The 112,555-nt window shown below is 70.1% G+C and carries 111 protein-coding genes and 2 tRNA genes; 76 read left to right on the top strand and 37 right to left on the bottom strand.

The features are described 5' to 3' along the window. The first annotated feature begins 100 nt into the window (after positions 1-100). A complete protein-coding gene (locus Vau01_RS03830) occupies positions 101-1,264 on the top strand; it encodes an NAD(P)/FAD-dependent oxidoreductase (RefSeq protein WP_239151274.1) in 1,164 nt (387 codons plus the stop codon). A gap of 1 nt (position 1,265) precedes the next feature. Here Vau01_RS03830 and Vau01_RS03825 read toward each other — a convergent pair whose 3' ends face one another. Further along, entirely contained in the window at positions 1,266-2,303 is a 1,038-nt protein-coding gene (locus Vau01_RS03825; protein WP_203987218.1) for a hypothetical protein, read from the bottom strand. Positions 2,304-2,375: 72 nt separating this feature from the next. Continuing rightward, positions 2,376-2,756, bottom strand: a complete 381-nt coding sequence (locus tag Vau01_RS03820; protein ID WP_203987216.1) for a YccF domain-containing protein — start codon at positions 2,754-2,756, stop codon at positions 2,376-2,378. On the opposite strand from Vau01_RS03820, the gene Vau01_RS03815 reads away from it, so the two are divergent. The 3 genes from Vau01_RS03815 to fxsT are packed head-to-tail and all read left to right on the top strand — an operon-like array spanning position 2,722 to position 10,280. After that, entirely contained in the window at positions 2,722-5,025 is a 2,304-nt protein-coding gene (locus Vau01_RS03815) for a VMAP-C domain-containing protein (RefSeq protein ID WP_308440432.1), read from the top strand. The two genes, Vau01_RS03820 and Vau01_RS03815, sit on opposite strands and share 35 nt — an antisense overlap. Then, positions 5,022-6,023 carry an AAA family ATPase gene (locus tag Vau01_RS03810; protein ID WP_203987211.1) on the top strand — a complete coding sequence of 334 codons (1,002 nt, stop codon included), beginning with the start codon at positions 5,022-5,024 and terminating at the stop codon, positions 6,021-6,023. Before Vau01_RS03815 ends, Vau01_RS03810 begins: the two co-directional genes overlap by 4 nt. 3 nt (positions 6,024-6,026) lie before the next feature. Further along, on the top strand, positions 6,027-10,280 hold the full coding sequence (gene fxsT, locus Vau01_RS03805; RefSeq protein ID WP_203987207.1) for an FxSxx-COOH system tetratricopeptide repeat protein: 4,254 nt from the start codon (positions 6,027-6,029) through the stop codon (positions 10,278-10,280). Positions 10,281-10,283: 3 nt separating this feature from the next. Here the strand turns inward: fxsT and Vau01_RS03800 are convergent, their stop codons facing one another. From Vau01_RS03800 to Vau01_RS03785, 4 genes are all read right to left on the bottom strand, one after another. Then, a complete protein-coding gene (locus tag Vau01_RS03800) occupies positions 10,284-12,062 on the bottom strand; it encodes an HEXXH motif domain-containing protein (protein WP_203987206.1) in 1,779 nt (592 codons plus the stop codon). A gap of 84 nt (positions 12,063-12,146) precedes the next feature. Beyond that, complete coding sequence (locus Vau01_RS03795; protein WP_203987205.1) at positions 12,147-12,317, bottom strand: hypothetical protein; 171 nt, start codon at positions 12,315-12,317, stop codon at positions 12,147-12,149. An 80-nt stretch (positions 12,318-12,397) separates the two neighbouring features. After that, complete coding sequence (locus tag Vau01_RS03790) at positions 12,398-13,531, bottom strand: right-handed parallel beta-helix repeat-containing protein (protein WP_239151272.1); 1,134 nt, start codon at positions 13,529-13,531, stop codon at positions 12,398-12,400. A 60-nt stretch (positions 13,532-13,591) separates the two neighbouring features. Then, positions 13,592-14,830, bottom strand: coding sequence for a pectate lyase (locus tag Vau01_RS03785; protein ID WP_203987203.1), 1,239 nt, complete (start codon positions 14,828-14,830; stop codon positions 13,592-13,594). 273 nt (positions 14,831-15,103) lie between these two features. Between Vau01_RS03785 and Vau01_RS03780 the strand changes: the two genes are divergently transcribed. From Vau01_RS03780 to Vau01_RS03770, 3 genes are all read left to right on the top strand, one after another. After that, on the top strand, positions 15,104-17,002 hold the full coding sequence (locus Vau01_RS03780; protein WP_203987202.1) for a sigma-70 family RNA polymerase sigma factor: 1,899 nt from the start codon (positions 15,104-15,106) through the stop codon (positions 17,000-17,002). 96 nt (positions 17,003-17,098) lie between these two features. Beyond that, positions 17,099-17,347: a hypothetical protein gene (locus Vau01_RS03775; protein ID WP_203987201.1), complete on the top strand. Its 249-nt coding sequence runs from the start codon at positions 17,099-17,101 to the stop codon at positions 17,345-17,347. Beyond that, complete coding sequence (locus tag Vau01_RS03770) at positions 17,313-17,711, top strand: hypothetical protein (protein WP_203987199.1); 399 nt, start codon at positions 17,313-17,315, stop codon at positions 17,709-17,711. Before Vau01_RS03775 ends, Vau01_RS03770 begins: the two co-directional genes overlap by 35 nt. Positions 17,712-17,936: 225 nt before the next feature. Here the strand turns inward: Vau01_RS03770 and Vau01_RS03765 are convergent. Beyond that, positions 17,937-18,011: transfer RNA gene (locus Vau01_RS03765), tRNA-Arg, on the bottom strand. Between the two features lie 202 nt (positions 18,012-18,213). Here Vau01_RS03765 and Vau01_RS03760 point away from each other — a divergent pair. From Vau01_RS03760 to Vau01_RS03745, 4 genes are all read left to right on the top strand, one after another. Next, positions 18,214-18,759 (top strand): hypothetical protein, encoded by a 546-nt coding sequence (locus Vau01_RS03760; RefSeq protein ID WP_203987197.1) that lies wholly within the window; start codon positions 18,214-18,216, stop codon positions 18,757-18,759. Positions 18,760-18,797: 38 nt separating this feature from the next. After that, positions 18,798-19,199 (top strand): helix-turn-helix domain-containing protein, encoded by a 402-nt coding sequence (locus tag Vau01_RS03755; RefSeq protein ID WP_275423909.1) that lies wholly within the window; start codon positions 18,798-18,800, stop codon positions 19,197-19,199. Positions 19,200-19,229: 30 nt separating this feature from the next. Further along, a complete protein-coding gene (locus Vau01_RS03750) occupies positions 19,230-19,937 on the top strand; it encodes an ImmA/IrrE family metallo-endopeptidase (protein ID WP_203987193.1) in 708 nt (235 codons plus the stop codon). Between the two features lie 481 nt (positions 19,938-20,418). After that, complete coding sequence (locus Vau01_RS03745; RefSeq protein WP_203987191.1) at positions 20,419-20,841, top strand: hypothetical protein; 423 nt, start codon at positions 20,419-20,421, stop codon at positions 20,839-20,841. On the opposite strand, the gene Vau01_RS03740 is transcribed toward Vau01_RS03745, so the two are convergent. The 3 genes from Vau01_RS03740 to Vau01_RS03730 form a co-directional block, all read right to left on the bottom strand. Beyond that, entirely contained in the window at positions 20,838-21,311 is a 474-nt protein-coding gene (locus Vau01_RS03740) for an NUDIX hydrolase (protein WP_203987189.1), read from the bottom strand. The two genes, Vau01_RS03745 and Vau01_RS03740, sit on opposite strands and share 4 nt — an antisense overlap. After that, the gene (locus Vau01_RS03735) at positions 21,308-21,985 is read right to left on the bottom strand and encodes a hypothetical protein (RefSeq protein WP_203987187.1); all 678 of its coding nucleotides are present in this window, start codon (positions 21,983-21,985) and stop codon (positions 21,308-21,310) included. Before Vau01_RS03735 ends, Vau01_RS03740 begins: the two co-directional genes overlap by 4 nt. Positions 21,986-22,134: 149 nt before the next feature. Next, complete coding sequence (locus tag Vau01_RS03730) at positions 22,135-22,908, bottom strand: GntR family transcriptional regulator (protein ID WP_239151281.1); 774 nt, start codon at positions 22,906-22,908, stop codon at positions 22,135-22,137. Between the two features lie 560 nt (positions 22,909-23,468). Between Vau01_RS03730 and Vau01_RS03725 the strand changes: the two genes are divergently transcribed. The 13 genes from Vau01_RS03725 to Vau01_RS03665 all read left to right on the top strand — a co-directional run bounded on the left by Vau01_RS03725 (position 23,469) and on the right by Vau01_RS03665 (position 33,491). After that, the gene (locus Vau01_RS03725) at positions 23,469-23,711 is read left to right on the top strand and encodes a DUF6284 family protein (RefSeq protein WP_203987181.1); all 243 of its coding nucleotides are present in this window, start codon (positions 23,469-23,471) and stop codon (positions 23,709-23,711) included. A gap of 28 nt (positions 23,712-23,739) precedes the next feature. After that, positions 23,740-24,069: a hypothetical protein gene (locus Vau01_RS03720; protein ID WP_203987179.1), complete on the top strand. Its 330-nt coding sequence runs from the start codon at positions 23,740-23,742 to the stop codon at positions 24,067-24,069. Positions 24,070-24,081: 12 nt separating this feature from the next. Beyond that, positions 24,082-24,240, top strand: coding sequence for a hypothetical protein (locus Vau01_RS03715; RefSeq protein ID WP_203987177.1), 159 nt, complete (start codon positions 24,082-24,084; stop codon positions 24,238-24,240). Continuing rightward, positions 24,240-25,013 carry a DUF2637 domain-containing protein gene (locus Vau01_RS03710; protein ID WP_203987175.1) on the top strand — a complete coding sequence of 258 codons (774 nt, stop codon included), beginning with the start codon at positions 24,240-24,242 and terminating at the stop codon, positions 25,011-25,013. The genes Vau01_RS03715 and Vau01_RS03710 overlap by 1 nt, the downstream gene beginning before the upstream one ends. A gap of 65 nt (positions 25,014-25,078) precedes the next feature. Then, entirely contained in the window at positions 25,079-25,591 is a 513-nt protein-coding gene (ssb, locus tag Vau01_RS03705) for a single-stranded DNA-binding protein (RefSeq protein ID WP_203987173.1), read from the top strand. A 94-nt stretch (positions 25,592-25,685) separates the two neighbouring features. Further along, a complete protein-coding gene (locus Vau01_RS03700) occupies positions 25,686-27,908 on the top strand; it encodes a cell division protein FtsK (RefSeq protein ID WP_203987171.1) in 2,223 nt (740 codons plus the stop codon). 143 nt (positions 27,909-28,051) lie between these two features. Continuing rightward, positions 28,052-28,345 carry a J domain-containing protein gene (locus tag Vau01_RS03695; RefSeq protein ID WP_203987169.1) on the top strand — a complete coding sequence of 98 codons (294 nt, stop codon included), beginning with the start codon at positions 28,052-28,054 and terminating at the stop codon, positions 28,343-28,345. After that, a complete protein-coding gene (locus Vau01_RS03690) occupies positions 28,342-28,545 on the top strand; it encodes a hypothetical protein (protein WP_203987167.1) in 204 nt (67 codons plus the stop codon). The genes Vau01_RS03695 and Vau01_RS03690 overlap by 4 nt, the downstream gene beginning before the upstream one ends. Beyond that, positions 28,545-29,372: an adenine nucleotide alpha hydrolase family protein gene (locus tag Vau01_RS03685; RefSeq protein ID WP_203987164.1), complete on the top strand. Its 828-nt coding sequence runs from the start codon at positions 28,545-28,547 to the stop codon at positions 29,370-29,372. Before Vau01_RS03690 ends, Vau01_RS03685 begins: the two co-directional genes overlap by 1 nt. Before the next feature lie 179 nt (positions 29,373-29,551). After that, positions 29,552-30,457 carry a bifunctional DNA primase/polymerase gene (locus Vau01_RS03680; RefSeq protein ID WP_239151271.1) on the top strand — a complete coding sequence of 302 codons (906 nt, stop codon included), beginning with the start codon at positions 29,552-29,554 and terminating at the stop codon, positions 30,455-30,457. Continuing rightward, complete coding sequence (locus Vau01_RS03675; protein WP_203987158.1) at positions 30,454-31,761, top strand: DUF3631 domain-containing protein; 1,308 nt, start codon at positions 30,454-30,456, stop codon at positions 31,759-31,761. The genes Vau01_RS03680 and Vau01_RS03675 overlap by 4 nt, the downstream gene beginning before the upstream one ends. 107 nt (positions 31,762-31,868) lie before the next feature. After that, positions 31,869-32,126 (top strand): helix-turn-helix transcriptional regulator, encoded by a 258-nt coding sequence (locus tag Vau01_RS03670; protein WP_239151270.1) that lies wholly within the window; start codon positions 31,869-31,871, stop codon positions 32,124-32,126. Then, positions 32,127-33,491 carry a tyrosine-type recombinase/integrase gene (locus Vau01_RS03665; RefSeq protein WP_203987154.1) on the top strand — a complete coding sequence of 455 codons (1,365 nt, stop codon included), beginning with the start codon at positions 32,127-32,129 and terminating at the stop codon, positions 33,489-33,491. A gap of 129 nt (positions 33,492-33,620) precedes the next feature. Here the strand turns inward: Vau01_RS03665 and Vau01_RS03660 are convergent, their stop codons facing one another. The 4 genes from Vau01_RS03660 to Vau01_RS03645 form a co-directional block, all read right to left on the bottom strand. Then, positions 33,621-34,208 carry a hypothetical protein gene (locus Vau01_RS03660; RefSeq protein WP_203987152.1) on the bottom strand — a complete coding sequence of 196 codons (588 nt, stop codon included), beginning with the start codon at positions 34,206-34,208 and terminating at the stop codon, positions 33,621-33,623. A 1,672-nt stretch (positions 34,209-35,880) separates the two neighbouring features. Beyond that, positions 35,881-35,952 (bottom strand) — tRNA-Arg (locus Vau01_RS03655). A 59-nt stretch (positions 35,953-36,011) separates the two neighbouring features. Further along, positions 36,012-36,683, bottom strand: coding sequence for a DUF305 domain-containing protein (locus Vau01_RS03650; protein ID WP_203987150.1), 672 nt, complete (start codon positions 36,681-36,683; stop codon positions 36,012-36,014). A 1-nt stretch (position 36,684) separates the two neighbouring features. Then, a complete protein-coding gene (locus Vau01_RS03645; protein ID WP_203987148.1) occupies positions 36,685-37,605 on the bottom strand; it encodes a thioredoxin-like domain-containing protein in 921 nt (306 codons plus the stop codon). Positions 37,606-37,721: 116 nt separating this feature from the next. Between Vau01_RS03645 and argS the strand changes: the two genes are divergently transcribed. From argS to Vau01_RS03620, 5 genes are read left to right on the top strand one after another with little or no spacing between them, the layout of a single operon-like run. Beyond that, the gene (gene argS / locus Vau01_RS03640; protein ID WP_203987146.1) at positions 37,722-39,344 is read left to right on the top strand and encodes an arginine--tRNA ligase; all 1,623 of its coding nucleotides are present in this window, start codon (positions 37,722-37,724) and stop codon (positions 39,342-39,344) included. Positions 39,345-39,349: 5 nt separating this feature from the next. Beyond that, a complete protein-coding gene (lysA, locus tag Vau01_RS03635) occupies positions 39,350-40,735 on the top strand; it encodes a diaminopimelate decarboxylase (RefSeq protein WP_203987144.1) in 1,386 nt (461 codons plus the stop codon). Positions 40,736-40,742: 7 nt separating this feature from the next. Further along, complete coding sequence (locus Vau01_RS03630) at positions 40,743-42,029, top strand: homoserine dehydrogenase (protein ID WP_203987142.1); 1,287 nt, start codon at positions 40,743-40,745, stop codon at positions 42,027-42,029. Then, on the top strand, positions 42,030-43,061 hold the full coding sequence (gene thrC / locus Vau01_RS03625; RefSeq protein WP_203987140.1) for a threonine synthase: 1,032 nt from the start codon (positions 42,030-42,032) through the stop codon (positions 43,059-43,061). It begins immediately after the preceding gene. Positions 43,062-43,070: 9 nt separating this feature from the next. Next, the gene (locus Vau01_RS03620; RefSeq protein ID WP_203987138.1) at positions 43,071-44,345 is read left to right on the top strand and encodes an MFS transporter; all 1,275 of its coding nucleotides are present in this window, start codon (positions 43,071-43,073) and stop codon (positions 44,343-44,345) included. Between the two features lies 1 nt (position 44,346). Here Vau01_RS03620 and Vau01_RS03615 read toward each other — a convergent pair whose 3' ends face one another. Further along, positions 44,347-44,943 carry a hypothetical protein gene (locus Vau01_RS03615; RefSeq protein ID WP_203987136.1) on the bottom strand — a complete coding sequence of 199 codons (597 nt, stop codon included), beginning with the start codon at positions 44,941-44,943 and terminating at the stop codon, positions 44,347-44,349. Between the two features lie 97 nt (positions 44,944-45,040). Between Vau01_RS03615 and thrB the strand changes: the two genes are divergently transcribed. The 5 genes from thrB to Vau01_RS03590 all read left to right on the top strand — a co-directional run bounded on the left by thrB (position 45,041) and on the right by Vau01_RS03590 (position 50,290). Further along, on the top strand, positions 45,041-45,994 hold the full coding sequence (gene thrB / locus Vau01_RS03610; RefSeq protein ID WP_203987134.1) for a homoserine kinase: 954 nt from the start codon (positions 45,041-45,043) through the stop codon (positions 45,992-45,994). Between the two features lie 274 nt (positions 45,995-46,268). Continuing rightward, a complete protein-coding gene (gene rho / locus Vau01_RS03605; RefSeq protein WP_203987132.1) occupies positions 46,269-48,371 on the top strand; it encodes a transcription termination factor Rho in 2,103 nt (700 codons plus the stop codon). 187 nt (positions 48,372-48,558) lie between these two features. Next, the gene (gene rpmE, locus Vau01_RS03600; protein WP_203987130.1) at positions 48,559-48,795 is read left to right on the top strand and encodes a 50S ribosomal protein L31; all 237 of its coding nucleotides are present in this window, start codon (positions 48,559-48,561) and stop codon (positions 48,793-48,795) included. Positions 48,796-48,879: 84 nt separating this feature from the next. Next, on the top strand, positions 48,880-49,983 hold the full coding sequence (prfA, locus tag Vau01_RS03595; RefSeq protein WP_203987128.1) for a peptide chain release factor 1: 1,104 nt from the start codon (positions 48,880-48,882) through the stop codon (positions 49,981-49,983). A gap of 109 nt (positions 49,984-50,092) precedes the next feature. Further along, positions 50,093-50,290 (top strand): hypothetical protein, encoded by a 198-nt coding sequence (locus Vau01_RS03590; RefSeq protein ID WP_203987126.1) that lies wholly within the window; start codon positions 50,093-50,095, stop codon positions 50,288-50,290. Positions 50,291-50,316: 26 nt separating this feature from the next. Here the strand turns inward: Vau01_RS03590 and Vau01_RS03585 are convergent, their stop codons facing one another. Further along, positions 50,317-51,792 carry a GGDEF domain-containing protein gene (locus Vau01_RS03585; protein WP_239151280.1) on the bottom strand — a complete coding sequence of 492 codons (1,476 nt, stop codon included), beginning with the start codon at positions 51,790-51,792 and terminating at the stop codon, positions 50,317-50,319. A gap of 204 nt (positions 51,793-51,996) precedes the next feature. Here Vau01_RS03585 and prmC point away from each other — a divergent pair, with 204 nt between their 5' ends. After that, complete coding sequence (gene prmC / locus Vau01_RS03580) at positions 51,997-52,878, top strand: peptide chain release factor N(5)-glutamine methyltransferase (RefSeq protein ID WP_239151269.1); 882 nt, start codon at positions 51,997-51,999, stop codon at positions 52,876-52,878. A gap of 9 nt (positions 52,879-52,887) precedes the next feature. Continuing rightward, a complete protein-coding gene (locus Vau01_RS03575; protein WP_203987293.1) occupies positions 52,888-53,529 on the top strand; it encodes an L-threonylcarbamoyladenylate synthase in 642 nt (213 codons plus the stop codon). Here the strand turns inward: Vau01_RS03575 and Vau01_RS03570 are convergent. Further along, on the bottom strand, positions 53,526-54,152 hold the full coding sequence (locus Vau01_RS03570) for an L-threonylcarbamoyladenylate synthase (protein WP_203987120.1): 627 nt from the start codon (positions 54,150-54,152) through the stop codon (positions 53,526-53,528). The two genes, Vau01_RS03575 and Vau01_RS03570, sit on opposite strands and share 4 nt — an antisense overlap. A 30-nt stretch (positions 54,153-54,182) precedes the next feature. On the opposite strand from Vau01_RS03570, the gene Vau01_RS03565 reads away from it, so the two are divergent. From Vau01_RS03565 to Vau01_RS03555, 3 genes are read left to right on the top strand one after another with little or no spacing between them, the layout of a single operon-like run. Continuing rightward, complete coding sequence (locus Vau01_RS03565; protein WP_203987117.1) at positions 54,183-54,776, top strand: arsenate reductase/protein-tyrosine-phosphatase family protein; 594 nt, start codon at positions 54,183-54,185, stop codon at positions 54,774-54,776. Between the two features lie 30 nt (positions 54,777-54,806). Further along, the gene (locus tag Vau01_RS03560; protein WP_203987114.1) at positions 54,807-55,559 is read left to right on the top strand and encodes a phosphatase PAP2 family protein; all 753 of its coding nucleotides are present in this window, start codon (positions 54,807-54,809) and stop codon (positions 55,557-55,559) included. After that, entirely contained in the window at positions 55,556-56,287 is a 732-nt protein-coding gene (locus Vau01_RS03555) for a phosphatase PAP2 family protein (protein ID WP_203987112.1), read from the top strand. The genes Vau01_RS03560 and Vau01_RS03555 overlap by 4 nt, the downstream gene beginning before the upstream one ends. Here the strand turns inward: Vau01_RS03555 and Vau01_RS03550 are convergent. Continuing rightward, complete coding sequence (locus tag Vau01_RS03550) at positions 56,255-57,799, bottom strand: SDR family oxidoreductase (protein WP_203987110.1); 1,545 nt, start codon at positions 57,797-57,799, stop codon at positions 56,255-56,257. The two genes, Vau01_RS03555 and Vau01_RS03550, sit on opposite strands and share 33 nt — an antisense overlap. 50 nt (positions 57,800-57,849) lie before the next feature. Between Vau01_RS03550 and glyA the strand changes: the two genes are divergently transcribed. Both glyA and Vau01_RS03540 read left to right on the top strand, forming a co-directional pair. Further along, positions 57,850-59,145, top strand: coding sequence for a serine hydroxymethyltransferase (glyA, locus tag Vau01_RS03545; RefSeq protein ID WP_203987108.1), 1,296 nt, complete (start codon positions 57,850-57,852; stop codon positions 59,143-59,145). Then, positions 59,142-59,546, top strand: a complete 405-nt coding sequence (locus Vau01_RS03540; RefSeq protein ID WP_203987106.1) for a hypothetical protein — start codon at positions 59,142-59,144, stop codon at positions 59,544-59,546. The genes glyA and Vau01_RS03540 overlap by 4 nt, the downstream gene beginning before the upstream one ends. Here the strand turns inward: Vau01_RS03540 and Vau01_RS03535 are convergent. Then, complete coding sequence (locus Vau01_RS03535) at positions 59,543-60,034, bottom strand: hypothetical protein (protein ID WP_203987104.1); 492 nt, start codon at positions 60,032-60,034, stop codon at positions 59,543-59,545. The genes Vau01_RS03540 and Vau01_RS03535 overlap by 4 nt on opposite strands. A 215-nt stretch (positions 60,035-60,249) precedes the next feature. Here Vau01_RS03535 and Vau01_RS03530 point away from each other — a divergent pair, with 215 nt between their 5' ends. From Vau01_RS03530 to Vau01_RS03480, 11 genes are all read left to right on the top strand, one after another. Then, entirely contained in the window at positions 60,250-60,471 is a 222-nt protein-coding gene (locus Vau01_RS03530) for an AtpZ/AtpI family protein (RefSeq protein ID WP_203987102.1), read from the top strand. Between the two features lie 15 nt (positions 60,472-60,486). Then, on the top strand, positions 60,487-61,266 hold the full coding sequence (gene atpB, locus Vau01_RS03525; RefSeq protein WP_203987101.1) for a F0F1 ATP synthase subunit A: 780 nt from the start codon (positions 60,487-60,489) through the stop codon (positions 61,264-61,266). A 106-nt stretch (positions 61,267-61,372) separates the two neighbouring features. Further along, entirely contained in the window at positions 61,373-61,606 is a 234-nt protein-coding gene (gene atpE / locus Vau01_RS03520; RefSeq protein ID WP_203987099.1) for an ATP synthase F0 subunit C, read from the top strand. Between the two features lie 12 nt (positions 61,607-61,618). Continuing rightward, positions 61,619-62,176 carry a F0F1 ATP synthase subunit B gene (locus Vau01_RS03515; protein ID WP_203987097.1) on the top strand — a complete coding sequence of 186 codons (558 nt, stop codon included), beginning with the start codon at positions 61,619-61,621 and terminating at the stop codon, positions 62,174-62,176. Next, entirely contained in the window at positions 62,173-62,994 is an 822-nt protein-coding gene (locus tag Vau01_RS03510; RefSeq protein WP_203987289.1) for a F0F1 ATP synthase subunit delta, read from the top strand. Before Vau01_RS03515 ends, Vau01_RS03510 begins: the two co-directional genes overlap by 4 nt. Before the next feature lie 35 nt (positions 62,995-63,029). Continuing rightward, complete coding sequence (gene atpA / locus Vau01_RS03505; RefSeq protein ID WP_203987095.1) at positions 63,030-64,679, top strand: F0F1 ATP synthase subunit alpha; 1,650 nt, start codon at positions 63,030-63,032, stop codon at positions 64,677-64,679. A gap of 4 nt (positions 64,680-64,683) precedes the next feature. Then, positions 64,684-65,610, top strand: a complete 927-nt coding sequence (locus Vau01_RS03500; protein ID WP_203987093.1) for a F0F1 ATP synthase subunit gamma — start codon at positions 64,684-64,686, stop codon at positions 65,608-65,610. Next, positions 65,610-67,049, top strand: coding sequence for a F0F1 ATP synthase subunit beta (gene atpD, locus Vau01_RS03495; protein WP_203987091.1), 1,440 nt, complete (start codon positions 65,610-65,612; stop codon positions 67,047-67,049). The genes Vau01_RS03500 and atpD overlap by 1 nt, the downstream gene beginning before the upstream one ends. 179 nt (positions 67,050-67,228) lie before the next feature. Then, positions 67,229-67,501 (top strand): F0F1 ATP synthase subunit epsilon, encoded by a 273-nt coding sequence (locus tag Vau01_RS03490; RefSeq protein WP_203987089.1) that lies wholly within the window; start codon positions 67,229-67,231, stop codon positions 67,499-67,501. A 13-nt stretch (positions 67,502-67,514) separates the two neighbouring features. Beyond that, positions 67,515-67,961 carry a DUF2550 domain-containing protein gene (locus tag Vau01_RS03485; RefSeq protein WP_203987087.1) on the top strand — a complete coding sequence of 149 codons (447 nt, stop codon included), beginning with the start codon at positions 67,515-67,517 and terminating at the stop codon, positions 67,959-67,961. An 88-nt stretch (positions 67,962-68,049) separates the two neighbouring features. Then, positions 68,050-68,373 carry a hypothetical protein gene (locus Vau01_RS03480; RefSeq protein ID WP_203987085.1) on the top strand — a complete coding sequence of 108 codons (324 nt, stop codon included), beginning with the start codon at positions 68,050-68,052 and terminating at the stop codon, positions 68,371-68,373. On the opposite strand, the gene Vau01_RS03475 is transcribed toward Vau01_RS03480, so the two are convergent. After that, positions 68,370-68,885 carry a GNAT family N-acetyltransferase gene (locus Vau01_RS03475; RefSeq protein WP_203987083.1) on the bottom strand — a complete coding sequence of 172 codons (516 nt, stop codon included), beginning with the start codon at positions 68,883-68,885 and terminating at the stop codon, positions 68,370-68,372. The genes Vau01_RS03480 and Vau01_RS03475 overlap by 4 nt on opposite strands. Continuing rightward, positions 68,882-70,162, bottom strand: coding sequence for a UDP-N-acetylglucosamine 1-carboxyvinyltransferase (gene murA / locus Vau01_RS03470; RefSeq protein ID WP_203987081.1), 1,281 nt, complete (start codon positions 70,160-70,162; stop codon positions 68,882-68,884). Before murA ends, Vau01_RS03475 begins: the two co-directional genes overlap by 4 nt. A gap of 23 nt (positions 70,163-70,185) precedes the next feature. On the opposite strand from murA, the gene Vau01_RS03465 reads away from it, so the two are divergent. The 3 genes from Vau01_RS03465 to Vau01_RS03455 all read left to right on the top strand — a co-directional run bounded on the left by Vau01_RS03465 (position 70,186) and on the right by Vau01_RS03455 (position 72,512). Continuing rightward, positions 70,186-70,767: a cob(I)yrinic acid a,c-diamide adenosyltransferase gene (locus tag Vau01_RS03465; RefSeq protein ID WP_203987079.1), complete on the top strand. Its 582-nt coding sequence runs from the start codon at positions 70,186-70,188 to the stop codon at positions 70,765-70,767. Next, positions 70,748-71,131, top strand: a complete 384-nt coding sequence (locus tag Vau01_RS03460; protein ID WP_203987077.1) for a VOC family protein — start codon at positions 70,748-70,750, stop codon at positions 71,129-71,131. Before Vau01_RS03465 ends, Vau01_RS03460 begins: the two co-directional genes overlap by 20 nt. A gap of 73 nt (positions 71,132-71,204) precedes the next feature. Continuing rightward, on the top strand, positions 71,205-72,512 hold the full coding sequence (locus Vau01_RS03455) for an alpha/beta fold hydrolase (protein ID WP_239151267.1): 1,308 nt from the start codon (positions 71,205-71,207) through the stop codon (positions 72,510-72,512). 1 nt (position 72,513) lies between these two features. Here the strand turns inward: Vau01_RS03455 and Vau01_RS03450 are convergent, their stop codons facing one another. Continuing rightward, entirely contained in the window at positions 72,514-73,623 is a 1,110-nt protein-coding gene (locus tag Vau01_RS03450) for a zinc ribbon domain-containing protein (protein ID WP_203987074.1), read from the bottom strand. A 1,084-nt stretch (positions 73,624-74,707) separates the two neighbouring features. Here Vau01_RS03450 and Vau01_RS03445 point away from each other — a divergent pair. After that, positions 74,708-75,652, top strand: coding sequence for an ATP-binding cassette domain-containing protein (locus Vau01_RS03445; RefSeq protein WP_203987071.1), 945 nt, complete (start codon positions 74,708-74,710; stop codon positions 75,650-75,652). After that, positions 75,649-76,452: an ABC transporter permease gene (locus tag Vau01_RS03440; protein WP_203987070.1), complete on the top strand. Its 804-nt coding sequence runs from the start codon at positions 75,649-75,651 to the stop codon at positions 76,450-76,452. The genes Vau01_RS03445 and Vau01_RS03440 overlap by 4 nt, the downstream gene beginning before the upstream one ends. A gap of 6 nt (positions 76,453-76,458) precedes the next feature. Here Vau01_RS03440 and Vau01_RS03435 read toward each other — a convergent pair whose 3' ends face one another. From Vau01_RS03435 to Vau01_RS03420, 4 genes are read right to left on the bottom strand one after another with little or no spacing between them, the layout of a single operon-like run. Continuing rightward, positions 76,459-77,286: an ABC transporter permease gene (locus Vau01_RS03435; protein WP_203987068.1), complete on the bottom strand. Its 828-nt coding sequence runs from the start codon at positions 77,284-77,286 to the stop codon at positions 76,459-76,461. After that, the gene (locus tag Vau01_RS03430) at positions 77,283-78,122 is read right to left on the bottom strand and encodes an ABC transporter ATP-binding protein (protein WP_203987066.1); all 840 of its coding nucleotides are present in this window, start codon (positions 78,120-78,122) and stop codon (positions 77,283-77,285) included. Before Vau01_RS03430 ends, Vau01_RS03435 begins: the two co-directional genes overlap by 4 nt. A 26-nt stretch (positions 78,123-78,148) precedes the next feature. Next, a complete protein-coding gene (locus tag Vau01_RS03425; RefSeq protein WP_203987065.1) occupies positions 78,149-78,757 on the bottom strand; it encodes a DUF4126 domain-containing protein in 609 nt (202 codons plus the stop codon). A gap of 29 nt (positions 78,758-78,786) precedes the next feature. Continuing rightward, a complete protein-coding gene (locus tag Vau01_RS03420; RefSeq protein ID WP_203987063.1) occupies positions 78,787-79,161 on the bottom strand; it encodes a DUF4259 domain-containing protein in 375 nt (124 codons plus the stop codon). A gap of 58 nt (positions 79,162-79,219) precedes the next feature. Between Vau01_RS03420 and nucS the strand changes: the two genes are divergently transcribed. Genes nucS through Vau01_RS03405 form a run of 3 tightly spaced genes read left to right on the top strand, consistent with a single transcriptional unit; the run spans position 79,220 to position 81,074 of the window. Next, positions 79,220-79,879: an endonuclease NucS gene (nucS, locus tag Vau01_RS03415; RefSeq protein WP_203987061.1), complete on the top strand. Its 660-nt coding sequence runs from the start codon at positions 79,220-79,222 to the stop codon at positions 79,877-79,879. Beyond that, complete coding sequence (locus Vau01_RS63140) at positions 79,816-80,322, top strand: AAA family ATPase (protein WP_239151277.1); 507 nt, start codon at positions 79,816-79,818, stop codon at positions 80,320-80,322. Before nucS ends, Vau01_RS63140 begins: the two co-directional genes overlap by 64 nt. Continuing rightward, positions 80,322-81,074, top strand: coding sequence for a tRNA(His) guanylyltransferase Thg1 family protein (locus Vau01_RS03405; protein WP_203987059.1), 753 nt, complete (start codon positions 80,322-80,324; stop codon positions 81,072-81,074). Before Vau01_RS63140 ends, Vau01_RS03405 begins: the two co-directional genes overlap by 1 nt. Here Vau01_RS03405 and Vau01_RS03400 read toward each other — a convergent pair. Both Vau01_RS03400 and Vau01_RS03395 read right to left on the bottom strand, forming a co-directional pair. After that, the gene (locus Vau01_RS03400; protein WP_203987056.1) at positions 81,052-82,560 is read right to left on the bottom strand and encodes an aldehyde dehydrogenase family protein; all 1,509 of its coding nucleotides are present in this window, start codon (positions 82,558-82,560) and stop codon (positions 81,052-81,054) included. The genes Vau01_RS03405 and Vau01_RS03400 overlap by 23 nt on opposite strands. Positions 82,561-82,570: 10 nt before the next feature. Next, positions 82,571-83,254 (bottom strand): SDR family NAD(P)-dependent oxidoreductase, encoded by a 684-nt coding sequence (locus Vau01_RS03395; RefSeq protein ID WP_203987053.1) that lies wholly within the window; start codon positions 83,252-83,254, stop codon positions 82,571-82,573. Positions 83,255-83,303: 49 nt separating this feature from the next. Here Vau01_RS03395 and Vau01_RS03390 point away from each other — a divergent pair, with 49 nt between their 5' ends. Both Vau01_RS03390 and Vau01_RS03385 read left to right on the top strand, forming a co-directional pair. Next, a complete protein-coding gene (locus tag Vau01_RS03390) occupies positions 83,304-84,677 on the top strand; it encodes a 3-hydroxyacyl-CoA dehydrogenase (protein WP_203987050.1) in 1,374 nt (457 codons plus the stop codon). A gap of 10 nt (positions 84,678-84,687) precedes the next feature. Continuing rightward, the gene (locus Vau01_RS03385) at positions 84,688-84,975 is read left to right on the top strand and encodes an Rv1322 family protein (protein WP_203987047.1); all 288 of its coding nucleotides are present in this window, start codon (positions 84,688-84,690) and stop codon (positions 84,973-84,975) included. A gap of 4 nt (positions 84,976-84,979) precedes the next feature. Here Vau01_RS03385 and Vau01_RS03380 read toward each other — a convergent pair whose 3' ends face one another. The 3 genes from Vau01_RS03380 to mce form a co-directional block, all read right to left on the bottom strand. Next, positions 84,980-86,974: a coiled-coil domain-containing protein gene (locus Vau01_RS03380; RefSeq protein WP_203987044.1), complete on the bottom strand. Its 1,995-nt coding sequence runs from the start codon at positions 86,972-86,974 to the stop codon at positions 84,980-84,982. A gap of 74 nt (positions 86,975-87,048) precedes the next feature. Then, complete coding sequence (locus tag Vau01_RS03375) at positions 87,049-88,308, bottom strand: coiled-coil domain-containing protein (protein WP_203987043.1); 1,260 nt, start codon at positions 88,306-88,308, stop codon at positions 87,049-87,051. A 96-nt stretch (positions 88,309-88,404) separates the two neighbouring features. Continuing rightward, the gene (gene mce / locus Vau01_RS03370) at positions 88,405-88,845 is read right to left on the bottom strand and encodes a methylmalonyl-CoA epimerase (RefSeq protein ID WP_203987040.1); all 441 of its coding nucleotides are present in this window, start codon (positions 88,843-88,845) and stop codon (positions 88,405-88,407) included. A 49-nt stretch (positions 88,846-88,894) separates the two neighbouring features. Between mce and Vau01_RS03365 the strand changes: the two genes are divergently transcribed. The 4 genes from Vau01_RS03365 to Vau01_RS03350 are packed head-to-tail and all read left to right on the top strand — an operon-like array spanning position 88,895 to position 93,073. Next, complete coding sequence (locus Vau01_RS03365; protein WP_203987037.1) at positions 88,895-90,082, top strand: acetyl-CoA C-acetyltransferase; 1,188 nt, start codon at positions 88,895-88,897, stop codon at positions 90,080-90,082. 52 nt (positions 90,083-90,134) lie between these two features. Then, on the top strand, positions 90,135-90,794 hold the full coding sequence (locus Vau01_RS03360) for an Asp23/Gls24 family envelope stress response protein (protein ID WP_203987034.1): 660 nt from the start codon (positions 90,135-90,137) through the stop codon (positions 90,792-90,794). Between the two features lie 60 nt (positions 90,795-90,854). Continuing rightward, positions 90,855-91,781, top strand: a complete 927-nt coding sequence (locus Vau01_RS03355) for a tetratricopeptide repeat protein (protein WP_203987033.1) — start codon at positions 90,855-90,857, stop codon at positions 91,779-91,781. Between the two features lie 14 nt (positions 91,782-91,795). Continuing rightward, entirely contained in the window at positions 91,796-93,073 is a 1,278-nt protein-coding gene (locus Vau01_RS03350; protein WP_203987030.1) for an arginase family protein, read from the top strand. Between the two features lie 4 nt (positions 93,074-93,077). On the opposite strand, the gene Vau01_RS03345 is transcribed toward Vau01_RS03350, so the two are convergent. Further along, positions 93,078-97,991: an NAD-glutamate dehydrogenase gene (locus Vau01_RS03345; RefSeq protein ID WP_203987284.1), complete on the bottom strand. Its 4,914-nt coding sequence runs from the start codon at positions 97,989-97,991 to the stop codon at positions 93,078-93,080. A gap of 142 nt (positions 97,992-98,133) precedes the next feature. Between Vau01_RS03345 and Vau01_RS03340 the strand changes: the two genes are divergently transcribed. The 3 genes from Vau01_RS03340 (at position 98,134) to Vau01_RS03335 (ending at position 103,592) form a co-directional block, all read left to right on the top strand. Next, on the top strand, positions 98,134-100,026 hold the full coding sequence (locus Vau01_RS03340) for a penicillin-binding transpeptidase domain-containing protein (protein WP_203987028.1): 1,893 nt from the start codon (positions 98,134-98,136) through the stop codon (positions 100,024-100,026). Between the two features lie 249 nt (positions 100,027-100,275). Continuing rightward, entirely contained in the window at positions 100,276-100,401 is a 126-nt protein-coding gene (locus Vau01_RS64505; protein WP_275423908.1) for a hypothetical protein, read from the top strand. 470 nt (positions 100,402-100,871) lie between these two features. Next, positions 100,872-103,592: an ATP-binding protein gene (locus Vau01_RS03335; RefSeq protein ID WP_203987282.1), complete on the top strand. Its 2,721-nt coding sequence runs from the start codon at positions 100,872-100,874 to the stop codon at positions 103,590-103,592. Here the strand turns inward: Vau01_RS03335 and Vau01_RS03330 are convergent. The 3 genes from Vau01_RS03330 to Vau01_RS03320 are packed head-to-tail and all read right to left on the bottom strand — an operon-like array spanning position 103,564 to position 104,988. Next, the gene (locus tag Vau01_RS03330) at positions 103,564-104,241 is read right to left on the bottom strand and encodes a TetR/AcrR family transcriptional regulator (RefSeq protein WP_203987026.1); all 678 of its coding nucleotides are present in this window, start codon (positions 104,239-104,241) and stop codon (positions 103,564-103,566) included. The genes Vau01_RS03335 and Vau01_RS03330 overlap by 29 nt on opposite strands. Continuing rightward, entirely contained in the window at positions 104,204-104,590 is a 387-nt protein-coding gene (locus Vau01_RS03325; protein ID WP_203987024.1) for a DCC1-like thiol-disulfide oxidoreductase family protein, read from the bottom strand. Before Vau01_RS03325 ends, Vau01_RS03330 begins: the two co-directional genes overlap by 38 nt. Further along, on the bottom strand, positions 104,590-104,988 hold the full coding sequence (locus tag Vau01_RS03320; protein WP_203987022.1) for a hypothetical protein: 399 nt from the start codon (positions 104,986-104,988) through the stop codon (positions 104,590-104,592). The genes Vau01_RS03325 and Vau01_RS03320 overlap by 1 nt, the downstream gene beginning before the upstream one ends. Before the next feature lie 76 nt (positions 104,989-105,064). Here Vau01_RS03320 and Vau01_RS03315 point away from each other — a divergent pair, with 76 nt between their 5' ends. After that, the gene (locus Vau01_RS03315; RefSeq protein ID WP_203987020.1) at positions 105,065-105,901 is read left to right on the top strand and encodes an ABC transporter ATP-binding protein; all 837 of its coding nucleotides are present in this window, start codon (positions 105,065-105,067) and stop codon (positions 105,899-105,901) included. Here the strand turns inward: Vau01_RS03315 and Vau01_RS03310 are convergent. Further along, entirely contained in the window at positions 105,898-106,371 is a 474-nt protein-coding gene (locus tag Vau01_RS03310; protein WP_203987018.1) for a DUF6232 family protein, read from the bottom strand. The two genes, Vau01_RS03315 and Vau01_RS03310, sit on opposite strands and share 4 nt — an antisense overlap. Before the next feature lie 82 nt (positions 106,372-106,453). On the opposite strand from Vau01_RS03310, the gene Vau01_RS03305 reads away from it, so the two are divergent. From Vau01_RS03305 to Vau01_RS03285, 5 genes are read left to right on the top strand one after another with little or no spacing between them, the layout of a single operon-like run. Then, positions 106,454-107,227 (top strand): enoyl-CoA hydratase/isomerase family protein, encoded by a 774-nt coding sequence (locus Vau01_RS03305; protein WP_203987016.1) that lies wholly within the window; start codon positions 106,454-106,456, stop codon positions 107,225-107,227. A 31-nt stretch (positions 107,228-107,258) separates the two neighbouring features. Then, positions 107,259-109,196 (top strand): Hsp70 family protein, encoded by a 1,938-nt coding sequence (locus tag Vau01_RS03300; RefSeq protein WP_203987013.1) that lies wholly within the window; start codon positions 107,259-107,261, stop codon positions 109,194-109,196. A gap of 11 nt (positions 109,197-109,207) precedes the next feature. Further along, positions 109,208-110,821 carry an acetolactate synthase gene (locus Vau01_RS03295; RefSeq protein ID WP_203987010.1) on the top strand — a complete coding sequence of 538 codons (1,614 nt, stop codon included), beginning with the start codon at positions 109,208-109,210 and terminating at the stop codon, positions 110,819-110,821. 28 nt (positions 110,822-110,849) lie between these two features. Then, entirely contained in the window at positions 110,850-111,116 is a 267-nt protein-coding gene (locus Vau01_RS03290) for a hypothetical protein (RefSeq protein ID WP_203987007.1), read from the top strand. After that, complete coding sequence (locus Vau01_RS03285) at positions 111,113-111,496, top strand: hypothetical protein (protein ID WP_203987005.1); 384 nt, start codon at positions 111,113-111,115, stop codon at positions 111,494-111,496. Before Vau01_RS03290 ends, Vau01_RS03285 begins: the two co-directional genes overlap by 4 nt. Here the strand turns inward: Vau01_RS03285 and Vau01_RS03280 are convergent. Next, complete coding sequence (locus Vau01_RS03280; RefSeq protein ID WP_203987003.1) at positions 111,493-111,864, bottom strand: PLD nuclease N-terminal domain-containing protein; 372 nt, start codon at positions 111,862-111,864, stop codon at positions 111,493-111,495. The two genes, Vau01_RS03285 and Vau01_RS03280, sit on opposite strands and share 4 nt — an antisense overlap. A 155-nt stretch (positions 111,865-112,019) precedes the next feature. Between Vau01_RS03280 and Vau01_RS03275 the strand changes: the two genes are divergently transcribed. Beyond that, positions 112,020-112,555: electron transfer flavoprotein subunit beta/FixA family protein (locus tag Vau01_RS03275; protein WP_203987001.1), on the top strand; the 536-nt coding region annotated here is incomplete at its 3' end.

The raw sequence follows: 112,555 nt of genomic DNA, 5'->3' as shown, positions 1-112,555 counted from the left end.
CGGGGCGCGCAGATACTTGCCTGTGATTTCCTGCCGAATCACGTATCACGGCCGGCGCGAGCGCATCCGTCCTGGTGAACGGCGTTGTACCGTGGTGATCGTGAAGGGTGCAGTGCCGGAACGGGCCGGCGTCGTGGTCATCGGCGGCGGCGTCATCGGCACGAGCGTCGCGTTCCATCTGGCCGAGGCCGGAGTTCCCGAGGTGCTGTTGCTCGAGCGCGACTCGCTCGCGTCCGGATCCACGAGCAAGGCGGCGGGCGGGGTGCGGGCACAGTTCTCCGACGAGGTGAACATCGCCCTCGGCGCACGCAGTCTCGCCGCCTTCGCCGGGTTCGGTACGCGGCCGGGCCAGGAGATCGACCTGCGCCGGGTGGGCTATCTGTTCCTCCTGTCGACCGACAGCGAGGTCGCCGCGTTCGAGCAGAGCGTCGCGATGCAGAACGCGCTCGGCGTCCCCAGCCGGATGATCGGCGTCGCGGAGGCCCGCCGGCTCTCGCCGCTGATCGACACCGACGGGCTGCTGGCCGCCGCGTACTCGCCCGACGACGGTCACTGCACGCCGGAGTCGGTGGTGCAGGGCTACGCGGCCGGGGCGCGCCGGCACGGCGCGCGCATCGTCACGGGCTGCGAGGTGGTCGGCATCGAGGCCGCGGGCGGCGAGATCCGATCGGTGGAAACAACTTTGGGACGCGTGGCAGCGTCCACTGTGGTCTGTGCCGCCGGTGCGTGGTCGGCCGCGGTGGGCTCGATGGTCGGCGTCGACCTGCCCGTGCAGCCCTACCGGCGGCAGATCCTCGTGACCGACCGGGTCCCCGGCGTGCCCGACGACCACGAGATCCCGATGACGATCGACTTCACCACCACGTTCTACTTCCACCGCGAGGGCCGCGGCCTGCTGCTCGGCATGTCCGACCCGGACGAGCAGCCCGGCTTCCGGCTCGACCGGTCCGACGACTGGATGCCGCGCCTCACCGAGGCGATCGCGCACCGCGCGCCGGCCGTCCTCGACGCCGGGATCACCGGCGGCTGGGCCGGTCTCTACGAGGTGACGCCCGACCACAACGCGTTGATCGGCGAGGCCGGCGCACCGGGCCGGTTCCTGTACGCCACCGGCTTCTCCGGCCACGGGTTCCTGCAGGGCCCGGCGGTCGGCGAGGTCATCCGCGACCTGTACCTCGGCCGCGAACCGGTGGTCGACGTGACGCCGCTGTCGGTCGACCGGTTCGGCGACTCCACGCCGCGGCTGGAGATCCACCACGTCTGAGTCAGAGGCGATAGGAGACGGTGACCTCGTCGACGGCGACCTCGGCGGCCGGCGCCCACACCTCGTACAGCCCGCGCTCGACGCACTGCGCGCCGGCCATGGTCACCTGGACGGCGTCGGGGCGGCACAGCCGTAGCCGGATCCAGTCCTTCTCGACCCGCACCACCGTGCACCGGATCTCGCGCCAGGTCGCGTACGGGACCCGGCGGCCCAGCGTGTCCACCGGGAACCGGGCGGCCGGGAACTTCGCCGCCACGCGGAACTCCGTCGGCGGGTCGACGATCGCCTCGAACTCGCGGCCCTGGTGCGTGCCGACGTACGTGGTGGCACCGGCGGGAACCGGGAAGTACTCCTGGTACACCGGAACCGGGCCGCCGCCGCCGGGGAAGTGGAGGTTCCCGGTCAGGAACCTCCACTGTGGACCGTGCATCCGCACCCACGAGTGCTGCTCGGGCAGGTAGCGGTAGAGCACGACCTCCGTGCCGTCGGGTACGTGCGCGACGAGCGAGGCGCCGGCCGGCACCGGCAGGTCGGCCAGGTCGGCGGTGACGAACTCGGGAATGATCTGCTGCTCGGCCGGCGCGAAGCCGGAGCCGATCACCGGCGGGCCGATCCGGTCGTGCGACGGCATCGCCACCAGTCCGCCGTGGGTGTGCGCGAGCGGCACCTCGTAGTCGAGCGGGTCGACGGCGCGCCACCGCACCCCGTACGTCACCTCGGCGTCGCGTTGGCCGGTGAGGACCGCGAGCTCGGCCGGTGTCCGCAGGTGCGCCACGTCGCGCACCCGGTAGCAGAAGCCGCCGATCAACCAGCCGTGCAGGAAACCGGCGAGTTGATCGGCGGTGAGGAACTTGATCAGTGGGGTGCCGCGCCGGATCGCGGCGCTGCGCCGGATCGTGGCGATGGTCCCGCCCGGTTCCCGGGCCTGGCTCATCCGGTGCACCGCGCTCCAGTCGATGGTGCGGCTGACCGGCATCATCAACGGATCGTCGTAGTCGTCCTCGGGCCCGCCCCGGGTCCTGGCGCTGGCCTGCGTCATAGGCCCTGACGCTAGGACCGGTGTATGTGGGCACAGTGAACGGCACGTGAACGGCGGTGCGGGTGCCGGTCCTCAGGGCAGGTCGACGACTTCGCGACCGAGGGGCCAGAAAGCGGCCGGAACCAACTTGAAGTTGGCGATACCGAACGGGATGCCGATGATGGTCAGGCACAGACCGATCCCGGCGACGATGTGCGACAGGGCCAGCCACCAGCCCGCCACGATGACCCAGATCACGTTGGCCGCGCCGGACGCCATGCCCGCCGACGGCTTCGTGACGAGCGTGCGCCCGAACGGCCACAGCGAGTACACCGCCAGCCGCAGCGAGGCGACCCCGAACGGGATCGTGACCACGAGCGCGAAACAGATCAGGGCGGCGATGCCGTAGCCGAGGGCCAGCACGAGACCGCCACCGAAGATGAGCCAGAGCACGTTCAGAATCAAGCGGATCACGGAATCGATGATGCCCGAACCTCGCAATCGGGGCGATCCCGTACGGGTCGGTCCCGACGGCCCGACAATTGCGGTGCGCCATTTGCCGCACCGGGCATTCACTCTGCATTCGAATTGTTTGATCGGTTACCTTCAATGTCATGCGTCGATGTCCTGGGCCGCCGTGACAGCGCCGACCTTCGGGGCGCAGTCGAGTGACTTTCGCGACGACGTCACCATCGGAATTGTCGCCGCGCTCCCGGTGGAATCAGCCGCAATGGTGAATCTGATCGCGGACACCGCCGAGATCCGCTACGAGGGCGATCCCAACGACTACCGGGTCGGACACCTCGACAGCGCCGTGCCGGGTCGGCCGCACCGCGTGGTCCTCACCGTGATGGCCAACGACAACACGCGCAACGCCGCCACGGTCTGCACCGACATGCTGCGGACGTTCCCACGGATCCGGTGCGTGGTGCTCACCGGGATCGCGGGCGGCGTGCCGGCACCCGACCAGCCGGCCCGGCACGTGCGGCTGGGCGACGTGGTGGTCGCGGTCGACGGCATCGCCGACTACGGGCACATCCGGCAGGTGCCGGGCAGTCCGCAGCAGCGGCGGCCGGCCGCCGAGCCGTCGGCCGATCTCGTCCGCGCCGTGCGGCGGATCCAGGAGAAGGAGTACCGGGAACCGCTGGACTGGCCACGGTTGCTCACCCCGGTACACGACCAGCCGATGGCGGTGTTCGCCCGGCCGCCGGCGTCCACCGACCGGCTGTTCAAGGCGGGGACGCCGATCGACCACCCGCCGCGGGCCGAGTCGGGCCACCGCGAGGGCGTGCCGAAGGTCCACTACGGCCGGATCGGAACCGGCGACACGCTGCTGCTCGACGAGCGCCGGCGCGACACGCTCGCCGACCGCCACCGGGTGATCGCGTTCGAGATGGAAGCGGCCGGCGTGATCGTCAGCGCCGCGAGCCGGGGCATCGGCTGGTTCATGGTGCGCGGCATCGTCGACTACTGCGCCGAGCCGCGCGACGAACGCTGGTTCCCGTGCGCGTCGCTGGCCGCCGCCGGCTACCTGCGCGCGGTGCTGGCCGAGTGCCGACCGTTCCCGGTGCTGCGCAGCGCCGCCGGCAGCGGGGCGCTCGCGCTGCTGCCCGACCCGGAACTCGACGTGCTGCGGGGCCTGCTCGACGACGTCTCCGGCCTTGACCTCGCGGCGGTCTGGCGGGCCGCGATCGGCAAGCTCACGCCCGTCCCCGATCGCCCGCCCACGACGGCGCTGGAACTGTTCACCCACCTCGCCGGCGTGAACGCCGGCGCCGACGGCGTTCCGCCCGTGCTGGCCCTCGCCGAGGAGATCGCCGAGCGGGTCGAGCACCGGACCGGCGCGAAACTGCGGGCCTGGGTCGACGACGTCGCGGAGCGGTACCACCTGGCCGAGGCGATGGCCGCGCACCGGGCGGCCGCGCAACGCCGCCGGCAGTGCGCCGACGAGGGACCGGCGGTGCAGCCCTGCGTGGTGATCCAGGTCGAGCGCGACGGCATCGATCCCGAGCGGTGCGAGGTGCGGTACTGGATCCAGCGGACCGCCACCAGTTGGCAACCGGAACCCGGTGAACCGCGGCAGACCGCGTTCCGGCGGGTCGAACAGGCCATGGAGGCCGCGATCCGGCATGCCGAAACGGTGTGGTGGCACAGCGCCGATCCGGTTCTGGTGGAGATGCTGCTGCCGACCGACCTGATCGACGAGGCGGTCGAGTGGTGGCACACCGAGTTGGAGGAACCGGCGCCGACGCCGTTGTGCGTCGACTATCCCGTGGTGGTGCGCAGCCTCGACCGGATGCGGGCCGGCTACCGGCACCGCGTGTGGGCCAACCGGTGGAAGGCGCTGTGGCGGCACCCGCCCCGGCACCGGCCGTACTGGGGACGCGTCGGCGGCGAGCCGGACCTGCCCGGCTGGAACGCGCGGCTACGCGACGATCCCGACCTGACGACGGTGGTCCTCAGCGGATCGCCGCGCGACGACGCGGGCCGCGACGAGTTGCGGTCGGCGCTCAACGCCGGCATTCCGGTGGTTCTCTGGGACCGTCGCGCGCCGGCCGAGCCGGTACCGGCCGAGGTGATCGCGGGACTGTTGCGGGGTGACCCGGCGGAGCTGCCGAACCGGGTACGGGCGCTCCGTAAGGAGGCGGCGGTCTCGGCCGGAACCGCACACACCGGTCGTCATATCGCCCTGTTGTGGGACGACCCGAACCGGACCGTCCACGATGGAGGGCCGTCGGCATGACTTCGCCCAATTGGTGGCTGTACCGCGGCGACGGCGTTCCGAACGGCGACGTCCGGTTGCCGGAACCGCCGCCGTGGCGCGCGTTCGAGGGTGGGCCGGTGCAACCGCCGCCGCCCGACGCCGCCGCCGAGGTGAACCGGAAGCTGGGCCGGGTCGACGGGCCGTTGGCGCGGCAGGCCGACGCGCGGGAGTGCGACCTCGTCAACGCGTCGATCCTGTTGCGCCGGCCGCTGCTGGTCACCGGTAACCCGGGTGCCGGCAAGTCCGCGATCGCGTTCCGGATCGCGCGGGAACTCGGGCTCGGTCGGGTGCTGCAGTGGCCGATCACCAGTCGCACCACGTTGCGGGCCGGGCTGTACGAGTACGACGCGGTCGGACGCGCGCAGTACGCGATCGGGCGGGGGGCGGGTGACGCCGACCCGAGCGTCGGCGACTTCATCCGGTTGGGCGCGCTGGGCACGGCGTTGCTGAGCTACGAGCGGCCCCGCGTCCTGCTGATCGACGAACTCGACAAGAGCGACGTCGACCTGCCGAACGACCTGCTGCACATCTTCGAGAACGGCGAGTTCACCGTGCCGGAACTGGTGCGGATCCGCCGCTTCGAGTCGCGGGTGCAGGTATACACCGACGATCCGGACCGTCTGGCCGAGGTGCACGACGGGCGGGTGCGCTGTCGGGCGTTCCCGATCGTCATCATCACCAGCAACGGGGAACGCGAGTTCCCGCCGGCATTCCTGCGCCGGTGCCTGCGGCTGGAGCTGTCGCCGCCGAGCGCCGACGACCTCGCCGCGATGATCCACGCGCAGCTGCCGATGGTCGCCGACGCCCAACGCGACCTCATCACCGACTTCCTGAACCGGCCGGCGGGCGACGCGCTGGCCCGCGACCAGCTGTTGAACGCGACGTTCCTCACCGCATCGGGTGCGTACGCGGAGGACCGGGAGGCGTGGCAGAACCTGGTGACCGCGGTGTGGCACTCGCTGTCGTTGGAGCGCTGAGTCGTGCCCGGCCCCGCGATGCCACACTGGCGCGAGGTCGCCGACGCGCTGTGGCTCGCCGCCGTGACGGGACCGTCGGCGGTCTCACCGTCCACTGTGGAGGGCCGACCGGAGCCGGCTCCGGCCGGCCCGCCGGAACCCGCCCGGCCGGCGGAGGGATCGGCGTCCGCGGCGATGGCCCGGCCGCCGTCGTGGCCCGCCTGGCGGGACACCGTCGCCCGCATCGAGGGCCTGGTGGACCTCGACGCGGTCAACGGGTCCGTGCCGGCGCTGCCCGGTACGTACCGGCTCGGCCAGGCGCTGCGCCCGTTCAAGCGCCGGATCACGTCGGTCACCGAGACCGAGCCCGACGAGGAGCGCTCCGCCGAGTACGCGGCCGACACCGGTCAGTGGCTGCCGCAGTACCGGTTCGTGGAGGCGCGGTGGCTCTCCCTCGTGCTGATCGTCGACGGCAGCCCGTCGATGGCGGTGTGGCGGCCTACCGTGGCCGCGTTCCGGGCCCAGTTGGAGCGGCACGGGTCGTTCCGGAGCGTGCGCACGTTCGTCCTCTCACCCGGCCGCTCTTCCTTGCTGGGTGCGGGCGGCGGCGCGAGGAGCCCGGCCGAACTGCTCGATTCGACCGGGCGGCAGCTCTTCCTCGTGCTGACCGACGGCCTCAGTCCACTGTGGACCGACCAGCGGACGCAGGACCTGCTGCGGCTGTGGGGAGGCGCCGGACCGCTGGCGATCGTCGACCCGTTCCCGCAGCAGCACTGGCACCGGACGGCGTTGAACCCCCGCCGGGCCAAGCTGCACCCGGCCCGCGCGGCGGCGCCGAACAGCCGGCTCGACGTCCGCTATGACGCTTCCGGCCTTGACGTAGCCGACGCCCCCGCCGGCCTGGCGGTGCCGATGCTCGAACTGAGCCCCAGGTGGATATCGTGGTGGGCCCGTCTGGTGACCGAGCCGACCGGCTGGGTGGACGGCGTGGTCCACGTCGTCGGCTCCTTTGCCGTTACGGAATCCGCCGACCGCACCCTCGACCCCGACGATCTGGTGCTGCGCTTCCGATCGAGCGTCTCGGCGACCGCGTTCCGGCTCGCCACCTACCTGGCCGCGGCGCCGTTAGACCTGCCGCTGCTGCGCCGGATCCAGCGCTCCCTGCTGCCCGAGTCGATGCCCCTGCACCTCGCCGAGGTGGTCACCAGCGACCTGGTGCGGCGCACCGACGGCACCCTCGACTTCGTCGACGGCGTCCGCGAAGCCCTGCTCGCCTGCGGCACAAGGCACGATTCGGCCCGGGTGCTGCGCGCCGTGGGCGGCGCACTCACCCTGACAACCCCGATCGACGCGCCCGACAACGCGCCGGATCCCCTGGTCACCAGGGAGACGCTGCCGCTGGCGCGGATCGAGCTGGCGGTGCTGAACGCATTGAGCGGACCGTATGCCCGCCGGGCCCGGCGCCTGAGCCAGGCAATAGCCGCCCTCGACCACGGCGGGCCGACAGCCGCGCTGGACGTCGACGTGCCGACAGCCGCCCTCGACGGCGGGCCGACGAAGCCACCGAAACCCGAATCCGAAGCCGGCGGGCCCGCCACAAGCGACCCGATCGACGAACCCGCACCCGGCGTACCCCTCGCCGGCCCACCCGAAGGCGGTGCGGTCATGCCAGACCGACCTGATGACACATACCCCGCTGACGATGTCATCGGACCGGGCGAACCTCTGCTGCCCAGCGACGACCCGATTCTGTCGGTGCAGGCACTTCTCGACAGCCAGAGTCAGGAGACCGGGCCCGCCGTGTGGGGCAACGTCCCGACCCGCAACCCGGTGTTCACCGGCCGGCGGGAACTGCTCGAACAGCTGGAACGCCGGCTGCAGACCGAGAGCGTCGCCGCGGTGCTTCCCCAGGCCCTGCACGGCGAGGGCGGGGTGGGCAAGTCGCAGATCGCGATCGAGTACGCCTACCGACACCGGGCCGACTACGAGGTCATCTGGTGGATCCCGTCGGAACGCCCGGCGCAGATCCTCGCGTCGGTGATCGAGCTGGGCAACCGCCTGGGACTCGACGTCGGCAACGAGGTCATCACGGCCGTTCCCCGGGTGCGGGCGGCACTGCGGGCCGGAATTCCCTACTCCAACTGGCTGCTGGTGTTCGACAACGCGGAGACGCTGGAGAACGTCCGCGATTACTTCCCCGAAGCCGGAACCGGGCGGGTCCTGGTGACCTCCCGCAACCAGGAGTGGAGCCAGATCGCCGAGACGCTGGAGGTCGACGTCTTCAACCGGACGGAGAGCATCCGGCTGCTGCAGCGCCGCAACCCCCGGCTGGAGGAGGCGGGTGCGGACCAGCTCGCGGCCGTGCTCGGCGACCTCCCGTTGGCGATCGAGCACGCGTCGGCCTGGCTCGCGACGACCGGCATGCCGGTCGAGGAGTACCTCGTTCTGCTCGAGCAGAAGCGGGCCGAGCTGGCCGACGTGCACCCGGTGCCGCGCTACGAGATGCCGGTCGCCGTGGCGGCCAACGTGGCGCTGGACCGGTTGGCGACCGAGAACCTGGCAGCCCTTCAGCTGCTGCAGGTGTGCTCGTTCTTCGCGCCGGAACCGATCAGCCGGGAGTTGTTCGCCGGCCCGCGCACCACGCCCATCGCTCCCGAGCTCGACGAGGCGCTCCAGAGTTCCAGCCAGCTCAACCAGGCGATGCGGGACATCCAGAAGTACGTGCTGGCCCGCATCGACCACCGCACCGACTCGCTGCAACTACACCGGCTGGTGCAGGCCGAGCTCAAGGCCCGCATGCCGGAGAGCCACCGGACCGGCATGGAACACGGCGCGCACGTGCTGCTGGCGGGCGGCGGCAAGCCGGGTGATCCCCGTGATCCGACGCACTGGCTGCGCTATCAGGCGCTGGCGTCACACGTGACAGCGTCGAACGCCTACGCCTGTGAGGACGACTGGGCCCGCGAGCTGGTACTGAACCTGGTCGCGTTCTACTACTACTGGGGCGACTACAAGAGCGGTCGCGACCTGGCGCAGCAGGTGGTCGACGACTGGCGGGACCGGCTCACCGCCGATCACCCGCAGACGCTGCGGGCGGCGAAGTGGCTCGGGTTCTTCTGGTGGGTCGAGGGCGACAACGACGCCGCGTCCGTGATCCACCGCGACACGCTCGACCGGTACCGGCGGATCGCGGGTGCGGACGACGGCGAAACCATCGACGCGATGGGCATGGTCGCGGCGACGCTCCGGGTGGGTGGCCGGTTCGGCGCGGCCCGGGATCTCGATCTGGAGGCCTTCCAGCGGGCCCGCCGGCTCTACGGCGAGAACGACCCGGACACGTTGCGCGCCGCGCACCAGTTGGGGGTGAGCCTGCGGCTCACCGGGGAGTTCCGAACCGCCCGGCAGTTGGACGGGGACACCTACCGCCGGTTGGTTCCGGTTCTCGGCGACGACCACCCGGCCACGCTGCTGACCCTGAACGGCCTGACGATCGACGTGCGCGAGTGCGGCGAGTACATCGAGTCACACCTTCTGGTGGAGCGGAACTACGCGAAACACGTGGGGCTCTTCGGCATCGGTCATCCGGACACCGTCCGGGTGGCCCGCAACCTCGCGGTGGCGCGCCGCCGGGCGGGTGATCACGAGGGCGCCTACAAGCTCGCCGAAGACACGGTGAACCGCCTTCAGGACCGGTTCGGGCCCGAGCATCCGGACACCATCGCGGCGCAACTCGACTTCGCGGTGGACCTCCGGGAGAGCGACGACCTGCCCCGGGCGCGGACCCTCGCGATGCAGACCGCGGAGCGGTACCGGGCCCGCCTCGGCCCGACCCACCCGTACACGCTGTACGCGCGCACCAACCTCAGCATCGTGCACCGGCTGCTGGGCCACCCGGACGACGCGTACCTGCACAACGTCGAGGCCCGGGCGGGTCTGGAGCGCGCGCTCGGTCCGAACCACGTACTCACCCTGACGTGCGGGATCAACCTCGCGAGCGATCTCTCGGCGCTGGGCGAGCACGGTCGCGCGCACGAGGTGGACGCGGAGATCCTCCGCCGGTCGCGGCAGATGATGGGCGTTGATCATCCGTCCACCCTGGCGTGCGCGGTGAACCTCTCGTTCGATCTCATGGCGCTCGACCGGGGCGCCGAGGGTGAACGTCTTTTCGACGACGCCGTGGCGGGATACGTGCGGGTCCTCGGCTCCGAGCACCCGGCGATCGTCGCCGCGAACGCCCGGGTGCGGGCCAACTGCGACGTCGACCCGATGCCCTTCTGACCGTCACCCGTCCTTGACGACCGGAGCCAGCCAGGCGGCGATCTCGACCGGGTCGACCGCCCGGCCGCGCGCCCGGCCGACGCGGATGTGAACGGCTCGGACGAGATCGGGGCGGCAGGTCAAGGCCCTCGCCGCCTCCTGGCCCCCGTTCTCGCTGCTGCTCTCGGAGAGCGCGAGCGTCAGACCGACCCAGGCCTGGATCTCCTCGTCCGAACCGCGCTCCGACCCGGCCAACCGGTTCTGGTAGATGCTCAACGCGGTGTCGATATCACCGTGGACCAGGGCCAGGTCTGCGGTCGCGAGGGGGTTGGGCGACGCGGGAGTGCCCACGCCGAGGATCCGTCGCCGGGCCAGGGTGGGGATGCGCTGTGGCCAGCGTTGGGCCGGATCGGGTCCGACCGTCGGCGTCGACGGGAACTCGGGCCCGCGCCGGCGCGAGAAGGCCTCCGCGAGGAGGGCGGCCTCGGCGGCCACCACCCGTCGGTGCCGCAGCCGCCAGGCGGTTCGGTGACAGCCGGCCGTGAGCCGGGCCAGGCGCTCGATCTCGGGCGTAACCTGATCCGACAGCCAGGTGTCGACCACGGAGCCGAGCCGGAGCACGAGTTCGCGACCCGTGCCGGTCAGCGTCGCCGCGTCGCGGACGGAGTGCAGCGCCTCGATCGTCTGGCCCCGCGCGTACAGGTACTCGTAGCCGGCCAGGACGGCGTCCGTACCGCTGAGGGTCAGCCGGTGCCGGCGCCAGAACTCAGCGATTCCGAAGAAGGCGTAGATCCCCTGGATGAACCCGTTGAGGGGACGCGGATCGTCGCGCCAGGGGGCGTAGTACAACGACGATCCGTCGTCCTCCGCCAGCGTGAGCAGGTGCATCAGCGCACCCAGCTTGATGTGCTGGAACTCGTGCACCAACGCGACGGCGAGCGTCACGGCGTCCGGCGGTTCCGACACCATCATGCTGCCGAACGCCTCCCCGTTCGACGCGCTGCGGGTCTCGTGACCGGGCCGGGTCGGCAGCGGCACCAGCGAGATGACACCCTCGGCGAGGGCCGCCGCGGATTCCGCATGGTGCGTGCACAGCAGCGTCCACGCCTCGTCGAGCAACGTCCGCCAGCGATCGACGGCCTCGTCGTCGAGCCGCCCCGGCGGAACGGGATCGGCCAGGTCGCGGAAGGGGTCGAGGTCGTCGAGCCAGATGGTCAGCGGCAGGTTCGAGCCGACGAGCACGTGGCGCAGGTGCCACCAGTGTTCGGTGTCCAGGGTCGGATCGGGCCCGACCACGACCTCACGCCCGTCTGCGCGGAGGTAGATGGTTCCGGCCTCGGTCCGGGCCTCCACAGTGGACGCCGCGACGGCCGCCGAGAACTTCGCCAGCCCCAGCGTCGGCAGCATCACGGTGCCGTACCGGGCGGGCAGCACCGTCGACCAGGTCAGCCCGGCCCGCGCCGCCGCTATCAGCGCAAGGGTCTGCACCAGGCCGAGGTCGGTCCAGGTCGGAAAGTCGCTGTTCGCGCCGCCCCGCTGCCTGCGTAGGGCGTACGCGGCTGCGTTGCCCACCTGCGGATGCAACAGGAGATCGTCGACCGCGGCCCGGTCGGCCTCCCTGGCTTCGTTGAGGATCGACCAGGCGTCCGCCGCCGGGGGAAGCGCGTCGAGGGCTCCGGGCGCCTCGCAGTCCCGGAACAACGAGACGATCAGCAGCAGCCGACGGCTGAGTTCGGTGTTCCAGAGGAATCTGGTGATCTTTGGCGACCCGGATCCACGGGCGAGCGCTTCGAAGAACTCCAAAGGCAGCCGATGGTGGGACGGTTCCGCTGGACGGACAGAATCCACGCCTGAGCTTAAATGACCGCTCTCCCACCCGGAGTGAGGTCAGTCGGCGCGTCCGGGGGGACTGGTGCTGCCGATGTTGAAGCGGGGGCGCTCGACCTGCTGAAGGAGCACCTCGACGGCCGGCTGGAGGACGTCGAAATCGCGACGCACCTGATCCAGCGAGACGTCTCGCAGGTCTACGAGCGTCGTGTCGATCTCCATGCCAACCACGCGTGGATGTTACCGCGCGCGCCAGGCACGCGCGGTAACATGATCGTACAGCTTCAAAGAATATTTGATCGCATTCTAGATCAGATCCGCGCTCCGAGGTTCGGGTAGTTCAGGGGACGCAGGAAGCTCGAGCTCCGAATGCTCCCATCCCCATTCCGCGCCCCGGTCAAGATCGACGGATCCGTGCTCGCCACGTCGGAAGCCGTCCACGATGACTTGATGTTCCAGGAGTTGCCGCTGGCGGTGACCCCACTTCCGAGTGACACGCCCGCCCCGTTCGTGAGGGCCAGGTTGCCGGTCAGGCGAGACGTGGAGCTGCCGAACTTGTAGCCACTGTCCCCGTTGCGCCAGGCCGAACAGCGGTCCACCGTGATGGTCCCCGGATTGCCGTTGTCGATGATGCCGCCCACCGCGTTCTGGAACGCGAAACTGTTGCGGATCGTGTGGTTCGCCGGCGGGTCGGGGTCGCCGCCGCCCATCTTGAACCCGTTGCCGTCGCCGACGTAGGAGGGCAGGTTCCAACGGTTGACGCCGTTGCCCCACGCCGCCGAGTTCTCGATCAGGATCGGGGAGGTGAACAGCCACGCGTCGAAGCCGTCGTCGGAGTTGTTCCACAGGCGGGCGCCGCGCACCACGTTGCCGGTGCCGGAGCCCTCCTTGATCGCCAGGCCGTCGGCGCTCTCGCCGTTCTTGCGCGGGTCGCGGTTGCCGTAGGCGTCCAGGTTGATCACCTGGTTGTTCGACGACGCGCCCTGGATCTGCAGACCCGACTCGTAGTTGTCGCGGGTGATCAGTCGCTCGAAGACGTTGTTGTTGCAGTCCCGGCAGAAGATCGCGTAGGGGCCGTTGGCGATCTCGACGTCGCGGACCCGCCAGTAGTCGGCCTCCATGTGCAGCACGCCCCGCTCCAGGTTGGGGATGCTGCCCCCGACCGGAGCCGGCGTGTGCGGCAGGTTCTCGCCGTCGAGCACGACCTTCTCACCGTTGTAGCTGGTGATCGTGTACGGGGCGGACGATGTCCCGTCCTTCATGATCCGGACGTTGGTCGTGAACCGGTAGGTGCCGCCGCGCATGGTGATCGTGGTTCCGGGGGTGGCCAGGTTCACGGCCTGGGCGAGGGTGGCCAGCGGCGCGGCCACCGTACCGGGGTTGCTGTCGTTGCCGTTGGTCGCCACCACCAGGGTGGTCGCGGCCAGCGCGGGAGGCGCACCCACGACAGCACCACCAACGGCGATGGCCAGAACGACTGCGAATTGGCGCTTCACACAAAGCTCCTAGCGATAGGTGAGATCGGACGCGGAGTACAGGCAGTTCGTGCTGTCGGCACCCGTGCCCACCTGGGTCGGCTCGTCGCCGTCGTCGTTGCCGGTGTACTTACGGCAGATCACCATCGCCCGGCCGGAGTCGTTGACGATCGTGATGCCGGTGAACCGCGCCGTGTCGCCGTAGTTGGTGTTGATGCCCGCGACCGTGTTGCCCGGCCGGGTCAGCGTCACGTTGCGGATGACCACGTTGCGGCGGTACTGCGTCGAGCAGTTGCCGCAGGACCGGTAGAACGTCCCGAAGTTCGACGCCTGGAAGTTCTGGATCGTCAGCGTGCCGGCGCCGTTGTGCTGGAACACCTTGTCGCTGGCGCTGCGCGCGCCGCCGCCGTCGACCAGGAACGTCGGCGAGCCGCTGCCACGGAACGTCGCGGCGTCCTCGCCCACGTCCTCCCACCAGACGTTCCGCAGCGTGCACGAGCCCGCGCAGTGGACGCCGTCGCCGGCCGGCCCGCCGATGATGACGTTCTGCAGCGTCGCGCCGTTGGCGAGCTCGAACATCGGGTCCTGGCTCTCCTCCTGGCCGCCGTCGCCGATGCAGCAGTAGCGGCGCATGCCGCCGTCGAACACGCCGGAGACGGGGATGGTGCCGTTCACCGCTGACTGTCCGGTCGGCGTCGGCCAGGCTCCGGCCGGCGGCGGAGCCGACCCGACGGTCGCGAGCTGCCACTGCTGGTTCCACCCGTTCAGGTCGGTGAACTGGGCGATCCGACCGCCGTCGGCGGTCGACCACTCCCACACGTCCAACGCCTTGCTGGAGTGCCGGTTGATGAAGCGGACGTAGCCGCTGTCGGAGTCGGCGAGGCGGAATTGCTGGCGGGTGTTCGAGCTGGACGACGTGTTCTGCACCAGGAAGCTGCCGTCGCTGGCGTTGGGAACCTCGAGGACCTTTCCACTGTGGACGGACCGGACCTGGTAGTAACCGCTGCCCACGCTGACGAACCGCCACTGCTGCACGGCGAGATCGTTGCGGGTGAACTGGTTGACCGGCGCGTTGTCGGCGGTCGACCACTCCCAGAGGTCCATGGCCTTGCCGCTGTGCCGGTTCACGAAGACGTAGGTGGCGTTCGTGTCGGGCGTCGCGGCCGACGCGACGGGCGCGTCGACCACCGTCACGGCGGTCGCCGCGAGGATGGCCGCGCCCGCGAGCGCGATCAACCGCCCGGGGGGATGGAGGGTGCTGAGATTCACGGTGGGTACCTCTCGGTGACGGTCCCGGCCGTGACGGAACGGCCGGGGTGCGGTTAAGGTAGTGACGCTCTTGAATGGATGTCAAGCGCTTCGATTTGATTGCGTGAAACGTTTCACGAATGCCGCTAGGAAGCGCAGAACAATGCGCTTGAGCTGGTCGAATGCCGGCGTTCGACAATTCGCGAACGCCCCGGTCTTCAATGTCGTGGCTCGTCACATACACGTAGACGCCGCACGCCGTAATCCCATAACACAAAACGCGGCGGAACTTTCGTGACCACCGACGTCGCCGCCCTTGTCAGAGCCGCACAGGCCGGCGACCGCGCCGCGCTCGACGCCCTTCTCGGCATCCATCTGCCGCTGCTCTACAACGTGATCGGCCGTGCGCTCAACGGCCACGCCGACGTCGACGACCTCGTGCAGGAGACGCTGCTGCGCGTCGTGCGGGGCCTCCCCGCGCTGCGCGACCCGACCCGGTTCCGGTCGTGGGCGGTCGCGATCGCGTACCGGCAGGTGCAGCGGCACACCCGGATGCGGCGGGCCGAGGAGCTTCCGGAGGATCCGCCCGACCCGCGCGCCGACTTCAGCGAACGCACCGTCACCGAACTCGTCCTCACCGGACAGCGCCGGGAAATCGCGGAGGCGGCGCGCTGGCTCGACGACGGCGACCGGGACCTGCTCGCGCTGTGGTGGCAGGAGGCCGCCGGCGTCCTGACCCGCGCGGAGGTCGCGGCCGCGCTGGGCATCACCGCGGCACACGCCGCCGTGCGCATCCAGAGGATGCGCACGCGGCTGGAGTCGGTCCGGGCCGTGGTGCGGGCGCTGCGGGCAAAACCCATTTGTGACGCGCTATGCGCCGACTGGGACGGCCGCATCGATCCGTTGTGGCGCAAGAGATTCATCCGCCACGTGCGGGAGTGCCCGGTGTGCGCGCGGTTCGGCCGCGGACTCGTCGCACCGGAGAAGTTGCTGCCCGGTGTGGTGCCGGTGCCGGCGCCCTCCTTCTCGACGGGCTTCCTGGAACACAAGGTGGCAGTGTTGGCGGCGGCGGCTGTTCTGGTGGCTGGCGGCGGGTTCACGTTCGCGGTCCACGAGACGCCGTGGGATCCCGGTTCCGCGGTCCTTTCCAATCCGTCCCCTTCCCCTTCCACGTTCTCTCTTTACGTTGCGCCGAACGGCTCCGACGCCGCCCCCGGCACGCTCGACCGTCCATTTGCGACACTCGGCAAAGCGGTGGCCGTGGTGCGCCCCGGCCAGACCATCGCGCTGCGCGGCGGCGTCTACCGACCGACCCGCGGAGTCGTCATCACGGTCAGCGGTACGGCAAGCAAGCGCATCACGCTGACCAACTACCGCGACGAACGTCCGGTCATCGACGCCGCTGACGTGCCCGCCGACAAGTGGACGGTCACCCACCGCGCCGACTACTGGACGGTGCGAGGGTTGGAGGTGATGAACTCCCGCAGCCACGCGTACGTCTGCATCTCCTGCCGCGGCACCGTGTTCCAGCGCCTGTCGATGCACCACAACCAGCGGTCCGGCCTGACCCTGCGCGACCCCGGCACGATCGGCAACCAGGTCCTCGACAGCGACTTCCACCACAATTACGACCCGGACGAGCCCGGCACCGCCGGCATAGGGTTGGGAATAAAATTCGGTGACGGCGAGGGAAACGTGATCCGCGGCTGCCGCGCGTTCAACAACGCCGACTCCGGCTTCGACGTCGGCCACTTCGGCAACGCCGTGACGCTCGAACACAACTGGTCCTACGGCAACGGCGTAAACCGCTGGAACGCCGGCGATTGGCACCCCAACGCCGACGGATTCCTGCTGGGCGGCGGCGATCCCGCACCGGTCGCCGCACATGTGTTGCGCCACAACGCCGCCTGGAACAACCATGGTGACGGCTTCGACGAGGACGACGGCACCCCGGGCGGCGCGAACCTGGGTGCGCTGGACGTCCGGAACAACACGTCATTCCACAATGGAGGAACGGCGTTCGCCCTCGGACACGGCCCGGCAATGTTGGCCGACAACGCCGCTGATGACTCGACCTTCCACTCGACCGACCCCACGACCGCGGCCGGCCCACGCCAACCCGACGGCCGCCTACCGGTCACCGATTTCCTGGTGACCGGCTCGGGGATCGGAGCATCGATGACCCCACCCTGAGGTGACGCCGACCCAGGCAGGCCCGGGTGCGGGTACTCAGTGCATTCGAGCGATCACGCTCAGGCGGACGCACGGCGACTGCGTGACCGTTGTTCCATGTGTCAGCCCTCACCGTTCCCGCGTCCGGTCCCGTCTCGCACGCACGTACCGTCGTACATCTCGGGCAGCGCCTTCACCGCGCTGTCGATCGTCGGGTTCATCGTGATCGTTCTCCTCGACCAGGCCGTCGACCCGGAGCTGGGCGGCTTCCTCCTCCTGTTCGACCTGATGCCACTCGGGTTCGGGCTGGCGCTGCTGTCCATCGGTGCCTATGTCCACCACAGCGCCGGCGGCCGGGATGTCTGACGCGTCTCAGCGGCAGCCGGTTCGCCGCAACGGGCTCATCACCACCGCCATCGTGATCTGGACGCTTCTCTGGAGCGCGATCTCCGCCTGGTGGTCACTCTTCCTCGGACTCGGCCTGTTCATGTGCCAGTTCGAAGCGGACTCGGCCCGCTGCACGGACGTAAAATCCGGCGTCCTGGCCACCCTCGCCGCGGCGACGATGTGGGTAATCTTCATCGTCGTCGCCGTCAAGCGCGGGCAATCTTCGCACGGTGCCCGTCGGATCTGGATCCTAGGACCGCCCCTGCTCACAGCTGTGTTCGCTGTCATGCTCGACGCAATCTTCGGTTGGGGAACGGCGTGGTCGTCCCTCTTCGGCTGGTAAGCGGCGCGCTTCAGTGCCCACGCTCGTCCGACATGGGCGCCAGGCCACGCCCTTCGACCCAGCCGGCGAACACCCACGAAACGACGAGGCTCATCGGTCACTCGCTGCAGGTCTCGGCCCCGGGCACGGGTGGGGCACAGGACGTAGCAACAGGGCCGCTGACCGGCTTTCGCCCAGGTCAGCGGCCCTGTTCTGGCTGCTCAGGATGTGTTTCCGGAAGGGTGCCCCCGGCAGGATTCGAACCTGCGCTCCCGCCTCCGGAGGGGGCGCGAAGAGCGGTGCTCGATAGGCTTGTGAGCTGCTGAAACCCCACGACCGTTCTGTAGCCGAGGTTAGGTTGGGCGCGAATAGGGCGTGTCGCAAGATCCCATCGGTTGCATCGTCATTCCCCCGCGTGCCGGTCCTCCTGCTGGAAGGGGTGCCGCATTGTGTCGCTTGACTACACCTCGCGCATCTGAGGTCATCCCGCAAGGTTCTTTTAGAACAAGCGTTCGATTAGATCTTGACCTTCAGTGTCCGCGTACGTACGTTCGACACATGCGAGCGATGTTCAACCGGGCGGGGTGGCGAGGCAGCGCAGCGCGACACGCGGAGGCAACCCACCCTTCCGGGCAGGGGCGGACTCCTGAACGCGGATCGTGCTGTAAAGCTGGTCGTCACCAGCGGCAACGTGATGACGGGCACCCGTCTGGGCCACCAGCCACGGAGCAGGTATCCCAAGGGTCAACTCACGCAGCAGATGGTATTGCGGAATCAGCCGCCTGGCGTTACTCCGCTGTTCGACGTGTCGCTCGAATCGGACGCGTGCAATGATCCGTTGCAGCGGTACGACCTGTGGGCCATGCTCATGTATTTCGACAAGGCAAATGCCGAAATTCGGTACGAGATATCGCGGCCTATCAGAACGAATGCCAAAGGATATATCACTGACTGGGCGCCGCGTATTACTCCGCCGCCGTATCCGGTTGAAAAGTTCAAGGACTTCCCCGACGGCACCGACCCGAACGAGGGCTTCGGCGACATCGACGTACCGGTCGATCCGCGTTAGCGCCTTGGGGGGACGCATATACGAAGGAAGCGGGCACCGTGTTTACGCCGTCTAGGTTGTCTCTAGCTCGGAAGCGTCGAGGCATGTCCGCAGCGGAGTTGGCGCGGCGTATCGACATGACAACGCAGACGGTGTCCAACTGGGAGCGGGGAAGGCAGCGACCCACCGAAGACGCACTGAACGTCGTAGCTGACGTTTTGAATGTGCCGAAGTCTTTTCTTTCTCGGACGCATATTGAGGCCGTCGGGGAGGAGCGCGTTAGCTTTCGCGCGCGTACAAGGATTCAGGCGGCGGCGCGTGATGCAGCCCTAGCTGCCGCGACTCTCAGTATAGAGTTGAATACCTTCATTGAAGAGAAATTTCATCTTCCCCGAACCAACGTTCCAACTCTTGAGCGGCCTCGACCGGAGATGGCGGCCGAGTACGTTCGGGCAAAGTGAGGTCTTGCAGATAGGGCGCCGGCTCCGAACATGGTGCACCTGCTCGAAGCCAACGGAGTTCGCGTCTTCTCGCTAGCTCCTGAGTATCGAGATGTAGACGCCTTCTCGTTCTGGGAAAAGGGAACACCATTCGTGGTGCTTAATACTATGAAGTCTGGCGAACGGGGACGTTTCGACGCTGCCCACGAATTGGGCCATCTCGTTATGCACGGACATAACGGCTGCTCTCTCTGGCCAAAGGAGAGCGAGCGGGAAGCGAATCAATTCGCTTCCGCTTTCCTTATGCCACGAATGAGCGTGCGGTCCACGGTGGCCAATAATCCGACGACTGACCAAATCTTGCGCGCAAAACAGCATTGGAGAGTCGCGGCGCTAGCACTCGTGTATCGCGCCAATGACCTCGGAATGTTTACCGAATGGAACTACCGACGCTGTCTTATCGAACTTGGCAAACTTGGTTATCGGATGGGCGAACCGGGCGGCATTGAACGAGAGAAATCGCAGGTGCTCCAAAAGATTTTGCTGGGCATGCATCAGAAGCGCATCTCTGCCAGTGTCATGTCCCAAGCCCTTGATACCTATGTCGAGGATCTAAATTCCCTGGTCTTCGATTTGTTTGTGACAGTAGATGACTTTGACGGCTCTTCGGCTCAAGTGTTCGAACCGCCGGTACTTCGCCTAGTCAGTGGAGGTGCGCGCTCGTCTGAACAGCACCTCGGCCGTCGACTCGCTCCTTAGAAGTCTTGGTAACGACAGGGCGGTACGACCTCGAACTTTTTTCACCTAAAGGCCTATGCTCCGGACTTATCGTAATCGCCTTGCTTCTGGGCATCGACTGTCGGTTGAATGGCCAGATGGAGCATGACGGCGACTGGGAGAAGTCATGGAGTTCTTGTCAGGCGCTGACCTTGATCGCTACAAGGTGGGGCCGCCTGTCTCGTGCTGGTGGTGCGGAAAGAGCGGTCCGCTGACCAGAGAGCACAAGTTCAAGAAGAGCGACCTATCTCGTATGTGGGATCCAGTCGACGGGCTCGTCTGGGGAGGGGAGGCGCAAACTCGGAGGGTTCGGAGCGCGCGAAAGTCGGAGCAAGTACGCTTTGCCGCCAGTCTGTGTTCGACCTGCAATAACGAAAGTAGCCAGCCGTTCGACGTAGCGTACGAAAAGTTCTCAGACCACGTTTGGCATAACTCGGGCCTATGGCGCCGTCGCTTTCTTAATATGGCCGATGTTTACGGGGACGATTGGCGCGTCGACGTCTTGAACCTCGCCAGATATGTGGCGAAGCACATCGGCTGCCGGATGGCTCACGAGGGTTATCCAGTTCCGCCGTCGATCCCAACATTCTTGAACGGCGGAGGAAGGCTCAACGATGTTGAAATGGTCTTGTTTAAGAGTCGTCCCCATTACGAACTGTATCGAATGGGGATGCGCGACGGCATCGACTCGCGCGGGCTCTGGATTAGTCCTGCTAACGGTGCGGTGAGCCGTTCCAGGCAACAACTCAGCATGTACTCAAGTAGTCTGATCGTCAACTTTGTCGGAGTTATGTATCGATGGGAGCACGCCAAGGAGGACGTTGATCCTTTCTATGTCTATCAGCGAGGTCGCTTGCATCTCCGACACCGACTTCCCGAGGTCTAGACGGCGTGTCCGTCGCGTGCAACGTGCGCAGATGCCGGGTTGTCAGAAATTATTCTTTCGCCGTCGTGAATCCTGACTGCTACCTCCGACGAGCTGAGGGCGTCGCTCACTCGCACAGCGAACGTTTCGCCCATCCTGGCAGCGACCTGGTCAGTGGTCCACCAATCAACTACGGCACTCTCGTCAGTCGGCGCTGCTGTTCCGCCGACGGCGTGAGCACGGAATACGAGCGCGACAACGCCGAGACGTACGTTTTTGTAGACACCGGTTAACCGGTGAGGCTCGATGACTAGACATGTCTCCTCGTTGACTTCGCGTTTCAGGCCGGCATGAATCGACTCGTCACGTTCCAAAATGCCGCCAGGGATCTGCCACTCCCCGTTGTCGCGTCGCTGGATGACGAGAACTCGGCCGTCCTCATTCGTGATTACGGCCGCGACGCTGACGGAATGACGGTTGTCTTGGGTCATCGGTGCTCCTGGTCGAAGAGACAGAGCGAGGCAGTGGCGTCGTCGTGGCGTTTGTAGCGAGGCCGCGCCGCCCCATCCGCGTCGCCGAGCTCGGCGGCCCGTACCCGGCGGATGAGTTCAGCCGGTCCGGACATGGTGAGTAGGTCAAGCGCGCTGGCCCAGTCGAACAGCCCGAACTGCTCGACGGCGCAGGCTGCACCGTCCGTGAGCAACGCTGCTCGATCGGCCGGTGCCGTGCCGGTAACGGCCTCGTGGGCTGCGCGTGGGTCTGCCGCGGCGATCCAGTAGCCATTCGGTTGGTTGGTGTGGCTCCACTTCTGTTCCGTCGCCCACCGCGTGCGCGCGATGTGGTCGTCAGTACCGATAGCGCCGGCCACCAGGGCCGCCTTCCGTACGGACGTGACGACGCGTTCGAACCGCTTGTCGGTCACGACCGCCAGGTCCCCGCGGTGGTCGAGTACGACGAAGACGTCGGAGAGCAGGAGGTACTCGACCTGGTCGCCGAGGTCACGCAGCATGGCGACGCTCGCCGCAGGCGTGCCGGGGTGGCTAAGGTCGCACCCGCCGCCGTGATCGACCCGAACAGTGTCGATCGCGGTCGCCAGCAACGCGGGCAGCGCCTCGGCCGGCGCTGCTGTGTACGCCGCCGTTAGCCGGGCGACGAGCTGCCGCACGTACCACGCCGGCCCGTGGTGGCATCCGGTGTCGAGCCCGGCAGGCTGGGTGACGCCGTCGAACACGGCGACCAGCGAGCCGACGGCCAAGGCGGCGTCTTCATTCTCCGGCCGCCCTGGCGCTGCCTCCGTCGCTAACCGGACCTCCATCACGGCCCGGTCGTCGCTGTCTCGTCGTCCCAGTCGTACTTGAGGGTCCACAGGTGGCCGGGCATCACGTGGATGCAGACTTCGACCGGCCTGTCATCGGCGGTGTATGCGACGTGCCAGATCTCGAAGACCGGCTGAGTCGCTTCGAGTTCGAGCGTGCGCTGTTCGGCATCGTCGGGCACCCGTACGGTCACGTCCTCGGTGAAGCGGACCGGGCCGTGCCCGAGCTCGGCCAGCCGGGAGTACGAGCCACCCTTGCCGACCTCCTCACGCATGAGCGCCTTGTCGCCTTTGACGATCGACCACGGGAAGTAGGAGTCCGCGATCTGGGTCGGCTCGCCGTTGGCATACAGGACCCGCCGCCGTACCAAGGTGTCCTCTCGCTTGCCCAGGCGCAGCGTCTCGGCCACCGCAGGCGGTGCGGGTACCCGGGCGATCTCGCGGTACTGGGTCTTGGACTCAAGGCTGAGCCTGCGGGCCTCGACCTCGCCGGCCCCGGTGCCTTCCTGCCGGGCTGCGTACCGGCGCTTGGCGTCGCGGGGGATACGGGGCAGGCTGCGGACACGGGTGTCTGAGCCGCGCCGGACCTTGACGTCACCGGACGCTCGCAACAGGGTCAGCGCCTTATTGATCGTGACTCGGGTGACGCCGAACTCGTCCGCCAAGCGGGTCTCGCTCGGCAGCGAGCTGCCCGGCGGGTACGTCCCGCCGTCGATGCGTTCGCGCAGCTCAGCCGCGATCTGGGCGTACTGAGATTTCGGTGTCTCGACCATGGCCACTCGGGCCACATCCCTCCTGGTACGACGTCTTACCGGTGACCCTATGTCAACCGTGAGCATCGTGCCATCCATGGCAAAGACGTAAGACGTCTTGCGCATTCCCATCGACGTGTCTTATGGTTCGAGCCAGCACGTCTTACGTCTTACCGAACGACCGGATGACGGGGAAGGCGGCAACGCCGCACGCCTACGGACCGCCGTTCACACGTTTGTTCACAACTGGATCGGGCCGCACCTCCCACTGAAAAGGTTGCCGCGCATGGCTTTGGTCCATGCACTGCTTATGAGTCGTCGTGCAGTTCGTTGCGACTCACCGCTTTTCAAGCTCCCGGCCTGCCAGTGCTGCGATGCCGCCGCTGGCAGGCCGGGGCTCAGCTTCCAACCCGCAGAGGGGTTGATCGTCATGGTTTCGAACCTTCGCGTGACCACGCGGCGCAAGGCCGTTTGGCGGACCTGCACCGGCTGCGGCGTACTCGCGTCGCTGCCTCCTGAGATGTCCCGCTGCCCGGCGTGCCGGGGCGGGAAGACCTGTGGACGAAGGAGTTCCGCCAGTCATGGCAACCGATCCTGACCTCGACGGCCCGACGGACAACGACCTGGCCGAGATCGAGGCCGAATGGCCGCTCATCGAGGCCGAACTTGCCTTGCTCGACGCCGAGATCCACCTACTAACCGCTCGTGGCGGCCCGTCGCCGCTCGACTGGCGCAGGCTACGCCGCGCCGAGGACCGGGTGACCCGTGAGGCGACCGCATACGCGGCTCGCCGCCGCCCCGTTCGCCTTCGTCGAGCCGCGTGACCCCGTCCGACTCAACCGGGAGAACTCAATGACTGACCGCAAGCCGCGTCGCGCGGTATTCGCGGATGTCCTGCTTATCTGCGATCCAATCGGAATCCGGGAGCGGGACGACGGAACCATCGACCTCGACTTTGCATCCGGCGCTGCGCTTCAGGCCTGGCTGGTCGCCGCTGGCCTGGACGGTCCGGACAGCCACCACGTGTACACGGGGGAGCACAACGGGCGCCCGTACCGCTCCACAATCGCCCACAACACGTGGCGGGGACGCGAGATCTACGCCACCGCTCATGAGCACCCCACTGTTCCGGACCTCACTCCGGACGTGTGCGCCCGTCTGACCACCCTCGCCGCCGCCTGAAAGGAGCTGATCATGAAGGTCAAGGGCTACCTGATCGGCGCCGTCATCGTGTTCTTCATCGCCTACAACCCGGACGGGGCCGCCGCTGTCGCGAGCATGCTCGGCGGGTTCTTCGTCGACCTGGTCGACGGGCTCGGCACTGTCGCCGTGAACCTGAGCGGGGGTCAGTGATGACCCTCCGCCAGTTGGCCCGGATCCGGTGGGGCGTCCGCGCCGCGCTGGTGCTGGGCGTGGCTACGTCGGTAGCCGCGAACGTGTTGCACGCCAACCCGAATCCGATCAGTCAGGCCATCGCGGCGTGGCCGCCGCTGGCCCTGCTGCTGACCGTCGAACTTATCTCGCGGGTGCCGGTGCACCGCCGGTCGCTGGCCGCCGTTCGGCTCGCCGCGACCGCGTCGATCGCGAGCATTGCCGCGTGGGTCTCGTACTGGCACATGGCAGGTGTGGCCGCCCGGTACGGCGAGACCGGCGCCGCGCCATACCTGATTCCGGTGTCCGTGGACGGCCTGGTCGTGGTGGCGTCGGTCTGCCTGGTCGAGCTCGCCGGCCGCATCCGCACGCTGACCGAGGCGGCATCGGCTGAAGTCTCGGCAACGGTCCACCAGCCGACCACGGCCGCCGTCGACCCTGCACCGGTCGAGCCGGCACCGGCCGCCGACGACACCCCGGAGAAGACGCCGCCGGCCGTCGAGCGGGCCAAGCCGACGACCCGGGCCGTCCGGCCGCGCAGCTCCCGCCGGCCGCCGTCGGCGGACAAGGTGGCGAAGGCCGCCGCCCGGATGCCGGGCGCCACGGTGGCAGCGATCGCGGCGAAGGCTGGCGTCAGCGAGTCGACCGCCCGCCGCTACCTCCCGGCCAGCGTCCGGACGTCCGATGACGCCGTCGTGGCGTCAGCACTTCCCGCCTCACCAGCGGCAACGCCGGTCCTGGCCGACGCTGCCTGACCTATCCCACGCGCCGCGCCCGACCGGATGCGGCGTCACCCTTCCGAGAGGACACCTGACCTGTCATGGCTGGCGAAACCACCATCACCATCATCGGCAACCTGACCGACGCTCCCGACCTCCGCTACGCGAAGGGCTCGGGCGTGGCGATCGCGCGGTTCACCGTGGCGTCAACGGCGCGCACGTTCGACAAGGCCAGCGGCGGCTGGCGCGACGGTGACCCGCTGTTCCTCACCTGCACCGCGTGGCGGGATTTGGCCGAACATGCCTCCGAATCGCTGACCAAGGGCGCGCGGGTCATCGTGACCGGCCGTCTGCGGCTGTCCCGTTGGGAGACCCCGGACGGACAGAAGCGGTCCATGGTGCAGCTCGACGTCGACGAGGTCGGCCCGTCGCTGCGGTTCGCGACCGCCACCGTCAAGAAGCTCACCCGGACGACCGGCGGCATCGACACGCCGCAGGCTGACGACCCGTGGTCGACCGCCACGGCGACCCGCGACACCGCCCCGGCCACCGGCGACGGTGACCCGTTCACGGCGGACGGTGGCGGGTTCTCCGACGACGAACCGCCGTTCTGACTCCGCCCGGAGCGCGGCGCCTGGCCTCGCAAACCGTCGCCGCGCTCCGGCCCCTCGATCCGCTACCTGAGTGCTTCACGGAGGAAGCCCAATCATGGCGAGTAACGACGATGACCGCGACCCGGTCGACTGGGAGCGGTACGAAGACGAACTGAACCCCGACGCGGACAGCGCCGACGTGGTCGACCTGGACAAGGAGCGGCAGCGCCGCGACCAGGCCGACACCGACGACGAGCCGCGCACCGGCCTGCTCCACGGCAACCCGGACACGGAAACCGTGCTGGTGGACAGCGTGGCCGCGCAGCGCCGACCGCGGTTCACCCTGTCCGGCCTGCGCGACGCCCGTCGCCGGCCGATCGTGCCCGGCTGGCTGCGGTCCCGCGCCGAGGCGACCGGAAACGCGTTGTGGGCGTTGGGCCTGCTCGGCCACACCCTGGCCTACCACGGCATCCGGCTACCGAAGTACGGCGCCAAGGTGGCCTGGCGAGCACCGCGCGGCGCCGTCCGGATGGTGCGCAGCTACGTGTGGTGGCTGTTCGACCTGGAAGGCGTGCCATATCGGCAGGCCACCGCCCGGGTGGAAGACGCCGACATGTACCTGAAGCTTGCCCGTCAGCGTGACCGGCGGGTGCGGTGGCGGGGCATCGTCACCGTGCCGGTGGCCCTCGGCCTGGTCCTCGCGGCCGTGTGGCTGGCGACCACCCCGGCCACCGTCACCGGGTGGGCCGCGATCGCCGCGCTGGTGGCGCTGTGCGGGATCGTCGGCACCCCGGCCGACAAGCCGCTACTCGATACCGCCGTGGTCCGCACAGACGCGGCCCCGCTCACCTCGGATGAGGTCGTGCGAGCGTTGGCGACGCTGCGGATCGTCGGCATCGACCGCGCGATCCGGGCAGGGGACACCGGCAAGCGGTGGTTCCCCGCGCCGATCCAGCGGGAAAACGGCGCCGGCTGGCGCGCCGAGGTCGAGCTACCGCGCGGCGTCACCGCGACCGAGGTCGTCGAGAAGCGGGAGGAGCTGGCATCCGCGCTGGCCCGGCCGCTCGGCTGCGTGTGGCCGGAGGCGAACGCCGAGGTCCACCCCGGCCGCCTGGTCCTGTTCGTCGCTGACCGGGACATGTCCCGCGCCAAGCCGGTCCCGTGGCCGCTGCTGAAGACCGGCCTGGTGGACCTGTTCAAGCCGTTCCCGTTCGGCACCGACCCGCGCGGCCGGCTGGTCTCGCTGACGCTCATGTTCGCGTCAATGATCATCGGGTCGATTCCCCGGATGGGCAAGACGTTCACGCTCCGGCTCGCCTTGCTGGGCGCGGCATTGGACCCTCGCGCGTGGCTGTACGCCTTTGACCTCAAGGGAACCGGTGACCTCTCCCCGCTGGAATCGGTGTGCCACCGCTACCGTGCCGGTGACGATGACGACGACATCGAGTACGCCATCATCGCGATGCGGGAACTCCGCACGGAGCTGCGGCGCCGCACGAAGGTGATCCGGGAGCTGCCGCGCGACCTGTGCCCGGAGAACAAGGTCACCCCGGAGTTGGCCAGCCGCAAGACGCTTGGCCTACAGCCGATCGTCATCGGCGTGGACGAGTGTCAGGTCTGGTTCGAGCACCCCGTCTACGGCGCGGAGTTCGAAGAGATCTGCACCGACCTGGTCAAGCGCGGCCCGGCCGCCGGCATTGTGCTCATCCTGGCCACCCAGCGCCCGGACGCGAAGAGCCTGCCGACCGGCATCTCCGCGAACGCCGTGCTGCGGTTCTGCCTCAAGGTGATGGGCCACCTGGAGAACGACATGGTGCTCGGCACGTCGATGCACAAGACCGGCGTCCGCGCGACGATGTTCTCCCGCCGCGACCGGGGCATCGGCTACCTCGCCGGTGAAGGCGACGACCCGCAGATCGCCCGGACCGCCTACATCGACGGCCCCACGGCCGAGGCCATCGTCACCCGTGCCCGCGCCGCGCGGGAACGGGCCGGGAACCTGACCGGCCACGCCGCCGGACAGACCGTCGACACGCTGACCGTGCGGCGGGACACCCTGATCGACGACCTCGCGATCGTGCTCGGCACCGGCGACGCGAAGGTCTGGACGGAGACCGTGCTCGACCGGCTCGCCGGTCTGCGGCCCGAGGTCTACGCGGGCCTGACCCGCGATCAGTTGACGGCCGCGCTCAAGGTCCACGGGATCAAGACCAAGCAGGTCTGGGGCACCGACCCGACCACCGGCGAAGGCGCCAACCGGCGCGGCATCGACCGTGCCGACATCACCGCCGCGATCACCAAGCGTGACCGCGACCAGGGTGGTCGGGCCGCGTCCTGACCCCATCGAGGGCCGCTAGGTCTAGCACCCCAACCCGCTAGACCTAGCGGCCCCGCTAGCGCCTCATTCAATCCCTGGCCAGCGCCCTAGCTTCTAGCGGCGCAGGCCTCGTGCACCCCGAAATCGGCCTACGGAGGCACTTCGTGAACCCCACGCTCGTGCTAGCTAGCCTCATCCTCGCACTAACCGGCGGTTACGTACTGTTGTGCGCATCCGCGCCCTGGACCCGCTGCTCCAAGTGCTCCGGCACCGGCCGCAAGCCCGGCCGCGCCGGCAAGATCCTGCGCTCACCCTGCCGACGCTGCGACGGCTCCGGCATCCGCGTCCGCATCGGCCGCCGTGCCTTCACCTGGATCGACCGCGAGTACCGACGCGGCACCGCACCCGACCACACCCGCACCGACGACAACCCGTTCCGGTCGAGGAGGACGCCGTGACCCGTATCCGCACCTGGCTCGAACGGCTCGCCGACCGCATCCACGGACCCGGCGACGACCTCGCCCGCACGGCCGGACTCACCGTCGAGCGTCTGCCCGGCGGACGCCGCCGCATCTCCGACCCTCGCGTGACCGCTTGGCTCAACCAGCGTCGGCAACGACTTGCCGAGACTGGCGAGCCCTCGCGGCGGGCCGCCTGATGGCCGGGCTACAGGTCGTTAGCTATGGCGGTGGGGTCCAGTCGACGGCGCTGCTCGTGTTGGCCGCCCACGGCCGAATCGACTTCCGTGTCTTCCTGTTCGCCAACGTCGGTGCGGACTCGGAGGACCCGGCGACGCTCGCCTACCTGGAGACCTACGCCAAGCCGTACGCCGCTGAGCACAAGATCGAGCTACACGAGTTGCGAAGGGTACGCCGCGATGGCAGCACCGAAACGCTGTACGGCCGGCTGACCAAGCCCGGCTCACGCTCGCTGCCGATCCCGGTGCGGATGTCCAACGGCGCGCCCGGCACCCGGTCATGTACCGCCGACTTCAAAATCAAGGTGATCGGCCGTTGGCTCAAGACCCACGGCGCGAGCAGCGCGGCCCCGGCCACGGTCGGTATCGGCATCTCGCTGGACGAGATCGAGCGGGTCAACAACCGACGCGCCATGCCTTACGAGCGACCGGTCTACCCACTGCTCGACCACCAGCCACCGCTACGACGGATCGACTGCCAGCGCATCATCTCCGCTGCCGGGCTGCCGATACCGCCCAAGAGCGCTTGCTGGTTCTGCCCGATGCGCCGATCCGCAACCTGGTCGACCATGCGGCGGGACCGGCCAGCGCTGTTCGCACGCGCATGCGACCTCGAAACGCAGCTCAACGAACGTCGAGCCACGCTCGGCCGAGACCCTGTATGGCTCACCCGCTACAACCGGCCACTTGCCACGGTCGCGGCGGCCCAGGACACCATTCCCGGCCTTGACGTTGCAGACGTCGGCACCTGGGACGAGCCCTGCGACAACGGCGCGTGCTTCACATGACCAGCACGTCATGCGCTCATTGGATCGCTTCCGATCGGAAGCCCTGCGGGGCAACAGACGACGTGCGGTTGTACGTGACCGGGCAGCGCTGCCCGGCTCACACACCGGCCGCACTTGCCGGCCGCGCCGAAACACCCGAGATCGATCCCGGAACCACAGCAAACGCAAGGAGGGATGCCGTGACGCGGCATGCCGAGTTGTACGCCGCCGCCGTCGACTTGGTCGAGCGGCACGGCTGGCGGCTGTTCCTGCTCGGCCGGTCCAAGCGGCCGGTCGCGAACTGCCCACGCTGCCCATCGTCCAAAGTGGACCCGAGCCACAACCCGGCGCTCTGCAACTGCCTAACCTGTCACGGCCCGTACGCGGCAACGGCCGATCCGGTCAGGCTGCGAGCCATCTTCGAGGCCGTACCGGGCGGCCTGCTCGCCGTGGCAACCGGCGCAGGATCGGGTCTCGCCGTAGTCGATATCGACCCCAACCACGGCGGACGCATCGACCCGGCCAGGATGCCGGCAACCCTGTGCGCAGCAACGGGTAGCGGTGGCTGGCACCTCTACTACCGCTATCCCGGATGGCCACTACCGAACAGCCAAAGTCGGCTAGCCGCTGGTGTCGACGTCCGGGGCGATGGTGGCTATGCCGTTGCCCCGCCGTCGATCCACCGGGCCACGAAACGGCCGTACCGCTGGGCCAATACCCGGCCCGTGAACGAGATGCCCCGCGCGCTGGCCGATGCCTGCCGACCAGCACCGGCGGTCCGGCTCGACGTCGACCAGGCCGACGCGCCCATACCGATCCGCGCCGCCCGATCCGGCGCGCGGGGCATCTCATCCCCGGCCGCCCTGCTCGCCGCGTACGTCGCCGCCGTCGAGCGGGCACCGAACGGGCGGCGCCGGACCACGCTCTACGGCGCCGCGCGGGGAGTCGCCCGCATGGTCGGCGCCGGAGCAGTCGACCCGCTCGACGCGGTGGCCGCGCTGACTGCGGCCGGTCGCCGGGCCGAACAAACCGACCGGGACATCAACGCCGCCATCGTCGGTGGCTTCAAGGCCGAACACGTTGCGATTGAAGGGATAGCCGCATGACGGACCCCACGACCGACATCGACGGCGCGGCCATTCTCGACGCGCTACACGCCGCCATCACTCGTTACGTCATCCTCCCCGGCCGCGAAGCAGTCGACGCGGTGGTGTTGTGGATCGCCGCGACTCACGCTCAACCCGCGTGGGCGCACGCGCCCCGCCTCGTGATCCGGGCGCCGGAGAAGCGTTGCGGCAAAAGCCGGCTGCTCGACGTGGTCGAGGCGACCTCATTCCGGCCCATCATGACCGTGAACGCGTCGACTGCTGCCGTATACCGCTCCATCGGAGCAGCCGACTCGCCGCCCACCCTCCTCATCGACGAGGCCGACACCATCTTCGGAGCCAAAGCCGGAGACGCCAACGAAGACCTACGCGGCCTGCTCAATGCCGGACACCAGCGCGGCCGGCCCACCATCCGATGGGACACAAACACCCGCAGCGTCGAGCGAATCGAGACGTTCGCGATGGCCGCTCTCGCCGGCATCGGCCAGATGCCGGACACCATCGAGGATCGCGCGGTGGTCATCCGCATGCGTCGTCGCACGACCGGGGAGCGCGTCGCGCCGTATCGGGTGCGCCGCGACGGGCCAGCGCTGAAAGAGCTGGCCATCACGCTGACCGGCTGGCTGCGTGACTACCTCCCCGAGTTGGAACGCGCGGCCCCGCCGATGCCGGTCGACGACCGGGCCGCCGACACGTGGGAACCGCTCGTAGCAGTCGCTGACCTGGCCGGGAGAGATTGGCCGGGCCGCGCGCGAACAGCCGTCACCGTGCTGACCGCCGAGGCCGCCGACGACGGGCAGTTGTCGACAGGCGTCCGGCTGCTGGTCGACGTCCGGGCGGCTTTCGTCATGCTCGGCAGCCCGGCCGCGGTCGCCACGACCGAACTGCTGAAGGTGCTTAACGACGACCCCGAAGCAGCCTGGTCCGGGTTCGGGCCGGTAGGACTCACGGGCAAGCGCCTTGCCGACCTGCTCCGCGAGTTCGGCATCTCGTCCGGCAACGTCCGGTTCCCGGTCGGCCAGGCCAAGGGCTACCTCCGCGACGACTTCGCCGACGCCTGGAACCGGTACTGCCCACCCCCGGACGACACCCCGAAACAGGCCACCGGCGACGCGTCTCCGAGCCCTGCCCGTCCCATCCGTCCCACGCTCGTTTCCGCAGGTCAGACGCGGGACGGATTGAAACGGTGGGACGCATTAAGCGTCCCGCCAGATCAAAGCGTCCCAGGGCTGAGCAGGGAAAACGACCCTGGGACGGATGGGACGCATACCCCTCGTAAACCCGGTCAGCAGAGCGCCAAATGATCCACAACTCGCCCGATTTCGAGTGCTCACCGACGCACCCTGAACAACCCATCGGAGGGACGCAGATCTTGCCTCACCGGCCATCTCAGCGGGCCGCCAATCGGCCCGTGTCAACGAGTGACCGTCAGGGTCACGAGAACCCTTCCGGTAGTGCGCTGGCCGCCGTACGGCCGAATCGGGCCAGCGCGCGGCACCTCACCATCGCGGACGTCTGTGCCGAACTCGGTATTTCCCGCTCGACGTTCTACGACTGGCGGGCCAAGCGGAAGGCGCCGCCCTGCTTCAAGCTGCCCAACGGTGATCTCCGTATTCGCCGGATCGCTTTCGACAACTGGCTTTCCGGCCTGGAAGAGGAGGCCGCCTAAGTGTCGACCTCGTACAACGTGCGCATCTGGACCAACGAAGTACGGCAAGGCAAGCGGGGGACGACTTACCGCGTCCGCTGGTTCGTCGACGGCAAGCCGTTCGTCGAGACGTTCAAGACAGCCGCTCTCGCGGATGGCTTCCGCTCCGACCTGGTGGCCGCGTCCCGCAAAGGCGAAGCGTTCGATACCGAATCCGGCCGCCCGGTGTCGATGGTGCGAACCACGCTCGACCTGAACTGGTACCTGTTCGCCTGCAAATTCGTGGACATGAAATGGCCACGCGTCGCCGCGACGACCAGGCGCACGCACGCCGAGGCGTTTACGGCCCTGACACCGGGGATGTTCCTGACCAGGCGCGGCAAGCCGGACGACAAGCTGATCCGGAAGGCACTCAGCCGCTACGGGTTCAACACCGTGCAACGCGAGGCCGAGGACTTGCCGGCTGAGATCAGAGCAGCGCTGAAGTGGGTTGAGCGCAACACCCGGCCCGTATCCGCGCTGAGCAAGCCGGAAGTTCTCCGGCCGATGCTCGACTCCCTGACGGTCCGGCTCGACGGCAAGCCCTCCGCGTCGAGCGTGGTCAGCCGCCGGCGGAAAGTCTTGAACACCGCGATCGAGTACGCGATCGAACTCGGCTACCTCAAGGCCAACCCGATGCCGGCCCTGAAGTGGAAGGCGCCCAAGGCAATCCTGGTCGTCGACCCGCGCGGTGTGCCCAACCCGATCCAGGTCCGAACCCTGCTCGACGGCGTCCGCGAGCAGGGCCGCGTCGGCCGCCGACTGGTCGCCTACTACGGATGTCTCTACTACGCCGGAATGCGGCCGGAGGAGGCTGCCCACCTGAACAAGCGGCATCTCGCCATCCCAAAGAAGGGCTGGGGAGAGTTCCATCTCGACGGCGCGGACCCGTACGCGGGGAAGGAATGGACGGACACCGGACGGAGCCGCGACCGGCGCGGCCTCAAGCAGCGCGATCGCGGGGAGTCGCGGACGGTCCCATGCCCGCCGGAACTGACCGCGCTCATCCACGCCCACCTGGACGAGTTCAAGACGACCCCCGACGGCCGGCTGTTCGTCGGGGACCGGAACAAGGAGGAGCTACCGAGGTACACCGTCAGTCGGATCTGGCGACAGGCGAGGGAGGTCGCGTTTACGGCGGACGTTATGGCCTCCCCGCTCGCCAGGCGACCGTACGACCTGAGGCACGCGGCGGTGTCGACCTGGCTCAACGGGGGAGTGCCACCGACCGATGTCGCTGAATGGGCTGGGCAGTCGGTAGAGGTGCTGTTCCGGATCTACGCCAAGTGCCTCGATCGAGGCGTCGAGCGCAACCGCAGACGGGTGCAGGTCGCGCTTGGCCACTGAAGACGCGGCCAGTGTTGGAATGTAACGCTGGTCATGAGGCGGGCGTCGCCACCACCCCCGGATAGACAATGGCCAGCTCGTCCCCGCACCGAGCTGGCCATTGTCGCGGGTTGACCGCAGAAAGGGGCGTCAACGCCTCCTGGGAGCGACGAGCCTCCAAACGTTCAGGCCCAGTCCAACGAGGTTGGCAAGAAGAGCCGTTCCGCCACCGAGGAGAATCAGATCGTGTCCCGTCGGCTCAGAAAATGCTTCGCCTGCTGCCGATACCGCGATGCCGGATAGGACACTGGTACACAGAAAGCTCAGCTGACTTCTCGCCGCTGCATGGAACGAGTCGTCGCGAATTCCACGCGATCGACTCCACCGGCGATATCTACCAAATAGGCCTAAGTCGATGTCCGTATCGTCCTCATCAACGAAAACCACCGTCGGGTCCGCGACGGCCTCGTTGTACCTGCTGTGGATCGGATCGGCAGTGACGTCGTCCAGTGGCTGTGAAGCCGGTCTCGTCGATCCGGCCGACGCGATTTCCACGGCGGGCAACGGACCGGATTCATTGACAACGCCCGCCGCCTGCGACCGTTCCAGTGGAGTCTTAGGGACCTCCTGCTGCTGCGAACGCGCCTGCATGCGCGGCTTGGGCCTGATGGGCTTGAGCCGCACGCGAGCGAGCCAGCGCGAAAGCGGCGTATCGGCAGCGTCCGAACGTTCGGTCATCGGGGACTCCTATCAGTCGGGGGACGCATCGGGCCGTATGCCGCTCAACTTAGCGAGTGTATGGCTGATCGCCTGCATCAGGTGTGCGTTTCCATATGCATGGTTAGATCATCCAAAGGGCGCTCGCACGTCTTTGCGTCTGGAGTGACTCAGATCACAGATCGCCTGAATTCGAAGAGCATTGCTCTGTGGCCGTCGTCGGCATAGCGACCTTAAACAGAATAAAACTCCCATCAGGAGGCAGGAAACTCTAGCGATCGTGAGGTTACCGTCCGCCGATCAGCTCGTGCGAGGACCCCCATCGTGTGGCAAACCATATGCATGAGCGACTCGTAGAGGGTATGCATGGTTGTGTAGCTTGCACGATCGGAAGTACGTTCCTCGAACGCCGGAGGCGGAGATGATCAAATCACTTGTTGCTTGGTTGGCAGCTTGGCTTGGAGGAGGGCACTTGCTGCCCTGGGCCGCCAACAGGACATCTCACTCCTCCCGCGAGGTCTACCTTCCGGTCGTCCTGCGGATTTCGCCGGTGACTGCCTCGCAGGCGAGTCCAGGTGGATCTGGCCGTTCAATCGGCGGATGGTTCTATGCTGCACACGCCAAGACCCCTCCGGCGTGGACGGTTCCGAAGAGGACCCCAGTCACGTTCGATCTGAGGGTGGATTCGGCAACCACGGACCGTGATGGCGCTCGGATGAATGCAACTCGATCGAGTCGCTCCCTGCGGATCTCACGGAGCGTCATCCTTGGCGCGGTGCAGTGGTCAGCACCGTTGAATCTTCGTTTCACAGGCTCTCGACCCAATGCTCGGAATCTTGCCGAGCGGATGTCGGTGAGCTTTCGAGTGGCCGCGGCACCGGCTTCTACCCGATAAAGGAGGGTTGCGACATGGCCAAGTCATCTATCAAACGCGTAGAAAGTGACGACGCAGAGGGCGTCGTCACTAGCCCTCCCGTCCCGCCGAGCGTCCGCTCAGGAATCGGTGGCGGAAGTCAACTCACCCGAACGACGGTAAACCTCACACCCCGAGCGGTGGCCGCGCTTCAGAGAATGACCGGCGACGGCGGGCTGGGACTCACGAAGACGGAAGCTATAAATCGGGGAATCCAGCTTCTTGAGATGATCGAACCAATGTTGAAGCGCAACGAGGGTCGTCTTACCTTCGTTGAAAAAGACGGATCAACGCAAACAATCTGGGTGCTTTGAACGTGGAGTAGCTCCACAGCCAGGCATGGGGTTGGATTCGTTCTTCTGCGCCTTCGAGCAAGTTGAAGCGAAGACGCGAACCGGGCCGGTCCCACGGGACCGGCCCGGTGGCAGAGGGCGGTGGTGGCGGGATTGAGCCCAGCAGGGGGGCTTTGCGCCGCTAGATGCTCGATGGCCGGACAGTTCGATCACGGCGCCATAGGTGTCGTGCCGTTCCGGATCGAGGCCAAGCGCCTTATCGGTGCCAAGCTCAAGTGTCGTGTTGAGCGCGAGCCGCCCTGTCGTGGCCGACCCGGGTCAACTGTTGGGGCGTGCTTGGCACGAAACTTGGGCGCGAATAGGGCGTGAACCCCCGCTGACGGCCGAAAATCGCCGGTGACAGCCGGACAAAACAAGAAGGCCGCTGCCTGGCTTTCGCCTAGTCAGCGGCCCTGTCTCAGCAGCTAAAGATGTGCTTCGCGGAAGGTGCCCCCGGCAGGATTCGAACCTGCGCTCCCGCCTCCGGAGGGCGGTGCTCTATCCCCTGAGCTACGGGGGCAAAATCAATCGCACCCACCGGCGCGACCACAGAACCATAGCAGAGCCCCACGCCCGCCCCTACAACGGCTGTGCCCCCAGCACCTTCAACAACTCGCGCAGGGCCTCGATCTCGCCCTGCTGGGCCTGGCGCATCTGGGCGGCCAGTTCGGTGACGCGGTCGTTGTCGGACAGGTCGAGGACGGCGTCGATCATGTGGATGCCGCCCAGGTGGTGGCGGAGCATCAGCTGGCAGAAGAGGATGTCGGCGTCTTTGCCGGAGGCGGCCTCGAGGCGGGCGAGCTCTTCCTTGCTGGCCAATCCTGGCATGCGGCCGTCGGCCTGGAGCATCTGCTTGCTGCCGGGTACCCAGGCCATCGGATCCTTGTCGGTGGTCTGGGGGAGGCGCCACTCGGCCAGCCAGCCCTCCATCACGCCGACCTGGTACTGCTGGGTGGTGGCGATGTCGTAGGCGATGCGGCGCACCGTCGAGTCCTGGCCGCGGTCGTACTCGACCATTGCCATGTGTACGGCCTGGCGGTGGTGGGTGGACATGTCGCGGGCGAAGCCGGCCTCGGGCGAGTCGTCGCCGGGGGCGGTGAGGATCGGGGCCCAGTGGCCGGCCAGGAAGCCGAGGCCCAGGAGGGCCACGGCCGCCAGAACGGCTAGGACGACAAAGCGGCGCCCCGGCCGCCGCTCGAGCTGGGGCGCCGGCTCGTCAGCGTCGACGTCGTGAAGTTCGTCGACGACCATGTCAGCTGCCGGTGGTCGACTGGAGGTCGCGCGGGGTGGTGCCGGTCTCGGTGATGCCACCGGAGCAGCTCGCCTGCTCGACGCCGGCGTTCTTGCGGGTCGCCTTGATGAACTCGTCGATCCGCTTGTCGGACGGGTCGTTGACCTTCAGCTGGAAGCCCCACGCCTGCACGGAGACCGTGGTGTCGAGGTTCTCCATCGGGCTCATCAGCGAGTATTCCTTGCCGCGGATCTTCTTCGCGAGCGCCTCGATCTGGTCTTTGTTGACCTTGGCCGGGTTGTAGACCAGCCAGACCGCACCGTGCTCCATGCTGTGGACCGCGTGCTCGCTGGCGATCGGCGCGTCGTAGACGTCACCCATGCAGTTCTGCCAGTCGCCGTTGTGCTTGCCGGCCACGGGCGGGTTCTGGTCGTACTTGAGCGGCCCGGACTGGTGCTGGGCCGCCTTCACCAGGTCGGGGTTGCTCTTGCGGAAGTTGTGCGCGCCGTCGATCTGGCCGACCCGGTCGGAGACCGTGAGCGCGCTCTCGTACACCTTCCAACCGGCGAAGCCGATGATGCCGACGGCCACGAGGATCACCGCGGAGAACATCGCGATCGGGCCCCAGTTGCGACCCTGGCTCACCTTGACCGGTGCGAGCGGCCGCCGACCGCCGGCCTTGGCGGCGGGACGCGAGGTGGCCGCCTTCGCCGCGGGGCGAGAGGCCGCCTTGGTGGCGCCGGCCTTCGCGGCGGTCTTCGACGAGGCTCCGGCCTTGGTGGCGCTCGCCGAGCGCCCCGCCGTCTTCGACGCGGCCTTCGTGGCCTTCGACGGGGACGAGCCAGCCGACTCTTCCTTTTCCAGGTTCGGCTTGCCGCCGGCGGTGGCTTTCGTGGCCGATGACCGGCGCGATCCGCCGCTCTGCGGTGTACTGATGCTCATGGGCCTCGTCCGTCGTGGGGTCCGGTCACAGGGTCTGGCGCAGGCGAGCACACACGCAGCCAGCAAGGGACGGGGCGCCGCCAAGTATGGGAGTCTACCCCCGATAGCATTGGTCAGTGACTCCCGCTGAACTGGCTGCTCTCGTACGTGCGGCAGCGAGCACGGTGCTGGCTGCGCGCGGGCTCGACCTGGCAGTTCTGCCAGCTTCAACGAACGTCGAGCGCCCGCGCAACCCCGAGCACGGCGACTATGCGTCCAATATCGCCCTTCAGCTCGCAAAACCGACCAGAACCCCACCCCGCGAGCTGGCGACAGCGATAGCCGAGGCTCTGAAGCAAGAGAAGGCGATCAAGGACGTAGACATCGCCGGACCGGGCTTCCTGAACATCCGCCTCAGCGCGGGCGCCGCCGGGGAGTTGGCCCGCGTCGTGGTCACCCAGGGCAAGGAATACGGCAACGGCACGGCGCTCAGCGGCCAGAACATCAACCTCGAGTTCGTGAGCGCCAACCCCACCGGCCCGGTGCACCTCGGGCACACCCGGTGGGCCGCGGTCGGCGACTCGCTCGGGCGCATCTTCGAGGCCGCCGGTGCGCGGGTCACCCGGGAGCATTACACCAACGACGCCGGCGCCCAGCTCGAACGCTTCGGCCGGAGCCTGTACGCCGCGGCCCGCAACGAGCCGACGCCGGAAGACGGCTACGGCGGCGAGTACGTCAAGGAGATCGCCGACAAGATCACCGGCGAGAGCGAAGAAGACTACCGCGAACAGGGCTACCGGCTGATGCTGGCCGAAATGCAGAAGAGCCTGGAGCGGTTCAACGTCCACTTCGACGTCTGGTTCTCCGAACGGGCGCTGCACGAAGGCGGTGCCGTCGAGCATGCCATCGACGTCCTGCGGAAGAACGGGCACATCTTCGAGAAGGACGGCGCCACCTGGCTGCGCACCACCGACTTCACCGACGACAAGGACCGGGTGATCGTCCGCAGCAACGGCGAGAAGACGTACTTCGCCGCCGACTGCGCGTACTACATCAACAAGCGCGAGCGCGGCTTCGACCGCTGCCTCTACCTGCTCGGCGCCGACCATCACGGCTACATCGGCCGGCTCAAGGCGATCGCCGCCTGCGCCGGTGACGACCCCGAGAAGAACATCCAGATCCTCATCGGCCAGCTGGTGAACCTGATGCGCGGCGGCGAGCCGGTCCGGCTCAGCAAGCGCGCCGGCACGATCATCACGCTCGACGAACTCGTCGACGCGGTCGGTGTCGACGCGGCCCGGTACTCGCTCGCCCGGTCGAGCACCGACTCGCCGCTGACCCTCGACATCGAGGAGATCACCCGCCAGGCGCCGGACAACCCGGTCTTCTACGTCCAGTACGCCCACGCCCGGATCTCGAGCCTCCTGAGGAACGCGCAGGAGATGAACATCGACAAGGGCGAGCTGAAAACCGAACAAATAAGCCACGAGAAGGAGCTGGACCTCCTCAAGGCCCTGGGCGAGTTCCCGCGGGTGGTGGCCACGGCGGCGGAGCTGTGCGAGCCGCACCGCGTCGCCCGGTACCTGGAGGAACTGGCCACCACGTACCACCGCTTCTACGACAACTGCCGCGTGCTGCCGCGCGGCGACGAGGAGGTCACCGACCTCACCCGGGCCCGGTTGTGGCTGGTGGAGGCGGCCCGGATCGTCCTCGCCAACGGCCTCGCCCTGCTCGGGGTCAGCGCACCGGAACGGATGTAAGGCACATGCGCGCACATGAAGCGGGCGCCCTGCACGGCGACATCGGCTCCCGTGGGCCGGCGTGGCTGCGGCCCCCGAGCGACGTCAACGACCTCGTGCCGGAGCTGTGGCCGGTCACCGTCACGCGGTCCGAAAAAGGCTCCTTGACCATCGGTGGCCTGGACGTGCGCGATATCGCGCAGGAGCACGGCACGCCGGCATACATTCTCGACGAGGCCGACGTCCGGGAGCGCTGCAGAAGGTTCCGCAACGGATTCGCCGGCGCCGACGTGTACTACGCGGGCAAGGCGTTCCTCTGCAAGGCAATGGTGCGCATCATCGCCGAAGAGGGCCTGAGCCTCGACGTGTGCACCGGCGGCGAACTCGCGGTGGCGCTGGCCGCCGGCATGCCGCCGGAGCGGATCGGCCTGCACGGCAACAACAAGTCCGGGAGCGAACTGCGACGAGCGGTAGAAGCCGGCGTGGGCCGGATCGTGGTCGACTCGTTCGAGGAGATCGATCGCCTCACCGCGATAGCTAAGGACAAGAACAAGACCCCGAAGGTGATGGTCCGCGTCACCGTGGGTGTCGAAGCTCACACCCACGAGTACATCGCCACCGCCCACGAGGACCAGAAGTTCGGCTTCTCGCTGTTCGGCGGCGCGGCCGCGCAGGCCGTCGACAAGATCATCGAGGAAAAGAAACTCGACCTCATCGGCCTGCACTCGCACATCGGCTCGCAGATCTTCGACACGTCCGCGTTCGAACTGTCCGCGCGGCGGCTCCTGCAGTTGCACAAGCAGGTCCAGGACAAACACAAGATCGAACTGCCCGAGATGGACCTCGGCGGCGGGTTCGGCATCGCCTACACCACCCAGGACGACCCGGCCGACCCCGCCGACCTCGGCGCGCAGATGTTCGGCCTGGTCAAGCGCGAGTGCGACGCACTACAGCTCAACGTACCCAGGCTGAGCGTCGAGCCCGGCCGGGCGATCGTCGGCCCGTCGGTGTTCACGCTGTACGAGGTCGGCACCGTCAAGGACGTCGACGGCATCCGCACCTACGTGAGTGTCGACGGCGGCATGAGCGACAACATCCGCACCGCGCTGTACGACTCGTGGTACAGCGCGACGATCGCGAGCCGCAAGGGTGACAACACACCGATGCTCGCCCGCGTCGTGGGAAAACATTGCGAGGCCGGTGACATCGTCGTGAAGGATGAGTTCCTGCCGGCCGACGTCCGGCCGGGAGATCTTCTCGCCGTGCCCGGCACCGGAGCCTACTGCCGCAGCATGGCGAGCAACTACAACCACGTGCCCCGTCCGCCGGTGATCGCGGTCGCGAACGGAGCGGCGCGGGTCATCATGCGGCGAGAGACCGAAGACGACCTGCTCGCCCTCGACGTGGGATAGGAGAGAGATGGCCAAACCCGTGAAGATCGCGCTGCTCGGTTGCGGCACCGTCGGCACCGAGGTGGTGCGCCTGCTCGGCGAGCAGGCGGCCGACCTCACCGCCCGCGTCGGTGCGCCGCTCGAGCTGGTCGGCGTCGCCGTGCGGCGGCCCGGCCGAACGCGCGACACGGGTATCGACCCCGGCCTGTTCACCTCCGACGCGATGGGCCTCGTCCAGCGCGACGACGTCGACGTCGTCATCGAGGTGGTCGGCGGCATCGAGCCGGCCCGCACCTGGTTGCTGGAGGCGCTCAAGCGCGGCAAGGGCGTCGTCACGGCCAACAAGGCGCTGCTGGCCGAGGACGGCGCGGCCCTGCACGACGCGGCCGCCGAGGCCGGTGCCGACCTGTTCTACGAGGCGAGCGTCGCCGGTGCGATCCCGCTGCTGCGCCCGCTGCGGGAGAGCCTGCACGGCGACCGGGTCACCCGCATCACCGGAATCGTGAACGGCACCACCAACTTCATCCTCAGCGCGATGGACGCCACCGGCGCCAGCTTCACCGAGGCCCTCGAAGAGGCCACCGCGCTCGGCTACGCCGAGGCCGACCCGACCGCCGACGTCGAGGGCTTCGACGCCGCGGCCAAGGCGGCGATCCTCGCGAGCCTCGGGTTCCACTCCCGGGTCACCGCCGCCGACGTGTACCGCGAGGGCATCACCGAGGTCACCGCCACCGACGTGGCCAGCGCCAAGGGCATGGGCAGCACGATCAAGCTCCTGTGCATCGCGGAGCGCACCGGCGACGCGGTCACCGTCCGCGTGCACCCGGCCATGATCCCGCGCACGCACCCGCTGGCCAGCGTCGGCGACGCGTTCAACGCGGTGTTCGTCGAGGCCGAGGCCGCCGGTCAGCTGATGTTCTACGGCCGCGGCGCCGGCGGCGCGCCGACGGCGAGCGCGGTGCTCGGCGACCTCGTCGCGGTGGCCCGCAACCGACTCTCCGGCGCCCGCGCCCCCAGCGAGAGCGCCTACGCCAAGTTGACGGCCCGCCCGATCGGCGAGGTCATCACCCGTTACCACGTCTGCCTCGACGTGGCCGACCGGGCCGGTGTGCTGGCCACGGTCGCCGGGGTCTTCGCCCGGCACGGCGTCAGCATCGCCACGGTGAACCAGGCCGGGCGGGGCAACGACGCCGTCCTCGTGATCGTCACGCACAAGGCACCCGACGCGGCGCTCGCCGCGACCGTCGCCGAACTGCGCACCATCGACGCGGTGAAGGCCGTGGCGAGCGTTCTCCGGGTGGAGGGGGACCTGTAAATGTGGAAAGGCCTCATCGACGGCTTCCGGGACCGGTTACCGGTCACCGATGCGACGCCGGTCATCACCCTGCACGAGGGCAACACGCCGCTCGTGCCGGCGCCCGAGTTGAGCAACCGCACCGGGTGTGACGTCTACCTGAAGGTCGAGGGCGCGAACCCGACCGGATCGTTCAAGGACCGCGGCATGACGCTCGCCGTGTCGAAGGCCCTCGAGGCCGGGCACAAGGCGATCATCTGCGCGTCCACCGGCAACACGAGCGCGAGTGCCGCCGCCTACGCCGCCCGCGCCGGCATCACCTGCGCCGTGCTCGTGCCCACCGGCAAGATCGCGCTCGGCAAGCTGTCGCAGGCGCTGGTGCACGGCGCGAAGCTGCTCCAGGTCGCCGGCAACTTCGACGACTGCCTCGCGCTCGCGAGCAAGCTCGCGCTCGACTACCCGGTCGCGCTGGTGAACTCCGTCAACGAGTACCGGCTGCACGGCCAGAAGACCGCCGCGTTCGAGATCATCGACGCGCTCGGCGACGCGCCCGACATCCACTGCCTGCCCGTCGGCAACGCCGGCAACATCACGGCGTACTGGATGGGATACAAGGAGTCGAACAAGAGCCCGCGCATGTTCGGCTTCCAGGCGTCCGGCGCCGCGCCGATCGTCAACGGCCAGGTCGTTCCCGAGCCGTCGACGATCGCCACCGCGATCCGCATCGGCAACCCGGCGTCCTGGACGCGGGCGGTCGACGCCCGCGACGAGTCCGGCGGCCTGATCCGCGCCGTCACCGACCGGGAAATTCTCTCCGCCTACCGCCTGCTCGCCCGCTCGGTGGGCGTGTTCGTCGAGCTGGGGAGCGCGGCGAGCGTGGCCGGCCTGCTACAGACCGCGGCCGCCGGTGACCTGCCCGCCGGCTCGACGGTGGTCTGCACGGTCACCGGGCACGGCCTGAAGGACCCGGAGTGGGCGATCGCCACCGCACCGTCACCGGTCACCATCCAGGCCGAAGCCCTCGCGGCGGCGAAGGCGCTCGACCTGGCGTAGCGTGCGAGCGTGCCTCCGGTCCTTACCGTTCTCGCGCGCAACCGCGACTTCCGCCTGCTGTTCTTCTCCGAGCTGATCCTGTTCGGCGGCGACTGGTTCGTCATGATCCCGCTGCTCACGCTGCTGCCCGACCTCACCGGCAGCGGCCTGTGGGGCGGCCTGGTGCTCACCGCCGACATGGCGCTGCTCGCGCTGCTGCTGCCGTACACGGGCACGGTCGCCGACCGGGTCGACCGCCGCCGCGTCATGATCGTCGCCAACCTCGCGGCGATCGTCGCGGTCGCCGCGCTCCTCCTCGTGCGATCGAGCGGCACGGCGTGGATCGCGGTCGTGGCGGTGGGCTGTTTCGCGGTCGCGAAGGCGTTCTACTCGCCGGCCGCGTCGGCCGCGCTGCCCAACACGGTCGCGCCCGAAGACCTGGCCACGGCCAACGCGCTGTCCGGTTCGGCGTGGGGCACGATGCTCGTCGTCGGCGCGTCGCTGGGCGGCGTGGTGTCGGCGGCGGTCGGTCCGTACGTCTGCTTCGGTGTCACCGTGGCCTGCCTGCTGGCGTCGGCGCTCGCGGTGTGGCGGGTCCGCGGGCCGCTCCAGGCCATCGTCCCGGTTTTGGAGGACGCCGTGAGCGCGTCCGACAGATACGGCGTCCACGACACGGCGCCGCCTCCCGGCGGCAAGGCGCCTGACGGCGCCTGGCCCGCCCTCGTCGAAGCGACCCGGTACATCCGAAGCAACCCCCGCGTCGCGTCTCTCGTGACCGTGAAGAGCGCCGTCGGCCTGGGCAACGGCGTCCTGGTGGCGTTCCCGCTGCTCGCCACCTCCGTCTTCCGGATCGGCGAACTCGGCACCGGCCTGCTGTTCGCCGCCCGCGGCGCCGGCGCGCTCATCGGTCCGCTGCTGTTCCGCTGGGTCCTCAAGCGCCGCGACCTGCTGCTGCCCGCGCTGGCCGTCTCGATGTCCCTGTACGGCCTGGCCTATCTCGGCGTGTCCGCGACGACCTGGTTCTGGCTGGCCCTGATCCTGGTGACGATCGCCCACCTGGCCGGCGGCGCCAACTGGGTGATGTCGAACTTCGCGCTGCAGGAGGAGGTGCCCGACGCGCTGCGCGGACGCGTGTTCGCCACCGACATGATGATCGCGACCCTGGCGGTGGCGGTGAGTCAACTGATCGCGGGCGTCTTCGTCGACCACGTCTCGCCGCGCGTGGTGGTGGCGGTCTGCGCCCTGGTGACGGTCGCCTACGCGGTCTTCTGGCGGCTGTTGACCCTGCGCGTCATGCGCACCTGACTCAGCGCGGCTGCTGCTGGTCGGGTGGCGGGCGGTCGAACGTGCCGCGCGGGATCGACCAGACGCCGGAGTGGATGTTCCAGTCGGGCTGGCCCGGGGCCTGCTGGGGCGGCGTCCACCCGGCCGCGGGCTGCGCCTGCGGGGTGGCCTGCTGTTGCGGCTGGTACGGGCTCGCCTGGTGGGGCTGGTACTGCTGTGGGATCTGGTGCAGCGGAGGCTGGGCCGAACCCACCGCGGCGCCCGCCGGGAAGCCGGTCTGTGGCGCCGTCGCCGGCTCGGTCGCGGCCGGCCGCGCGACGTTGGTCGCCGCGATCAGCAGCCCGACGCCGAGCGCGATCGAGAGGGTGGTGCCGAGAACTCCGATCTTGTTCAGGTTGGCGGCCGTGGCGATCTCGTCCTCCCTGATCGCATTCGGAACGACCTGGGTCCACCAGATCATGTCGAAGACCGCGGCCACCACCAGCACGCCGCAGGCCGCGGCGGCCAGCACCGCGGCGAGCCCGCCGACGCGCCGGACGCGTACCAGCGTGAAAACGGCTCCCCCGAGGGCCACCACGAGGAGCACGCTGTCGGCCAGGACGAGTGCCCACTGTTCCATCGCTGCCCCTGTTGTCGATCTGTAGTCGGTGCATGACCGTGCTCATACCGGCCGGCCCACCGTAACGTGTTTCCGCCTGGGAATAACATGCCCGTTCATGGCGCTCATCTCCACGTCGGTCGTGGTTCGCACACCGGCAACCAGCGCGAACCTCGGCCCCGGGTTCGACACCTTCGGGCTGGCGCTCGCGCGCTACGACCACGTCGAGGCCCGGGTCACCGGTTCCGGCGTCGTGGTCGAGGTTTCGGGCGAGGGCGCCGGTGAGCTTCCCGGCGACGAGACGCACCTGGTGGCCCGCGCGATGGCGGCGGCGTTCGACCTGCTCGGCGAGGTGCCCGACGGCCTGCTGCTGCGCTGCGCGAACGACATTCCGCAGGCGCGCGGGCTGGGGTCCTCGTCGGCGGCGATCGTCGGCGGCATCCTCGCGGCCCGGGCGCTCACCGTCGACGGCGCGGCGAAACTCGACGACGCGGCGGTGCTTGCCCTGGCCAGCGAGCTGGAGGGGCATCCCGACAACGTGGCGCCCTGCCTGCTGGGCGGGTTCACGATCGCCTACGAGGAGAACGGCGTCGGCCGGGCGGTCCGGCTCACGCCGTCGCCGGAGATCGTGCCGGTGGCGTACGTGCCGGCCGAGCGCGGGCTCACCGCCCACGCGCGGGCCGCGCTGCCGCGCGACGTGCCGCACGCCGACGCGGCGTTCAACGCCGCCCGGGCGGCCCTGCTCGTGCACGCGCTCACAGCCGATCCCGATTTGTTACTTTCCGCAACCGAGGACCGATTGCACCAGCAGTATCGGGCGGCGGAAATGCGACAGTCGGCCGATCTGGTCGCTGACCTGCGCAGGGCGGGCATTCCGGCGGTGGTGAGCGGCGCCGGCCCGACGGTGCTTGCGTTGCTGCGTGACAGCGGGTCGGGCCTGCCCGCGGCCCCGGATTTCGGTCCGGAGTGGCGGGTGTGGCAGTTGCGTGTCGATGCGACCGGTGCGTCGACTGCGCAGGGTACTATTGGACACGCCGAGCGGGACCCTGTTGCCGCAGGTCGAGAGAGTTGATTACGCTCTAGACCGCAGCATCCGCTACGCGCGGCGATCGCGAGCGGGGCGGCGTACCCCGAATCTCCTGGCACCCCCAGCTGCGCCGGCCGCCTAACCCGCTATCTCCACGCATTCGTCATTGCTGAGCGGGGTCCGGCATTCCGGTTGGAGGCAACCGGGCCGGCCGTTCGCTGCACAAACCCTGCCGCGCCGAGGGCTCGGCAGGTTTCCGAGGCCGTCCGGCCGTATAGCGAATTCCGGGCAGCCCCGGCCTTACGAGGGAAGGAATCCATTGAGCGAGACCACCGAGGTCACGGCAGACGTGACCAGCGGCGGCGCCCCCGCCGAGGCGGCGGTCGCCGAGCGGGCAGGCACCACGCGCCGGCGGCGCGCCGGTGGCGGGCTGGCGTCGATGTTGCTGCCAGAACTGCAAAGCCTGGCCGCTTCGCTCGGCATCTCCGGCACGGCCCGCATGCGCAAGGGCGAGCTCGTCACCGCTATCCAGGAGCGCCAGGCCGCCACGGCCGCCCGCAGCGAGGTGGCTGCGGCCGCCCCGCGTGAGGAGCGCCCCAAGGTGGCCGCCGAGCCGTTGCCCATCGCGGTCGAGTCGGCCCCATCGGCGAACCAGCCGGTGGCGCAGGCCGCCAACGCCCAGGCTTCAGCGTCCGCCACCGAGCCGGCCGAGGGCCGCACCCGTCGGGCCAGCCGTCCGGCCGGGCCGCCCGAGCCGCGCCCGTCCTCCGACGCGCGCGCCGCTCAGCAGGGCGAGTCGGCCACCGACGAGCGCCCGCGCGAACGGTCCCAGAACGAGCGGGGCCAGAGCGAGCGGGGCCAGAACGAGCGGTCCCAGAACGAGCGGGGCGAGCGCCACGGCGGCGAGCGTGGCGAGCGCCGCGATCGCGACCAGCGCGACGGTCGCGACAACCAGCGCGACGGCCGCGACCACCAGGGCCGTGACCAGGGCCGTGACCAGAACCGTGACCAGAACCGCGACCAGGGCCGTGAGCAGGGGCGCGACCACCAGGGCCGTGACCAGAACCGCGGTGACCAGAACCGTGGCGACCAGAACCGCGGCGACCAGCGCGACCAGCAGGGCCGCGACGACGACGAAGACGGCGAGGGCGGCCGGCGGGGCCGGCGCAGCCGGTTCCGTGACCGTCGGCGCGGTCGCAACGAGCGGGGTCCGGGCAGCGAGGGCGGTGGCGGCAACGACCCGCAGGTCACCGACGACGACGTGCTCGTCCCGGTCGCCGGCATCCTCGACATCGTGCGCAAGGACGGCGGCAACAAGTCCGACAGCGCCGACAACTACGCGTTCATCCGCACCACCGGCTACCTCAGCGGCCCGAACGACGTGTACGTCGCGATGGCCCAGGTCAAGCGGTACGGGCTGCGCCGTGGCGACGCCGTCACCGGTGCCGTGCGGCAGCCGCGCGACGGAGAGGCGCGGCGCGAGCGCTACAACCCGCTGGTGCGCCTCGACACGATCAACGGGATGGACCCGGAGGAGGCGCGTCGCCGCCCCGAGTTCTACAAGCTCACGCCGCTGTACCCGCAGGAGCGGCTGCGCCTGGAGACCGAGCCGCACATCCTCACCACCCGCGTCATCGACCTGGTGATGCCGGTCGGCAAGGGGCAGCGCGCGCTGATCGTCTCGCCGCCGAAGGCCGGCAAGACGATGGTGCTGCAGGCGATCGCGAACGCGATCACCCGCAACAACCCCGAGTGCCACCTCATGGTCGTGCTGGTCGACGAGCGTCCCGAAGAGGTCACCGACATGCAGCGGTCGGTGAAGGGCGAGGTCATCGCCTCGACGTTCGACCGTCCGCCGCAGGACCACACCACCGTCGCCGAACTCGCGATCGAGCGGGCCAAGCGGCTGGTGGAGCTGGGTCACGACGTGGTCGTCCTGCTCGACTCGATCACCCGTCTCGGCCGTGCCTACAACCTGGCCGCGCCGGCGTCGGGCCGCATCCTGTCCGGTGGTATCGACTCCACCGCCCTGTACCCGCCGAAGCGGTTCCTGGGCGCGGCGCGCAACATCGAGAACGGTGGCTCGCTCACCATCCTCGCCACCGCGCTGGTCGAAACCGGTTCGATGATGGACACGGTGATCTTCGAGGAGTTCAAGGGCACCGGCAACGCCGAGCTCAAGCTCGACCGCAAGATCGCCGACAAGCGCATCTTCCCCGCGATCGACATCGACCCGTCGAGCACGCGTAAGGAAGAGATCCTGCTCGCGCCCGACGAGTTCGCGATCGTGGTCAAGCTGCGGCGGGTCCTGCACGCCCTCGACTCGCAGGAGGCGCTGAACGTGCTCCTCGAGCGCCTGAAGAAGACCCGTACCAACATCGAGTTCCTGATGCAGATCGCGCAGACGACGCCCGGGGAGTAGTCGCGGTTGGGGCAGGCCGACGTACCGGTCTGCCCCACTCCGGAAATAACCCGGCGCGGTTCGGGGTTTCAGCACGTGGCAGAATTGCCGCTGGCTCAGGTTCCGGTTCACGCCCGAGTCGCCCGCACTGAGGTTGCGGGCGATGGTGACGGCGACCCGGCGACCATCATCCGAGAGGAACCAGGAAATGAAGCAGGGCGTCCACCCGCAGTACGTGACCACCGAGGTCACCTGTTCCTGCGGTAACACCTTCACCACGCGCAGCACGGCGAAGAACGGCTCGATCCACGTCGAGACGTGCAACGTCTGCCACCCGTTCTACACGGGCAAGCAGCGGGTGCTCGACACCGCCGGTCGCGTGGCGAAGTTCCAGCAGAAGTACGCCAAGGCCCAGCAGGCTCAGGCCAAGAAGGCCGGCAAGTAGCTTTCCGTTCCGCGCCCGCCGCCCCGCCGCAGGGGCCGGCGGGCGTTGGCATGCCCAGGATGAAACGAACCAGGGGAGTGGCACATGACCGAACACGGGTTTGGACCCGATCGGCTCGGCGCGCTGCTCGCCGAGTACTCGGAGCTGGAGGAGCGGCTCGCCGACCCGGCGATCCACGCCGACCAGGTCGCCGCGCGCAAGGTCGGCCGCCGGTTCGCCGAGCTGACCCCGATCGCGAAGACGGCCACCGAGCTCACCCTGGCCCGGGCCGACCTCGAAGCGGCCCGTGAACTGGTGGCCGAGGATCCCTCGTTCGCCGCCGAGGCGGCCGACCTCGAGGCGCGCCTGCCGGAGATCGAGGAGCGGCTGGCCGAGCTGCTGATGCCGCGTGACCCGAACGACGCCAAGGACGTGATCCTCGAGATCAAGGCCGGTGAGGGCGGCGAGGAGTCGGCGCTGTTCGCGGGCGACCTGCTGCGCATGTACCTGCGCTACGCCGAGCGGCGGGGCTGGGTCACCGAGGTGCTCGACTCGCAGGAGTCCGACCTCGGCGGGTTCAAGGACACCGCCGTCGCGATCAAGACGCGGGGCGTGCCCGACGGCGGGTACGGCGTCTGGTCGCGGCTGAAGTGGGAGGGCGGGGTGCACCGCGTGCAGCGGGTGCCCGTCACCGAGTCGCAGGGGCGCATCCACACCAGCGCCGTCGGCGTGATCGTCTCCGCCGAGGCGGAGGAGACCGAGGTCGAGATCGACGCGGGTGACCTGCGCATCGACGTGTTCCGTTCGTCGGGGCCGGGTGGGCAGAGCGTCAACACCACCGACTCGGCGGTGCGGATCACCCACATGCCGAGCGGCATCGTCGTCTCCTGCCAGAACGAGCGCTCGCAGCTGCAGAACAAGGACCGCGCGATGCGGATGCTGCGGGCCCGGCTGGCGCTGCTCGCCGAGGAGCAGGCCGCCGCCGCGGCCTCCGACGCGCGCCGGTCGCAGGTGCGCACCGTCGACCGGTCGGAGCGGATCCGTACGTACAACTTCCCGCAGAACCGGATCAGCGACCACCGCATCGGTTACACCGCGTACAACCTCGACCTGGCGCTGGCCGGCGACCTCGACGGCGTCCTCGAAGCACTGATCGACGCCGATCGCAAGGCGCGGCTCGACGGTGAAGACCACCTGACGCGGCGGTAACAACGGGCTGTGACGCCCACTTCATCCAGTTGAAACAGGGGTCCAAGACGATTGCGATTCGGTATCGTCGCTGACGGCCGCGACGACCAAGGCAAGCACGAGGTATGCCATGAGTACTGATCTGAGTGCGGGTCCCCGCGCCGTCGTCGCGACCGCCGCGGGGCTGATCTACCGGGTCGGCGTCTCCGTGGTGGGTGCCGAGAACGTGCCGACCGCGCGGGCCAACGCCTGGGCCGCGGTCTGCGCCGACCGCGAGCGGGCCCGCGAGCGCGAAGAGGTCGCCCGGCTCATCGCCGCCGCGCGGTAGCGCTCAAGAGGCCGGCGCGATAGCGCTCACGAAGCCCGCGGCGTCGCCTTCGCGTTGAGCATCGCCATGTCGGCGGTCTCGAACGCGTCGGCCACCCGGGTCAGGCCGCCCTCGCCGATCACCGCCCAGCCGATCGTGATGCTGATCGGGGTGCCCGGCACCAGCGCGCTCCAGTCCTCACCCGACACCGCCGACACGATCCGCCGCTCGATCTCGTGGGCCTCCGCCCGCGACGTCGACGGCAGCAGCACCACGAACTCGTCGCCGCCGTAGCGGGCGACGAAGTCGCCGCGGCGCATCACGCGGTTGAGCACACCGGCGACGCGCTGCAGCACGATGTCGCCGCTCAGGTGCCCGTGCACCGTGTTGACCTTCTTGAACCCGTCGAGATCGCAGACGCCGAGCACGGCCGAACCGCCGTGGCCGACCAGGTCGGCGACGTACTGCTCCAGGTAGCGGCGGTTGGGCAGCCCGGTGAGCGGGTCGGTGTTCGCCTCGTCCTGGTACTTCGCGACCCGTTCGTGCAGGTTCTCGCGGTCGAGCCGGGCGGCGACGCCGTCCATGAACAGGTCACGCAGCCGGTCGGTGTCGGCCGACGCCACCCGGTGGGCCTGCCGGTCGGCCGCGTACGCGGCCGCGTAGTCGCCGGTGGCCACGTGGGCCAGCGCGCGCAGCCGGGGTACCTCGCCGGCGCCGGCGGTCTCGTCGGACACGACCGCGGTCTCCAACCGGGCGACCGCCTCGATCGGGCGGCCGATGGCGATGGCGTGGCAGGCGCGGCCGAGCGCCCGCAGGTCGTCGGCCCGGCGGGAGGCGCCGTCGCGCAGCAGCGGACGCGGGTCGATCTCGTCGAGCACCCGCCGGTAGCCGAGGGCGGCGAGACGCACGGCGGCGTACCCGTAGTTGGCCCGGTTGATCGGACGCGTCTGCGCGAGCTCGCCGCTGGCCAGTTTTGCCTGGCAGTCCTGCACCAGGTCGCGCAGGACGCGCTGGCAGCCGTCGGTGTCGCCGCGCTGGTCGAGCGAGACGGCCAGCCGCAGCCGGATGCCCGGGGTGACGAAGTCGGACGCGGGCAGCCCGATCGCAGCCGCGACCTCGCGCGCCTTCTCGATCGCGCTCAGCGCGTACCCGTGGAAGCCGGTGTACGAGTAGGCGGTGGCGAGGTTGTGCCAGCCCCAGGCGGCCATCGCGTCGGTGAGCTCCACCGCCTTCAGCGCGAACGCGCTGCGGACGAGGTGGTTGACGCACCGGTCGAGCGACCCGAACCGGTAGGCGGTCACCGCGGCGAGCGCGTGCACGCGGCCGTACCGGCCGGGCTCGGGGAACGCCTGGAGCGCCTCGAAGGCGGCGTCGACCGCGGCCGCGTACTCGGTGCTGCGGTCGAGGTTGATCAGTGCGGCCAGCCGATAGATGCGGGCGTCGACGCGGGTGCGCGGGTCGTCGGCGTTGGCGAGTTGCGCGCCCACGGCGAGTGCCTCCGTGACGCGGTCGTCGAAGAGCATCCGCTGCACGCCCGAGAGCATGCGCTCGATCTCTCTGGATGGCTCCGTCGACGGGGCCCGCCCATCGGCGGTATGCGTCACGGCACACCCCCATCGAATCGAGCCAGCCGTTTCCCCGGTGCGCCCGCTCCGCCAACCGTTCGTTTGGGGGTCGAGCAGCGCCGCACCGCCTATCCGTCGCAGGTGGTGTCTCATGATTATGAGGTGTCCCAGGCGTCTACCAACATGTCACCGAACCGTTCGAAAACTGTGCGCCAGGTAACCGAAGAAATTGCGCACGTTTTGTCCGCCGCCGATGTGCCATCTCCGGTTGTGGACGCGCGCGAACTGATCGCATTCGTGGTGAAAGTACCCAGAAACCAGCTCGCGTTAGTGACGTGGATCACTGCCGAGCAGCAGGCGGAAATTCGTATCATGGCCGGCCGGCGGGCCCAGCGCGTCCCGCTGCAGCACCTCACCGGAAGCGCGCCGTTCCGCTATCTCGACCTCGCCGTCGGCCCGGGTGTGTTCATCCCCCGGCCGGAGACGGAACCGCTCGTCGGCTGGGGCCTCGACGCGATCGCCGGTCTCGCCGCCCCGCTCGTCGTCGATCTCTGCGCCGGGTCGGGCGCCATCGCGCTCTCGGTCGCGCGCGAACACCCGGGCGCCGTCGTGGTCGCGGTCGAGCAGAGCGCGGGGGCGCTGCCATGGCTCCGGCGCAATGCCGCGGCCACCCCGGTAAAGATCATCGAAGGCGACGCGGTGAGCGCGGCGACGCTGCGCGACCTCGACGGGCAGGTGGACGCGGTGCTGAGCAACCCGCCGTACGTGCCCTGCGCGTCCACGGTCCCCCCGGAAGTTTCCGACCACGACCCGGCGGCGGCGGTCTTCGCCGGCGCCGACGGCCTCGACGTGATCCGCGGCCTGGTGGTGCGGGCCGCCGCGCTGCTGAAGCCCAGCGGCGTGGTGGCCGTCGAACACGACGACGGTCACGGTGTTGCCGTTCCCGACTTGCTGCGCCGGACCGGCGCCTTCGGCGACGTGGCCGACCACGACGACCTGACCGGGCGCCCCCGCTTCGCGACCGCGCGACGTTTGGCAGACTGACCGATCGTGATGCTCTACGACTGCGCCAAACTCGAGGAGCGCGACCGCGGCGTAACCGCCGCGGTCGAAGCCGTCCAGCGCGGCGACCTCGTGGTCCTGCCCACCGACACGGTGTTCGGCATCGGCGGTGACGCGTTCAAGTCGTGGGCGGTCACCGCGCTGCAGAACGCCAAGGGGCGCGACCGGAGCATGCCCGTGTCGGTGCTCGTCGGCTCCCGCAACACCCTCGACGGCCTGGTGTACGGGCTGCCCGCCACCGCCCGCGACCTGGTGGAGGCGTTCTGGCCGGGCGGGCTGACGATCATCGTCGAGCACGCCACCAGCCTTCAGTGGGATCTCGGTGAGACCGACGGCAGGGTCGCGGTGCGCATGCCGCTGCACCCGCTGGCGCTGGAGGTGCTGCGCGAGACCGGGCCGATGGCGGTGTCGAGCGCCAACAAGGAGGGCAACCCGCCGGCCAAGACGGCCGCGGAGGCCCGCGACCAGTTCGGCTACTCGGTGAGCGTCTACCTGGAGGCGGCGGTGTCGCCCGATCCGCAGGCCAGCACGATCGTCGACCTGTCGGGGTCGCGGCCGGTGCTGATCCGGGCCGGCTCCATCTCGTACGAGCAGTTGCTCGAGGTCGCCCCCGACATGGAACAGCGCGACTAGAGCTCGACGGGGCCCTTGCGGAGGACCTCCAGGCCGCCGTCGTCGGTCACCCGCACCAGCGTCGAGGCGCTCGGCTCGGTGATCGCCTCGTCGTGTTCGAGGACGTACACGGTTTCGCCCTCGGGCCAGGCGAGCGTCTCCAGCGTGCCGCGGTCGAGCGGGAGGCTCTCCTCGCCGCTGCGGTTCAGGCTCGTCGCCGTGATCGGCACGCCCAGCAGGTCCACCACCTGCAGGGTCGCCGGGTGGTCGGGCACGCGGATGCCGACCGTGCCGTTCAGGGTCACCAGCTCGGCCGGCAGGTTCTTCGCCGGCACCACCACCGTGAGCGGGCCGGGGGTGAACCGGCTCAGCAGGTCGACGGCGACCTCGTCGAGCTCGGCCCAGCGCGACGCGAGCGCCAGCGAGGAGCACGCGACGTGCACCGGGTTGCTCTCGCTGCGTCCCTTGGCCGTGAAGACCTTGCGGACGGCGGTGAGATCGGTGGCGATCGCTCCGAGCAGGTGACCGGTCTCGGTGGGTAACACCGCGAGGCCGCCGCCGCGGAGATGATCGGCCAGCCGGGCCGCGTCACCGAACCGGAGCAGGCCGGCCGGCGTGCGATGGAGAAACTCGAACATGTTCATGGGCACCAGGAGCGTACTAGGCTCCCGGCCGTGGGTCCGTTCAGCGTGCTGATGGTGTGCATGGGCAACATCTGCCGGTCGCCGATGGCGGAGCGGCTGCTGGTCCTGGCGGCGAAGGAGCATGTCGGCGACAAGGTCGCCGACCTGCTGCTGGTGCACGGGGCGGGAACGGGTGGCTGGCACGTCGGCGCCCAGATGGACCCGGGCGCCGCCCGGCAGGTGCGCTCGCGCGGGGGAGACGCCGACGCGTTCGCCGCGCGTCAGCTCACCACCGCGCACATCGAGTACTCCGACCTGATCCTCACCGCCACCGGCGAACAGACCAAGTTCGTCCACGGCATGCGGGCCGACGCGGCCGACCGCACGTTCGTCCTCGGCGAACTCGGCCGGTTGCTGCCCTCGGTCGACGAATCCGCGCTGCCGCCGTTCGCGCCCGACCCCGACGCCGTCTACGCGCGCGGCGTCGCGCTGGTCGAGGCGGCGGCAGCGGTCCGCGGTCACCGGCCGCCGCGGCCGGCGGACGATCTCGACGACCCCTGGGGACGGGCCGACCGCTACTTCGGGCGCATCGCCGACGAGATCGAGAAGACGGTCCAGCCGCTCGCGCGCGTCCTCCTGAGTTAGCAAACGGCGCGCAATGGGAAAGCTCCGAGCGTGCCTCGTGTAGCCCAGCGCCATCGCTCCTGGTGGCATCGCCTGCGCCTGCGTCCCCGGTTGGCACTGGCCGCGCTGGCCGCCTTCCTGGTCGCCGTGCCGGTGACGCTGCTGGCGCTGGCCGCCCGCGGCGGCTGGGCACCGGTCCGGAACTTCGATCTCCGGGTGGCCGCCGACCTGCACCGAACCGTCGGCGCCCAGCAGTGGCTCGTCGACACGCTGAACGTGCTCGACAAGGTGTTGCACCCGACCGTGTTCCGCGTGGCCGTGGTGGTGCTCGTCGTCGTCCTCGCCCGGCGCGGTGCCTGGCGGCTCGCCTGGTGGGCGGCGATCACGATGGCCACCGGCAGCGCGCTCGGGCTGGTGCTGAAGCTGATCGTCGCCCGCTCCCGCCCGTCGTTCGACATGCCGTTGGCGACCGCGCCCGGCTACAGCTTCCCGTCCGGCCACGCGTTGAACAGCACGGTCGGTGTGCTGGTGCTGCTGCTGGCCGTGCTGCCGGCGCTGTCGACGGTCCGCCGGCGCGCCGCCGCGTGGGTCGTCGCCCTGGCCGTGATCCTGCTGACCGCGTTCGACCGGATCGCCCTCGGCGTCCACTACGTGAGCGACGTGGTCGCGGCCTGGCTGGTCGGTGTCGCCCTGGTGGCGGCCACGGCCGCCGCGTTCGAGACCTGGCGCCGCGACGTCGGCCGGCCCGCACACGATCCGCTGGCCGGTGTCGACCCCGAGGCCGCCCAGCGGGTGACCGGATGATCAGCTTCCGGGACGCGGCGGGACACCACATCCTCCGCCGGGTGGTCGTGCCCGGGATCGTGCTCTACCTGTCGCTGGTCGGGGTGGGCCTGCTGCTCGCCTTCCCGCTGAAGAACCTCATGAAGCCCGAGGACGAGGTCAACCGCGACCTCGCCGAGGGCCGCACGCCCGACTGGACCACCACCACCGGCGTCATCAGCAAGCTCGCCGACACCGCGTCGATCATCGCGCTGCTGCTGATCATCGCGCTGCTCCTGCGCTGGCTCTTCCGCCGGTGGGCGGAGGCGGTGACGCTGATGACCGCCGTCCTGCTGCAGGCCAGCATCTTCCTGCTCACCGCGCTGGTGATCGACCGGCAGCGGCCGGCCGTGCCGCACCTCGACGCCGCGCCGCCCACGTCGAGCTTCCCGTCGGGCCACACCGGCGCCGCCGTGGCGTTGTACGGCGGGCTCGCGATCATCGTCGGGTGGCGGGTGCGGCACCTGGTGCCGAAGGTGCTGCTGATCAGCGTCCTCGTGGCGGTTCCGTTCCTGGTCGCGGCCGCCCGGCTGTACCGCGGCATGCACCACCCGAGCGACGTCGTCTTCGGCGCCGCGAACGGAATCGCCTGCCTCACGATCGCCGTCCGCGCGTTCCTCCCGACCCGCGGCCGCCCCCGCCCGTTCCCCTGGCACCCGGTCCACCAACGCACCCCCTCATCCCAGGACGCGACCCCCACCACGAGTTGATCTTGCGGCGGGTGCGGGGCGGGTGGCGGCGGCGGCCTTCGCGATGTTGCGGGACATTCCGCCGAAGATGACCGAGTGGAACGGCCATACGGCGGCCCAGTAGGCGTGGCCCGCGAGGCCGCGGGGGAGGAACACGGCGCGCTGGCAGTAGACGGCCGTGCTGGCAGCAGCTGGTTTGTCGCCGAGGGAGGCGACTGCCGCGTCACCTTGCATTGCCCTCATCTCGAGCCACGCGCGGCCCGGCAGCCGCATCTCGGCGCGCAACCGGAGCATTTCGCCGGGCACGATCTCCTCGACCCGCCAGAAGTCCACGGCCTCGCCCAGGTAGAGGCGGTGCGGATCGCGGCGGCCGCGCCGCAGCCCGACGCCGCCCACGGCCCGGTCCAGCCAGCCGCGCACCGCCCAGGCCAGCGGGAACGAGTACCAACCGGTCTCGCCGCCGATCGCGGTGATCACCCGCCACAGCTCCTCGGGTGACGCGTCGACCCTGCTCTCGCGCTGGTCGGTGTAGACGGTGCCGCCCGACCAGTTCGGGTCGGTCGGCAGCGGTTCGGCGGCCGGGGTGCCGGGCCAGGACGAGCCGGTCCACCGGGTCTCGACGTCGGCGTCGCGGATGCGGGTGAGCGCGAGCCGCACGGCCTCGTCGAACCCGGTGAGTCCGCGGTCGGGGTCCGGCACGAACCGCGCGATGTCGTGTTCCCGGGCGACGGCCTCGTGGACCAGGCTGCCGACCAGCGGCCGGGCGATCGCGTTCGGCACCGGCGTGACCAGGCCGACCCAGAGCGACGAGAGCGTCGGTGACAGGAACCTGGTCGGGACGATCAGCCGTTTCCGCAGGCCGGCGACGCGGGCGTAGCGGCGCATCATCTGCTCGTAGGTGAGCACGTCGGGGCCGCCGATGTCGAAGGCGCGGTCGACGTCGTCGTCGATCTCGCCCATCCCGATGAGGTAGTGCAGCACGTCGCGGATCGCGATCGGTTGGATCCGGTTGCGGACCCAGCGCGGGCACACCATCGCCGGCAGCCGCTCGGTGAGGTAGCGCAGCATCTCGAACGACGCCGACCCGGAGCCGATGATCACCGGCGCCCGCAGCACGACCGCCGGCACCGCGCCCTTCAGGAGGATCTCGGCGACCTCGTGCCGGCTTCTCAGATGGGCTGACGCGTTCGGGTCGGCCGGATCCGGGCCGCCGAGGTAGACGATGCGTTTCACGCCGGTCCGGGCGGCCACCTCGGCGATGTTGGTGGCGCCGTCGCGGTCGAGCTTCTCGAACCCCTTCCGCCCCAGCGAGTGGACGAGGTAGTAGACGACGTCCGCGTCGCGGAGGGCGTTCTCGAGGCTCGCCGGGTCGGCGACGTCGCCCTCGACGATCTCGACGTCCCCGGCCCACGGCACGTCGCGGAGCCGCGCGGCCGACCGGGTCAGGCACCGTACGTCGTGTCCCCGGGCGGCGAGCCGGGGCGCCAGCCGGCCGCCGACGTAGCCGGTCGCACCCGTAACCAGTGCACGCATGCCCCGGATCATGCCCGTTTTGAGCAGGTCAGACACGTAGACTTCGCGGCATGGGCGAGTTCTGGGGGCCTAGCTTCGCGGCGCTGCGCGCCGCCGACCCGGAGATCGCCGACGTCGTGCTCGGCGAACTCGACCGGGTGCGGGGCGGGCTGCAGCTGATCGCGAGCGAGAACCTCACGTCGCCGGCGGTGCTGGCGGTGCTCGGGTCGACGCTGACGAACAAGTACGCCGAGGGGTATCCGGGGCACCGGTACTACGGCGGCTGCGACGAGGTCGACCGGGCCGAGACGCTCGCCATCGAACGGGCGAAGGCGCTGTTCGGCGCCGAGCACGCCAACCTGCAGCCGCACTCGGGCGCGAGCGCCAACCTGGCCGCGTACGCGGCGCTGCTGATGCCGGGCGACACGGTGCTGGCGATGGACCTGCCGCACGGCGGGCACCTCACCCACGGCAGCAAGGTGAACTTCAGCGGCAAGTGGTTCCGCGCCGTCGGGTACCGGGTCACGCTCGACGACGAGTTGATCGACTACGACGAGGTGCGCGACCTCGCCCTGGAACATCGGCCCAAGATGATCATCTGTGGGGCGACGGCGTACCCGCGGCTGATCGACTTCGCCCGGTTCCGGGAGATCGCCGACGAGGTGGGCGCCTACCTGGTGGTCGACGCGGCCCACTTCATCGGGCTGGTGGCCGGCGGCGCGATCCCGTCGCCGGTGCCGTACGCCGACATCGTCACCGCCACCACGCACAAGGTGCTGCGCGGGCCGCGCGGCGGCATGATCCTGTGCACCGCCGACCTGGCCGCCCGCGTCGACAAGGCGGTGTTCCCGTTCACGCAGGGCGGGCCGCTGATGCACGCGGTCGCCGCGAAGGCGGTGGCGCTGCGGGAGGCGGCCGCGCCGTCGTTCGCTTCCTACGCCCGGCAGGTGGTCGCGAACGCGCGAGCGCTCGCGGCCGGGCTCGCCGCCGAGGGCATGCGACCGGTGTCCGGCGGCACCGACACCCACCTGGCCCTGATCGACCTCCGCGCGCTCGGCGTCACCGGGCAGGCCGCCGAGGAGCGGTGCGACCTGGCCCGCATCACGCTGAACAAGAACGCGATCCCGTACGACCCGGAGACGCCCATGATCGCGTCGGGCATTCGCGTGGGTACGCCGTCGGTCACCACGCAGGGGTTCACGGAGCCGGAGATGGCGCACGTCGCGCGGCTGATCGCGCGGGCGGTGCGGTCCGATCCGGACACGCCGGCCGGCCGCATCGCGCTGGGCGAGGTGGCGTCGGAGGTCACCGATCTGGTGGACGCGTTCCCCGCGTACCCTCAACGGGTGGATGCGGTTCTCGCGTGAGCGTTGTTTCGGTTCGTGGGCGGATGACCCACCTGCCCGTGGGGTTGAAGACCAGCGCGGTGATCTTCGTGCTGATGGTCGCCGGCGGAGCGGTTCTCGGCGGGCTCACCGGTGCGCTCGGCGCCGCCGCCGGGGTGGGCATCGTGGTGGCGAGCTTCACGGTGTCGAGCCTCGTGATCGCCTGGGCCGACTCGGTGCACCCCACGCTGGTGCTGCCGGTGGGCATGTTCACCTACATCCTCAAGTTCACGGCGATCGGGTTCGCGATGGCGGCGGTCGTCGCGTCGGGCTGGGACGGGCTCACGGCGCTGGGTGTCGGCGTCGCCGTGGCGACGATCGGCTGGGCCACGGCGCAGGCCTGGTGGGTCTGGCACGCCCGCATCCCGTACGTGGACGTCTAAGGCTTCGGGGATCCCGACGACGCCTGCACGCAGGGGATCGTGACCCGGGCGCTCGCCGCGTCGACGAAGTAGGTGCGCTCGTCGTTGCCCACCGTGCCGCCGACGAAGGTGCGGTAGGTGCCGGGCGCGCAGGCGACGGTGGCGAAGGCGGTGCGGTCGCGCTCGGCCCGCTTCTTGGTGGTATCGACGCCGGTGGCGCCCATCGCCAGTTGCTTGACGCTGACCCACTGGCCGCCGGAGTCGATCTGGAGCGAGACCGTGACGTCGACCGTTCCGGTGGACCTGGCACAGCGGTACCGGCCCGGGCCGGACACCCGCCCGGCGCGCACCGTCGGCACGTCGGCGTAGATGGTGCACCGGGAGCCCGGCGGGCCGCCGTCCTTGGAGCCGGTGCCCCGTCCGGCAGTTCCGGAGCCCTCGGCGTCGGGTTGTCGCACAATGAAGAAAGCAGCCAGTACCAGAGCGAACACTACGAGTAGCGCCTTCATCTGAACCCACCCCCCAGTGGGATCTGCTTTCTACCAAGGTAGTGACATTTCGGATGCGGAGATACCCCACGGAGGGGAAACACCAAACCGATGAACGGGAGTAATGTGACGGGTTACCGGCCGGGAGCCGCCTAGCATCGTCAGTACCCCCGCGTGAGCTACTCGCGGGGGTCGACTCACAACTGCCGAAACGCGCTTGATATGGTTCGCGCGTCATGGCCGATGACGAGAACAGGTCCCCTCGCCGCGATGAGGCGCAAGGCGTCAACGCGGGATGGGCCGCCGTGAGCTACCTCCTCTCCGGGATGTTGGTGTGGGGGTTCTTCGGCTGGCTCGTCGACCGTTGGTTGGCAACCGACGGAATTGGCTTGGGTATCGGTGCCGTCGTCGGCGCCGCTCTCGGGTGTTACCTCACCGTGAAGCGGCTAGGGGCATAGGAGGAGACCAGAGGCATGCTGCGCACCGTCGCATCCGAAGTGCCATGGCCACCAGGCGTGCACGAGTTCTTCCCGCCGCCGATCGCGGGACCCGATCACTGGTTCACGAAGTTCACCCTGTTCCTCTGGATCTCGGTCGCAGTGATCCTGATCTTCTTCCTGGTCGCGTACCGCAGCCCGAAGCTGGTACCCACCCGCACGCAGTGGATGGCCGAGTCCGTCTACGGGTTCGTGCGGGACGGCATCGCGAAGGACATGATCGGTGCCCGGGGAGTCGCGTTCGCGCCGTACCTGTCGACGCTGTTCGTGTTCGTCCTGGTGATGAACCTGTGGGCGATCATCCCCGGCGTTCAGATGTCGCCGAACTCGCACATCGCGTTCCCGGCCATGCTGGCCGTCATCACATACGTGCTCTTCAATTACGTCGGTATCCGCGAGCACGGCTTCGCGAAGTACATGAAGGCCCAGCTCGTGCCCCCGGGCGTGCCGTGGTGGCTGATCCCGCTGGTCGCCGTCATCGAGCTGCTGTCCACGTTCATCCTGCGGCCGCTCACGCTGGCCCTGCGGTTGTTCGCCAACATGTTCGCGGGCCACGTGATCCTGCTGGTCTTCTCGCTGGGCGGCTTCATGCTGTTCAACAGCGAGGCGATCTTCCTGAAGCCGGTCTCGTTGCTGTCCTGGGCGCTCGCGATCGGGCTCACCCTGTTCGAGCTGCTGGTCGCCGCCCTGCAGGCGTACGTGTTCGTGCTGTTGACCTCGTTCTACGTGCAGACCTCGCTGGCCGACGAGCACTGAGAGCGACTCGCAAAGACCAGCGCGGGCGGTGTACCGACCGCGACCAATCAACCCGTCCCGTCCAACGCGTGGTTCGCCACGCGCTAGCAGGAGGATTTTCAGAGCAATGGCACTCGCTGAAGTTACCGGCAGCATTGCGGCCGTTGGATACGGCCTTGCCGCCATCGGCCCCGGTATCGGTGTCGGTCTCGTGTTCGCCGCCTACATCCAGGCCACCGCGCGTCAGCCCGAGTCGGCCGGTATCACCCGTACCTACCTGTTCCTCGGCATGGTCCTGATCGAGGCGCTCGCGCTGCTGGGTATCGCGTTCGGTTACGCGTTCGGCCCCGGCACCCCGTAATAGGAGGCCGCAATGCTCGAATTCCTGGCCGCCGAGGGCGGTGAAGTCCATACCCCCAACCCGGTCGTCCCGATCTGGCAGGAAGTCCTCATCGGTGCGATCGCCTTCGCGGTGCTCGTGTACATCCTCGGCAAGTTCGTCTGGCCGCGGATGGAGGCGACCTTCCAGGCTCGCGTCGAGGCGATCGAGGGCGGTATCCGCAAGGCGGAGAACGCCCAGAAGGAAGCCGCGCAGCTGCTGGAGCAGTACAAGCAGCAGTTGGCCGAGGCGCGCACCGAGGCGGCGCGCATCCGCGACGAGGCGCGTGCCGACGCCGCGGGCATCCGCGAGGACGCGACGAACCAGGCCCGTGAGGAGTCCGACCGCATCATCCAGGCCGGGCGCGACGCCCTCGCGGCCGAGCGTGGCCAGATCGTGCGCGAACTGCGGGCCGAACTCGGCAACCTGGCGGTCGACCTGGCCAGCCGCATCGTCGGTGAGGCGCTGGCCGACGAGGCCCGCCAGCGGGGCACCGTCGAGCGGTTCCTCGACGACCTGGGCGAAACGACGCCGGCCGGAGGTAAGCGCTGATGCTCGCCGCCAGCCGGGAGTCCTACGCCGCCGCCGTCGACGCGCTCAACGAGTTCGCCGCCGGTGCCACGCCGGAGCGGCTCACCGCCACCGGCGACGAGGTCCTGGCGGTCGCCGACCTGCTTCGGCGTGAGCCCCGGCTGCGGCGGGCGCTGGCCGACTCGTCCCGGGCGTCCGACGAGCGGGTCGGCCTGCTCGGCGCGGTGTTCGGCGGCAAGGTCGGCGACGAGGCGTTGGGGCTGCTCACGGCGCTGGTGAGCGGCCGCTGGTCGACGCCGTCCGAACTGCTCGACGCGGTCGAGCGGATCGGCGCGGAAACCCTGCTCGCCGGCTCGGAACGGGCCGACGAACTGGGCGACGTCGAAGACGAGCTGTTCCGCTTCGGGCACGTCGTCCGGGGCAACCCGCAGCTCGCCAGCGCGTTGTCCGACCCGTCGGCCGGCCTCGACCGGCGCGGTCAGCTGATCGCCGACCTCCTCGAGGGCAAGGCCAGCCCGGCCTCGCTGCGGTTGGTGACGCTGGCGCTGCGCGGGTTCGGCGGGCGCGGCTTCGACGCCTCGCTCAGCCGCCTGGTGGAGCTTGCGGCCGCCCGGCGCGACCGGCAGGTCGCCTACGTCACCACCGCCGCTCCGTTGAGCGATGCCGAAGAGGAACGCCTCGCCGGTCGGCTCAGCGAACTGTACGGTCGACAGATCTCCCTGAAACTCGACGTCGACCCGTCTGTGGTCGGCGGCGTCAAGGTGCAGGTAGGCGCCGATCTTTACGACGGAACCGTCTCCCGTCGGTTGGCCGAGACGCGCAAGGCACTGGCCGGTTAGATTCAATTCACACCTAGACATAGAGGAAGTTGAGGATGGCCGAGCTGACCATCTCCTCGGACGAGATCCGGGGCGCTCTGGAGCGCTATGTCTCGTCCTACACGCCGGAGATCTCCCGCGAAGAAGTAGGCATCGTCGCTGACGCGAGCGACGGCATCGCCCACGTCGAGGGCCTGCCCTCGACCATGGCCAACGAGTTGCTCGAGTTCGCCGACGGCACCCTGGGTGTCGCGCTGAACCTCGACGTGCGTGAGATCGGCGTCGTGGTGCTTGGCGACTTCGCCGGCATCGAGGAAGGGCAGCAGGTCAAGCGGACCGGTCGGGTGCTCTCCGTGCCGATCGGCGACGCGTTCCTCGGCCGGGTCATCGACCCGCTGGGCAAGCCGATCGACGCGCGTGGCGACATCGAGAACGAGGGCCTGCGCGAGCTGGAACTGCAGGCGCCCTCCGTGGTGGAGCGCCAGTCGGTCAAGCAGCCGCTGCAGACCGGTATCAAGGCGATCGACGCCATGACCCCGATCGGCCGCGGCCAGCGTCAGCTGATCATCGGCGACCGCAAGACCGGCAAGACCACGATCGCGCTCGACACGATCATCAACCAGCGCGACAACTGGCTGTCCGGTGACCCGGAGAAGCAGGTCCGCTGCATCTACGTCGCGATCGGCCAGAAGGCCTCCACGATCGCGTCGATCAAGGGGACGCTCGAAGAGCGCGGCGCCATGGAGTACACGACGATCGTGGCCTCACCGGCGTCCGACCCGGCGGGCTTCAAGTACCTGGCGCCGTACACCGGTTCGGCCATCGGCCAGCACTGGATGTACGCCGGCAAGCACGTCCTCATCGTCTTCGACGACCTGTCGAAGCAGGCCGAGGCGTACCGCGCCGTGTCGCTGCTGCTGCGCCGCCCGCCGGGCCGCGAGGCCTACCCGGGTGACGTCTTCTACCTGCACTCCCGGCTGCTGGAGCGCTGCGCGAAGCTCTCCGACGAGCTGGGCGGCGGCTCGATGACCGGCCTGCCGATGGTGGAGACCAAGGCCAACGACATCTCGGCCTACATCCCCACCAACGTCATCTCGATCACCGACGGCCAGATCTTCCTCGAGACCGACCTGTTCAACCAGGGCGTCCGGCCGGCCATCAACGTGGGTACCTCGGTGTCCCGGGTGGGTGGTTCGGCGCAGGTCCGCGGTATGCGGTCCGTCTCCGGCCGGCTGCGGCTCGACCTCGCGCAGTACCGCGACCTGGAGGCGTTCGCGGCGTTCGCGTCCGACCTCGACAAGGCGTCGCGGGCCCAGTTGGAGCGCGGTGGCCGCCTGGTCGAGCTGCTCAAGCAGCCGGCGTACTCGCCGTACCCGGTCACCGAGCAGATCGTCTCGATCTGGTCCGGCACCACCGGCGAGCTCGACCAGATCCCGGTCGCCGACGTCCGCAAGTTCGAGCAGGAGTTCCTCTCGCACCTGCGGCACAACCGCAAGGAGATCCTCGACGCGATCGGCGAGAAGAACGAGCTCTCCGACGACACCGCCGCGGCGCTCAAGGAGGCGATCGCCCAGTTCCGGGAGAACTTCCTGGCCGGCACGGGTGAGGGCAAGTTCGTGAACCAGGCGGCGGCGTCGCCGTCCGACTCCTCGGGCGACAGTCGCGAGAAAGTGACCCGCGAGGTCCGCCAGTCCGAGGACGGCTGACGGCATGCCCGCCCAGCTGCTACCGCTCCGGCGTCGCATCCGGTCGGTGAAGTCCATGAAGAAGATCACCAAGGCGCAGGAGCTGGTCGCCACCAGCCGGATCGCGAAGGCCCAGGCCAGGGTCGCCGCGTCCCGTCCCTACGCCGAGGCGATCACCGGCGTGCTCACCGCGCTGGCGTCCAACGCGAGCATCGACCACCCGCTGCTCAAGCCACGGGAGCAGGTCCGTCGGGCCGGCATCCTGGTGATCACGAGCGACCGCGGTCTGGCCGGTGGCTACAACGCCAACGTGCTGCGGGCCACCGAGCAGTTGCGGGCCCGGCTGGAGCGCGACGGCAAGCAGCCGGTGCTGTTCGTGATCGGCCGGAAGGGCGTGGGCTTCTTCAAGTTCCGGGGGCGTCCGGTCGAGGCGAGCTGGACCGGCTTCTCCGAGCGTCCCGACTTCGACAACGCGCGCGAGGTCGGCGAGACGCTGCTGGCCGCGTTCGAGGCCGGTGCCGACGACACGGTCGACGGCCCGGGTCCCGACGGGATCTACGGCGTCGACGAGCTGTACCTGGTGCACACCGAGTTCAAGTCGCTGCTCACGCAGATCCCGAAGGTGCGGTTGCTCGCGCCGATGCAGGTCGAGGAGCGCGAGGTGACCGGTCCGCGGCCGGCGTACGAGTTCGAACCCGAGCCCGAGGAACTGCTGGCGGCGCTGCTGCCGAAGTACATCAACGCGCGGCTGTTCGCGGCGTTGCTGGACTCGGCGGCCAGCGAGTCGGCGTCCCGGCGGCGGGCGATGAAGAGCGCCACCGACAACGCCGAAGAGGTCATCAAGTCGCTCACGCGGGAGATGAACTCGGCTCGTCAGGCTGCGATCACCCAGGAGATCAGCGAGATTGTCGGCGGCGTTGAAGCGCTCGCCGCATCGGGAAGTGATGTGTGATGACTGCTGTACTTGAGCCCGGCACCCAGACGGGCGTGGGCCGGGTCGTCCGGGTCATCGGCCCGGTCGTCGACGCCGAGTTCCCGCGGGACGCCATGCCGGGGATGTTCAACGCCATGCACGTCAACGTGACGCTGGCGGGCGGCGAGCGGAGGCTCACCCTGGAGGTCGCCCAGCACCTGGGCGACAACATGGTGCGCGCCATCTCGATGCAGCCCACCGACGGCCTCGTGCGCGGCGCCGAGGTGCGCGACACCGGCGGCCCGATCACGGTGCCCGTCGGCGACGTCACCAAGGGCAAGGTGTTCAACGCGATCGGCGAGGTGCTCAACGCCGACCCGTCGACCCTCGACGGCGCCGAGCGCTGGGGCATCCACCGCCAGCCGCCGCCCTTCGCCGACCTGGAGCCGAAGACCGAGATGCTGGAGACCGGCATCAAGGTGCTCGACCTGCTCGCCCCGTACGTCAAGGGCGGCAAGATCGGCCTGTTCGGCGGCGCCGGCGTGGGCAAGACGGTGCTCATCCAGGAGATGATCATCCGGGTCGCCAACAACTTCGGTGGTACGTCGGTGTTCGCCGGCGTGGGTGAGCGCACCCGTGAGGGCAACGACCTCATCGCCGAGATGACGGAGTCCGAGGTCATCGACAAGACCGCGCTGGTCTTCGGTCAGATGGACGAGCCGCCGGGCACGCGTCTGCGCGTCGCGCTCTCCGCGCTGACGATGGCGGAGTACTTCCGCGACGTGCAGAACCAGGAGGTGCTGCTCTTCATCGACAACATCTTCCGGTTCACCCAGGCCGGTTCCGAGGTGTCGACCCTGCTCGGTCGCATGCCGTCGGCCGTGGGTTACCAGCCGACGCTGGCCGACGAGATGGGCCAGTTGCAGGAGCGGATCACGTCGGTCAAGGGCAAGGCGATCACCTCGATGCAGGCGATCTACGTGCCCGCCGACGACTACACCGACCCGGCGCCGGCCACCACGTTCGCCCACCTCGACGCCACCACCAACCTGGAGCGGTCGATCTCCGACAAGGGCATCTACCCGGCGGTCGACCCGCTGGCGTCGACGTCGCGGATCCTTGCGCCGGAGTACGTCGGCAACGAGCACTACACGGTGGCGCAGGAGGTCAAGCGGATCCTGCAGCGGTACAAGGACCTGCAGGACATCATCGCCATCCTCGGTATGGACGAACTGTCCGAGGAAGACAAGATCACGGTGAACCGGGCCCGCCGGGTCGAGCGGTTCCTGTCGCAGAACACCTACGCGGCGACGCAGTTCACCGGCATCGAGGGTTCGTTCGTCCCGATCAAGGAGACGGTCGAGGCGTTCAAGCGCCTTTCCGAGGGTGAGTTCGACCACTTCCCGGAGCAGGCGTTCTTCATGTGCGGCGGCATCGAGGACCTTGAAAAGAAGGCGCACGAGCTGATGAAGGACTGATTCGTCCCGATTCGAAAAGCCCGGTCTTGGACGTCTCGCACGGTTTAGCCGCTGCGCGGCGTCCAAGATCTTTTTGACCGCAAGGTACCTAAAGAGCTCCATAAACTTTTGCCCTCACCAACAGTGGTGGAACCCGGTTGGCTAAACTCGGGCCACCGCCGCAGGCAAGGAGAATCGCAGTGGCGCAGCTACAGGTTGAGCTGGTGGCCGTCGAAGAGAAGGTCTGGTCGGGCACCGCAGACATGGTGGTGGCCCGCACCACCGAGGGTGAGCTCGGGGTGCTCCCCGGTCACGCACCGCTGCTCGGCCTGCTCAAGGAGCCCAGCGAGGTCCGCATCAAGCACGACGGCGTCGAGTCCCGGTACGAGGTCTCCGGCGGGTTCCTCTCGGTAACCGGCGAGGGCGTCACGATTCTCGCGGAGTCCTGCGAGTTCTCAGACGAGAAGCGGTAGCGGGCGGACATCGATGGGCGTCCTTCAGTGGGTCGGCATCGGTGTCCTGATAGTGCTGCTTGCGCTCGCGGCCCTGTTCTTCCGTCGTGCCGCCATCACCCGTGGTGGCGGCACGATCGACGTCAGCCTCCGCCTCACCACGCTCGTCGCCGGCCGCGGCTGGTCGCACGGCCTGGCCCGCTTCAAGGGCGATGAGCTCCGCTGGTACCGCGTGTTCAGCTTCTCGCCGCGTCCGCGCCGCATCCTGAGCCGCCGCGACGTGTCCGTACAGGGCCGGCGCCAGCCCGACGACGCCGAGCGCTTCACCATGCCGGCCGACTGGGTCGTGATCCGGTGCGCCGATCGGCGCTCGTCGGTCGAGATCGCGATGGCGAGGTCCACCCTCACCGGCTTCCTGTCCTGGATCGAGGCGGCCCCGCCCGGTTCGTCGTCGCGCCGCCTGGCCGCGCCACCGCACTGAGGCGTGCGCGCCAACTGAACGCTCGAACCACCGAAACCGGACCGATCGACCGAGACCGGCGCGCGTGAGGCTTTGTCACACTTGCCGGGTGCCGTTGGAGATCCTCCTGGTCGGGCCGCTGCTCGCGCTCGCCGTGCTTGCCCTGATCGCTGTCGCCGCCGATATCGGCACGCTGCGGGCCCAGCCGACCGTCCGGCCAGCCAGGGCCGGCAGGGCCAGAACCGCCGGCGGCGACGAGGAGTTCGGGCTGCTCCGCACGGTCGCCCTCTCGGCCGACCTGGCCGCGGCCCGCGCGGTGCGCGACCGGCTCATGGCGCTCGGCATCCGGGCCACCGTGGGCACCGACAGCGCCGGGTTCGCGCGGGTCCTGGTGTTCGGCGACGAGTACGAAGACGCCCGCGACGCCGTCTAGACCTCGAGGTCGCGGTACGGGCGTGGATAGGTGATCTCGCCCCGCGGGTGCGCCACCCGCAGCGGCAGCGCCTGCATGTACGGCGACGGGTACAGCGGGCTCTCGACGCCCACCACGGGCGCCGGCACGAACCCGAAGCGACCGTAGTACGCGGGGTTGCCCAGCACCACCACCAGCGTCTCGCCGGCCTGGATCAGCTCGCCCAGCGCGGCACCGACCAGCTCCGCGCCGTACCCCTTCTTCTGGTGCGCGGGGTCCACCGCCACCATCCCGATCGCCGCCGCCGGCGCGTCGCCGACCGTCACCGGGACCACGAGCAGGTGACCGACGACGTCGCCGTCGGCCTCGACCACCCACCCCGTGGTGATCGACGCCGGGTCGGCGCGCAGGCCGTCGAGCAGCCTGGCCTCGACCGGTTCGACGCCGGGCTCGGCCCCGAAGGCCCCGGCCACCACCGACCGGACGCGCGCGGCGTCGCGCGGCTCCTCGTGCCGGACGTCGACCGCCTTCACAGGCCGAACACCGGCTCGGCCGGCGCCTGCACGCGCTCGACGTGTGCGCCCAGCCCGGTGAGGTCGGCCGCGAACGTCGGGTAGCCGCGGTCGATGTGGTGCACGTGGCTCACCTCCGTGACGCCGTCGCCGCAGAGCGCGGCCACGGCCAGGCCGGCGCCGGCCCGGATGTCGGTGGCACTCACCGGCGCGCCCGACAACCGCTCGCGGCCGCGCACCACCGCGTGGTGCCCGTCGGTGCGGATCTCCGCGCCCAGCCGCACCAGTTCCTGGATGAACATGAAGCGCCCGTCGAAGATGTTCTCGGTGATCAGCGACGCGCCCTCGCTCACCGCCGCGAGGCCGACGGCCATCGGCAGCAGGTCGGTGGGGAAGCCGGGGAACGGCAGCGTGACGATGTCGACGGCGGTCGGGCGGCGGCCCATGCGGACGCGGAACCCGTCGCCGACCGGGTCGACCTCGGCGCCGGCGGTGACCAGCTTGTCGAGCGCGATCTCCAGGTGCGCCACCGGCACGCCGTGCACGGTGACCTCGCCGCGCGTCATCGCCGCCGCGAACGCCCAGGTGCCGGCGACGATGCGGTCGCCGACGGTGCGGTGCTCGACGGGCCGCAACGCGTCGACGCCCTCGACGATGAGCTGGCTGGTACCGGCGCCGCCGATCTTCGCGCCCATGGCGGTGAGCATCTCGCAGATGTCGACGATCTCCGGCTCGCGTGCCGCGTTGTCGATCTCCGTGGTGCCCTTCGCGAGCACCGCCGCCATCAGCAGGTTCTCGGTGGCGCCGACGCTCGGGAAGTCGAGCCAGACCGTGGCGCCGTGCAGCCGCTCGCTGACGGTCGCGATCACGAAGCCGTGCTCGCTGGTGATGTCGGCGCCCATCCGGCGCAGCCCGGCGACGTGCATGTCGAGACCGCGCGAGCCGATCGCGTCGCCGCCCGGATGCGCCACCCGCACGTGCCCGCGCCGGGCGAGCAGCGGCCCGAGCACGCAGATCGACGCCCGCAGCCGCCGCACCAGGTCGTAGTCGGCCTCGGTGCCGCACTCGTCCGGGACGTCGATCTCGATGCGGTCGCCCTCCGACGTGACCTCGCAGCCGAGCCGCCGCAGCACCTCGGCCATGATCGCGATGTCGGTGATCCGCGGAACGTTGGTGATGACGCTGCGCCCCGGCGCGAGCAGCGTCACCGCCATCAGCTTCAGCGCCGAGTTCTTCGCCCCGACCACGTCGACGTCGCCGGCCAGGCGCGCGCCACCGAACACTCTGAGCAGGTCCACGCGCGTGAGCCTAGGCTGGCGTCGTGGCTCGCGTACACCTCACCCGCATATACACGAAGACCGGCGACACCGGCACCACCGCGCTCGGCGACGGATCCCGGGTTCCGAAGACCGATCCCCGGATCACGGCGTACGCCGACGTCGACGAGTGCAACGCCGCGATCGGGGTCGCGGTGGCCCTGGGCGCGCTCGACGAGGAGCTGCGCGGCGTGCTGGTGCGCGTCCAGAACGATCTTTTCGACGTGGGCGCGGACCTCTGCAATCCGATCCAGCCCAACCCGAAATGGGCGCCGATCCGGGTCACCGAGGAGCACGTCGAACGGCTCGAGGGCTGGTGCGACGAGTTCAACGCGCGACTGTCTACATTGGACTCCTTCATTCTGCCGAGCGGCACGCCGGGCGCCGCGCTGCTGCACGTCGCGCGCACGGTGTGCCGGCGCGCGGAGCGGGCCGCGTGGGTGGTGGCCGAGGCCGACGCAGAACGGACGAGCACGATCGCGATCCGCTACCTCAACCGCCTGTCCGACCTGCTCTTCATCCTCGGGCGGCTGGCCAACCCGGACGGCGACGTGAAATGGGTGCCGGGTGGGGCTGCATCACGTTGAGCTGTGGGTCCCGTCGCTCGTACGGGCGGTGGAGAGCTGGGGCTGGCTGCTGGAGTCGCTCGGCTGGACCGGGTACCAGGACTGGCCGGGCGGCCGGTCGTGGCGCGACGGCGACGTGTACGTGGTGGTCGAGGAGTCGCCCGCCCTCTCGTCAGGCACCCATGACCGCCTGCGCCCGGGCCTGAACCACCTCGCGTTCCACGCCGGATCCCGGCCGTCGCTCGACGCGCTGGTCGCCGCCGCGCCCGACCACGGCTGGACGCTGATGTTCCCCGACAAGCACCCCTGGGCCGGCGGCCCCGAGCACTACGCCGCCTACCTGGAGGACCGCGACGGTTTCGAGGTCGAACTCGTCGCGACCTAGCGCTCCGCAGTGACGGAGGACGATACTTGCGCTCTCAGTGCAAAAATCGTTCCCCGCCACTCTGGAGGATTCGGTGCACACCACCCCCCGCCGGAGACTGCTCGCCCTGGCCGCCGCGATGGCGCTCACGGCCGTCTCCGCTTCTTTTCACACCACCCCGGCGGCCGCGCACGGCCCGAAGCACCGACCGGTCGTTTTCGTGCACGGCAGCGCCGGATCGGCGGCACAGTTCCAGACGCAGGCCAAGCGCCTGGCGTCGAACGGCTACCCCATCGAGATCATCGAGGCGCACGAGTACGACTCGCCGAACATCGCCACGATCCTGCCGCAGGTGTACGCCGGGCTCGACGAGCGCATCGCCCGCCTGCTGGCGAAGACCGGAGCCGACAAGGTGGACCTGCTCGGGCACTCGCTGGGCACGTTCGTGTCGCAGGGGTACCTGACCAGCTCACCGGCGCGGGCCGCGCGCGTGGCCCACTACGTGAACCTCGACGGGCGCACCGCGGCGGCGCTGCCGGGCGGCGTTCCCACTCTCGCGATCTGGGGTGAAGGCGATCCGGCGCGGGCCGTGGCCGGCGCCCGCAACGTCTACCTGCCCGACCAGTCGCACACCCAGACCGTCTCCTCGGAGGAGTCGTTCCGGGAGATCTACACGTTCCTGACCGACCGCGCGCCGCGCACCACGCGCATTGCCCCGCAAGCGATCGCCAACGTGTCGGGGCGGGCCGTCCTGTTCCCGAGCAACGTCGGCGTCGACGGGGCCACGCTCGAGGTGTACCGGGTGGGCGCGCTGACCGGGCACCGGCTGTCGGCCCGGCCCGCGCACCGGGTCGCCCTGAGCGGAGACGGGTCGTTCGGCCCGCTGCCGTTGCTGGGCTCGGCGCGGTACGAGTTCGCGATCGTGCGGCCCGGCGCCGCCACGCACCACCTCTACTCCCAGCCGTTCCTGCGGTCGGACTCGTTCGTGCGGTTGCTGACCAGCCGGCCCGGCGAGGGCCTCGGCGCGCTGGTCGAGACGAGCGAGCGGCACACCGCGCTGACCATCAACCGGCAGAAGGAGTGGTGGGGTGCCGAGGGGGACTCGCTGTGGATCAACGGGCGCAACATCCTGAACGCCGCCAACGCGCCGCGCACCAAGCGGGTCATCGGGATCTTCGCGTTCGACGCGGGCAGCGACGGCGTCACCGACCTGACCGCGCCGCTGCCGGCGTTCTTCGCACAGACGTTCATCACCGGAATGGACGTGTTCATCCCCGCCTCCGCCCGGCCGACACTGGTGTCGATCGTGGTGGGCCAACGGGGCGGCGGCTTCGACATGGTCAACGTCCCGAACTGGCCGTCGAGCGAACACCGTATTTCAGTGAACATCGACGACTTCTGACCTAAGGCCTGTTGAACAAGTCCGGTTTGGTGTCGGGCTTGGTCAACAGTCCGGGGTGTGCGTCTCGTCGTTCCGGTGTGGTCCCAGCCGCGGGTGCGGTTCGGGTCTCATCCGGGGTTGTCGAGGGCACCGGCCACGATCCCGTGCCGGGTGGCGTGGGGTCGTGGCTCATGCCGGTAGTTCGCCGAGCACGCTGGCATCGTCTCGTCCGGCCGGTCGGGCTGGTCGGGAGGAGGCTGCGTTGCGGCCGCCGGGGCCGGGCACCGGTGTGGTGGCGGTCGGGGCGGTGGGTTCCGGTTGACTCGGTCAGGGCTCCTTGCAGCCCTTGTCTTATGGCCTGGACGCCGTAGCGGTCGAGGGTCTGGTGGGCGGCGGCCCAGTCGATGCGGGCGCTGCTTGGCTGGGCCGTATCGGTGAAGACGGTGTGGGCGCCGATGAGGGCGGCGACCAGGTCGCGGTCGCCGGTCAGACCGCAGGCGGGGCATTCATGTCGACGCTGTCCGAGGCTTTTGGGTTCGCGGCGGCCGCACAGGCAGTGCTGGGTCCAGGCGGTGTGTCGGGTGCCGGCCCGGACCAGACCCGTGCCCGGATGGCGGTTGTGGCGGTGCAGGGTGACGGCGGTGGTCTCGTGTCGGAGGGCCTGCAGGAGCATGCCGGGGGTGAAGGCGTGGATGCCGCGGCCCCAGTGTCGGGCCCACGCCCGGATGTCGCTGTCCTCGACGGTCAGGTCCGGGCCGTGGACTGCGACGACGGCGGCGGCGAACGTGCGGGCGCGGGTCCGTCCGGCCGCGGTATGAGCCGCTCCGTCGACGGCGGCCTGCCCACGCAATCGGCGATAGGTGTTCGACAGGTCATCTCGCCGATAGGCGCCGGTCGGCACGCCGGCGGTGTTGGCCTGACGGGACCCGCCCGGCACGGTGACCTGTACCGGCGCCAGGCCGGCGGCGGCGCGTCGATCGGCCCGCCGCTGCTGCCGTGGCGACAGCAGGTACTGGGTCGGGTTCGCCGCCCGGCGGGATCGCTGCAACGCCCGGTTGCGGCGCCGCTGCCGCAGCCGCTCGGACGCCAGCACCGCATCGTGTTGTCCGGTCCGGGCCACCCGGGACGCCACCACCCCACCCGCAGCACCGATGTCCGCGGGAGTGTTGGGGATAGAGACGACGCGAGATTGGAGACGTTGACGTTGACGTCGACGCCACCGCGCCGGTCCAGCCGGGCAGCGGCCTCCCGCCGCGCGGTCACCGCGGGCGAGGCGTGGCCGGCGCCGAGGATCATCAGATGGGCCTCGTACCGCCACCCACCCGGCGTGCCGGGGTCGCGGTGGCGGACCAGATCAACCTTGTGCCAGCGTTGCCGATCGCGGAGATAGTGTTCCAGAACCGGTCGGCGGCCCGGCCCTTGCGGCAGCCGCACCGGCAGCACCAGATCCCGGTCACCGACACCGGTCAGGACAACAGCGAACGGGCCGTCGTGGTCCCACCACGATCGCACCCTTCGACCGTCGGCGGTCGGGTGGACGGTCGGCATCCGCCGCGGCTGCCACAACCGACCACTGCTGTGTCCGAAGGTGGCCAGGTGCCCATCCAGGGTGCCGACCAGCCGGAACGTCTCCCACTTCCGTGGCCGGGTGTGCGAACGGGCCCGTCCGGGAACAGTGGCGAACTCCCACCACCGACCCGGACCCGGCCGGCCGTGGCGCCGCCCCGACGCGTCCGGAAACAGATGCCGCTCGGTGGCTTCCCATACCCCGGAGGCGAGATGCATTGCCAGGGCTTTGGTCAGATGACGACGCAGATGCGGCGCCGCATCCAGATGCCGGTACGCCGCCCGCTCCAGCCCGGTACGTGACAACCCCAACCGGTCCCGCACAACCGCCGGGCCACCATCTGCGGCCCTGGCCCGGTGCGCGGGCCAGTACGCATCCACCCGCGACCGCGCGTCGCGCTGCACCGCCCGCCGCACCGCAAACGCCGCTGAGAACACCCGCTCGACCTGCCGACGTACCCGCGGATCATGAACATCCACCGGCAACCGAAACACCGATACCGGACCATCCCACCGCCACAACGGCGCCTTACCCGCCCCCCGACGCCGAGCCCCCACCCCCGTCACACATCGACGGTAACCACATCCTGACGCCCAACGACCGCAACACGCTGTCAAAAGTGCAATTAACAGGCGCTAGGGTCTGTTGCATGGTTGATGCCATCGTGGCCGAGGCACTCGTCAAGACCTACGGATCGGTGCGTGCGCTCGACGGCATCGACCTGCGCGTGCCCGAGGGAACCGTCCTCGGTCTGCTCGGCCCGAACGGTGCCGGCAAGACCACGGCCGTGCGCATCCTCACGACGTTGCTGCGGCCCGACTCCGGTCGGGCCGCGGTGCACGGCATCGACGTGCTGGCCGAACCGCAGAAGGTGCGGCGGGTCATCGGGCTGTCCGGCCAGAACGCCGCGGTCGACGAGCATCTCACCGGCTTCGAGAACCTGGAGATGGTCGGGCGGTTGCACCACATCGGCGCGAAGGAGGCCCGCCGGCGGGCCGCCGAACTGCTGGAGCGGTTCGACATCAGCGACGCCGCGAACCGGCCCGCCAAGACGTACTCCGGCGGCATGCGGCGCCGGCTCGACCTGGCGGCCGCGCTGGTCACGTCGCCGCCGGTGCTGTTCCTCGACGAGCCGACCACCGGGCTCGACCCGCGCAGCCGGCTGGGCATGTGGGAGGTCATCCAGGAACGGGTGCGCAGCGGCTGCACGCTGCTGCTCACCACCCAGTACCTGGAGGAGGCCGACAAGCTCGCCGACACGGTGCTGGTCATCGACCAGGGCAAGGCCATCGCGCTCGGCACGCCCACCGAGCTGAAACGCCAGGTGGGCGGCGAACGCGTCGAGGTGGTGGTCGACGCCGCCGGCGACGTCGAGGCGGCGGCCACCGTGCTCAAGGAGATCTGCGGCGAGGCGCCGGTGATCGACGTCCTCCAGTTGACCGCACCGGCCCCGAACGGTGCGAAGACGCTCATCGAGGTGGTGCGCCGCCTCGACGCCGTGGGCGTGGAGGTCGCCGACATCGGCATCCACCGCGCCACGCTCGACGACGTGTTCCTCTCCCTCACCGGTCAGGCTGCGGAGGTGCGCAAGTGAGCGCTCTGGCTTTTGCGTTCCTCGACGGCTGGGTCGTCGCCAAGCGCAACCTCATCAAGATCAAGCGGATTCCCGACCTGCTGCTGTTCTCGACGATCCAGCCGGTCATGTTCGTGGTGCTGTTCGCGTACGTGTTCGGCGGCGCGATCCCGATTCCCGGCGTCAACTACCGCGAGTACCTGATGGCCGGCATCTTCGCGCAGACCGTGATGTTCGGGTCGGGCATCACCGCGATCGGCCTCGCCGACGACCTGCAGAAGGGCATCATCGACCGGTTCCGGTCGCTGCCCATGTCGCGGGCGGCGGTGCTCGTCGGGCGCACCACGTCCGACCTGCTGAGCAACCTGCTGGTGCTGGTCATCATGGTGATCTGCGGCCTGCTCGTCGGCTGGCGCACGCACACCAGCGCGGTCGAGGTGGCCGCCGGGTTCCTGCTGCTGCTCGCGTTCGGCTACGCGATCAGCTGGGTGGCGGCGGTGATCGGGCTCTCGGTGAGCAGCGTCGAGGTGGCCCAGTCGGCCGGTCTCATCTGGATGTTCCCGGTGACGTTCCTGTCGAACGCGTTCATCTCCACGAGCACCCTGCCCGACTGGCTCCAGCCGGTGGCCGAGTGGAACCCGTTCAGCTCCGTGGTGCTGGCGCTGCGCGACCTCTGGGGCAACGCGCCGGCCGCGATCGCCCGCGGCGACGGCTTCCCCGCCGACCACCCGATCCTGCTGTCGGTCTTCTACATCATCGTGATGCTCGCGATCTTCGTGCCGCTGTCGATCACGAAGTACCGCAAGGCCGCCGGGAAATAGAAACCCTCAGTCGCGGCTGGTCCAGCGGAACGTCAGGCGGCTCACGACCAGGGCGCCGACGCACCACAGCACCAGCACCAGCGCCACCAGGCCGAGCTCGGACGACCCCGCCGGCTCGTGGGCCGCGAACGACGGGGGCAGGAACACCGCCCGCATGCCCTGGGTCATCCACTTCAGCGGGAACAGCGCCGCCAGCTGCTGCATCCACGGCGGCAGGTTCGTGAACAGCGAGAACACGCCGGAGATGAACTGAAGTCCGAGCGCGACCGGCGTCACCATGGCCGGTGCGCCGCGCCCGCTGCGGACCAGCGACGAGAACGCGACGCCGCACAGCGTGCACGCGGTGATGCCGAGCACCGACACCCAGAGGAACGTCACCCACTGAGCCGGGCCGGGCACCGGGACGTCGTACAGCGTGAACGCCATCACGAGCAGGAGCACGGTCTCGGCCGCGCCGATGGCGAGCACCATGAGCACCTTGCCCAGGAAGAACGCCGTCGGCGGCATCGGGGTGCCGCGCAGCCGCTTGAGCGCGCCCCGGTCGCGTTCGATCGGAATCATGATGGCGAGGTTCTGGAACCCGACGGTGAGCAGGCCCGCCGCGATCATCCCGGCCACGAAGTACTGCGTGAAGGGGACGCCGTCGGCGACCTCGTTGTCGTCGAACACCGACCCGAAGATCACCAGCAGCATCACCGGGAACGCCAGCGTGAACACCACCGACTCGCGGCTGCGCAGGAACTGCCGGATCTCCAGCCCACCCCGGCGAATGCCCAGCCGTAGCGCGTTCGGTCGGCGGTCGACGGCCACGCGATTCTCCAGGGTCGTAGTCATGAGACGCCGCCGATCATGCGCAGGTATACGTCCTCCAGCGTGGGCCGGTTCACGGTCAACCCGGGCACCTCGCCGCCGTACTCCTCGGAGAGCTGCCGCACGAACGCGGTCGGCTCGTCGGTGACGGCCTCGCGCACGCCGTCACCCGACTGCCAGCTGACGACGGCCGCGGCCGTCGCGCGGCCACCGAGCTCGGCGGGCGGCGCGACCGCGACCACGCGACCGTCGGCCATGACACCGACGCGATCGGCGAGGGCCTCGGCCTCGTGCAGGTAGTGGGTGGTGAGGAGGATCGTGGTTCCGGCGGCGGCCAGGTCGCGGATGAGCTGCCAGAATTCGAGACGTGCCTGCGGGTCGAAGCCGGTGGTCGGCTCGTCGAGGAACAGCAGCTCGGGCCGGCCGACGATGCCGAGCGCGACGTCGAGGCGGCGCTTCTGGCCACCGGAGAGGACGTGGGTGCGGGCGGCGCGCTTCCCGCCGAGCCCGACCCGCTCGATGACGGCGTCCGGGTCGTCGGACCGCGGGTAGAACGCCGCGAAGTGGTGCACCACCTCGGCGACGGTGAGCGCGTCGAACTCGCCGCTGGTCTGCAGCACCATGCCGACCCGGGCCCGCCAGTCGGCGCCGGCGGTGGCCGGGTCGCGGCCGAGCACGGAGACGGTGCCGGAGTCACGGGGGCGGTAGCCCTCGAGAATCTCGATCGTGGTGGTCTTGCCGGCGCCGTTCGGACCGAGAAGGGCGAAGACCTCGCCGGACGCCACGGTGAGGTCGACACCGGCCACGGCGACCGTGTCTCCGTAGGCTTTGCGCAGGCCACGGACCTCGATGGCGTCCACGTGACGCCACCCTACCCGGCTCGCCTTTAGTACCCCCGGGCCGCTGCCAGCTTGGCGGCCTTGCGGCGCTTACGCCGTCGTCTCGCCCAGAAGAACAGCACCACGATCATGATCAGGAAGAAGATCACCAGGAACGGCGCCAGGATCGCGGACAGCGACATGAAGACGCTCACCGTGTCCTCGGCCACGCTCATCACCGGCGCACCGAAGCCCAGCGTCACCGAGTTGACGCCGGCACGCACCCCGGCCTTCATCAGGTGCACGACCAGCGAGATCACGATGCCGGAGACCACCGGCACCCACTGTTTGGACTCGTAGTACTGCGCCGGGTCGGTGATCACCGCCGTGTGCGAGCCCGACGAGGCACCGAACACGATCCCGCCCGACGTCGGCCGGATGACCGTCTGGATGAAGTCGTTGATGTGGTCGACGACCGGGATCTTGTCGGCGAAGAACTCGATGGTGAGCAGCACCCCGATGAGCCCGAGCATCCACGGGTTCTCGATCCAGTCCCAGCCCGACGGCAGGGTGATGACATCGGTGAACCGGGCCAGCAGGCCGACCATCAGCAGCGGGATGTACGCGTTGAGGCCGGCCGAGGCGGCGAGACCGGTTCCCATGAGCGCTTCGAGCACCAACCCAGGATGGCACCGCCGTGCCACCTCTACATGACGAGGGCGGACCTGAGCGTCTCGAGCGTGCCCGCCTCGCCGAACAGCTCGGCGTACTCGGAGTCGCTGTCGGCCACGGCGTCGAGCGCCAGCACCGCCAGTTCCACGAGGTCGTCGGGCGCGTCGAGGCCCTCGACGTCGAACTTCGGCGCGTAGCTCCAGTCGACCGGGATGTCGGCCCGGGTGGCGGCGAGCACCGCCGCGGCGGCGACCGCCCGCGCGAACGCCTCCTCGTCGTCGCTGTCGGCACCGACCTGCAGTGCCTCCCGGATCAGAACGATCCGCTCGTTCGGGTCGGCCTCGTCGAGCTGACCTGCAAAGTCGGCCGCTTCGTCGTTGTCGAACGGCCCGGAGTCCCACGCACCCACGGAACCGGATTCTGTCACCGCTTTCGCCCATCCGCACGGCTTCCTTTAGGCTCCCCGGGTGCGCCTGCTCATCGCCCGCTGCTCGGTCGACTACATCGGTCGGCTCACCGCGCATCTCCCGCTCGCCACCCGCCTGGTGATGCTCAAGGCCGACGGGTCGGTGTCGATCCACGCCGACGACCGCGCCTACAAGCCCCTGAACTGGATGAGCCCGCCGTGCCGGGTCGAGGAGTCGCCCGGCGTGTGGCGGGTGGTGAACAAGGCCGGCGAGGAGTTGCGGATCACCCTGGAGGAGGTCCTCCACGACTCGATGCACGATCTGGGCGTCGACCCCGGCCTGCAGAAGGACGGCGTGGAGGCGCATTTGCAGGTACTGCTGGCCGCGAACCCCACCGTTCTCGGTGACGGGTACACGCTGGTCCGCCGCGAGTACCCGACCGCGATCGGCCCCGTCGACCTGCTGTGCCGCGACGCGTCGAACGCGACCGTGGCGGTGGAGATCAAGCGGCGCGGCGAGATCGACGGCGTCGAGCAGCTCACGCGGTACCTGGAGCTGCTGAACCGCGATCCGCTGCTCGCACCGGTGCGCGGGATCTTCGCCGCGCAGGAGATCAAGCCGCAGGCCCGGGTGCTGGCCGAGGACCGGGGGATCCGCTGCGTGGTGCTCGACTACGAGACGCTGCGCGGGATCAAGCGCGACGAAATGACGCTGTTCTGATCCAGGTCGCCGTACTCATCGGGCTGCAGGCGTCGGGCAAGACGACGTTCTACCAGCAGCGGCTGGCGGGCACCCACGCGCACGTCAGCAAGGACAACTGGCCGAACGCGCAGCGGCGCGAGCACCGCCAGTTGGCGCTGCTCACCGAGCTGCTGACGGCCCAGCGCAACGTCGCCGTCGACAACACGAACCCGTCGATCGCCGATCGGCGCGGACTGTTGGCGATCGCGCGCGAATACGGTGCGCACACCGTCGCCTATTGGTTTCCGCCCGATCGCGACGGCTCGGTGGCGCGCAATGCGGCGCGCCCACCGAAAACGCGCGTGCCCGACGTGGGCCTCTATGACACGCTGAAGCGCCTCATGGGGCCGCACCCGGCCGAGAGGTTCGACGCCGTGTACGTCGTCCGGTTCGACGGCGAGGGCGGCTTCACCGTGGAGTGATGATGCGCCTCAAGGACCTCGACAGCGCCCAGCGCGCCCGCGAGTGGTACCACGGCCTCACGCTGCTGCCCGGCGCGTGGGCGATCGTGCGGGTCGACGGCCGGTCCTTCTCGCGGCTCACGTCCGAGCGTTACGACAAGCCGTTCGACGAGCGGTTCTCCGCCGTGATGGTCACGGCGGCCGAGAACCTGCTCACCGAACTCGGCGGCGTCTACGCGTACACCGAGAGCGACGAGATCTCGGTGGCACTCGATCCGCACTGGGCGCTGTTCGGGCGCTCGGTCGAGAAGCTGGTGTCGATCTCGGCCGGCGTGGCGTCGGCGGCGTTCACGCTGGCGGCCGGCGTCGCCGGGGTGTTCGACTCGCGCGTCTGGCTCGGTACCGGCGTCGGCGACGTGGTCGACTACTTCTCCTGGCGGCAGGCCGACGCCGCGCGGTGCGCGCTGAACGGCTGGTGCTACTGGACGCTGCGCGGCGAGGGCCTGTCGGCGCGGGCGGCGACGAAGCGGTTGGACGGGCTGGACGTGTCCGGCAAGAACGAACTGCTGTACGCGCGCGGGGTCAACTTCAACGAGGTGCCGGCGTGGCAGCGGCGCGGGGTCGGCCTGTGGTTCGAGGAGTTCGGCCACGACGGCTTCGACCCGGTGCGGCAGGAGACGGTGACGACGACGCGGCGTCGCGTCGTCGTGAACCGTGACCTGCCGATGGGGGAGGAGTACCGGGCGCTGGTCAGCGGCCGTGCACCAGCTTGATGATCTTGATGAGGCGGCGGGCGGTGGCGGCGGGGTCGCGGCGGAACGTCGTCGCCGGCAGCACCGACCGGGCCCGGCGGGCCGTGATCGACTTCGGGCGGGTGAACTCGCGGAGCCCGTCGTCGCCGTGGATCCGGCCGAAGCCCGAGTCGCCGACGCCACCGAACGGCACGCTCGGCGTCCCCGCGAACGACAGCACCGAGTTGACCGCGGTCATCCCCGACCGCAGCCGCCGGGCGAGGTCGATCGCGCGCGCCCGGCGCTTCGAGAAGACGGCCCCACCCAGGCCGTACGAGACCGCGTTGGCCCGCTCGATCGCCTCGTCGGCGTCGCGCACGCGGTTCACGACGAGCACCGGCCCGAACGTCTCCTCGCGCACCGCGGCACTGGTCTCCGGCACGTCGACCAGGATCGTCGGGTGCACGTACGGCGGCTTCACGGCGTCGGGGCCGCCCAGGGCCACCGTGGCGCCGGCGGCCACCGCGTCGTCGATGTGCCGCCGGATGATCTCCACCTGCGCCGGCATCGTGATCGGACCGACCTCGGAGCCCTCCTCGAAGCCCACCTTCAGCTTCGACGCGGAGGCGACCAGTTCGGCCACGAACCGGTCGGCCACCGACGACACCACGTACACGCGCTCGATGCCGACGCACGTCTGACCGGCGTTGTAGACCCCGCCCCAGAGCGCCGCGTCGGCCGCCGCCGTGAGGTCGGCGTCGCTGTCGACGATCATCGCGTCCTTGCCGCCGCACTCGACCAGCACCGGCGTCAACGACTCGGCGCAGGCGGCCATCACCCGCTTGCCGGTCGCCGTCGACCCGGTGAACGCGATCTTGTTGACGCCCGACCGGCACAGCGCCGCACCCGTCTCGCCCAGCCCGTGCACGATCTGGAGTACGGGGTGCTCGGGCACCACCTCGGCGAACCGCTCGACCAGCCACTGACCCACCGCGGGCGTGTACTCGCTCGGCTTGTAGACCACGGCGTTCCCGGCCGCCAGCGCGTACCCGATCGAGCCCATCGGCGTGAACACCGGGTAGTTCCACGGGCCGATCACGCCGACCACCCCGTGCGGCTGGTACTCGACCGACGACGCGAACTCCAGTTGCAGCCGGGCCGCGCGCACCCGCCGCAACCGCAGCACCCGCCGGGCGTTCGTCGCCGCCCAGTGCACGTGATCGATCGCGCTCGCCAGTTCGACCACGGCGTCGACCTCGGGCTTGCCGCCCTCGCGCCGCATGAGCGCGGCCAGTTCCTCCATGCGCTGGGCGACCAGGGCCCGGTACTTCAGCAGCCGTGTCCTGCGGCCCGCGAAGCCGAGCGCGGCCCACCACTCCTGGGCCGTTCGCGCCCGCTCGACCGCCGCCGTCACCTCGTCGGCCGAGGCGACCGGGAACCGGCCGACCTCCTCGCCGGTCGCCGGGTTGGTCGAGACCAACGCACCGTCGTCGACAAATGGCGTGCCCGGGATCCGCGTGGCGGTCATGACCGGCACTTTACTCGTCGGTAACGTGCTCCGAAATGATTCTCGCGGCGACATCGCGGGCCCGTGCGAGCTGCCCGCGTTCGTGCGCGTCGACGTAGGACTGCTTCGTCGGGAACTCCGACCGGCGCAGCACCCCCTGCATCCCGGTGTCCATCCGGCCCGGGTTGATGTTCGCCACGTACAGGTCGGGCCGCTCCTCGGCGAGCACCCGGAAGAACATCTCGCCGCCGGCCTTCGCCGCGCAGTACGCCGCCCAGCCCTCGATCGGCCGCGTCGCCGCCCCCGACGAGATGAACAGCACGGAGGCCGGCGTCCCCGCGGGCAGGGCGCGCACGAACGCGTCGGCGGCGATCATGGGCGCGGTCAGGTTGACCGTCACGGAGTCCGCGAGGTCGGCCGGGCGCAGGGTTCCGATCGCGCCGACCGGTTCGACCATCCCGGCATTGAGGACCAGGTGGGCGCGCTCCGTGGCGCCGGTTGCGGCTTTCATGGGACGCGCGAGAGCGGGCTCCGTCGTCGAGAAGTCCACCTCGTACAGCGAGATCCGGTCGGGCTCGGCCGCCGCCAGGGCCCGCTGGTGGTCGGTGAACGTCCGGCCGACGCCGACGACCCGGTGCTCCGGATCGGCCGCCAGCTGCTCGAACAGCGCCTCACCCAGCCCGCGCGACACGCCGGTGATCAGAAAACTCCGCACCCCGGGAGCCTACGGCTACCTGCAGGTAACCGCGTGCGAGACTGCGGGCATGGCTGAGTTCACCGCGGTCGGCGTTGTCGGGCTGGGCACGATGGGCGCCGGGATCGTCGAGGTGTTCGCCCGCGCCGGGCTCCGGGTGGTCGCGTCGGAGATCGACGAGCCGGCGCTGGAGCGCGGACGCGCGCACCTCACCGGGTCGACCGACCGGGCGGTGGCCCGCGGCAAGCTCTCGCCCGACGACCGCGACGCGCTGGTCGGCCGGGTCACGTTCGTGGTGGGGATGGCCGGCCTCGCCGACGTCGACCTGGTGGTCGAGGCGGTGCCGGAGCGGCTGGACCTCAAGCGTCGCGTGTTCGGCGAGCTGTCGAAGGTCTGCAAGCCGTCGGCGATCCTCGCGTCGAACACGTCGTCGCTGTCCGTCACCGAGATCGCGGTCTCCACCGACCGGCCCGACCGGGTCGTCGGCCTGCATTTCTTCAACCCCGCGCCGGTGATGAAGCTGGTCGAGATCGTGCGGACGGTGGTGACGGACCCGGCGGTCGTTGCCGACGCGCAGGCGCTCTGCGGTCGGCTCGGCAAGGTCGGCGTCACGATCGGTGACCGGGCCGGGTTCGTCGCGAACGCGCTGCTGTTCGGCTACCTCAACCAGGCCGTCTCGATGGTCGAGCACGGGTTCGTGAGCCGCGACGACCTCGACGCGGCGATGCGGCTGGGCGGCGGGCTGCCGATGGGTCCGCTCACCCTGCTCGACCTGATCGGTCTGGACGTCGGGCTCGAGGTGCTCGACACGATGTACGAGCGGGGCGGCCGGAACGTGCGGCACGCGGCGGCGCCGCTGCTCCGGCAGATGGTGACCGCCGGGCTCCTGGGGCGCAAGACCGGCCGCGGCTTCTACACCTACGGGGAGTCGGCCGCCGCTCCCGACGCGGCGCCGGTCGGGTCGTCAGCCGACTTCGTGACCGTGACCGACGAGCCGGTGATCGGGGCCGCGATGGCCACCGACCGCCCGTCCGAGGTGGTCGGCCTGTTCGTGCACGGCGACAAGCTGGCCGAGGTCGTCCGCACGGTACTGACGAGCGACGCGGCCGTCGCCGCCGCGGTCGCTTCGTGCACGGAACGCGGCCTCGTGCCCGTCGTGTGCGGCGACCGCAGCGGCCGGGTGGTGAACGCGCTGCTGTTCCCCTACCTGAACGACGCGGTGAAGATGCTGGAGGCGTCGTACGCGACCGTCGACGACATCGACCACGCGATGAAACTCGGCTGCGGCTACCCGGTGGGGCCGTTCGAGCTGCTCGACTCGATCGGCCCGGAGACGGTCCTCTCGGGGCTGCGGGCGCTGCACCGCGAGACGCCCGAGCCCGGCCTGGCACCGGCGCCGCTCCTGGAACAGCTGGTGACGGCCGGTCGGAGGTTCCGGACCTAAGCTGTCAATCATGAGCCCCCGTCGCCACCACCGTCGCGACGAGGTGCCGCCGCTCGACCTGGAACGCGCCCAGCGCTCCGAGTCCGTCCAGGCCTGGCACGACGGTGAGTGGCTGGTGCGGACGATCCCCGGCCGCGCGGCGTCGAAGCTGTACCGGTGCCCGGGTTGCGCCCAGGAGATCCGCCCCGGTGTCGCCCACGTGGTGGCCTGGCCGGCCGACGGCCGGGGCGACCTGGGCGACCGGCGGCACTGGCACACCCCGTGCTGGCGGGCCCGCGACCGCCGCCGCCCGACCTGAGCTCTCAGCGGCGGGCGGCGGCCTTGCTGCCGGGGACGCGCTGGGTGTCCTCGGTCGTGGTGAGCACCTGGGTGTTGTCCTGGTCACCCGCCGGGGTCGCCAGGACCTGGGTGCTGTTCGGGTCGCCCGCCGTGCCGACCACCTGCGTGCTGTCGGGGTCGGCGGCCGGCTTCACGACCTGCGTGCTGTCGGGGTCCGACGCGGGCTTCACGACCTGGGTGCTATCGGGGTCAGCCGCGGCGGCTGCGGTCACCGCCGCGGTGACCTCGGAGTTCTCCGGGTCGGTGGACTCGATCAGCTTCTCGGCCTGCGCCTTCGCGGCCTCGGCGCTGACCTCGGCCGCCTCCGCGGCGACACCGGCCGACTCGGCCGACCGCCCGGTGGCCTCGGCGCGTTCCGCGGCGTCGGCCAGGCCGTCGGCGGCCGCGGCGGCGCGTTCGGCGGCCGCCTTGACGCGCTGGGTGGCGGACCGCACCTGCTTGCCGCCGGCGCCGGCCGGGGGACGCACCTTGGCCAGCTCGGCCTGCGCCTCCTCGGCGGCCGTGCGGGCCTCCTCGGCGTCCTTGTGCGCCTTGGCCAGCTGGGCCCGCAGCTGATCGCTCTCCGTGCGCAGCTGGTGCAGCTCGGCGACCAGCTGGGTGGCGTCGCCGCGCATGCGCTCGGCCTCGGCGTGCATGGCGGCGGCCTCGCCGCGCAGGCGGGTGGCGTCGGACTCGGCGGCGGAGCGCATCTGCGCCGCGTACGCCTCGGTGGCCTGGCGGATCGCGGTGAGCTCGGCCTGGGCGGCGTCGCGCGACTGGCGCATCTCCGCGGCGAGTGCCTCGCGGGCGACCGTGCGCTCCTGCTCGATCGTCGCCCGGACGAGTGATGCGTGCTGCTCGGCGTCGCGGCGCAGCGCGGCGGCTTCCCGGTCGGCCCGGTCGACCTGCGACCTGACCTGCTCCTCGGCCTCCTTGCGGAGCTCCTCCGCCTGGACGCGGAGCGGGCCCACCTCCTCCTCGGCGGCGGACCGCAGGGCGACGGCGTCGGCTTCCGCGGTGGTCTTCAGCGTGCTGGCGTGCTGTTCGGCGTCGGCCTTCAGCGTGGCGGCGTGCTGCTCGGCGTCCGCTCGAAGCTTTTCGGCCTGGCGGTGCAGCTCCTCGACCTGGCCGCGCAGCGGAGCGACGTCCTCCTCGGCGGCGGCCTTGATCGCGGCGGCGGCCTTCTCGGCCGCGGCGCTGATCTCGGCGGCGGCCTTCTCCGCCTCGGCCTTCAGCGACGTGGCGTGCTGCTCGGCCGCCGCCTTCGCCTGGCTCTGCTCCTTCTGCAGGGCGGCGCGCCACTGCTGCTGCTCCTGCTCGCCCTTGGCGCGCAGTTCGGCGAGTTCGGCCTCGGTTTCGGCCCGCAACTTCTTGGCGTAGGCGATGGTCGCCTCGCTCAGCCGGTTGGCCTCGGCCTGCGCGGCGGCGACGCCCTTCTCCGCCTCGGAGCGCTGCCGCACGATTTCGTCGCGGATGTCGCGCAGCTCGGTGTCGATCTTCGCGCGGCGGGCGACGGCGGCTTCGTCCTCCTCGTGCCGACGCGAGGCGAGCGCCAGTTCGAAGTCCCGAATGGCCTGGTTTGCCCGTTCTCGCGCATCGTTGAGAATTCGTTCCGCTTCGGACCGCTGACTCTCGATGTCGTGCGTGGCACCGGCGCGGATCGCGTCGGCCTGCTCCTCGGCGAGCGCCAGGATCTGCTCGACCCGCGGGCCGAGGTGCCGGAACGACACGGTTCCGCCGGCAGCGGTGCGACGCCGCAGGTCAGCCAGCTCGTTCTCGAGCGCCTGCATCTGGGTGGCGAGCGCCTGCGCGTGCGCGAACGCCGCCTCGCGTTCGGCGGAGAGCGCCCCCAACTCGGTTTCCACGTGGGCGACGAACCTGTCGACCTGTCGTTTGTCGTAGCCCCGGAGGGCGACGTCGAACGTTGCTTCCGGGGCGTTGCCCGGACCGATCGGGAGGAGGTCTTCGCCGTGCGACATGGATCCATCCTCACACGCAACATCCCGCCGCGTCCGGCGAGGCACCGGTGCGACGGGATGTTGGGACGATCTCGTCAGGCAGTGATCTTCGTGGCGCCGTTGTCGCCGGCGCCGGCTGCCTTCGGGGACTTCTGCTCGGCGGCGGCCGGCGGCTGCTGCGTCGGCACGATGCCGGCCAGGCCGGAGAGCATCTGGCCGAGCTGGGCGGTGACGGCGTCCTTCTGACGGGTGAGGTCGTCGACCGCGCGGCGGGCCGTGTTGGTGGCGCTTTCGGCCTCGCTGCGGGCGTCGGTGAGGAGGCGGTGCGCCTCGGCCCGGGCCTCGTTGACGGTCTTCTCGGACAGCGACTTCGCCTTGTCCATCGTGTCGGCCGCGTGCCGCTCGCTCTCGACGCGGCGGGTCTCGGCCCGCTGCTCGGTCTCCTTCGCGTGCTGCTCGGCGGCCCGGGCCCGCTGCTCGGCCTCGCGCACCAGCTTCTGCGTGGCGGCGACGGCGGCGGTGTGGCGCTGGTTCTCGTCGCGCTCGGCCCGCTCGCGGCGCTCGGACAGCTCCTCTTCGAGGGCCTGCAGGTCCTTGTCGCGCTTGTCGCGGGCGTCGGCGAGAAGCTTCGTCGCCTCGGCGCGCTTCTCCTCGGCCTCGCGGGCGGCCTTCGCGCGGAGCTGGGTGATCTCGCGCTCGGCGGTGGCCCGCAGCGTCGACACCTCGCGCTCGACGGTGGCCTTCAGCTCGGCGACCTCATGCGCGGTGGCCGCGCGCAGCGCCTTGGTCTCGCGGTCGGCCTCGGCCCGCAGCGTGTCGGACTCGCGCCGGGCCTGCACCCGCGCCTCGGCGGCCTCCCGCTCGGCGGCGGTGCGCAGGTTGCTCGCCTCGCGCTCGGCGGTCGCCTTCATGGCGGCGGCCTCGGCGCGCGCCTTGTCGGTGATCTCGCGGGCCTCGAGCCGGGCCGCGGACGTGATGCCCTCCGACTCGCGCTTCGCTTCGCCCCGGTGGTCGTTGGCCTGCTCCTCGGCCAGCCGCAGGATCTGCTCGACCCGCGTGCCGAGCCCGGAGAGCGTCGGCCGGTTGTTCTCCTCGAGTTGCTTGTTCGCGTCGGCGATCTTCTGTTCCATCGCCGACATGCGCTGCTCGGCCTGCCGCAGCCGGCGCTGCGCATCGGTCATGCGCTGCTCGGCCTCGCCGCGGTCGCGCTCGGACTGCGAGAGCGCGGCCTCGCGTTGCTGGATGAAATTGTCGACCTGGGCGCGGTCGTAGCCGCGCAGAACGACACTGAACTCTGCGGCGCCACTGGCACCGTCAAAGAAGGCGAGGTTATTAGGCTGCTGCGGCTGAGGCATTCGCTCATACTTGCAGACCCTCCCCCGGAGACCGCAAGACCGTACGGACGACGTTCGGCCGCCATTTGCATTACTTTCCGCGATCTTGGAGCGGAATCAGCCCTGGGGGTGTAGGGGCTCGACGAGTTCGACCAGTACCCCGCCGCAGTCCTTCGGGTGGACGAAGTTGATCCGTGACCCCGCCGTACCCCGTCGTGGCTGCTCGTACAGCACCCGGAGGCCCTTCGCCCGCACCGCGTCGGCCGCCGCTTCGACGTCCGAAACGGTGTACGCGATCTGCTGGAGGCCGGGGCCGGACTTCGCGAGGAACTTCGCGATCGCCGAGTCGTCGCGCAGCGGCGCGAGCAGTTGCAGCCGGCTGGTCCCGTCGCCGACCGTCAGCATCGCCTCGCGTACCCCCTGGTCGTCGTTGACCTCGGTGTGTACGCACGCCATCCCGAAGACCCGACCGTAGAACTCGATCGCGGCGTCGAGGTCGGGCACCGCGATGCCGACGTGGTCGATGCGGAGGAGGCCCGGCAGTCCGTCGAACGTCATGCCGGTAGTGTTTACCTGAACCAACGTTAAGTCTCGCTGGGGGTATCCGATGAGTTCCGTCATGGTGAATGGCGCCCGCACCCCGATGGGTCGACTGCTCGGCGCGCTGAAGGACCTTCCGGCCACCAAACTCGGCGAGATCGCGATCCGGGCCGCGCTGGAGCGGTCGGGCGTCGCGCCCGACCAGGTGCAGTACGTGATCATGGGCCAGGTGCTGCAGGCCGGTGCCGGTCAGATCCCCGCCCGCCAGGCCGCCGTCGGTGCCGGCATCCCGATGTCGGTGCCCGCGCTCACGATCAACAAGGTCTGCCTCAGCGGCCTCGACGCGATCGCGCTGGCCGACCAGCTCATCCGGGCCGGCGAGTTCGACATCGTGGTGGCCGGCGGCATGGAGTCGATGACGAACGCGCCGCACCTGCTGATGGGCCAGCGCGCCGGCTACAAGTACGGCGACGTGACGATCAAGGACCACATGGCGCTCGACGGGCTCACCGACGCCTGGGACTGCTGCTCGATGGGCGAGTCCACCGAGCGTCACAACGCCCGTTACGGCATCACCCGGGAGGATCAGGACGCGTTCGGCGCGGCCAGCCACCAGCGGGCCGCCGCCGCGCAGAAGAACGGGCACTTCGCCGAGGAGATCGTCCCGGTGGAGATCCCGCAGCGGAAGGGCGACCCGATCCTCGTCACCGACGACGAGCAGATCCGTCCGGAGACCACGGCCGAGTCGCTGGCGAAGCTGCGCCCGGCGTTCGCGAAGGACGGCACGATCACGGCCGCCACCTCGTCGCCGATCTCCGACGGCGCGTGCGCGGTGGTGGTCATGTCGAAGGCGAAGGCCGAGGAGCTCGGTCTCACGTGGCTCGCCGAGATCGGCGCGCACGGCAACGTGGCCGGCCCCGACAACTCCCTGCACGCCCAGCCGGCGAACGCGATCACGCACGCGCTCCGCAAGGAGGGCCGGAGCATCGACGACGTGGACCTGATCGAGATCAACGAGGCGTTCGCGGCGGTCGGCCTGCAGTCGATGAAGGACCTCGGCGTCGGCGCCGACAAGGTCAACGTCAACGGCGGCGCGATCGCGCTCGGTCACCCGATCGGCATGTCCGGCGCGCGGCTCGCCCTCACGCTCGCCATGGAACTGCGCCGCCGGGGTGGCGGTCTCGGCGCGGCCGCGCTCTGCGGCGGCGGGGGCCAGGGCGACGCCCTGCTCCTCCGGGTGCCGAAGACAGGTTGACCATGCGGCTATCCTCGCGTGTGCCGGGGGAGGACCGACAGGGGAGCGATCGATGACCGACGTGGCGTACAACTCACCGCAGTACGGCTACGGCACCGGGGTCCCGCCCCAGCCGGTTCCGCCGCAGCCCATGCCGCTGCCGTCGGAGCAGCCCGAGCAGCCGGTGGCGTCGTACGACGTCGACCCGTCGCCCGGACACGCGCCGCCGGCCGTCGTCTCTTCTTCATATGAGGAGAGTTCGGAGAGTCCGGCGAGCGAGCCCACGGGCGCGGTGAGTTTCGACAAGGCGGAGGCCGCCGCCGACGAGCCGGACGAGGCCTCGGACGATCCGGTGGCGACCAACAGCACGTCGGGAAGGGTGGCGGTTCAGGTGGTCGACCGCTTGCGCAGCACGGCCGAGCGCGGCACCACCACGGTGCCCACGCCCGTCATCGAGAAGATCGCCACGCTCGCGGTCCGCGAGGTGCCCGGCGTGTTCGACTTCGCCGCGGGCGAGGGAGCCGACGGTGAGCGCACGCTCGCGATCGGGGTCGACGGCAAGACCGCCACGGTCACCCTGCACCTGGTGATCGAGTACGGCTTCGCCGTGCACTCGGTCACCGAGAAGGTCCGTACCAAGGTGATCAGCGCGCTGGAGAACCTGTTCTCGCTCGATGTCACCGCGGTCGACATCGTGATCGACGACATCCACCTCGAAGAGCCCGCGGAGTAGCTGATCGTCACCGCGCCGGGGCACATCGGTCGTCCAGGCGACGTGCAAGACTTGGTAACCATGGATCCGCGTTCAGCATCGTCCATCTTCACACGTGGCGCCGTGGATCTCGGCGCCCTCCGGCCGAGCACGCCACCCGCGGCCACGAAACCAGCCGGTGCGCCCCCGGGCGACGCACCGGCGGGGCCGGTCGGTGGGAGCGGCCCGCCCGGTGCCGGTCCGGTGGTCGTCGACGTCACCGAGGCGACGTTCCAGTCCGAAGTGCTGGAGCGGTCGCTCACCACGCCGGTGGTCATCGACCTGTGGGCCGAGTGGTGCCAGCCGTGCAAGCAGCTGTCACCGGTGCTGGAGAAGCTCGCGGTCGAGGGCCGAGGCGCGTGGGTGCTCGCGAAGATCGACGTCGACAGCAATCCCCGCATCGCCCAGGCGCTGCGGGTGCAGGGCATCCCGATGATCATGGTGGCGGTCGGCGGCCAGCTGATGGAGGGCTTCAGCGGCGTGCTGCCCGAGGCCCAGGTGCGCCAGTTCATCGACGCGGTGCTCAAGGCCGGCGGGGCACAGGTCGAGTCGTCGGAGGACCCGCGCTTCGCCGTCGCCGACGAGGCGCTGATGGTCGGTGACCTCGACGCCGCCGAGCAGGCGTTCAAGAAGATCCTCGGCGAGACGCCGAACGACACCGCCGCCGAGGCCGGGCTCGCCCAGGTGGGTCTCATGCGCCGCATCGAGGGCAAGGTGCCGGGCAAGGTGCTGGCGGCCGCCGAGGAGTCGCCCGACGACGTGGGCGCGCAGACCCTGGCGGCCGACGTCGAGATGCTCAGCGGGCAGGCGGAGGCGGCCTACAGCCGGCTGATCGCCCTGGTGCGGCGAACGGCCGGCGACGACCGGGAGACGGCGCGCAAGCATCTGGTGGCGCTGTTCACGCTGGCCGGTCCGGACGATCCCGCAGTCGCGTCGGCCCGGCGCGCCCTGGCCAGCGCGCTGTTCTGACGGCTGCCGCAGCCGTGCGTCGCATCGCCGTCCTGGACGCGCCGAGCAACCTCGGCCTGCGTCCGCCCACCGCGACCTCGGTGCCGGGTTGCTACAAGGCTCCCGGCGCGCTCCGCGACCACCGGCTGATCGACCGGCTGAAGGCCCGTGACGCCGGCTGCCTGACCCCGCCGAGGTACGACCCCGGCGACTGGCGGCCGGGCGACGGGGTGGCGCACGCCGCCGACATCGCCCGCTACTCGGTGCAGCTCGCCGACCGGATCGGGGCGATCATCGCGGCCGGCGAATTCCCCCTGGTGCTCGGCGGCGACTGCTCGGTGCTCCTGGGCGCCGCGGTCCTGGCGGGTCGCCTCGACGGGCGGTACGGGCTGGTCTTCGTCGACGGGCACTCCGACTTCCGGCATCCCGGCAACGCGTCCTACGTCGGGGCGGCGGCGGGGGAGGACCTGGCGCTCGTCACCGGGCGCGGCCAGCCCGACCTCACCGGCATCGAGGGCCGGCGGCCGTACTTCCGCGACATCGACGTGGCGGTGCTCGGCATCCGCCCGCAGGACGAGTACCGGATCGAGCTGCAGGCGGCCGGCATCGCCTACCGCGCGGTGCCGGAGCTGCGGTCCGACGGCGCGGCGCGGAGCGCCCAGTGGGCCCGGCAGGTCCTGCAGGACTGCGACGGCTACTGGGTCCACATCGACGTCGACGTGCTCGACCCGGCCGTGATGCCGGCCGTCGACGCGCCCGACGCCGGCGGCATCGCGTACGCCGAGCTGGAGCTGCTGCTCGCCGGCCTGGTCAACACGTCCCGCTGCCTGGGCGTCGAGCTGACCGTCTTCGACCCCGACTACGACCCCGACGGCCAGTACGCCGGTGAGCTCGTCGAGCTGCTGGTCACCGGGCTGGCCCCGGTCGGCGCCGCACCGGTCGACGGCGCCGGTTCGGCTTCCGGCGCCCGCCGGCCGCGGGTCCCGATCGCCCGCTCCACGTTCGCCGATTTCGCCCCGGCACCGCGGCAGTCCCCGGAGGCGCCGGCACCGAGGCGGTCCCCCGAGGCCCCTGCCGCCGAGGAGCCGGCCGAGCAACCGAAGGCGACGTCGGACGCCGCTCCCGCGGCGCCCGAACCCAGACCAGCGCCCGAACCCAGGCCAGCGCCCGAACCCGAACCGGCGCCCGAACCCAGACCCGCGGCCGAGCCGGTGACCGTCCCGACCCAGGCCGGCCCGCCCGACGAGCCGAAGGCCCCGAAGCGCCAGGTCGACCACGGCCCCGGCAAGCTCCGCCGCCGCCCCGCCACCTGACAGGTCAGGCGGCGGCGGACGTCCTTACCAGGGTGCGGATCTGGCGGAGCAGCACCGAGAGGGCGGCCAGGTCGCCGGCGCCCTCCAGCTCGGCGATCGCGGTCTTGGCCCGCGTGATCGACGCGGCGTTCGTCTGCTCCCACTCCTGGACGCGCTCCTCGGCGCTCGCGTCGACGGCGGTGCTCGCCAGCACCTCCTGGGTCAGCCCGGCCAGTGCGGCGTACAGGTCGTACCGCAGGGCCATCCGGGCCAGGGTCTGCCACCGGTCGGCCCGGGGCAGGGCGGAGATGCGGGAGAGCAGGTCGTCGGCGCGGAAGCGCTCCGACAGCACGAAGTAGACCCGTGCCACGTCCTCCAGCGGTTGGCCGGTGGAGTGCGCCGCCTCGACCACGTCGAGCAGCCCGAAACCGTACATCAGGCGGGTGGCCCAGTCGGCCAGGTCGCGGGGGAGGCCGGCCTCGGTCATCCCGTCGGCGTGACGCTCGAGCGACGCGCGTTCGCCGCCGCGGAACAGCGAGTCCAGTCGCGGCATGAGCGCGTCGACGCCGGGCCGGATCCGCGCGATCTCGCCGGTGACGTCGATCGGCGGGCGCCGGTTCGACACCAGCCAGCGCACCGACCGGTCGAGCAGCCGGCGACCCTCCAGGTACACGAGCGTCTGCGCCTCGGTGGGGACCTTGTTGTCGAGCGCCTCGGTGGCCCGCCACAACTCCCGCAACCCGTACACCTCGCGCACCACCACGTACGCGCGGAGGACGTCGGGCCAGGTGGCACCGGTTTCGTCGGTGGCCCGGTAGAAGAACGACGTGCCGCCGCGGTTGACCGCCTCGTTGACGAGCACGGTGGTGACGATCTCGCGCCGCAGCGGGTGCTCGGCCATGTGCGCGGCGAACCGTTCCCGCAGCGGCGTCGGGAAGTAGTTCCGCAGCACGCCGACGGTCCACGGTTCGTCGGGCACCGACGAGTCGAGGATCTCCTTCTCCAGCACGATCTTCACGTACGCCAGCAGCACGGAGAACTCCGGCGCGGTGAGCCCGGTGCCCTGCTCGCCGCGGACGGCGAGTTCCTCGTCGCTGGGCAGGTCCTCCAGTTCGCGGTCGAGCGCGCCGCGGCGTTCCAGTTCCGAGATCAGCCGGCGGTGCACCGGCAGCAGCGAATGGGCCTGCGACATCGCGTTGCCGAGCGCGATCGCCTGGTCGTAGTTGTCGCGCAGCACGAGCTCGCCGACCTCGTCGGTCATCGCCGCCAGGAGGTCGTTGCGGTCGGCTTCGGCCAGGTCGCCGGCCGCGATCGCGCGTCCCAGAAGGATCTTGATGTTGACCTCGTGGTCGGAGCAGTCGACGCCGGCGGAGTTGTCGATGAAGTCCGACGCCACCTGGCCGCCCGTGCCCGCGCGACCGCCGAACCGGGCGTACTCGATGCGTCCGAGCTGGGTGAGGCCGAGGTTGCCGCCCTCGCCCACCACGTTGGCCCGCAGTTCGCGGCCGTTGATGCGGATCGCGTCGTTGGCCTTGTCGCCGACGTCGACGTGCGACTCGCCCGCGGCCTTGACGTACGTGCCGATGCCGCCGTTCCAGAACAGGTCGACCGGTGCCTTGAGGATCGCCTTCATCAGCTCGGCCGGCGTCAGGACCTTCACGGAGGCCGGCAGGTCGAGCGCGGCGCGCGCCTCCGGTGAGATCGGCACCTTCTTGAGCGTCCGCTCGAAGACCCCGCCACCGGCGGAGATGAGCCGGGCGTCGTAGTCGGCCCACGACGAGCGCGGCAGCTCGAACAGGCGCCGGCGTTCGGCGTAGCCCGCGGCCGGGTCGGGCGACGGGTCGATGAAGATGTGCCGGTGGTCGAACGCGGCCACGAGCTTGATGTGCTCGCTGAGCAGCATGCCGTTGCCGAACACGTCGCCGGACATGTCGCCGACGCCGACCACGGTGAACTCCTGCGACTGGGTGTCGCAGCCGAGGTCGCGGAACCGCTTCTTGACCAGTTCCCAGGCGCCCTTCGCGGTGATGCCCATGCCCTTGTGGTCGTAGCCGGCCGAGCCGCCCGACGCGAACGCGTCCTGCATCCAGAAGCGCTTGCGCACCGAGATCTCGTTGGCGATGTCGGAGAACGTCGCGGTGCCCTTGTCGGCGGCGACGACCAGGTACGGGTCGTCGGGGTCGTGGCGGACCACCTCCGGCGGTGGCACGATCGCGCCGTCGACGAGATTGTCGGTGACGTCGAGCAGCGCCGTGATGAACAGCTTGTAGCAGGTGACGCCCTCGTCGCGGTCGCCCGGCTTCTGCTTCAGCACGAAGCCGCCCTTCGCGCCGGTCGGCACGATCACCGCGTTCTTCACCATCTGCGCCTTGACCAGGCCGAGGATCTCGGTGCGGAAGTCCTCCCGCCGGTCGCTCCAGCGCAGGCCGCCCCGGGCGACCGAGCCGAACCGCAGGTGCACGCCCTCGAACCGGGGCGAGTACACGAAGATCTCGAACTTCGGGCGCGGCGCCGGCAGCTCGGGGATCGACTGCGGGTCGAGCTTGAACGCCACGTACGACTTCGGCCGGCCCTGGTCCTTCTGGAAGAAGCTGGTGCGCAGCGTCGAGGTGATCAGCGTCAGGTACGAGCGGACGATGCGGTCCTGGTCGAGGCTGTGCACGCTGTCGAGCTGCTTGTGCAGCGCCGCGATCAGCTCCTTGGACTGCAGCTGACGGTCTTCGTCGGCCAGCCGCAGCACCGGGTCGAAGCGGGTCTCGAACAGCGCGACCAGCAGCGCCGCGATCCCCGGGTAGGCCAGCAGGGTGGCCTCCATGTACTCCTGGGAGAAGTTCGTGCCGGCCTGGCGCAGGTACTTCGCGTACGCGCGGAGCACCACGACCTGCCGCCAGGTGAGCCCGGCGGTGAGCACCAGCGCGTTGAACCCGTCGACCTCCGCCTCGCCCCGCCACGCCGCGGAGAACGCGTTCTCCACCTGCGCGCGCACCTCGGCGACCTCGCGCGAGCGGGCCGGTAACTGCAGGCCGAAGTCGTACAGGTAGACCGTGCCCTCTTCGCGGGTGACCTCGTACGGCCGCTCGTCGGTGACGCGGACGCCGAGCGAGTGCAGCACCGGCAGCACGGTCGACAGCATCATCGGCTCGCCGTAGCGGTACACCTTGAACCGCACGTCCTCGTCGTCGCGGCGCTTGCGGTACAGGTGCATCACCAGTTCGCCGGGCTCGTCGAGGAGTTCGAGCTTGGCGATGTCCTTGTTCGCCTCGAACGGGTCGTGCTCGTCCTTGTAGGTCTCCGGCAGCGCGTAGGCGTACCGCAGGTACAGCTCCTTGGCCGGGCCCTCGCCGATCTTGTTCTCCAGGACCAGGCGGAAGTCGTCCTCCCACTGCCGGGTCGCGGCCGCGAGCTGGCCCATGAGCCCGTCGTGGTCGATCTCGCCGGGCGGGTTCTGCGGGTCGGTCCGAACAATGAAGTGGACGCGTGCCAGCGGCGACTCGGTGACCCGCGTGGTGTAGTCGACGCCGATGCCGTTCAGCTCGCGGAGCAGGATCTCCTGCATCTTCACCCGGCTGCCGGTGGTGAACTTGTCCCGCGGCAGGTACACCAGGCAGGAGATGAACCGCCCGTACGCATCGCGTCTCAGGAAGACCCGCAGTTGGCGACGGCCCGCCAACCGCAGCACCCCGATGACCGACCGGTACAGCTCCTCGGTGGCGATCTGGAACAGCTCGTCGCGCGGATAGGTCTCCAGGATCTCCATGAGATCCTTGCCGGAGTGGCTGCGCGGGCTCAGGCCCGAGCGCTCCAGCACCTCGGCGACCTTGCGGCGCACCACCGGCAGTTCCCGGACGCTGGTGCGGTACGCGGCGCTGGAGAACAGCCCGAGGAAGCGGCGCTCGCCGACCACCTCGCCGTTGGCGTCGAACACCTTGAACCCGATGTAGTCCAGGTAGGCGGCGCGGTGCACGGACGCCCGCGAGTTGGCCTTGGTGATGATCAGCAGCCGCTTCTCCAGCGCCTTCGCGTACGCCTCCGGGCTCATGCTGCTGAGGACGCGGCCGTGGGGCTGGTCGCCGCGCAGGATGCCCAGGCCGCTGCCGAGCTTCGCGGTGAGGACGAGCTCGCCGGCGTCGTTGCGGGTGAGCCTGTACTCGCGGTAACCGAGGAACGTGAAGTGGTCGTCGACGAGCCATCGCAGCAGCTCGATCGAGTCCGTAATGTCCTTGTCGGGCACCGGTAGCTGGGCGCTGGCGAGCTCGTCGGCGAGGCTGAGCGCCTGTACCCGCATGCGCGGCCAGTCCTCGACCGTCTCGCGCACGTCGGTGAGCACCCGCACCAGGTCGTTGTGCAGCGCCTCCCGCCCGGCCGGATCGCGTAGCGGATCGACCTCGATGCGCATCCAGCTCTCGACGATCTGCTCCGGGCCCGCGGCGGCGGCACTGCCCTGCGCGTGCTCGGGTTCGCGATCGAGGTGGATTTCCCGCAACCGGCCGAGCCCTTCCCGCGTGACCACGAAGAGGGGGTGCACGAGGAGGTGGACGTCGAGCGAGCGGGCCGTCAAGGCGGCGGTGACCGAGTCGACCAGGAAGGGCATGTCGTCGGTGACGATTTCGATCGCGGTGTGGGTGTCGTCGGGGGCGAGCGAGATCCGGACCTTCAGCTGCCCACGGACCCGCTCGCCGGCCAGCTCGCGATGCGAGACGGTCGCGTTGAGCAGAGCCGTCGCCGACCGTCCGACCATCTCCTCGTGCGGTACCAGCCGCCAGTACTGGGAGACGAGCTCGCACAGCTGCGGATCGGTGGCCGCCCGCTTCTTCGCGAGCGCGACGCACTCGGCGACCAGCCGATCGGCGTTCGGTACCGGAGCGTCGGAGTCGACGTCGTCGTCGTACCCGTCCGTCGCTGCCGCGACATCCTCCTCCTGCTGGCCCGTACTGCGCATGGCACACACACTCCCCTCGCCCACCACGCTGTGGGTTTCCTCGCGCACCAGCCTAGGGTGTGCCCTCGCCGGCTCACACGTAACCGAACGGTCGTCGCGGTTGATGCGTATCGGACAATGAGTCCGGGGAGAGGCGGGGGACGTGACCTTCAAGAGGCTGATCGGCGTGCTGGCCGTGGTGGTGCTGGGTACCGGCGGGCTCAGCGCGTGCGGCGAGGACGATGCGGCGGAGCAGGCCCTGAAGGGGTTCGTCTCGGCCTGGCAGACCGGCAAGCTGGGCGGACGCAAGCTGGCCGACTCCAACGGCAGCGCGCTGACCGGCGACGCCGCGCAGACAGAATTGACGAAAACTGAAGGTGACCTCGCCGCCCGGCGGCCGAAGGTCACGATCAAGGGGAAGCCCGAGATCAAGAAGACCTCGGCCCGGGCCACGGTCACCGTGGCCTGGCCGGTCACCGACGCCGTCACCTGGACCTACGACACGACGGTGCGCCTGGTGAAGCGCGGCGACGACTGGTTGCCGGTGTTCTCGCCGCAGACGATCGTCCCCAACCTGCCCACCGGCGCGAGCCTGGAGGCGACGGTCACGCAGGCCGACCGCGGCGCGGTCCTCGACGGCGCCGGCCAGCCGCTGGTCACCAACAAGCCGGTGGTGGTCGTCGGGGTCGAGCCGCAGCGGATCACCGACCAGACCGTGCTGATCGGCGTCCTCAAGTCGGTCTTCACCGAGATCGGCGTCAACGTCGACCTCAGCACGCTGCCCGAGCGGATCCGGACGGCGGCCAGCCCCACGACGTTCATCGAGGTCGTCACGCTGCGCCGGGAGGTCTACGACACGGTCCGCAGCGACCTGCGCAACGTGCAGGGCACGGTGTTCCGGGAGGCGGTGCAGCCGCTGGCGCCCACCGCGGCGTTCGCCCGGGCGGTGCTCGGCCAGACCGGCGAGGTCACCAAGGAGATCCTCGACAAGAACCCGGGCAAGTACAAAGCCGGCGACCGGGTCGGCCTGTCGGGTCTGCAGCAGAAGTACGACGACCGGCTGCGCGGCGGCCAGGGCGTCACCATCAAGGCGAGCGAGCAGGTGTTGTTCGAGGCGGCGCCGGCGGCCGGCCAACCCGTGAAGACCACGCTCGACGTCAAGATCCAGAACGCGGCCGACGCCGCGCTCGCCGCGGAGGCCCGGCGCTCGGCGCTGGTCGCGGTGCGGGTCAGCGACGGCGCCGTGGTCGCGGTCGCGAACGGACCCGGCGGCAGCAACCTCAACCTGGCCTTCACCGCGCAGGTGCCGCCCGGCTCCACGTTCAAGATGGTCTCCACGTACGGCCTGCTCGAAGCCGGTGCGGTCACGCTCGACACCCCGGTGGACTGCCCGGCGACGACGGTGGTCGAGGGCCGCACGTTCAAGAACTCCGACGGCCTCGGCGCCCTCGGCACGGTGCCGTGGCGCACCGCGTTCGCGAAGTCGTGCAACACGGCGTTCGTGGCGCTCGCGCCGAAACTCGGCGACAACGGCCTGGCCACCGCCGGCACCGCGCTCGGCCTGGGTGCGAAGTGGGACCTGGGCATCGAGACGTTCTCCGGCAAGGTGTCCACCGGGGGCTCGGCCACCGAGAAGGCCGCGGCCGCGTTCGGCCAGGGCACCACGGTGGTCTCGCCGGTCGCGATGGCCGCGGCCGCCGCGGCGGTGGCGCGGGGACGCTGGAAGCAGCCGGTTCTCATCACCGACCCGGCACCGGCGAGCCCGGCACCCGACGGACCCGAACTCAAGGCGACGACGCTCGACCCGCTCCGCACGATGATGCGTGAGGTGGTCACCTCGGGCAGCGGGGTGGCGCTGAAGGGCCTGGCCGGCGCGCCGCTCTACGGCAAGACCGGCACCGCGGAGTTCGACTCGGCCGACCCGACGAAGACGCACGCCTGGTTCATCGGCTTCAAGGGCGACCTCGCGTTCGCGGTGTTCGTCGAGAACGGCGGTGGCGGCGCCGCGACGGCCGTTCCGCTCGCCGGCAAGTTCCTGCAGGCCGCGGGGGTGTAGCGATGCTGTTCCTGGCGGCCGAGCAGAGCTGGACCGAGATCCCCGCGGTCCGGCTCGTCGGCGCGGTGCTCGGCGTCCTCCTGCTGCTGGCCGCGATCCGCGCGATGTTCCGGAAATGACCCGGCCCCCGGGTACGTATGCGTAGGTGCCCTACGCATGCGTAGCCGGGGGCGTACGTAGGTGTTGAGCAGGGAAGATACGCAGTCGATGCCGATGTGACCGGGCGCTGCGAAGAGCAGCATATTGAGCATGAACACGCACCCGGAAGTCATCCGAGAACTCGTCCGCGACCGTCAGTCCCAGCTCCGCCGTGAGGCCCGGGAGCAGGGCTTCGTCAACCGGATCCGCCGCGCCACGCGGCGGGACGGCCAGTGAGCCACACGTACCGGCGCCCACTCCTGGGCGCCGGTATGGCCACCGTGCTCGGCGAGTTCGGCGGCTCGAGCGTCACGCTCGTCAGTCACCCGCGCTGGCCGCCGGCGCGGAGGCGAACGCCGGGGCCGGCCACGTCACGGGGCGTGGTCGGCACCGGAAGGAAAGCCACGAAGGAACTAGCCGGAGGACAGTCATGATCATCAGCCCGCTCGGTACGCCGTGGATCACGCAGGCGTCGTGGAACGAGGTGAGCCCGCGTGAGGCGGCTCACCTCCGCCGGAACCGGGACCAGGATCGGGAGCGCGCCAGGCGCAGCCGCAGGCAGCGCAAGGTGTGAGGCCCGTGAAAACCCGCCAGCAGACGAATGTGACCGTGGAGCCCACCCGCTCCGCGGTCACATCGCTATTTATGTCTCACCGCGCCGGTAGTCTTGCCGCGTGCGCGCCGGCCGCAGTGGTGTCAGCCCCGTGATGATCGGTCGTGCCGACGAGTTGAGGCGCCTGCGCGGCCTCCTCGATGCGGCGCGCGATGGCGCGCAGCCGGGAATCGCGTTGATCGCCGGTGAACCGGGCGTGGGCAAGAGCCGCCTGGTGCACGAGCTGATCTCGGGCATGGCGACACGATCCGGAACGCTGATCGGGCAGGCCGACCCGGGCGCTCTCGGGCGTCCCTTCGAACTTCTCCTCGACGCGCTCGACGGCGCCGCACCGGGCGCCGCGGCCGAACTGCAGGCGGCGATCGCCGACCCGGCGGTCGGGCCGGTCGAGCGGTTGCGCGCCGGCCTCGACGCGGTGCGGGCCAACGACCCCGACGTGGTCGTGTTCGAAGACCTGCACTGGGCCGACTCGGAGAGCGTCGCGCTGTTCGAGCGCCTCGGCGACCTGCCCGGCTCGCGGCTGCTGGTGGGCACGTACCGGCCCGGCGAGGTCGACCGCCGGAACCCCGCCGCCGACCTGCTCACCCGGCTCGAACGGCGGTACCCGGTCACCTACGTGCGGCTGGAACGCCTCAGCCTCGACGACACCAGTGCCCTGCTCACCGCGATGACCGGGCGGCGGCCGCCGTACCGGGCCGCGGTCGCGCTGCAGAACCGCACCGGCGGCAACCCGTTCTTCCTCGAAGAGCTGGTGAAGGCGGCCGGCGGCGGCGAGCTCGACCTGCGCAAGCTCAGCGTCGACCCGCTGCCGTGGAACCTGGCCGACACCCTGCGCCGCCAGCTCGACGAGCTCGACCACACGCAGGAACGCGTGATCGAGGCGGCGGCGGTGCTCGGCCGGAAGGTGCCGTTCGACCTGCTGGCGGTCGTCACCGGGCTGGCCGAAGACGACCTGATCGAGGTGCTGCGCGAGCTGGTGCGCCGCGGCCTGCTGGTGGAGCTGGGCGACGACGAGTTCGGGTTCCGGCACGCGCTGGCCCGCGAGGCGATCTCCGAGCAGCTGCTCGGCCGGCAGCGCCGCCGCCTGCACGAGCTGGCCTACGAGACGCTCGCGGCGGCCGACGACTCCGACGTGGCGCTGATCGCCCACCACGCCAAGGGCGCCGGCCGGTACGACGACATGGTCGCGGCGGTGCGCCGGGGCGTGGAGAAGTACCTGCGCATGGGCTCCACGTACCAGGCGCTGCAGCTGGCCGAGATGGGCCTGGCCGAGGTGCCCGACGACGTGGAACTGCTCGCCGTCGCGGCGCGAAGCGCCTGGTTGGTCGGTCTCCTCGACGACGCCCACCGGTACGCCAAGATGTGCCTGCGCTGCGCCACCAACACCGGCGAGCGGTCCGGCGCGCTGCGGCTGATGGCCCGGGTCGCGTGGGAGAGCGGCCGGCGCGACGAGATGTCGTCGCTGATCGACCGGCTCTGCGAGACGATCCAGGACCTGCCCGACAACGAGGAGCGGGCGGCCGCGATGGCGGCGATCGCCCAGTCGTTCATGCTGCGCGACCTCACGCAGCCGGCGCTGCGCTGGGCCGACAAGGCCGTCGAGCTGGCCGACCGGCTGGGCCTGCCCGACATCCGGGTCACCGCGCTGGTGGAGAAGGGCTCGGCGCTGGTCAACGACCCGGCGCAGGTCGACTCCGGCCGGGCGCTGCTGCGCGAGGTGGCCGACGAGGCGGAGAAGGCCGGCGTGTGGCTGGCGAAGGCGAGGGCGCTGAACAATCTGCTCAGCACGCCCTATCCGCTGAGCGCCGACGAGCAGCGCGACCTGCTCGAACACATGCGAATCGCGGCCGAGAAGGCCGGGTTCGACTCGCTCGCCGTCGCCGCCTACTTCCAGGGCCGGGCGTCGCTGGCGATCCACGACGGCGACCTCACCGCGGCGATCGCCGCGATCGACGACGGCCGGCGGCGCGACCAGGGCGTGCTGCGCACCAGCCAGGGCGACGACTACCACGGCGCGTTCCGGGCCGGCCTGGCGCTGGAGGCCGGCGACGTCGACCTCGCCGCGTCGATCAGCGTCCGCCTCATGGAGAGCATGTCGGCGTTCAGCAAGGGGCGCACCGGCATCCTCGGGCTGGCGTACCACGTCGCCTGCCGGCAGGGCGATCAGGCCGCGGCCGAGCGGGCGTTGGACGAACTCCTCAACGCCGCCGACGGCCGCAAGATCTGGGGCGACATGCTGCACGACCTGGTGTCGGCCGGGTTGTTCGCGCGCATCGCACCGGAGCGGCTGCGTCCGTTGAGCGCCAACATGGGTGGCTTCGCCGAGAACTGGCGCACCCTGGTCGAGGCCCAGCTCACGGAGGCCGAGCGGCACCCGGCCGAGGCGCTGGACGGCTACCGGCGGGCGATGCTCGCCGACGACCTGCCGGCCGCCGTCCGCGGCACCGCGCACGTCGGCGCGGCCCGGTGCCTGGTCGCCCTCGGTCGGCGCGACGAGGCGGCGGCGCTGCTCGACCCGGCCACCCGGCTGCTGGAGAACTGGGACGGCTGGCGCGTGGCCGAGCTGGCTGAACTGCGCGACCTGCTCGGCGCGCGGGAGCACCCGGTCGGCGGAGACTCCCAGCTCACCCCGCGGGAGCTGGAGGTCGCCCACCTGCTGGCGGAGGGCCTCACGAACGCCGAGCTGGCCCGGCGGCTGTTCATCTCGCCCCGTACGGCGGCGGTGCACGTCTCGAACATCCTGAGCAAGCTCGGCGTCAGTTCGCGCACCCAGGTCGCCGACCGGATCAGTTCCGCAGCGCCCGGTACAGGCTGAGCGCCTCCCGCACGGCGGGCCGCAGCACCCGCAGGCGAGACAGGCCGACCATCCGGTCGATCAGCGGCACCGCGCGGTCCACCAGCAGTTTTGTCCGGCCACGGCCGGGCGACCGGTCGTAGACCCAGAACAGCGTGACCCCGAGCTGAGCGAGCCACAGCAGCTCCGGAAGCACCTCCCGCAGCTCCGGGTCGATCGTGGTGGTCGCCCCGCCGACGACGTCGCGGAAGATCGCCTGGCTCATCGTGCGCGCCGGCTCCGACTCGTCGCTGAACGGGTTCGACGCCGACGACGGGTCGGCCGCGACGCGGAAGAACTTCCCGGCGAACGCGTGGTACGGCTCCATCGCCGTCACCCCCGCGGTCATCGCCGCGTGCAGCCGTGTGCCGAAGTCGCTCTGCACGGCCAGGTGCGGCGCCACCGCCTCGCGGTGCGCGACCTGGATGCGCGTGTAGAACTCCTGGACCAGGTGGTCCTTCGACGGGAAGTAGTAGTACGCGTTGCTCGGCGCCAGCCCCGCCGCGGTGGCGATGGCGCGCATCGTCGTCTTCTCGTAGCCCTGCTCGCCGAACAGCCGCACCGCCGTGTCGATGATCAGCTGACGGGTTTGCTCACCTCGTTGCGCAGGCGGTTGTGTCACATCCGTCATCTTCCTTGAGCCAGTTCCGCGCCGCCGACGCCATCGCGACCATCTCCCGCGCCGCCCCGCGCAGGCCGCGCTGCGCGAGACGGAACGAGAGCGCGCGGTACGAGTCCAACGCCCACAGGCAGGTCAACCACGCGGCATCACCGACGTAGACCGCCCCCGTGTCGGCTACCACGGTGATGTCGCGCAGCGTCGCGCGGTGGTCGAGGCCCGGGTACCGGCGCCGGGCCATCGGCGATCCGGCTTCGACAAAATCAAGGGATACGCGCGCAGGCTGCCTGCCCAGCCACAACCTGGCCTGTCGACAGATCGGGCAGGCGGCGTCGTACAGGACCGTGAGCCGCCGGATCATCACGCACCACTGGGTGGCAGGTACATGCTCGGCTGCACCGGCGGCGGCGCGTTCTCCAGCATCCGCCGGCGGCGGAACCGGTTGAGCACGTAGATGTTGAACAGGTGCACCCCGCCGAGCACCAGCAGCACCAGGCCGAGCTTCATCGACAGCGTCTCGACGGCGGCGGTGGCGTCCGTCACCTGCCCCTCGACCCGGATGGCGACGGCCACGAAGCCCGCGTTCAGCAGCCAGAAGCCGACCACCAGCAGATGGTTGATGGAGAGCGCGAGCCGTTCGTTCCCCAGTGCGTCGTCGAGGAACACCTGTCCGTTGCGGTAGAGCGAGCGCGACACCCAGGCGGTGAGCACCAGGCTCAGCGTCAGGTACCCCAGGTACATCGCGAGTTTCGGGTCCATTCCCGTCCTCCCCGTTCTTGAACATGTTCAAGTTCTCTGCCGGCCACGCTACGCCCGGACTTGAACATGTTCAAGAGTGACCTCGGCCTCCCGGTTGTCCCGCCGCCGACATGGTTGGATTGACGCCGTGAACCCGGACGCCGTCATCACCGTCGAGCGGGCCACCGTCACGCGCGGCGGCAACCACCTGATTCGCGACATCTCGTGGGAGGTGGAACTCGACGAACGCTGGGTGGTGCTCGGGCCGAACGGCGCCGGCAAGACCACGCTGCTCAACCTGGCCTCCGGCCGCATGCACCCCACCCGCGGCAAGGTGCACGTGCTCGGCGAACGGCTGGGCCGGGTCGACCTGGCCGAACTGCGCACCCGCATCGGGTTGGCGAGCGCCGGCCTGGCCGAGACCATGCCGCCCGACGAGACGGCGTTCAACGTGGTGCTCACGGCGTCCTGGTCGGTGGTGGGCCGCTACCGGGAGAAGTACGACGACCTCGACGCCGCCCGTGCCCGGGCGCTGCTGGAGCAGTTCGGCGTGGGGCACCTGGCCGAGCGGCTGTTCGGGACGCTGTCGGAGGGCGAGCGGAAGCGGACGCTGATCGCGCGGGCCCTCATGACCGACCCGGAACTCCTGCTGCTCGACGAACCGGCCGCCGGCCTCGACCTCGGCGCCCGTGAAGACCTGGTCCGCCGGCTCAGCGACCTGGCGCTCGACCCCGACGCGCCGGCACTCGTGCTGGTGACCCACCACGTCGAGGAGATCCCGCCCGGTTTCACCCACGCGCTGCTGCTCCGCGACGGCGAGGTGGTGGCACAGGGCCTGCTCGACGACGTGCTGACCCCCGACCACCTCTCGAAGACGTTCAACATCCCGCTGAAGCTGACCCAGGTGGACGGGCGGTGGGCGGCGCGCGCCTAGGCGGCCTCGCTGTGCTCGATCGCGCGCTGCAACGCGCGGTAGATCTTGCCGAACCTGAGCTTGTCGCGGGTGGCGAAGAGCAGGATGTCCGTGTTCGAGTGGCGGGCCCAGATCTGGTGCTCGACGCCGCCCTTTTCGTAGGAGCGCTCGATCAGCGTGATCACCCCCTCCACCAGGAAGAGGCCGATGGTGCCGGCCAGTACCACCCCGGCTACGGCGCCGGCGAGGATCGTGCCGCTGTCGTAGCTCTCGAAGTCGATGCCGCGCATCGCCGCGCCGGCGGCGGCGATGCCGCCCAGAACCGCGAAAATGAGGAGGAACCGCCCGGCGATAAGGGCTACGCCCGGCGCACCCCTCGGGCCGCGCCGGTGCCAAACCAGTTCCAGGTCGGACAGGCGGTAGGCCTGGTCCTCCACCTGGAGCCCGTCGCTACCGACGTACACCGCGTTGTCGCGGTAAAAGGTGGTCATCTCACCACTCCCGAGCGAGAACCATACGGGCATCTGCCGGCTTACGCTTCAGGCTCCACGCGATATCCCCAAGGAGGCAAGGGTGGGCGAGTTCGTCCGGCTTGAGGTAGCTGAGGGCATCGGGACGATCCGATTGGACCGGCCCAAGATGAACGCGCTCAACCGTCAGGTACAGGAGGAGCTTCGCGAGGCCGCCATCGCCGCCTCCGCGGCCGACGACGTGCGCGCGGTGATCGTCTACGGCGGTGAGCGGGTGTTCGCCGCCGGCGCCGACATCAAGGAGATGGCCGGCCTGGGGTACGCCGAGATGGCGGGCCGGGCCTCCGCGCTCACCGGCGCGTTCGACGCGCTGGCCCGGGTGCCCAAGCCGGTGGTGGCGGCGATCAACGGGTACGCGCTCGGCGGTGGCTGTGAGCTCGCCCTCACCTGCGACTGGCGGGTCGCGGCCGACGACGCACAGCTCGGCCAGCCCGAGATCAACCTGGGCATCATTCCGGGCGCGGGCGGCACGCAGCGCTTGTCCCGGTTGGTGGGACCGGCGCGTGCGAAAGATCTCATCATGTCCGGCCGGTTCGTCGGCGCCGCGGAGGCGCTGCAGATGGGGCTCGTCGACAAGGTGGTCTCCGCGACCGACGTCTATGAAACCGCCCGCGCGATGGTCGCGCCGTACGTCACCGGTCCGGCGCAGGCGTTGCGCGCCGCGAAACTGGCCATCGACGGCGGTCTGGAGATGGACCTCGCGTCCGGCCTGGCCTGGGAGAGTCAGCTGTTCGCGGCGCTCTTCGCCACCGACGACAAGGTCGAGGGCATGAACGCGTTCGTCGAGAAGCGGAAGCCGGGCTTCACCGGTCGATGATCAACTAGCGCTCACGCCTACACTCGCTCCTATGTCCGCGGCTGGGGTGGAGCTCGGTGTCGACCTGGGAACGTCGAACACCGTCGCGGTGATGCGCGGCCCCGACGGCCGCGCCCGGACCCTGCTCTTCGACGGGTCGCCGCTGTTGCCGTCGGCCGTGTACGCCGAGCCGTCGGGCCCGATCATCGTCGGCCGCGACGCGGTGCACAGCGCCCGGCTCGATCCGGCCCGGTTCGAGCCGAACCCGAAGCGCCGTATCGACGAGGGTTCGGTGCTGCTCGGCGACCGCGAGGCGCCGGTCGTCGAGTTGCTGGCGGCCGTGCTGACCCGGGTGGTCGACGAGTTCCGGCGCACCGTCGGCAACGGGGTGACCCCGCAGGTCACCATCACCTGCCCGGCCGCCTGGGGGGCCACCCGGCGGCTGGTCCTCTCAGACGCGGCGGCGGCGGCCGGCCTTGGTCCGGTGCGGCTCGTACCGGAACCGGTGGCGGCGGCCACCTACTTCACCCAGGTGCTCGGCCACCAGGTGCCGGTCGGCTCGGTGGTCGTGGTGCACGACTTCGGCGCCGGCACGTTCGACGCCAGCGTGGTGGCGCGCACCGCGGGCGGTTTCGAGGTGCTCGCGGTCGACGGCCGCGACGACATCGGCGGCCTCGACGTCGACGAGGCGATCATCGGATTCATCAGGAAGATCGCCGTCGAGCGCGATGCCGAGGGCTGGGCCCGGCTGGAGCGTCCGTCCACAGTGGACGAGCGCCGGGCGCGGCGGCTGCTCTGGGACGACGTGCGCGTGGCCAAGGAGCGCCTGAGCCGCCAGCCGGCGGCCGACGTCAACGTGCCGATGCTCGGCTTCGACGTGCGCCTGACGCGCGAGGAACTCGAAGGGCTGGCACAGGGCATCGTCGAGCAGACGGTCCGGGTCACCCAGGGCGTGATCCGCTGGGCGAAGCTGCCGGAGGGTCGCCTCGCCGGGGTCTTCCTGGTCGGCGGGTCGAGCCGGATGCCGCTGGTGGGCACGCTGCTGCACCGGGCCCTGGGCGAGCCGCCGGTGGTGATCGACTCACCGGAACTCGTGGTGGCCGAGGGCAGCCTGCTGGCCGGCACCGGAACCACGCCGGAGCAGGTGCGCCCGGTGGCCGGGCCGTCGACCGGGATCATGCCGCGGATCCTCACGCCGTCCGGTGACCTGATGGATCCGAGCCTCGCCGGCGCACCGGCGTCGGGAGCCGCGTACGGCACCCCGCCGACCTCGGGCCCGGCCTACGGCACGCCGCCGACCTCCGGCCCCGCGTACGGCACGCCGCCGACCTCCGGCCCCGCGTACGGAACGCCACCGGTGTCCGGGCCGGCCTACGGAACGCCACCGACCTCCGGGCCGGCCTACGGCGCGCCGCCGACCTCGGGGCCGTCGTACGGAACGCCGGTGGGTGCGCCCGCATCCGGGGCGCCGGCACCCGGTGCCCCGGTGTCGGGTGCCGGCCTGGCGGCCGGGCCGGTCTCCGCTCCGCCGGGGCGGCCCGTCTCGGGCGGCGCCGTGTACGGATCGCCGCCGCTCGATCCGGAAGCGACCCAGCGGGTCGGCCCCTACCCGCCGACCATCGAACCGCGGCCGGCCCTCCAGCAGGCGCCCCCGGTGCAGCAGCCCCCGCCGGTGCAGCAACCCCCGCCCCCTCGGCAACCCCCGCCGCGCCCGGCGAACCCCAGCTACCGGCAGAACCAGGCGAACCCGGTGTACCCGCCCGGCGTGAGCCGCCCGACCTACCGCGAGCCGCAGCAGTACGAGCCGGCCTACCGGGAGTCGGCGTACGCCGAACCCGCGTACGGCGAGCCGGCCCGGGTCGCGCGGAGCAGGGGTGGCGGCAGTCGCGTGCTGAAGACCGTCTTCGTGACGATGCTGCTGATCCTCACGCCGGTCGTCTGCGGAATCGTCGCCTACCGGTTCACGGCCGGAGACTGGCCGCTGCCGTAACCTGCTCGCTTATGGCGGAAACTATCAACGGGCACGGCGGTGACCTGATGCTCGCCGCGCTTCGCGCGTACGGCGTCACCGAGGTGTTCACGCTCTCCGGCGGGCATCTGTTCCCGCTGTACGACGCGTTGCACACCACCGGCGTCCGGCTGCTCGACGTGCGGCACGAGCAGTCGGCGGTGTTCGCGGCCGAGGCCGTGGCGAAGTTGCAGCGGCGGCCGGCCGTGGCCGCGCTGACGGCCGGACCCGGCGTCACCAACGGGATCTCCGGCATCACCAGCGCCCACTTCAACGGCTCGCCGGTCGTGGTGATCGGCGGGCGGGCGCCGCAGTTCCGCTGGGGCGCCGGCAGCCTGCAGGAGATCGACCACCTGCCGATCGTGCGCCCGGTCACCAAGCACGCCGAGACCATCATGTCGACCGCGCAGACGCCCGAGGTGATCCACCGCGCGGTCGCCGCGGCGATCGCACCGCACCGGGGACCGGTGTTCGTCGACGCGCCGCTGGAGGTCATCTTCGACAAGGCGGAGGCCGTGATCGGCGCCGCTCACGTGGTCACCCCGCAGGAGCCCGACCCCGACGAGCTTGCCCGCGCCGTGGCGCTGCTGGCCCGCGCGGAACGCCCGATCTTCATCGCCGGCTCCGATGTCTACACCGGAGACGCGGTCGCCGCGCTGCGCGAGGCCGCGGAGGCGCTCCAGGTCCCGGTCTTCGCCAACGGCATGGGACGCGGTGCGCTCCCGCCCGGCCACCCGCTGGCGTTCGCGCGCGCCCGCAAGGCGGCGCTGACCGGTGCCGACGTGGTGTGCGTGGTGGGCACCCCGCTCGACTTCCGCCTCGGGTTCGGCGACTACGGCGAGGCCCAGGTGATCCACATCGTCGACGCCGAGTCGCAGCGGGCCGGCCACGCCAAGACGGCCGCGTCGCCGGTCGGCGACCTGCGCCTGATCCTCACCGGCCTGGCGCAGAAGAGCGCCCGGCACGAGGACTGGGTCGCCAAGCTGCGCGAGGTGGAGGACGCCGCGCGGGCCAAGGAGGTCGACGCGCTCGCCGCCGACACCGACCCGATCAAGCCCAGCCGCGTCTACGGCGCGCTGCGCGCGGTGCTCGACCCCGACGCCGTGACCATCGGCGACGGCGGCGACTTCGTCTCGTACGCCGGCAAGTACCTGGAGCCGGGCGTGCCCGGCGCCTGGCTCGACCCGGGCCCGTACGGCTGCCTCGGCACCGGCATGGGCTACGCGATGGGCGCCCGCGTCACCTATCCCGACCGCCAGATCTGCGTGCTGATGGGCGACGGCGCGGCCGGGTTCTCGCTCATGGACGTCGAGTCGCTGGTGCGGCAGAACCTGCCGGTGGTGATCGTGGTCGGCAACAACGGCATCTGGGGTCTGGAGAAGCACCCGATGCAGGCGCTGTACGGCTACGACGTGGCCGCCGACCTGCAGCCCGGCCTCCGTTACGACGACGTGGTGAAGGCCATGGGCGGCGCCGGCGAGACGGTGTCGGTGGCGCGCGAACTGGAGCCGGCGCTGCGCCGCGGCTTCGCGTCGGGGGTCCCGTACCTCGTGAACGTGCTGACCGACCCGACGGACATGTATCCGAGGTCGGCGAACCTGGCCTAAAAAGTATTACGCACGTACCCTCTCGGGTATGACAGTTCGGATCGCCGTTTCGCTGCCGGACGACGTCGCGGAGCGGCTCGCGCTTGAGCCCAACGTCTCACGTTTCGTAGCCGAGGCGGTGCGCCACCAGATCCGACGAGAGCGCAGCCTGGCCCTTCTCAACCGCGTCGGCATCACGTTCGGTGACGGTGACGAGGAGGCCGGGCTGCGCCGGATCACCGACGACCACGGCGCGGTGACGCCCGAGCTGGCCGAACAGGCCGACGCCCGGTTGGCCCGCTGGCGCCGGCGGTGAGTCAGGTCGGTTACGTGCTCGACGCGGCGGCGATGCTCCGCTACGGCTCGAGCGTGGAACTGGGGCAGCTGCTGTTCGGCGCCGTGGAGACCGACACCGTGGTGGCGTTGCCGCTGATCAGCCTGGCCGAGGCGTACCGGCGCGCCTCCGAGGAGCAGGTCGCCCTGCTCGACGCGTTGTGCGGCCAGCCGGCCGTCGGCGTCCTGGCGCCCGACGCCGACGATGCGCTCGCGCTGGGCGGGATCGCCGCGACGGCCGGTGACCTGAACCGCGCCCACGCCGTGGTCGAGGCGATGCGCCAGCGCGCCGTGCTGCTCACCCCCGACGCCGACGCGCTGCGCCTCGAACTCCCCGACGGGTGGCCGGTGGTCGAGCTCTAAAGCTCTTCGGTCTCGTCGCTGGGTTTGCGGCGTTGCTGTTCGCGCTGCTGTTCGCCGAGGCGGCGGAGGAACTCCGGGTCGTCGTCCGGTGCGAGTGGGCGCCCGTTGCGACCGGCGCTGGAGCCGCTGCCCAGGCTGTAGCCGCCGACGATCTCGTCGGAGTCGCCGGTCTCGCGTCGCACGGCCGCGCCACGCGGCCGGCCGGCGAGGAACCAGGCGATCGGGCCGAGCGGGGCGAACAACAGGATGATCAGTACCCAGATCACCTTGGGTAGGGCCCGGATCTCGTCCTCGTCGCGCGCCAGGCAGTCGATCAACGCGTACAGGGTGAAAGCGAGGATCAGTAGCAACGGCAGCAAGCGGAGCATGAGGCCAATGATGACGTAGCGTTGCGATGTCGGGTAGAGGACCGGTGACCGGTGTCACCGACCGACCGTAAGCTACTCGTAGGTAACATAGCTGAGGGTCCCGTAATCTGGGCGCGAAACTTAACGAACATTAGGTGGGAGGGCTTCGCACAAGCATGAAGATCGTCGTACTTGTGAAGCAGGTGCCTGATTCTGGCGCGGAGCGCAGCCTGCGTACCGATGACAACACCATCGAGCGGGCATCCGCCAACAACGTGATCAACGAGATGGACGAGTACGCCATCGAGGAGGCGTTGCGCATCAAGGAGGCGCACGGTGGCGAGGTCGTCATCCTGACCATGGGTCCCGACCACGCGACCGAGTCCGTCCGCAAGGCCCTGTCGATGGGCCCCGACGCCGCCGTCCACGTGGTCGACCCGGCGCTGCACGGCAGTTGCGCGGTCGCCACCAGCAAGGTGCTCGCCAAGGCGATCGAGACCCAGGGCGCCGACCTGGTGCTCTGCGGTACTGAGTCCACCGACGCGCGTACCCAGGTGATGGCGCACATGCTGGCCGAGCGGCTGGGCATCGCCGCCGTCACCGGCGTGCGCAAGCTCACCGTCGACGGTTCGAGCCTCACCGCCGAGCGGCAGACCGACGAGGGCTACGAGGTGATCACCGCGTCGACGCCCGCGATCGTGAGCGTGTGGGA

The organism is Virgisporangium aurantiacum (genome assembly GCF_016863635.1).
Lineage (GTDB): Bacteria > Actinomycetota > Actinomycetes > Mycobacteriales > Micromonosporaceae > Virgisporangium > Virgisporangium aurantiacum.
The sequence above is the reverse complement of the archived record's forward strand: the minus strand, read 5'-3'. Positions and strand labels throughout refer to the sequence as shown.

What these genes read in the sequence shown, in the direction of transcription:
- atpD (WP_203987091.1), top strand. Translation starts at nt 65,610, where the DNA reads ATGACTGCTGTACTTGAGCCCGGCACCCAGACGGGCGTGGGCCGGGTC.
- Vau01_RS03320 (WP_203987022.1), bottom strand. Translation starts at nt 104,988, where the DNA reads ATGGACCCGAAACTCGCGATGTACCTGGGGTACCTGACGCTGAGCCTG.
- Vau01_RS03355 (WP_203987033.1), top strand. Translation starts at nt 90,855, where the DNA reads ATGGATCCGCGTTCAGCATCGTCCATCTTCACACGTGGCGCCGTGGAT.
- thrC (WP_203987140.1), top strand. Translation starts at nt 42,030, where the DNA reads ATGTGGAAAGGCCTCATCGACGGCTTCCGGGACCGGTTACCGGTCACC.
- Vau01_RS03365 (WP_203987037.1), top strand. Translation starts at nt 88,895, where the DNA reads ATGAGTTCCGTCATGGTGAATGGCGCCCGCACCCCGATGGGTCGACTG.
- Vau01_RS03675 (WP_203987158.1), top strand. Translation starts at nt 30,454, where the DNA reads ATGACGGACCCCACGACCGACATCGACGGCGCGGCCATTCTCGACGCG.
- prfA (WP_203987128.1), top strand. Translation starts at nt 48,880, where the DNA reads ATGACCGAACACGGGTTTGGACCCGATCGGCTCGGCGCGCTGCTCGCC.
- Vau01_RS03445 (WP_203987071.1), top strand. Translation starts at nt 74,708, where the DNA reads ATGGTTGATGCCATCGTGGCCGAGGCACTCGTCAAGACCTACGGATCG.
- Vau01_RS03335 (WP_203987282.1), top strand. Translation starts at nt 100,872, where the DNA reads ATGATCGGTCGTGCCGACGAGTTGAGGCGCCTGCGCGGCCTCCTCGAT.
- Vau01_RS03550 (WP_203987110.1), bottom strand. Translation starts at nt 57,799, where the DNA reads ATGCGTGCACTGGTTACGGGTGCGACCGGCTACGTCGGCGGCCGGCTG.
- atpE (WP_203987099.1), top strand. Translation starts at nt 61,373, where the DNA reads ATGGCACTCGCTGAAGTTACCGGCAGCATTGCGGCCGTTGGATACGGC.
- Vau01_RS03810 (WP_203987211.1), top strand. Translation starts at nt 5,022, where the DNA reads ATGACTTCGCCCAATTGGTGGCTGTACCGCGGCGACGGCGTTCCGAAC.
- Vau01_RS03300 (WP_203987013.1), top strand. Translation starts at nt 107,259, where the DNA reads ATGTCCGCGGCTGGGGTGGAGCTCGGTGTCGACCTGGGAACGTCGAAC.
- rpmE (WP_203987130.1), top strand. Translation starts at nt 48,559, where the DNA reads ATGAAGCAGGGCGTCCACCCGCAGTACGTGACCACCGAGGTCACCTGT.
- Vau01_RS03325 (WP_203987024.1), bottom strand. Translation starts at nt 104,590, where the DNA reads ATGATCCGGCGGCTCACGGTCCTGTACGACGCCGCCTGCCCGATCTGT.
- Vau01_RS03585 (WP_239151280.1), bottom strand. Translation starts at nt 51,792, where the DNA reads ATGCTCTTCGACGACCGCGTCACGGAGGCACTCGCCGTGGGCGCGCAA.
- ssb (WP_203987173.1), top strand. Translation starts at nt 25,079, where the DNA reads ATGGCTGGCGAAACCACCATCACCATCATCGGCAACCTGACCGACGCT.
- Vau01_RS03500 (WP_203987093.1), top strand. Translation starts at nt 64,684, where the DNA reads ATGCCCGCCCAGCTGCTACCGCTCCGGCGTCGCATCCGGTCGGTGAAG.
- Vau01_RS03825 (WP_203987218.1), bottom strand. Translation starts at nt 2,303, where the DNA reads ATGACGCAGGCCAGCGCCAGGACCCGGGGCGGGCCCGAGGACGACTAC.
- lysA (WP_203987144.1), top strand. Translation starts at nt 39,350, where the DNA reads ATGCGCGCACATGAAGCGGGCGCCCTGCACGGCGACATCGGCTCCCGT.
- Vau01_RS03530 (WP_203987102.1), top strand. Translation starts at nt 60,250, where the DNA reads ATGGCCGATGACGAGAACAGGTCCCCTCGCCGCGATGAGGCGCAAGGC.
- Vau01_RS03645 (WP_203987148.1), bottom strand. Translation starts at nt 37,605, where the DNA reads ATGAGCATCAGTACACCGCAGAGCGGCGGATCGCGCCGGTCATCGGCC.
- Vau01_RS03375 (WP_203987043.1), bottom strand. Translation starts at nt 88,308, where the DNA reads ATGCCTCAGCCGCAGCAGCCTAATAACCTCGCCTTCTTTGACGGTGCC.
- Vau01_RS03650 (WP_203987150.1), bottom strand. Translation starts at nt 36,683, where the DNA reads ATGGTCGTCGACGAACTTCACGACGTCGACGCTGACGAGCCGGCGCCC.
- Vau01_RS03400 (WP_203987056.1), bottom strand. Translation starts at nt 82,560, where the DNA reads ATGACCGCCACGCGGATCCCGGGCACGCCATTTGTCGACGACGGTGCG.
- Vau01_RS03615 (WP_203987136.1), bottom strand. Translation starts at nt 44,943, where the DNA reads ATGGAACAGTGGGCACTCGTCCTGGCCGACAGCGTGCTCCTCGTGGTG.
- Vau01_RS03770 (WP_203987199.1), top strand. Translation starts at nt 17,313, where the DNA reads ATGTCCACCACAGCGCCGGCGGCCGGGATGTCTGACGCGTCTCAGCGG.
- Vau01_RS03385 (WP_203987047.1), top strand. Translation starts at nt 84,688, where the DNA reads ATGAGCCCCCGTCGCCACCACCGTCGCGACGAGGTGCCGCCGCTCGAC.
- Vau01_RS03280 (WP_203987003.1), bottom strand. Translation starts at nt 111,864, where the DNA reads ATGCTCCGCTTGCTGCCGTTGCTACTGATCCTCGCTTTCACCCTGTAC.
- Vau01_RS03485 (WP_203987087.1), top strand. Translation starts at nt 67,515, where the DNA reads ATGGGCGTCCTTCAGTGGGTCGGCATCGGTGTCCTGATAGTGCTGCTT.
- Vau01_RS03535 (WP_203987104.1), bottom strand. Translation starts at nt 60,034, where the DNA reads ATGAAGGCGCTACTCGTAGTGTTCGCTCTGGTACTGGCTGCTTTCTTC.
- atpA (WP_203987095.1), top strand. Translation starts at nt 63,030, where the DNA reads ATGGCCGAGCTGACCATCTCCTCGGACGAGATCCGGGGCGCTCTGGAG.
- Vau01_RS03330 (WP_203987026.1), bottom strand. Translation starts at nt 104,241, where the DNA reads ATGACGGATGTGACACAACCGCCTGCGCAACGAGGTGAGCAAACCCGT.
- Vau01_RS03360 (WP_203987034.1), top strand. Translation starts at nt 90,135, where the DNA reads ATGACCGACGTGGCGTACAACTCACCGCAGTACGGCTACGGCACCGGG.
- Vau01_RS03700 (WP_203987171.1), top strand. Translation starts at nt 25,686, where the DNA reads ATGGCGAGTAACGACGATGACCGCGACCCGGTCGACTGGGAGCGGTAC.
- Vau01_RS03555 (WP_203987112.1), top strand. Translation starts at nt 55,556, where the DNA reads ATGATCAGCTTCCGGGACGCGGCGGGACACCACATCCTCCGCCGGGTG.
- Vau01_RS03515 (WP_203987097.1), top strand. Translation starts at nt 61,619, where the DNA reads ATGCTCGAATTCCTGGCCGCCGAGGGCGGTGAAGTCCATACCCCCAAC.
- Vau01_RS03730 (WP_239151281.1), bottom strand. Translation starts at nt 22,908, where the DNA reads ATGGTCGAGACACCGAAATCTCAGTACGCCCAGATCGCGGCTGAGCTG.
- Vau01_RS03295 (WP_203987010.1), top strand. Translation starts at nt 109,208, where the DNA reads ATGGCGGAAACTATCAACGGGCACGGCGGTGACCTGATGCTCGCCGCG.
- Vau01_RS03685 (WP_203987164.1), top strand. Translation starts at nt 28,545, where the DNA reads ATGGCCGGGCTACAGGTCGTTAGCTATGGCGGTGGGGTCCAGTCGACG.
- Vau01_RS03575 (WP_203987293.1), top strand. Translation starts at nt 52,888, where the DNA reads ATGCTCTACGACTGCGCCAAACTCGAGGAGCGCGACCGCGGCGTAACC.
- mce (WP_203987040.1), bottom strand. Translation starts at nt 88,845, where the DNA reads ATGACGTTCGACGGACTGCCGGGCCTCCTCCGCATCGACCACGTCGGC.
- Vau01_RS64505 (WP_275423908.1), top strand. Translation starts at nt 100,276, where the DNA reads ATGAACACGCACCCGGAAGTCATCCGAGAACTCGTCCGCGACCGTCAG.
- Vau01_RS03570 (WP_203987120.1), bottom strand. Translation starts at nt 54,152, where the DNA reads ATGAACATGTTCGAGTTTCTCCATCGCACGCCGGCCGGCCTGCTCCGG.
- thrB (WP_203987134.1), top strand. Translation starts at nt 45,041, where the DNA reads ATGGCGCTCATCTCCACGTCGGTCGTGGTTCGCACACCGGCAACCAGC.
- Vau01_RS03710 (WP_203987175.1), top strand. Translation starts at nt 24,240, where the DNA reads ATGACCCTCCGCCAGTTGGCCCGGATCCGGTGGGGCGTCCGCGCCGCG.
- Vau01_RS03725 (WP_203987181.1), top strand. Translation starts at nt 23,469, where the DNA reads ATGGCAACCGATCCTGACCTCGACGGCCCGACGGACAACGACCTGGCC.
- Vau01_RS03405 (WP_203987059.1), top strand. Translation starts at nt 80,322, where the DNA reads ATGATGCGCCTCAAGGACCTCGACAGCGCCCAGCGCGCCCGCGAGTGG.
- Vau01_RS03390 (WP_203987050.1), top strand. Translation starts at nt 83,304, where the DNA reads ATGGCTGAGTTCACCGCGGTCGGCGTTGTCGGGCTGGGCACGATGGGC.
- Vau01_RS03345 (WP_203987284.1), bottom strand. Translation starts at nt 97,991, where the DNA reads ATGCGCAGTACGGGCCAGCAGGAGGAGGATGTCGCGGCAGCGACGGAC.
- Vau01_RS03630 (WP_203987142.1), top strand. Translation starts at nt 40,743, where the DNA reads ATGGCCAAACCCGTGAAGATCGCGCTGCTCGGTTGCGGCACCGTCGGC.
- Vau01_RS03750 (WP_203987193.1), top strand. Translation starts at nt 19,230, where the DNA reads ATGGTGCACCTGCTCGAAGCCAACGGAGTTCGCGTCTTCTCGCTAGCT.
- atpB (WP_203987101.1), top strand. Translation starts at nt 60,487, where the DNA reads ATGCTGCGCACCGTCGCATCCGAAGTGCCATGGCCACCAGGCGTGCAC.
- Vau01_RS03745 (WP_203987191.1), top strand. Translation starts at nt 20,419, where the DNA reads ATGGCCGATGTTTACGGGGACGATTGGCGCGTCGACGTCTTGAACCTC.
- Vau01_RS03380 (WP_203987044.1), bottom strand. Translation starts at nt 86,974, where the DNA reads ATGTCGCACGGCGAAGACCTCCTCCCGATCGGTCCGGGCAACGCCCCG.
- Vau01_RS03310 (WP_203987018.1), bottom strand. Translation starts at nt 106,371, where the DNA reads ATGACCACCTTTTACCGCGACAACGCGGTGTACGTCGGTAGCGACGGG.
- Vau01_RS03740 (WP_203987189.1), bottom strand. Translation starts at nt 21,311, where the DNA reads ATGACCCAAGACAACCGTCATTCCGTCAGCGTCGCGGCCGTAATCACG.
- Vau01_RS03290 (WP_203987007.1), top strand. Translation starts at nt 110,850, where the DNA reads ATGACAGTTCGGATCGCCGTTTCGCTGCCGGACGACGTCGCGGAGCGG.
- Vau01_RS03815 (WP_308440432.1), top strand. Translation starts at nt 2,722, where the DNA reads ATGAGCCAGAGCACGTTCAGAATCAAGCGGATCACGGAATCGATGATG.
- Vau01_RS03775 (WP_203987201.1), top strand. Translation starts at nt 17,099, where the DNA reads ATGTGTCAGCCCTCACCGTTCCCGCGTCCGGTCCCGTCTCGCACGCAC.
- Vau01_RS03590 (WP_203987126.1), top strand. Translation starts at nt 50,093, where the DNA reads ATGAGTACTGATCTGAGTGCGGGTCCCCGCGCCGTCGTCGCGACCGCC.
- Vau01_RS03715 (WP_203987177.1), top strand. Translation starts at nt 24,082, where the DNA reads ATGAAGGTCAAGGGCTACCTGATCGGCGCCGTCATCGTGTTCTTCATC.
- Vau01_RS03720 (WP_203987179.1), top strand. Translation starts at nt 23,740, where the DNA reads ATGACTGACCGCAAGCCGCGTCGCGCGGTATTCGCGGATGTCCTGCTT.
- glyA (WP_203987108.1), top strand. Translation starts at nt 57,850, where the DNA reads ATGGGCGAGTTCTGGGGGCCTAGCTTCGCGGCGCTGCGCGCCGCCGAC.
- Vau01_RS03435 (WP_203987068.1), bottom strand. Translation starts at nt 77,286, where the DNA reads ATGACTACGACCCTGGAGAATCGCGTGGCCGTCGACCGCCGACCGAAC.
- Vau01_RS03660 (WP_203987152.1), bottom strand. Translation starts at nt 34,208, where the DNA reads ATGACCGAACGTTCGGACGCTGCCGATACGCCGCTTTCGCGCTGGCTC.